The 113050-nt window shown below is 66.4% G+C and carries 98 protein-coding genes (2 of these 98 only partly in view); 53 read left to right on the top strand and 45 right to left on the bottom strand.

The annotated features are described in order from the left end of the window. From ACTIF6_RS02840 to ACTIF6_RS02830, 3 genes are all read right to left on the bottom strand, one after another. Positions 1-1469, bottom strand: partial view of a TonB-dependent receptor gene (locus ACTIF6_RS02840; RefSeq protein WP_439586483.1) — the 5' portion only. Its footprint begins 709 nt before the window's first position; the window shows 1469 of its 2178 coding nt (coding positions 1-1469); the start codon lies at positions 1467-1469; its stop codon lies off the left edge, out of view. Positions 1470-1603: 134 nt separating this feature from the next. Next, positions 1604-3001 carry an aminopeptidase P N-terminal domain-containing protein gene (locus ACTIF6_RS02835; protein ID WP_439586482.1) on the bottom strand — a complete coding sequence of 466 codons (1398 nt, stop codon included), beginning with the start codon at positions 2999-3001 and terminating at the stop codon, positions 1604-1606. Positions 3002-3047: 46 nt separating this feature from the next. After that, a complete protein-coding gene (locus ACTIF6_RS02830; RefSeq protein ID WP_439586481.1) occupies positions 3048-3800 on the bottom strand; it encodes a nucleotidyltransferase family protein in 753 nt (250 codons plus the stop codon). A 143-nt stretch (positions 3801-3943) separates the two neighbouring features. Between ACTIF6_RS02830 and tkt the strand changes: the two genes are divergently transcribed. The 5 genes from tkt (at position 3944) to ACTIF6_RS02805 (ending at position 10731) form a co-directional block, all read left to right on the top strand. Next, the gene (tkt, locus tag ACTIF6_RS02825; protein WP_439586480.1) at positions 3944-6016 is read left to right on the top strand and encodes a transketolase; all 2073 of its coding nucleotides are present in this window, start codon (positions 3944-3946) and stop codon (positions 6014-6016) included. A gap of 38 nt (positions 6017-6054) precedes the next feature. Further along, on the top strand, positions 6055-7053 hold the full coding sequence (gap, locus tag ACTIF6_RS02820) for a type I glyceraldehyde-3-phosphate dehydrogenase (protein ID WP_439586479.1): 999 nt from the start codon (positions 6055-6057) through the stop codon (positions 7051-7053). Between the two features lie 113 nt (positions 7054-7166). Next, positions 7167-7763, top strand: a complete 597-nt coding sequence (locus ACTIF6_RS02815; protein ID WP_439586478.1) for a TetR/AcrR family transcriptional regulator — start codon at positions 7167-7169, stop codon at positions 7761-7763. Beyond that, positions 7760-8659, top strand: a complete 900-nt coding sequence (locus tag ACTIF6_RS02810; protein WP_439586477.1) for an alpha/beta hydrolase family protein — start codon at positions 7760-7762, stop codon at positions 8657-8659. Before ACTIF6_RS02815 ends, ACTIF6_RS02810 begins: the two co-directional genes overlap by 4 nt. A gap of 143 nt (positions 8660-8802) precedes the next feature. Further along, entirely contained in the window at positions 8803-10731 is a 1929-nt protein-coding gene (locus ACTIF6_RS02805) for a S8 family serine peptidase (RefSeq protein ID WP_439586476.1), read from the top strand. A gap of 94 nt (positions 10732-10825) precedes the next feature. Here the strand turns inward: ACTIF6_RS02805 and ACTIF6_RS02800 are convergent, their stop codons facing one another. The 3 genes from ACTIF6_RS02800 to ACTIF6_RS02790 form a co-directional block, all read right to left on the bottom strand. Beyond that, on the bottom strand, positions 10826-11584 hold the full coding sequence (locus ACTIF6_RS02800; protein WP_439586475.1) for an SPOR domain-containing protein: 759 nt from the start codon (positions 11582-11584) through the stop codon (positions 10826-10828). After that, positions 11578-12378 carry a biotin--[acetyl-CoA-carboxylase] ligase gene (locus tag ACTIF6_RS02795; protein ID WP_439586474.1) on the bottom strand — a complete coding sequence of 267 codons (801 nt, stop codon included), beginning with the start codon at positions 12376-12378 and terminating at the stop codon, positions 11578-11580. Before ACTIF6_RS02795 ends, ACTIF6_RS02800 begins: the two co-directional genes overlap by 7 nt. A 93-nt stretch (positions 12379-12471) precedes the next feature. Beyond that, positions 12472-12969 carry an SET domain-containing protein gene (locus ACTIF6_RS02790; protein WP_439586533.1) on the bottom strand — a complete coding sequence of 166 codons (498 nt, stop codon included), beginning with the start codon at positions 12967-12969 and terminating at the stop codon, positions 12472-12474. A gap of 130 nt (positions 12970-13099) precedes the next feature. Between ACTIF6_RS02790 and ACTIF6_RS02785 the strand changes: the two genes are divergently transcribed. Both ACTIF6_RS02785 and ACTIF6_RS02780 read left to right on the top strand, forming a co-directional pair. Then, positions 13100-16033 (top strand): DNA topoisomerase III, encoded by a 2934-nt coding sequence (locus ACTIF6_RS02785; protein WP_439586473.1) that lies wholly within the window; start codon positions 13100-13102, stop codon positions 16031-16033. 23 nt (positions 16034-16056) lie between these two features. Beyond that, positions 16057-16710, top strand: a complete 654-nt coding sequence (locus ACTIF6_RS02780; RefSeq protein ID WP_439586472.1) for a glutathione S-transferase family protein — start codon at positions 16057-16059, stop codon at positions 16708-16710. Positions 16711-16713: 3 nt separating this feature from the next. Here ACTIF6_RS02780 and ACTIF6_RS02775 read toward each other — a convergent pair whose 3' ends face one another. The 3 genes from ACTIF6_RS02775 to ACTIF6_RS02765 form a co-directional block, all read right to left on the bottom strand. Next, positions 16714-18093, bottom strand: a complete 1380-nt coding sequence (locus tag ACTIF6_RS02775) for a sensor histidine kinase N-terminal domain-containing protein (protein WP_439586532.1) — start codon at positions 18091-18093, stop codon at positions 16714-16716. A gap of 103 nt (positions 18094-18196) precedes the next feature. After that, entirely contained in the window at positions 18197-18871 is a 675-nt protein-coding gene (locus ACTIF6_RS02770; protein ID WP_439586471.1) for a response regulator, read from the bottom strand. 97 nt (positions 18872-18968) lie between these two features. Beyond that, positions 18969-19448, bottom strand: a complete 480-nt coding sequence (locus tag ACTIF6_RS02765) for a MarR family winged helix-turn-helix transcriptional regulator (protein WP_439586470.1) — start codon at positions 19446-19448, stop codon at positions 18969-18971. Between the two features lie 134 nt (positions 19449-19582). Between ACTIF6_RS02765 and recA the strand changes: the two genes are divergently transcribed. Both recA and recX read left to right on the top strand, forming a co-directional pair. Beyond that, positions 19583-20701 (top strand): recombinase RecA, encoded by a 1119-nt coding sequence (gene recA, locus ACTIF6_RS02760; protein ID WP_439586469.1) that lies wholly within the window; start codon positions 19583-19585, stop codon positions 20699-20701. A gap of 6 nt (positions 20702-20707) precedes the next feature. Beyond that, entirely contained in the window at positions 20708-21169 is a 462-nt protein-coding gene (recX, locus tag ACTIF6_RS02755) for a recombination regulator RecX (RefSeq protein ID WP_439586468.1), read from the top strand. On the opposite strand, the gene ACTIF6_RS02750 is transcribed toward recX, so the two are convergent. Then, a complete protein-coding gene (locus tag ACTIF6_RS02750; RefSeq protein ID WP_439586467.1) occupies positions 21151-22701 on the bottom strand; it encodes an MFS transporter in 1551 nt (516 codons plus the stop codon). The genes recX and ACTIF6_RS02750 overlap by 19 nt on opposite strands. 92 nt (positions 22702-22793) lie before the next feature. Beyond that, the gene (gene argC / locus ACTIF6_RS02745) at positions 22794-23705 is read right to left on the bottom strand and encodes an N-acetyl-gamma-glutamyl-phosphate reductase (RefSeq protein ID WP_439586466.1); all 912 of its coding nucleotides are present in this window, start codon (positions 23703-23705) and stop codon (positions 22794-22796) included. Positions 23706-23881: 176 nt separating this feature from the next. Here argC and sucC point away from each other — a divergent pair, with 176 nt between their 5' ends. The 9 genes from sucC (at position 23882) to ACTIF6_RS02700 (ending at position 34525) form a co-directional block, all read left to right on the top strand. After that, positions 23882-25048 (top strand): ADP-forming succinate--CoA ligase subunit beta, encoded by a 1167-nt coding sequence (gene sucC, locus ACTIF6_RS02740; RefSeq protein ID WP_439586465.1) that lies wholly within the window; start codon positions 23882-23884, stop codon positions 25046-25048. Between the two features lie 9 nt (positions 25049-25057). Then, positions 25058-25951 carry a succinate--CoA ligase subunit alpha gene (sucD, locus tag ACTIF6_RS02735; RefSeq protein ID WP_439586464.1) on the top strand — a complete coding sequence of 298 codons (894 nt, stop codon included), beginning with the start codon at positions 25058-25060 and terminating at the stop codon, positions 25949-25951. 226 nt (positions 25952-26177) lie between these two features. Beyond that, complete coding sequence (locus ACTIF6_RS02730) at positions 26178-28898, top strand: CHASE2 domain-containing serine/threonine-protein kinase (protein WP_439586463.1); 2721 nt, start codon at positions 26178-26180, stop codon at positions 28896-28898. 10 nt (positions 28899-28908) lie between these two features. Beyond that, complete coding sequence (locus tag ACTIF6_RS02725; RefSeq protein ID WP_439586462.1) at positions 28909-29694, top strand: Stp1/IreP family PP2C-type Ser/Thr phosphatase; 786 nt, start codon at positions 28909-28911, stop codon at positions 29692-29694. A 50-nt stretch (positions 29695-29744) separates the two neighbouring features. Beyond that, positions 29745-30374: an FHA domain-containing protein gene (locus ACTIF6_RS02720; RefSeq protein WP_439586461.1), complete on the top strand. Its 630-nt coding sequence runs from the start codon at positions 29745-29747 to the stop codon at positions 30372-30374. A 265-nt stretch (positions 30375-30639) separates the two neighbouring features. Beyond that, complete coding sequence (locus tag ACTIF6_RS02715; RefSeq protein ID WP_439586460.1) at positions 30640-31443, top strand: 3',5'-cyclic-nucleotide phosphodiesterase; 804 nt, start codon at positions 30640-30642, stop codon at positions 31441-31443. A gap of 187 nt (positions 31444-31630) precedes the next feature. After that, positions 31631-32137 (top strand): pilin, encoded by a 507-nt coding sequence (locus ACTIF6_RS02710; protein WP_439586459.1) that lies wholly within the window; start codon positions 31631-31633, stop codon positions 32135-32137. Positions 32138-32200: 63 nt separating this feature from the next. Then, the gene (gene tfpZ, locus ACTIF6_RS02705) at positions 32201-32974 is read left to right on the top strand and encodes a TfpX/TfpZ family type IV pilin accessory protein (RefSeq protein ID WP_439586458.1); all 774 of its coding nucleotides are present in this window, start codon (positions 32201-32203) and stop codon (positions 32972-32974) included. Between the two features lie 96 nt (positions 32975-33070). Then, the gene (locus ACTIF6_RS02700) at positions 33071-34525 is read left to right on the top strand and encodes a Wzy polymerase domain-containing protein (protein ID WP_439586457.1); all 1455 of its coding nucleotides are present in this window, start codon (positions 33071-33073) and stop codon (positions 34523-34525) included. Between the two features lie 19 nt (positions 34526-34544). Here ACTIF6_RS02700 and moaC read toward each other — a convergent pair whose 3' ends face one another. Then, the gene (gene moaC, locus ACTIF6_RS02695; RefSeq protein ID WP_439586456.1) at positions 34545-35039 is read right to left on the bottom strand and encodes a cyclic pyranopterin monophosphate synthase MoaC; all 495 of its coding nucleotides are present in this window, start codon (positions 35037-35039) and stop codon (positions 34545-34547) included. Between the two features lie 57 nt (positions 35040-35096). Here moaC and ACTIF6_RS02690 point away from each other — a divergent pair, with 57 nt between their 5' ends. Next, positions 35097-36776, top strand: coding sequence for a M48 family metalloprotease (locus ACTIF6_RS02690; RefSeq protein ID WP_439586455.1), 1680 nt, complete (start codon positions 35097-35099; stop codon positions 36774-36776). Here the strand turns inward: ACTIF6_RS02690 and ACTIF6_RS02685 are convergent. Then, positions 36759-37109: a phage holin family protein gene (locus tag ACTIF6_RS02685; RefSeq protein WP_439586454.1), complete on the bottom strand. Its 351-nt coding sequence runs from the start codon at positions 37107-37109 to the stop codon at positions 36759-36761. The genes ACTIF6_RS02690 and ACTIF6_RS02685 overlap by 18 nt on opposite strands. Positions 37110-37122: 13 nt before the next feature. After that, on the bottom strand, positions 37123-37875 hold the full coding sequence (locus ACTIF6_RS02680; protein WP_439586453.1) for a TerC family protein: 753 nt from the start codon (positions 37873-37875) through the stop codon (positions 37123-37125). Between the two features lie 354 nt (positions 37876-38229). Here ACTIF6_RS02680 and ACTIF6_RS02675 point away from each other — a divergent pair, with 354 nt between their 5' ends. Next, on the top strand, positions 38230-38646 hold the full coding sequence (locus tag ACTIF6_RS02675; protein ID WP_439586452.1) for a DUF3717 domain-containing protein: 417 nt from the start codon (positions 38230-38232) through the stop codon (positions 38644-38646). On the opposite strand, the gene purB is transcribed toward ACTIF6_RS02675, so the two are convergent. Beyond that, entirely contained in the window at positions 38643-40070 is a 1428-nt protein-coding gene (gene purB / locus ACTIF6_RS02670) for an adenylosuccinate lyase (protein WP_439586451.1), read from the bottom strand. The two genes, ACTIF6_RS02675 and purB, sit on opposite strands and share 4 nt — an antisense overlap. Positions 40071-40177: 107 nt before the next feature. Here purB and ACTIF6_RS02665 point away from each other — a divergent pair, with 107 nt between their 5' ends. After that, positions 40178-40792, top strand: coding sequence for a glutathione S-transferase N-terminal domain-containing protein (locus tag ACTIF6_RS02665; RefSeq protein WP_439586450.1), 615 nt, complete (start codon positions 40178-40180; stop codon positions 40790-40792). 3 nt (positions 40793-40795) lie between these two features. Here ACTIF6_RS02665 and ACTIF6_RS02660 read toward each other — a convergent pair whose 3' ends face one another. From ACTIF6_RS02660 to ACTIF6_RS02625, 8 genes are all read right to left on the bottom strand, one after another. Then, positions 40796-41575, bottom strand: a complete 780-nt coding sequence (locus ACTIF6_RS02660; RefSeq protein ID WP_439586449.1) for an SDR family NAD(P)-dependent oxidoreductase — start codon at positions 41573-41575, stop codon at positions 40796-40798. Further along, complete coding sequence (locus ACTIF6_RS02655) at positions 41572-42111, bottom strand: DUF3833 domain-containing protein (protein WP_439586448.1); 540 nt, start codon at positions 42109-42111, stop codon at positions 41572-41574. The genes ACTIF6_RS02660 and ACTIF6_RS02655 overlap by 4 nt, the downstream gene beginning before the upstream one ends. Before the next feature lie 9 nt (positions 42112-42120). After that, positions 42121-43452, bottom strand: coding sequence for an MFS transporter (locus ACTIF6_RS02650; RefSeq protein ID WP_439586447.1), 1332 nt, complete (start codon positions 43450-43452; stop codon positions 42121-42123). Further along, the gene (locus tag ACTIF6_RS02645) at positions 43449-44009 is read right to left on the bottom strand and encodes a chalcone isomerase family protein (protein WP_439586446.1); all 561 of its coding nucleotides are present in this window, start codon (positions 44007-44009) and stop codon (positions 43449-43451) included. Before ACTIF6_RS02645 ends, ACTIF6_RS02650 begins: the two co-directional genes overlap by 4 nt. 10 nt (positions 44010-44019) lie before the next feature. After that, entirely contained in the window at positions 44020-45249 is a 1230-nt protein-coding gene (locus ACTIF6_RS02640) for a class I SAM-dependent methyltransferase (RefSeq protein ID WP_439586445.1), read from the bottom strand. Beyond that, the gene (locus tag ACTIF6_RS02635; protein ID WP_439586444.1) at positions 45246-46046 is read right to left on the bottom strand and encodes a DUF1365 domain-containing protein; all 801 of its coding nucleotides are present in this window, start codon (positions 46044-46046) and stop codon (positions 45246-45248) included. Before ACTIF6_RS02635 ends, ACTIF6_RS02640 begins: the two co-directional genes overlap by 4 nt. Further along, positions 46043-47407 (bottom strand): NAD(P)/FAD-dependent oxidoreductase, encoded by a 1365-nt coding sequence (locus ACTIF6_RS02630; protein WP_439586531.1) that lies wholly within the window; start codon positions 47405-47407, stop codon positions 46043-46045. The genes ACTIF6_RS02635 and ACTIF6_RS02630 overlap by 4 nt, the downstream gene beginning before the upstream one ends. Positions 47408-47756: 349 nt before the next feature. Beyond that, entirely contained in the window at positions 47757-48593 is an 837-nt protein-coding gene (locus ACTIF6_RS02625) for a glutathione peroxidase (protein WP_439586443.1), read from the bottom strand. Here ACTIF6_RS02625 and ACTIF6_RS02620 point away from each other — a divergent pair. After that, positions 48592-49440 (top strand): ferritin-like domain-containing protein, encoded by an 849-nt coding sequence (locus tag ACTIF6_RS02620; protein WP_439586442.1) that lies wholly within the window; start codon positions 48592-48594, stop codon positions 49438-49440. The genes ACTIF6_RS02625 and ACTIF6_RS02620 overlap by 2 nt on opposite strands. Here the strand turns inward: ACTIF6_RS02620 and ACTIF6_RS02615 are convergent. After that, positions 49423-50037: a rhomboid family intramembrane serine protease gene (locus tag ACTIF6_RS02615; protein ID WP_439586441.1), complete on the bottom strand. Its 615-nt coding sequence runs from the start codon at positions 50035-50037 to the stop codon at positions 49423-49425. The two genes, ACTIF6_RS02620 and ACTIF6_RS02615, sit on opposite strands and share 18 nt — an antisense overlap. Continuing rightward, positions 50034-52865, bottom strand: coding sequence for a bifunctional [glutamate--ammonia ligase]-adenylyl-L-tyrosine phosphorylase/[glutamate--ammonia-ligase] adenylyltransferase (gene glnE, locus ACTIF6_RS02610; RefSeq protein WP_439586440.1), 2832 nt, complete (start codon positions 52863-52865; stop codon positions 50034-50036). The genes ACTIF6_RS02615 and glnE overlap by 4 nt, the downstream gene beginning before the upstream one ends. Before the next feature lie 14 nt (positions 52866-52879). On the opposite strand from glnE, the gene ACTIF6_RS02605 reads away from it, so the two are divergent. From ACTIF6_RS02605 to ACTIF6_RS02590, 4 genes are read left to right on the top strand one after another with little or no spacing between them, the layout of a single operon-like run. Beyond that, positions 52880-57052, top strand: coding sequence for a YhdP family protein (locus tag ACTIF6_RS02605; protein ID WP_439586439.1), 4173 nt, complete (start codon positions 52880-52882; stop codon positions 57050-57052). A 27-nt stretch (positions 57053-57079) separates the two neighbouring features. Further along, the gene (locus ACTIF6_RS02600) at positions 57080-57886 is read left to right on the top strand and encodes a carbon-nitrogen hydrolase family protein (protein WP_439586438.1); all 807 of its coding nucleotides are present in this window, start codon (positions 57080-57082) and stop codon (positions 57884-57886) included. Positions 57887-57897: 11 nt separating this feature from the next. Further along, on the top strand, positions 57898-59946 hold the full coding sequence (locus tag ACTIF6_RS02595; RefSeq protein ID WP_439586437.1) for a two-component system sensor histidine kinase NtrB: 2049 nt from the start codon (positions 57898-57900) through the stop codon (positions 59944-59946). Further along, on the top strand, positions 59943-60572 hold the full coding sequence (locus ACTIF6_RS02590) for a response regulator transcription factor (protein WP_439586436.1): 630 nt from the start codon (positions 59943-59945) through the stop codon (positions 60570-60572). Before ACTIF6_RS02595 ends, ACTIF6_RS02590 begins: the two co-directional genes overlap by 4 nt. A 12-nt stretch (positions 60573-60584) precedes the next feature. Here the strand turns inward: ACTIF6_RS02590 and ACTIF6_RS02585 are convergent, their stop codons facing one another. Continuing rightward, entirely contained in the window at positions 60585-60746 is a 162-nt protein-coding gene (locus tag ACTIF6_RS02585) for a hypothetical protein (protein ID WP_439586435.1), read from the bottom strand. Between ACTIF6_RS02585 and mltA the strand changes: the two genes are divergently transcribed. Next, positions 60679-61947 carry a murein transglycosylase A gene (gene mltA / locus ACTIF6_RS02580; protein WP_439586434.1) on the top strand — a complete coding sequence of 423 codons (1269 nt, stop codon included), beginning with the start codon at positions 60679-60681 and terminating at the stop codon, positions 61945-61947. The genes ACTIF6_RS02585 and mltA overlap by 68 nt on opposite strands. Positions 61948-61950: 3 nt before the next feature. Here the strand turns inward: mltA and ACTIF6_RS02575 are convergent, their stop codons facing one another. The 7 genes from ACTIF6_RS02575 to ACTIF6_RS02545 form a co-directional block, all read right to left on the bottom strand. Continuing rightward, complete coding sequence (locus tag ACTIF6_RS02575; RefSeq protein ID WP_439586433.1) at positions 61951-62439, bottom strand: hypothetical protein; 489 nt, start codon at positions 62437-62439, stop codon at positions 61951-61953. A 74-nt stretch (positions 62440-62513) separates the two neighbouring features. Continuing rightward, positions 62514-64490: a hypothetical protein gene (locus ACTIF6_RS02570; RefSeq protein ID WP_439586432.1), complete on the bottom strand. Its 1977-nt coding sequence runs from the start codon at positions 64488-64490 to the stop codon at positions 62514-62516. Continuing rightward, positions 64487-65302: a hypothetical protein gene (locus ACTIF6_RS02565; protein ID WP_439586431.1), complete on the bottom strand. Its 816-nt coding sequence runs from the start codon at positions 65300-65302 to the stop codon at positions 64487-64489. The genes ACTIF6_RS02570 and ACTIF6_RS02565 overlap by 4 nt, the downstream gene beginning before the upstream one ends. Positions 65303-65315: 13 nt before the next feature. Beyond that, positions 65316-65774 (bottom strand): hypothetical protein, encoded by a 459-nt coding sequence (locus ACTIF6_RS02560; RefSeq protein ID WP_439586430.1) that lies wholly within the window; start codon positions 65772-65774, stop codon positions 65316-65318. Beyond that, entirely contained in the window at positions 65771-66406 is a 636-nt protein-coding gene (locus ACTIF6_RS02555; protein WP_439586429.1) for a hypothetical protein, read from the bottom strand. Before ACTIF6_RS02555 ends, ACTIF6_RS02560 begins: the two co-directional genes overlap by 4 nt. Positions 66407-66556: 150 nt before the next feature. Further along, the gene (locus tag ACTIF6_RS02550; RefSeq protein ID WP_439586428.1) at positions 66557-67138 is read right to left on the bottom strand and encodes a hypothetical protein; all 582 of its coding nucleotides are present in this window, start codon (positions 67136-67138) and stop codon (positions 66557-66559) included. Between the two features lie 209 nt (positions 67139-67347). Then, positions 67348-67851 carry an Lrp/AsnC family transcriptional regulator gene (locus ACTIF6_RS02545; protein WP_439586427.1) on the bottom strand — a complete coding sequence of 168 codons (504 nt, stop codon included), beginning with the start codon at positions 67849-67851 and terminating at the stop codon, positions 67348-67350. A gap of 189 nt (positions 67852-68040) precedes the next feature. Between ACTIF6_RS02545 and ACTIF6_RS02540 the strand changes: the two genes are divergently transcribed. The 5 genes from ACTIF6_RS02540 (at position 68041) to ACTIF6_RS02520 (ending at position 77515) form a co-directional block, all read left to right on the top strand. Then, entirely contained in the window at positions 68041-71640 is a 3600-nt protein-coding gene (locus ACTIF6_RS02540) for an indolepyruvate ferredoxin oxidoreductase family protein (RefSeq protein ID WP_439586426.1), read from the top strand. 117 nt (positions 71641-71757) lie between these two features. After that, positions 71758-72078 (top strand): preprotein translocase subunit YajC, encoded by a 321-nt coding sequence (gene yajC, locus ACTIF6_RS02535; RefSeq protein WP_439520498.1) that lies wholly within the window; start codon positions 71758-71760, stop codon positions 72076-72078. A 117-nt stretch (positions 72079-72195) separates the two neighbouring features. Beyond that, positions 72196-74070: a protein translocase subunit SecD gene (secD, locus tag ACTIF6_RS02530; protein WP_439586425.1), complete on the top strand. Its 1875-nt coding sequence runs from the start codon at positions 72196-72198 to the stop codon at positions 74068-74070. A 15-nt stretch (positions 74071-74085) separates the two neighbouring features. Beyond that, positions 74086-75042: a protein translocase subunit SecF gene (secF, locus tag ACTIF6_RS02525; protein WP_439586424.1), complete on the top strand. Its 957-nt coding sequence runs from the start codon at positions 74086-74088 to the stop codon at positions 75040-75042. Between the two features lie 82 nt (positions 75043-75124). Beyond that, entirely contained in the window at positions 75125-77515 is a 2391-nt protein-coding gene (locus ACTIF6_RS02520) for a DUF1631 family protein (protein WP_439586423.1), read from the top strand. A 13-nt stretch (positions 77516-77528) separates the two neighbouring features. On the opposite strand, the gene dprA is transcribed toward ACTIF6_RS02520, so the two are convergent. Next, positions 77529-78626, bottom strand: a complete 1098-nt coding sequence (gene dprA / locus ACTIF6_RS02515; RefSeq protein WP_439586422.1) for a DNA-processing protein DprA — start codon at positions 78624-78626, stop codon at positions 77529-77531. Positions 78627-78633: 7 nt separating this feature from the next. Beyond that, a complete protein-coding gene (locus ACTIF6_RS02510) occupies positions 78634-79884 on the bottom strand; it encodes a LysM peptidoglycan-binding domain-containing protein (protein ID WP_439586421.1) in 1251 nt (416 codons plus the stop codon). Positions 79885-80161: 277 nt separating this feature from the next. Between ACTIF6_RS02510 and def the strand changes: the two genes are divergently transcribed. From def to ACTIF6_RS02485, 5 genes are read left to right on the top strand one after another with little or no spacing between them, the layout of a single operon-like run. Continuing rightward, positions 80162-80683, top strand: a complete 522-nt coding sequence (gene def, locus ACTIF6_RS02505) for a peptide deformylase (protein ID WP_439586420.1) — start codon at positions 80162-80164, stop codon at positions 80681-80683. Next, the gene (locus ACTIF6_RS02500; RefSeq protein WP_439586419.1) at positions 80680-81201 is read left to right on the top strand and encodes a hypothetical protein; all 522 of its coding nucleotides are present in this window, start codon (positions 80680-80682) and stop codon (positions 81199-81201) included. Before def ends, ACTIF6_RS02500 begins: the two co-directional genes overlap by 4 nt. A gap of 28 nt (positions 81202-81229) precedes the next feature. After that, positions 81230-82225: a methionyl-tRNA formyltransferase gene (fmt, locus tag ACTIF6_RS02495; RefSeq protein WP_439586418.1), complete on the top strand. Its 996-nt coding sequence runs from the start codon at positions 81230-81232 to the stop codon at positions 82223-82225. Continuing rightward, a complete protein-coding gene (locus ACTIF6_RS02490) occupies positions 82225-82968 on the top strand; it encodes an AzlC family ABC transporter permease (protein ID WP_439586417.1) in 744 nt (247 codons plus the stop codon). The genes fmt and ACTIF6_RS02490 overlap by 1 nt, the downstream gene beginning before the upstream one ends. Further along, on the top strand, positions 82961-83296 hold the full coding sequence (locus ACTIF6_RS02485) for an AzlD domain-containing protein (protein ID WP_439586416.1): 336 nt from the start codon (positions 82961-82963) through the stop codon (positions 83294-83296). Before ACTIF6_RS02490 ends, ACTIF6_RS02485 begins: the two co-directional genes overlap by 8 nt. Here the strand turns inward: ACTIF6_RS02485 and ACTIF6_RS02480 are convergent. Further along, on the bottom strand, positions 83247-83927 hold the full coding sequence (locus tag ACTIF6_RS02480) for a phosphatase PAP2 family protein (protein WP_439586415.1): 681 nt from the start codon (positions 83925-83927) through the stop codon (positions 83247-83249). The genes ACTIF6_RS02485 and ACTIF6_RS02480 overlap by 50 nt on opposite strands. A 150-nt stretch (positions 83928-84077) precedes the next feature. On the opposite strand from ACTIF6_RS02480, the gene ACTIF6_RS02475 reads away from it, so the two are divergent. From ACTIF6_RS02475 to ACTIF6_RS02440, 8 genes are all read left to right on the top strand, one after another. Next, complete coding sequence (locus tag ACTIF6_RS02475; RefSeq protein WP_439586414.1) at positions 84078-84794, top strand: response regulator; 717 nt, start codon at positions 84078-84080, stop codon at positions 84792-84794. Beyond that, positions 84791-86143, top strand: a complete 1353-nt coding sequence (locus tag ACTIF6_RS02470) for a sensor histidine kinase (protein WP_439586413.1) — start codon at positions 84791-84793, stop codon at positions 86141-86143. The genes ACTIF6_RS02475 and ACTIF6_RS02470 overlap by 4 nt, the downstream gene beginning before the upstream one ends. Before the next feature lie 65 nt (positions 86144-86208). Beyond that, positions 86209-87912, top strand: a complete 1704-nt coding sequence (locus ACTIF6_RS02465) for a phosphoethanolamine transferase (protein WP_439586412.1) — start codon at positions 86209-86211, stop codon at positions 87910-87912. A 69-nt stretch (positions 87913-87981) separates the two neighbouring features. Then, positions 87982-89178: a phosphoglycerate kinase gene (locus ACTIF6_RS02460; protein ID WP_439586411.1), complete on the top strand. Its 1197-nt coding sequence runs from the start codon at positions 87982-87984 to the stop codon at positions 89176-89178. Positions 89179-89314: 136 nt separating this feature from the next. Then, the gene (locus ACTIF6_RS02455) at positions 89315-90649 is read left to right on the top strand and encodes an ABC transporter substrate-binding protein (protein WP_439586410.1); all 1335 of its coding nucleotides are present in this window, start codon (positions 89315-89317) and stop codon (positions 90647-90649) included. An 80-nt stretch (positions 90650-90729) separates the two neighbouring features. Continuing rightward, positions 90730-92469, top strand: a complete 1740-nt coding sequence (locus ACTIF6_RS02450) for an ABC transporter permease (RefSeq protein WP_439586409.1) — start codon at positions 90730-90732, stop codon at positions 92467-92469. 36 nt (positions 92470-92505) lie between these two features. Beyond that, positions 92506-93591: an ABC transporter ATP-binding protein gene (locus tag ACTIF6_RS02445; RefSeq protein ID WP_439586530.1), complete on the top strand. Its 1086-nt coding sequence runs from the start codon at positions 92506-92508 to the stop codon at positions 93589-93591. Positions 93592-93607: 16 nt separating this feature from the next. Beyond that, positions 93608-94504 carry a LysR family transcriptional regulator gene (locus ACTIF6_RS02440; RefSeq protein ID WP_439586408.1) on the top strand — a complete coding sequence of 299 codons (897 nt, stop codon included), beginning with the start codon at positions 93608-93610 and terminating at the stop codon, positions 94502-94504. Positions 94505-94511: 7 nt separating this feature from the next. On the opposite strand, the gene ACTIF6_RS02435 is transcribed toward ACTIF6_RS02440, so the two are convergent. Further along, a complete protein-coding gene (locus tag ACTIF6_RS02435) occupies positions 94512-94955 on the bottom strand; it encodes a YbaN family protein (RefSeq protein WP_439586407.1) in 444 nt (147 codons plus the stop codon). 102 nt (positions 94956-95057) lie between these two features. On the opposite strand from ACTIF6_RS02435, the gene ACTIF6_RS02430 reads away from it, so the two are divergent. Then, on the top strand, positions 95058-98618 hold the full coding sequence (locus tag ACTIF6_RS02430; protein ID WP_439586406.1) for an LAGLIDADG family homing endonuclease: 3561 nt from the start codon (positions 95058-95060) through the stop codon (positions 98616-98618). A gap of 3 nt (positions 98619-98621) precedes the next feature. On the opposite strand, the gene ACTIF6_RS02425 is transcribed toward ACTIF6_RS02430, so the two are convergent. From ACTIF6_RS02425 to ACTIF6_RS02415, 3 genes are read right to left on the bottom strand one after another with little or no spacing between them, the layout of a single operon-like run. Beyond that, on the bottom strand, positions 98622-99323 hold the full coding sequence (locus ACTIF6_RS02425) for a fumarylacetoacetate hydrolase family protein (protein WP_439586405.1): 702 nt from the start codon (positions 99321-99323) through the stop codon (positions 98622-98624). A 6-nt stretch (positions 99324-99329) separates the two neighbouring features. Then, positions 99330-100388 (bottom strand): cupin domain-containing protein, encoded by a 1059-nt coding sequence (locus ACTIF6_RS02420; RefSeq protein WP_439586404.1) that lies wholly within the window; start codon positions 100386-100388, stop codon positions 99330-99332. Positions 100389-100397: 9 nt separating this feature from the next. Next, positions 100398-101600, bottom strand: a complete 1203-nt coding sequence (locus ACTIF6_RS02415) for a 3-hydroxybenzoate 6-monooxygenase (RefSeq protein ID WP_439586403.1) — start codon at positions 101598-101600, stop codon at positions 100398-100400. 107 nt (positions 101601-101707) lie between these two features. Here ACTIF6_RS02415 and ACTIF6_RS02410 point away from each other — a divergent pair, with 107 nt between their 5' ends. Next, positions 101708-102184, top strand: a complete 477-nt coding sequence (locus tag ACTIF6_RS02410; RefSeq protein WP_439586402.1) for a MarR family winged helix-turn-helix transcriptional regulator — start codon at positions 101708-101710, stop codon at positions 102182-102184. Positions 102185-102208: 24 nt separating this feature from the next. Here ACTIF6_RS02410 and arfB read toward each other — a convergent pair whose 3' ends face one another. Then, positions 102209-102613: an alternative ribosome rescue aminoacyl-tRNA hydrolase ArfB gene (arfB, locus tag ACTIF6_RS02405; RefSeq protein WP_439586401.1), complete on the bottom strand. Its 405-nt coding sequence runs from the start codon at positions 102611-102613 to the stop codon at positions 102209-102211. Between the two features lie 33 nt (positions 102614-102646). Here arfB and mnmA point away from each other — a divergent pair, with 33 nt between their 5' ends. Beyond that, entirely contained in the window at positions 102647-103798 is a 1152-nt protein-coding gene (gene mnmA / locus ACTIF6_RS02400) for a tRNA 2-thiouridine(34) synthase MnmA (protein WP_439586400.1), read from the top strand. On the opposite strand, the gene ACTIF6_RS02395 is transcribed toward mnmA, so the two are convergent. Both ACTIF6_RS02395 and ACTIF6_RS02390 read right to left on the bottom strand, forming a co-directional pair. Continuing rightward, positions 103795-105147, bottom strand: a complete 1353-nt coding sequence (locus ACTIF6_RS02395; protein WP_439586399.1) for a DUF3422 family protein — start codon at positions 105145-105147, stop codon at positions 103795-103797. The two genes, mnmA and ACTIF6_RS02395, sit on opposite strands and share 4 nt — an antisense overlap. Continuing rightward, positions 105144-105650 carry an NUDIX hydrolase gene (locus ACTIF6_RS02390; RefSeq protein WP_439586398.1) on the bottom strand — a complete coding sequence of 169 codons (507 nt, stop codon included), beginning with the start codon at positions 105648-105650 and terminating at the stop codon, positions 105144-105146. Before ACTIF6_RS02390 ends, ACTIF6_RS02395 begins: the two co-directional genes overlap by 4 nt. 104 nt (positions 105651-105754) lie before the next feature. Between ACTIF6_RS02390 and ACTIF6_RS02385 the strand changes: the two genes are divergently transcribed. The 5 genes from ACTIF6_RS02385 (at position 105755) to ACTIF6_RS02365 (ending at position 111224) form a co-directional block, all read left to right on the top strand. After that, positions 105755-106888, top strand: a complete 1134-nt coding sequence (locus tag ACTIF6_RS02385; protein WP_439586397.1) for a Re/Si-specific NAD(P)(+) transhydrogenase subunit alpha — start codon at positions 105755-105757, stop codon at positions 106886-106888. A 3-nt stretch (positions 106889-106891) separates the two neighbouring features. Continuing rightward, positions 106892-107218 carry an NAD(P) transhydrogenase subunit alpha gene (locus ACTIF6_RS02380; protein WP_439586396.1) on the top strand — a complete coding sequence of 109 codons (327 nt, stop codon included), beginning with the start codon at positions 106892-106894 and terminating at the stop codon, positions 107216-107218. An 85-nt stretch (positions 107219-107303) separates the two neighbouring features. Then, positions 107304-108728 carry an NAD(P)(+) transhydrogenase (Re/Si-specific) subunit beta gene (locus tag ACTIF6_RS02375; protein ID WP_439586395.1) on the top strand — a complete coding sequence of 475 codons (1425 nt, stop codon included), beginning with the start codon at positions 107304-107306 and terminating at the stop codon, positions 108726-108728. 55 nt (positions 108729-108783) lie between these two features. Further along, positions 108784-110472, top strand: a complete 1689-nt coding sequence (locus tag ACTIF6_RS02370) for a long-chain-fatty-acid--CoA ligase (RefSeq protein ID WP_439586394.1) — start codon at positions 108784-108786, stop codon at positions 110470-110472. After that, positions 110472-111224 carry a 5'-methylthioadenosine/adenosylhomocysteine nucleosidase gene (locus ACTIF6_RS02365; protein WP_439586393.1) on the top strand — a complete coding sequence of 251 codons (753 nt, stop codon included), beginning with the start codon at positions 110472-110474 and terminating at the stop codon, positions 111222-111224. Before ACTIF6_RS02370 ends, ACTIF6_RS02365 begins: the two co-directional genes overlap by 1 nt. A gap of 4 nt (positions 111225-111228) precedes the next feature. Here the strand turns inward: ACTIF6_RS02365 and corA are convergent, their stop codons facing one another. Both corA and ACTIF6_RS02355 read right to left on the bottom strand, forming a co-directional pair. Then, positions 111229-112215, bottom strand: coding sequence for a magnesium/cobalt transporter CorA (corA, locus tag ACTIF6_RS02360; protein ID WP_439586392.1), 987 nt, complete (start codon positions 112213-112215; stop codon positions 111229-111231). A gap of 183 nt (positions 112216-112398) precedes the next feature. Next, positions 112399-113050: the 3' portion of a patatin-like phospholipase family protein gene (locus tag ACTIF6_RS02355; RefSeq protein ID WP_439586391.1), read on the bottom strand. The gene runs 629 nt beyond the window's last position; the window shows 652 of its 1281 coding nt (coding positions 630-1281); the start codon falls outside the window, past its right edge; the stop codon is at positions 112399-112401.

Genomic DNA, 113050 nt, shown 5'->3' with positions numbered 1-113050 from the left:
TAGGCGGCGTACAGCGAGGTGTCGGGCTTGAGTTTGTACACCAGGCCTGCGCTGTAGCTGAATTCGCTGTCACTGCGCTCATGCGTGGTGTTGGCCGCCGCGTTGCCGCCCGTGAATCCGCGTCGCGTGGCCTTGGCGTCAACCTTGTCCCAGCGGCCGCCCAGATTGAGCTCCCACTGCGGGGCGAGCTTCATGGTGTCCAGCACATACACGCCCATTTCCTTCGTCTCGAAGCGGTACACCGAGCCGTCGTACACCGGCGTGCTCGCACCCAGGGGCCGTTGTGCCGGGTTGTAGAGCGAGGTGGTGGACCCGTTGGTGTCGCGTCGGCGGCGGTTTTCGTAGCTGTACTGGGCCAGCTCGATGCCGGTGACCATGTCGTGCTGCACCGATCCCGTGTTGAAACTGAACAGCAGGTCGGTCTGGTTGTTGAAGCCGGTGTCGTCCTGGTCACGAGGTTTGGTGTCGCCGCGGGCGGTGGTGGCATTGACGATGCGCGGCGACGAAGTGATCGAGTTGTTGCCGACCGAACTCAGTCGCGTCTGATTGCGCACCACGATGCCCGACGCCGTGCTGTGTCGCACGCTCAAACCGAGCTGATTGACGTCGATCTTCTTGTAGTCGTCGGTATGGCCGTAGAAGTTGTTGAAGTTCAGTCCCGGTGGCACCACACCGCCATTGCCCAGCACGTTGGTGCGGTCCAGCGGCAAGCCGGCGTCGGGCAGGTCGTCCTGTCGCGTGTGCAGGAAATCGACCGTGAACTGGGTCCTGCCCTTGAAGCCCCAGGTGTAGGCAGCGTACAAGCCGTACCGGCTTTCTTCGGCCACGTCGCGCCCGGGCATGTCTGCGTCGTGCGTCATCAGGTTCAGTCGCACCGCGCTGTTGTCGTCGATGGCGCGGTTCAGGTCGGCGGTGGCCCGGAAGTAGCTGTCGGTGCCCAAGCTGACTTCGGCACGGTTGAACGACTGCAGGCTTGGTTTCTTGGTCACGAAATTGATCGTGCCGCCGGCCGAACCGCGCCCGGAGAAGGCGGAGTTCGGACCCTTGACCACTTCGAGCTGTTCCACATAGAACGGATCGCGGAAATAGTTGCCGAGATCACGCGTTCCGTTGACGTTGAGGTCATCTCGCGCGTTGAAGCCTCGGATCTTGAGCTGATCGCCGCCGGGCGGGTTGCCCTCGCCGGCCTGCAGGCTGATGCCGGGAATGTTGCGCAAGGCTTCGGTGAGCGACGTCACGTTCTGTTCTTCGAGCAGATCGCTCGGCAGCACGGTGATGATGCGAGGCGTGTCCTGCAGGTCGCGCGTGTATTTCAGGCTGTCCACTTGCTGACCGCGGAAGTCGATCACCTCGACCTCTTGCAGTGTGGGGCTGGTCTGTGGAGTCTGGGCCTGCGAGGCGCTAGCGCCCAGCGCTGCGATGGCGAGGCCGACGGCGTGACGGCGGAAATGGAGCGCGCTGGGTTGCATGGCGTTCTTTCTTAAGAATCGTTAAGATTTAAAAGAACGGAATCATAACGATTCTCAACACCAATGCAACAAGGTGTTGCACATGGGCCCGACGGGCCAGAGGCGCAACCGGCGACGGGGGCCGTCGCGCAGACTTAACCGCGCATCAGCGCTTCGATCTCGTCCGCCTTCACAGGCACGCCGCGCGAGATCAACTCGCAGCCCGTCGCGGTGACGATCGCGTCGTCCTCGATGCGGATGCCGATGTTCCAGAACGCCTCGGGCACACCCTCGCCCGGCCGCACGTACAGGCCGGGTTCGATGGTCAGCACCATGCCGGGTCGCAGCACGCGGCTGGGCCGATCCTTGATGGTCTCGCCACTCAAGGGGTCCTTGCGCTCGCTCACCGTGCCGAGCTCGGCGGGCTCCACATAGCTGCCGCAGTCGTGCACGTCCATGCCCAGCCAGTGGCCGGTGCGGTGCATGTAGAACGGGAAGTAGGCGCGGTTGGCGATCACATCCTGGGCACTGCCGACCTTGTTCGCGTCCAGCAGGCCCACGTCGAGCATGCCCTGGGCGAGCACGGCCACGGTGGCCTCGTGCGGATCGATGAAGCGCGCACCGGCCCTGGTGGCGGCCACGGCGGCATCCTGGCTGGCGAGCACCAGGTCGTAGAGCGTGCGCTGGGGGCCGGTGAACTTGCCGTTGGCCGGGAAGGTGCGCGTGATGTCGCTGGCGTAGCCGTCGAGCTCGCAGCCGGCGTCGATCAGCACCAGTTCCCCGCTGCGGATGGGCGCGGTGTCGGCGCGGTAGTGCAGCACGCAGGCGTTGGCGCCAGCGGCCACGATGCTGCCGTAGGCCGGGTACTGCGAGCCGTGCTCGCGGAAGCTGTGCAGCAGCTCGGCGTCCAGGTGGTATTCGCGCACGTCCTGCCCGGCGCGCAGCATGGCCGCGCTGCGCTGCATGGCGCGAATGTGCGCCTGTGCGCTGATCTGCGCGGCGCGGCGCATGGTGGCCTGCTCATGCGCATCCTTCACCAGCCGCATTTCGTCGAGCACGCCGCACAAGTCGCGTTGCGACTCTGGGCACAGCGCGCCGTAGCGCACCCGCGCACGCACAGGCTGCAACCAGCCGTTGATGCGGCTCTCCAGCCCTTCGTGCGTGGCGAACGGGTACCACACGGTGTGGCGGTTCTCCAGCATCTTGGGCAGGCGCTGGTCGAGTTCGACCACCGAATGCGCTTCACTCAGGCCCAGGTGCTCGGGCGCTGCGGCAGGGCCGAGCCGAATGCCGTCCCAGATCTCTCGCTCCAGGTCCTTGGGCTGGCAGAACAGCGTGGTGGCACCCTCGGCGGTGATCACCAGCCAGGCGTTGGGCTCGGTGAAACCGGTGAGGTAATAGAAGTAACTGTCGTGCCGGTAAAGAAAGTCGCTGTCGCGGTTGCGCGGCCGCTCGAGGGCGGTGGGCACGATGGCGATGCCGCCGGCGCCCAATTGGGCGGCCACGCGGGCGCGGCGTTCGGCGTAGAGCTGGGTGTGGGTGGTGGCGTCCATGCGCCCCATTGTCGGGGTTTTGGCGCGTTCTGGCGTCGCCGGGGGATCAGCCCGCTGCGTTCAGTTCCTGCAGGCGGGCGGGCGTGCCCACGTCGACCCAGGGCCCGTTGTAGATCTCGGCGCTGACCCTTCCTGCGTCCATCGCCTGACGGAGCAGCGGTGCCAGCGGCGCCGCCGTGCCCTGCGGATTGCCCGGCAGGATCTCGCACCACGGCGGCTCGAACAGCTCGCGCCGGTACAGGCCGATCGTGCTGTAGGTCCACCGGGTCTCGGCGTCGTTCAGCGCCAGGCCTTCGCTGCTCAGGCCGAAATCCCCGCGCGGGTTGTGCGCCGGGTTGGGCACCAGCCACAGGTGCGCGAGCATGGTGCTGCTCCTGAAGCGCGCCACGCTGTCTGGCATGAAGGCAAAACCGGGCACGTAGACGTCGCTGGCCAGCACCCAGAACACGTCGCCCAGAAGCGGCAAGGCACGCGCGATGCCACCTGCAGTCTCCAGCGCATAGCCGAAGTCCTGCCCCTCGCGCGAGATGGTCACCTCGGTTCCGGGGTGCCGGGCTTGCCAGTCCAGGCAGAAGGCATCGATCTGCTCGCCCAGCCAGGCGGTGTTGACCACCATGCGCGCAAAGCCGCCTGCGTGCAGGGCTTCCATCGGCCATTGCATCAATGGCTTTCCCTGTACCACCAGCAAGGGCTTGGGCTGTGCGTCGGTGAGGGGGCGCATGCGCATGCCGCGTCCGGCTGCAAGGATCATGGCCGCGATCGGGGCGGTAGCGGACGGTTCGGCGGCGAGTCGAGGCATGGGGGTATGGGGTGCGCGTGTGGAATTATGAGCGCGTCCGTGTCTGGAGGCAGGCGCACGGGCATTGGCTGGGCGGCCCGATAAAATCACAGGTTTTGCGCTGCCGCGCCTTTCGTCTCTTCTTCACTTCCCCCCCACACCCCATGTCCGACGCTGCCAGCACCCCCACCCGCACCGCTTCCGCCGTGACCCCCCAGATCCAGGCCAACGCCATCCGTGCCCTGGCCATGGACGCGGTGCAGCAGGCGAACTCCGGCCATCCCGGCGCGCCCATGGGCATGGCCGACATGGCGGTGGCCTTGTGGGGCCGCCACCTGCGCCACAACCCGACCAACCCGCAATGGGCCAACCGCGACCGCTTCGTGCTCTCCAACGGCCACGGCTCCATGCTGATCTATGCGCTGTTGCACCTCACCGGCTACAAGCTGCCCATCGACGAACTGAAGAACTTCCGCCAGTTGCACAGCAAGACCGCCGGCCACCCCGAGGCGGGCATCACGCCCGGCGTGGAGACCACCACCGGTCCGCTGGGCCAGGGCGTCACCAACGCCGTGGGCATGGCGCTGGCTGAGAAGCTGCTGGCGGCCGAATTCAACCGCCCAGGCCACACGGTGGTCGACCACCACACCTACGTGTTCCTTGGCGACGGCTGCCTGATGGAGGGCATCAGCCACGAGGCCTGCGCGCTGGCCGGCGCCTGGAAGCTCAACAAACTGGTCGCCCTGTACGACGACAACGGCATCTCCATCGACGGCCAGGTCACGCCCTGGTTCATCGACAACACCGCCTTGCGCTTCGCCGCCTACGGCTGGAACGTGATCGGCCCGATCGACGGTCATGAAACCGATGCGGTGGACCGTGCGATCGCGGATGCGAAGAACAAGGCCGATGCCCCCACGCTGATCATCTGCAAGACGGCGATCGGCAAGGGCAGCCCCAACCGTGCCAACACCGCCAAGGCGCACGGCGAGCCGCTGGGCTCCGACGAAATCCAGCTGACCCGCGAAGCGCTGGGCTGGATGCACAAGCCCTTCGAAGTGCCGCAGGCGGTGTACGCCGCGTGGGACGCCAAGGAGTCGGGCAAGGCCTCGGAAACCGCCTGGAATGCCACGTTCGCGGCGTACAAGGCCGCCTTCCCCGAGCTCGCGAAGGAATTCACCCGCCGCATGAAGGGCGAACTGCCGAAGAACTTCGCCCAGGTGGCGGTGGACGCCGCCGTGGCCGCCCACACCAAGGCCGAAACCGTGGCCAGCCGCAAGGCCAGCCAGCTGGCGCTGGAAACGTTCACCGCCGCACTGCCCGAGTTGCTTGGCGGCTCCGCCGACCTCACCGGCTCCAACCTCACCAACACCAAGGCCACGCCGGCCTTGCGTTTCAACCTGGCCGGCGAGGTCGTGAAGAACGAACAGGGCCAGGGCGGTCGCCACATCAATTACGGCGTGCGCGAATTCGGCATGGCCGCGATCATGAACGGCGTGGCGCTGCATGGCGGATTCATCCCCTACGGTGGCACCTTCCTCACCTTCAGCGACTACAGCCGCAACGCCATCCGCATGGCCGCGCTGATGAAGCAGCGCGTGATCCACGTGTTCACGCACGACTCCATCGGCCTGGGTGAAGACGGCCCGACGCACCAGTCGGTCGAACACGCCGCCAGCCTGCGCCTGATCCCCAACCTGGACGTCTGGCGCCCGGCCGACACCGCCGAAACGGCGGTGGCCTGGGCGGTGGCGCTCGAGAACAGCACCCGTCCCACGGCGCTGCTGCTGAGCCGCCAGAACCTGCCCTATGCGCCCAAGAGCGACCTGGGCGACATCAGCAAAGGCGCCTACGTGCTGGCCGAGCCCGCCGAGGTCGGCCTGAAGAAAAAGGCGCAGGCCGTGATCGTTGCCACGGGTTCCGAAGTGCAGCTCGCGCTCAAGGCGCAGGAACTGCTCGCGCGTGAACACAAAATCGCCGTGCGCGTGGTTTCCGTGCCCAGCACCACCACCTTCGACCGCCAGGACGCGGCCTACAAGGCCTCGGTGCTGCCCGCCGGCCTGCCGCGCGTCGCGGTGGAAATGGGTTCCACCGACGGCTGGTGGAAGTACGGGGTGGCCGCTGTCGTGGGCCTGGACACTTATGGTGAATCGGCTCCCGCGCCGGTGCTGTTCAAGCATTTCGGCTTCACCCCCGAGAACGTGGCGGACACGGTGCGCGCCGTGCTCGCGAAGTGAGTTTTTGACCTTTTGAAACCCTCCTGGAGAGACAAGACATGACGATCAAGATCGGCATCAACGGCTTCGGCCGAATCGGCCGCAACGTGCTGCGCAGCGCCCTGCAGAACTTCAGCGACATCGAAGTCGTGGCGATCAACGACCTGCTCGAACCCGAGTACCTGGCCTACATGCTGCAGTACGACAGCGTGCACGGCCGCTTCAAAGGCAGCGTCTCGGTCGAAGGCAATACCCTCATCGTCAACGGCAAGAAGGTCCGCCTGACGCAAGAACGCGACCCCGCCAACCTCAAGTGGGCCGAAGTCGGTGCCGAAGTCGTCATCGAATCCACCGGCCTGTTCCTGGACAAGGCCACCGCGCAGAAGCACTTGGATGCCGGCGCGAAGAAGGTCATCCTCTCCGCCCCCTCCAAGGACGACACCCCCATGTTCGTCTTCGGCGTGAACGACAAGACCTACAAGGGCGAGGCCATCATCTCCAACGCCAGCTGCACCACCAATTGCCTGGCGCCCATTGCCAAGGTGCTCAACGACAAGTGGGGCATCAAGCGCGGCCTGATGACCACCGTGCACGCGGCCACGGCCACGCAGAAGACGGTGGACGGCCCCTCCAATAAGGACTGGCGCGGTGGCCGCGGCATCCTGGAGAACATCATCCCCAGCAGCACGGGCGCGGCCAAGGCGGTGGGCGTGGTGATTCCCGAGCTCAACAAGAAGCTCACCGGCATGAGCTTCCGGGTGCCCACGAGCGACGTCTCGGTGGTCGACCTGACGGTAGAGCTGAACAAGGACGCGACCTACGAAGAGATCTGCGCGGAGATGAAAGCGCAGAGCGAAGGAGCCTTGAAGGGCGTGCTGGGCTACACGACCGATAAGGTCGTGGCGACCGATTTCCGTGGCGACACGCGCACCTCGATCTTCGATGCGGACGCGGGCATCGCGCTGGACAAGACCTTCATCAAGGTGGTGAGCTGGTACGACAACGAGTGGGGCTACTCCAACAAGTGCCTTGAAATGGTTCGCGTGGTCGCCAAGTAAGCGCCTGCTTCATTTCTTAACCAGAAGCGCCTTTGGGCGCTTTTTTTGTGTGACGCACCTGCGCGACAGTTGTGGATTGACACTAGACCGACCGGTCTATAGATTGTGGTCCCATGACCGAAACCCCGATCCCCGGTACCCGTGAACGCCTGATGGCCGCCATGACCGACGCGTTGCGCCGTCGCGGCCTGCATGGCATCGGCCTGACCGAGCTGCTTGCCCAGGCAGGCGCGCCCAAGGGCGTGCTCTACCACCACTTTCCTGGCGGCAAGACCGAGTTGGCGGTGGCTGCGATCCATGACGTGGTCGACCGCATGCTGCGCGGCCTCGACGTCCTGCTCTCCACCACGCCCGACCCGATCGAAGCCACCCGCCGCTGGATGGCGAGCGCCACCGCGCGACTGGAGGGCAGCGGCTTCGAGTCGGGTTGTCCGCTGGCCACGGTGGCGCTGGAGTCCACCCCCGACGATCCCGTGCTGCGCGCTGCGCTGGACGTGGCCTTTGCGCGCATGCGCAATCGCATCGCGCAGGCCCTGGAGGAGGCCGGGGAGCCTACCGACCACGCGCGCGGACTTGCGGCGTTGATCGTCGCCACGTACGAAGGTGGCCTTCTGCAGGCCCGCGTGGCGCAAAGCACCGAACCCATCACCCACGCCACACAGGCCTTGCTGGGCCTGCTGACGAGCCGATCCCCTGGAGCATCTCGATGACATCGAATTCCGACTTTCCCGTGCAGACCGAGCGTCTCACCCTGACTGCCGCCGATGGCTATCCACTCGCTGCGTTGCGCTACCGCGGTCCACAGCCTGCGAAGGCGCATCTGGTGGTCGGTGGTGCCACGGGTGTGCCGCAGGGCTTTTACAAGCGCTTCGCGGAACATGCTGCGCGGCGTGGCTTCGACGTGCTCACGCTGGACTACCGGGGCATCGGCGGGTCGGCACCCCCTTCGCTCAAGGGCTTCCGCATGGACTACCTCGACTGGGGCCGCCTCGATCTGGCCGCGGGCGTGCAGGCCATGCATCAGGAGGGCATGCCCCTGTACCTGGTGGGCCACTCCTACGGCGGCCACGCCCTGGGCCTGCTGCCCCGGCACGAATGGGTGGACGGCGCCTGGACCTTCGCCACCGGCGCCGGCTGGCACGGCTGGATGCCGCCACTGGAGCGTCTGCGTGTGCTCTTCATGTGGCGCGTGCTCGGGCCGGTGTGGACGCGCATGGCCGGCTACCTGCCCTGGAGCCGGCTCGGCATGGGTGAAGACCTGCCGCTGGACGTGTATCGCCAGTGGCGCCACTGGTGCGGCTTTCCCCGGTATTTCTTTGACGATCCGCGCATGGCCGATACCACCGGTCGGTTTGACGAGGTGCGATTCCCCATCGTCGCGGCGAATGCGCTGGACGACGCCTGGGCGCCGCCCGCTTCCCGCGACGCGTTCATGGCTGGCTACCGCAACGCGGCCGTCCGCTCCATCACCATCGATTCCCGACGAGCCGGGCTCGGCCCGATCGGCCACATGGGTTACTTCAGGCCCCGGGCATTGCCGCTTTGGAACGAGGCACTCGACTGGTTCGAAACCCAGCGACAGCGTGCGTTGCCACACGCCGGCTGATTCGCCGGCCGTTGCACCGGCGATGAAAGTGCGCAAAAGGGAGGTAACAGGCGCATGCGCCCCACAGGCACCGTGTCAGAATAACCCGCGATACCCCCCACCCTTCTGCATGCCCGTCGATCGGCTCATGCTACAAAACGTAAATGAGCCGATTTCTCTCAACATGCCTGTTGGGCTTCGTTGCGCTGCTGTGCGTGAGCACCTTGCCGGCCGTCGCCCGCCCCGCTCAGGAAGCCACGGTGGCCTCCGGCCTGATCATCGGCTTCAAGGAGGTTGACGAGGAGCGCGCCTGGCGCCGCGCCGATCGCGGCCCCTGGGCGTCCGAGCGTGAACGGGCCCGCAAGTCCTGGGACCGCTCGGCGCGCCGGGATCGCGAACGGGTGACACGCCTGGCGAAGGAGTCCGGCGTGGCCCTGGCGGGTGTCGGCGAGGCGGGCAACGCCCACCTCCTGCGTTTCGACCGACCGCTCAAGGGCCAGGCGCTGGACCGTGCCATGCGCCGCCTGCGACTGCACCCCGAAGTGGCCTGGGTCGAGCCCGATGTGCTGGTGCCGCGTCAGCAGCTCGCCCCCGGGGCGCCCAACGACACGCTCTACGGCCTTCAGTGGCATCTGCAGCCGCTGGACAACCTCACCAATTTCGCCAGCCTGAACATGCCCGCGGCCTGGACCATCCGCAATGGCAGCCCGGTCGTGGTGGCGGTGGTCGACAGCGGGGTGCGTTTCGATCACCCCGACCTGGCCGGTCGTCTGCTTCCGGGATACGACCTGGTGAGCGAAATCGCTGTTGCAAACGACGGCGACGGTCGGGACGCCGACGCCAGCGATCCAGGCGACTGGGTGTCGCCCAGCGAAGCCGGGCAGGGCTTGTTCCAGTTCTGTGACCCCTCGCCAAGTCTCTGGCACGGCACCTTCATTGCCGGGCAGATCGCTGCCGCCTCCAACAATGCGGCGGGCGTGGTCGGCCTGAACTGGGGAGCCAGCGTGCTGCCTGTGCGGGTGTCGGGCAAGTGTGGCGCGCTGGTTTCGGACCTGCTCGATGGCCTTCGCTGGGCCGCCGGCCTGCCGGTGGCAGGCGTGCCGGCCAACAACACGCCAGCAAGAGTGATCAATTTGAGTTTCGGCGGTGACGCGCCCTGCTCGCAGGCCTACCAGGACACCATCAACGAGGTCACGGACGCGGGTGCGCTGGTGGTGGTGGCTGCTGGCAACGGCCTGCCGATCGGTCATCCGACACTGACGCGTCCGGCGGACTGTTCGCGGGTCATGGCCGTGGCCGCCGTGCGCAGGGATGGGGCCAAGGCTTCGTATTCCAACTTCGGCCCGAAGGTGGCGCTGGCTGCACCGGGGGGCTCCACCGAGTCGAATCCAAACAACCTCCTGGTGTCCACCGACAACGGCGGCTCCACGATCCCAGCCGGCAATTCCTACGGCTACAAACAGGGCACCAGCTTCTCCGCGCCCCAGGCCACCGGCGTGGCCAGCCTCATGCTCGGGATCAACCCGGCGCTCACGCCCGCGCAACTCATCGACCGCATGAAAACCGGTGCTCGCGGGCACGCGCTCGATATGGGCCGCAACACGTGCAGTGCCACGCATCCCGGCGTCTGCAACTGCACCGTCGGCACCTGTGGCGCCGGCTTGCTGGATGCCGAACGCTCACTGCAGCTCGCCGCCGGCCCGGCTGCCGTGATCGTGCAGCTGGGCCGGGTCGAGCCTGGCAGCGTCATCTCGCTCGACGGTCGCCAGAGCGTGGCCATTGGTGGCTCCACCATCGTGAGCCACCAGTGGCAACAGACCCAGGGCACCGCGGTCGTGTTGACGAACGCGTCCACTTCCCTGTCCGGTACCACGCTCATCACGGAAGGCACCTATGTGTTCCGTCTCACCGTCGTCGATGACCTTGGTCGCACGGGAACCGACACGGTGCAGGTGGTTGCTGCCATGCCACCACCGCCTGCGGGCGGCGGCGGATCCAGCAGCCTGTTCTGGGGTCTGAGCCTCTGGGCCTGGGTGGTCGGCGTGCTGGTGGCGCAGCGCAGGGCCACAGGCCATTGGGGCCGCCGCACCTGAGCGTGATTGCAAAGGACCCGCCGCCGGGCCGCCCCAAGGCGGGGCCAGCCCCCTCGGGGGGCAGCGACCCGCGCAGCGGCGGAGCGTGGGGGCCCTAGTTACACGGGCGCAGGGTCTTGCCCGCCATCGCATCGCCCAGGCCGTCAACCGCTGCGCGCTGGTTTGCCGTGATGGCCGGCAAACGCAGGGTGAAACTCACCGCATCCGCGCGCTCCTGTGCCACCTTGGCGGTGCGCACACCACCACGCTCGGCCTGTTGCAGGGCTTGTTGCGCCGCCGCTTCGCTGGAATAGGTGCCCAGCGCGAGCCCCGGCGCAAGACCATTGCTCGAGACCTCGCGGAAGCTCACGCCCATGCCGCGCAGCTCGACTTTCTTGCGCTCGAGTTGTGCCTCGTTGTCGTATCGGCCCATGTAGATGATCCAGCGCCCCGCGCTGCGCACCTCGTTGAGTTGCCAACGGCTGGACGGCAGGCCCAGCAGCGCGAGCTCGGCGCGCAGCAGCTCCGTCTGGGATTCGGCGAAGCCCGCCGCCTGCCAGCAGGTGCGGGGACCACTGCCCTCGGGCAGCGGAGGTGAAGGCGGTACGGGTGGGGCTGCGGGTGCCGCAGCCGCGGCCACGGCAGGCGCGGTTTCCGCGGGAGCTGCGGTGGTGGGAGAGGATCCCACAGCAGGTTCGGCCGGGGCGCGCGGCCCGTTGAGCAGGCGCAACTGCTCGGGCCTGACCTGTTCCTTCAAGCGCGCGGGCTCGCGCTGATCCTGTGGCGCCATGCCCAGCCCGTCCAGGTAACCCTGCGTCCACGCGAAGTAGCCCGCGTTGGCCAGCACCAGAATCCAGATCGTCCACTTCAGCATGGCCGCACGCTCACTTCCGCACTGGTCACGTGGCGCATGCCCTGCTCGGTCAGCACCTGCAGTGCCCCGTCTTCTCCTACGCCACAGGCCGTGCCGCGTGTGCCATCGGAGAGCTGCACGCTACGGCCCTGGAGGGCATCGCGCTGCGCAAAGCGCTGGGCAAAGGCCGCAAAGCCCTGGCTCTCGAAAGCCAGCAGGTCCTGAGCCAGGGCCGGCGCCACCTGGGCCAGCACCTCGCCAGCCGTCACGCCCACCAGAATCTCGGCCAGGCCGGCTGGTGCCATCGCAGGCAGTGCCGTGGGCGCATCACCCAGGCTGGCCACCGCCTCGGTATCGGGTCGGGCCACGTTCAGCCCAATGCCGATCACCACCATGCGCTTGCCTTGTGGCGCGTCGCCGGTGCTGGCGGTCTCCACCAGGATGCCGCCGAGCTTGCGCTCGTGCAGCCAGAGGTCGTTCGGCCATTTCAGACGCACGTCCGGGTGCAGGCTGTTGGCGAGGCTGGCACCCACCGCCAGCGACAGGCCCGACCAGCTGGCTGGTGCCATCGGCAGCGCCAGCGAAAAGGTGAGCGACTGGCCACGGCGGCTGTGCCAGGACTTGCCCACCCGCCCGCGCCCGGCGGTCTGCTCTTCCGCCGCCAGCAGCACCGGCTCCATGAGGCCGGCGCGCGCGCGGCGCATGAGTTCGCTGTTGGTCGAATCGATGCTGGGCAGCACCTCCACAGTGAAGCCTGGGAGCGTGGGGACCACACGCTGCCATACCGCTTCGGCCTGTGAGAGCAGGTCAGACATGACGCAGGTTGATCCGCCGCTGGGCCGCCCCAAGGCGGATCAGCCCCCTTGGGGGGCAGCGACCCGCGAAGCGGCGGAGCGTGGGGGCCATGCTCAGCCTAACTTGGATGCGCGCCCCGCGCGCTTGGGCGCGAGCAGCGTGCCGCGGCACTTTTTCGCGCCGCACCAGCAGGGGTACTCGGCCTTGAGCTTGGGCGTGTAGGGCTCGTCGATGACCAGGCCGTAGTCGTAGAAAAGTTCCTCGCCGGCCGGGATGTTGCGCAGCGCCTTGATGAACACGCGCCCGTCTTCGACATCGGCCTCGCAGTTGGGATTGCAACTGTGGTTGATCCAGCGCGCCGAATTGCCGCCCACCTTGGCATCGATCACACGTTCTTCGTCGACGTGGAAATAGAAGGTGTGGTTCGGGTCGCTGGGATCGTGCGGGTGGCGGCGCAGCGCCTCTTCCCACGTGATGATCTCGCCCACGTACTCAATGAGCGACTCCCCTTCGGCCAGGTCGACCACCGCGTACACGCCCTTGCCATGAACACCGGAGCGGCGCGTCTGGATGCGGCGGCTACCGGTTCCGGTCTTTGGAGAAGGTTTCAGGCGCGGCAGCGTCTGGCGGGGGCTTTTTTTCACGGCCGAAATATTTGGTAAGGTTGTTTCATGCAGGTGCGCGCGGGTGTGCGCGTGCCCATGTGCGCGTGTACACGCGCGTGGAAAGCCGATTGTAGAGATGAAAACCCTGGTGATTGCCGAGAAGCCATCCGTGGCCCAAGACATCGTGCGAGCGCTGACCCCGGTGGCGGGCAAGTTCGACAAGCACGATGACCACTTCGAGAACGACAAGTACGTGGTGACGTCCGCTGTGGGTCACCTGGTGGAGATCGCTGCGCCCGAGGAGTTCGATGTGAAGCGGGGGAAGTGGAGCTTCGCCCACCTGCCGGTGTTGCCGCCCTACTTCGAGCTCAAGCCGATCGACAAGACCAAGTCGCGCCTGTCGGCGGTGGTCAAGCTGGTCAAGCGAAAGGATGTGTCGCGCCTCATCAATGCCTGCGACGCGGGCCGCGAGGGCGAGCTCATCTTCCGGTTGATCGAACAGTACGCGGGCGGCCTCAGGAACGGCAGCTACCAGAACCTGGGCAAGCCGGTGCAGCGGCTGTGGCTGCAGTCCATGACGCCGGCCGCCATCCGCGATGGTTTCGAGCACCTGCGCACCAACGAACAGATGCTGGGCCTGGCCGACGCCGCCCGCAGCCGTTCCGAGGCCGACTGGATGGTCGGCATCAACGGCACGCGCGCCATGACGGCGTTCAATTCGCGCGACGGCGGTTTCTTCCTCACCACCGTGGGCCGGGTGCAGACGCCTACGCTGTCCATTGTGGTCGAGCGCGAGGAAAAGATCCGCGCACACAAGAGCCGCGATTACTGGGAAATCCATGCCAGTTTCCTGGCCGAAGCTGGCGAGTACCCAGGCAAATGGTTCAACCCCGACTTCAAGAAGCCGACCGGCGACGATGCCGATGCCGAGCTGCGCGCCGACCGCGTCTGGAACCAGCGCGAAGCCCTGGCCATTGCCGAGGCTGTGCGTGGCAAGGCGGCAAGCGTCAAGGAAGAGAGCAAGCCCACCACGCAGGCCAGCGGTCTGCTGTACGACCTGACCAGCCTGCAGCGCGAGGCCAACGGCCGCTTCGGCTTCTCGGCCAAGACCACCCTGCAGCTCGCGCAAAGCCTGTACGAGCGGCACAAGGCCCTGACCTATCCACGAACCGACTCGCGCGCGCTGCCCGAGGATTACCTGCCCACGGTCAAGCAGACCTTCGAGATGCTGGCCGACAGCGGCATGAAGCACCTCGCGCCGCACGCGAAGACCGCGCTCGACAACAACTACATCCGCCCGAGCAAGCGCATCTTCGACAACAGCAAGGTCAGCGACCACTTCGCCATCATCCCCACGCTGCAGGCGCCCAGCGGCTTGAGCGAGGCCGAGCAGAAGCTGTACGACCTGGTGGTGCGGCGCTTCCTGGCGGTGTTCTTCCCGAGTGCCGAGTTCACGGTCACCACGCGCATCACGTCTTCGGTGGGCCACCACTTCAAGACCGAGGGCAAGGTGCTGGTGAAGCCGGGCTGGATGGCCGTGTACGGCAAGGAAGCGGCCGAAGACGTGACCGATGCCAAGGAAGGCGACAAGGGCCAGAACCTGGTGCCGGTGCGTGAAGGCGAAACCGTGCGCGCCGAATCGGTGGAACCCAAGGGCCTCAAGACCAAGCCACCCGCACGCTATTCGGAAGCCACGCTGCTGGGCGCCATGGAAGGTGCGGGCAAGCTGGTGGACGACGACGAACTGCGCGAAGCCATGCAGGAAAAAGGCCTGGGCACGCCTGCCACGCGCGCGGCCATCATCGAAGGCCTGCTGACCGAGAAGTACATGTTCCGCGAAGGCCGCGAGATCATTCCCACGGCCAAGGCCTTCCAGCTCATGACGCTGTTGCGTGGCCTGGGCGTGGAGGAGCTCTCCAAGGCCGAGCTCACGGGCGAATGGGAATACAAGCTGGCGCAGATGGAGCACGGCAAGCTCAGCCGCTCGGCATTCATGGGCGAGATCGCCGCCATGACCGAGCGCATGGTGAAGAAGGCCAAGGAATACGACCGCGACACCATTCCAGGCAACTACGCCACGCTCGCCACGCCCTGCCCTAACTGCGGTGGTGTGGTGAAGGAAAACTACCGCCGCTATGGCTGCACCGGCGTGGACGGCAACAGCGACGGCTGCGGCTTCTCTTTTGGCAAATCGCCGGCCGGGCGCACTTTCGAACCCGAGGAAGCAGAACAACTGCTGCGGGACAAGAAGATCGGACCGCTCGAGGGCTTCCGCTCCAAGGCTGGCTGGCCGTTCGTGGCCGAGATCGTCATCAAGTTCAACGAAGAGGAAAAGAACTGGAAGCTCGAGTTCGACTTCGGCGACGACAAGAAGGGCGAGGAAACCGGCGAGCTCGTGGACTTCACCGGCAGCGAATCGCTGGGCCAGTGCCCCAAATGCGGTGGCGCGGTGCACGAGCATGGCAGCAACTACGTGTGTGAGCGCGCCGTGCCCACGCTGGCCCAGCCCACGCCCACCTGCGACTTCAAGAGCGGCAAGATCATCCTGCAGCAGCCGGTGGCGCGCGAGCAGATGAGCAAGCTGCTCGAAACCGGCAAGACCGACCTGCTCGACAAGTTCGTCTCCATGCGCACGCGCCGCGCGTTCAAGGCCTTCCTGGCCTGGGACAAGGAAGCCGGCAAGGTGAACTTCGAATTCGAGCCCCGTGCGTCGAAGTTCCCGCCGCGCAAGACCGCTGCCGGGGCGCCGGCCAAGGCCGCGCCCGCCAAGAAAGCCGCGCCCGCGAAGAAGGCGCCGGCAAAAAAGGCGGCGGCCACCAAGGCTCCGCGCAAGACCACGGCCGCCACCGGCAAGCAGCCCAGCGCCGCGCTGGCCGCTGTGATCGGCGACGGCGCGGTCTCTCGGCCCGAGGTGGTGAAGAAGCTGTGGGACTACATCAAGGCCAACGGCCTGCAGGACGCCAAGGACAAGCGCCGTGTGAACGCCGACGCCAGGCTGCGGCCGGTGTTCGGCAAGGACCAGGTGACGATGTTCGAGATCGCAGGCATCGTTGGCCAGCACCTGAGCTGATATTTTCCAGAAGGATTTTCCGCATGAGCCTGAAACTGTTTTTCGCCCCGGGTGCCTGTTCCTTCGTGCCGCATTCGATGCTGGAGCTCGCGGGGGTCGAGTTCGAACCGTCGATGGTCAAGCTGCACAAGAACGAGCAGCGCAGCGCCGAGTACCTGGCGATCAATCCGCGCGGCCAGGTGCCGGTGCTGGTGGACGACGGCGAGGTCGTTACCCAGATCGTGGCGATCCTGCTGCATCTGGACGCGAAGTTTCCGCAGGCCGGCATCCTGCCCGCCTCCGGTGTGAAGCGGACTCGCGCCCTGCAGACCCTGGCCTGGATGAACAACACCGTTCACCCGACCTTCACGCACGTGTTCATGCCCGAGAAATACAGCGACGACGAAGCCATCAAGGCGGGCGTCAAGGCCTTTGCCACGCAGTCTTACCGCGGTTTGCTGGGCGAGATCGAGACGCTCGCAGTGAAGGCATCGCCATGGATCATGGGGGAGCGTCCCGGAGCGCTGGACGCGTATGCGCTCACGCTGCTGCGCTGGGGCGGCTACGCCGGCATCGATCCCGCCAGCCTGCCGGCCACGTGGGCGCTCGTGCAACGCTTTGCGGCCCTGCCCGCCGTGGCTCGGGCGATCGAGCGCGAGCGGCTGCAGCTCAACGTCTACAAGCCGGCAGCGGCCTGAGCCTCACTCCTGCACCGGCGGCCGGAAAGGGGCGAAGCGCAGCGATACACGAAGCCCGCGCGGGCTTCGCTCGGTGTGCGCGTCCTCCATGATGACCATGGCGCCGTGCTGCTGTGCGATTTCCTGCACGATGGCCAGACCCAGGCCCGAGCCATCGACATTGGTGCCCAGTGCGCGGTAGAAGGGCTGGAGCACGAGCTCTCGCTCGTTTTCCGGAATGCCCGGGCCGTTGTCCTCGACCTGCAGGATCTGCACGCCACTGAAGCGATCCAGCAGCACCCGCACCGTGACCACGCCCCCTTGTCCGCTGTAGTTGATCGCGTTGTCCAGCAGGTTGCGCACCATTTCCTGCAGCAAGGTGGGGTTGCCATCGATCAGGCAGTTCTCGGGTGTCTCCTCGGGCCCCTCGAATCCGAGGTCGATGCCATGCTCCAGCGCTCTCGGCACCGAGGCCTGCACCACGCCCCTGACCAGGCGTGAGAGTTCAATGCGTTCGTTCGGCAGGGAGCGGCCGGTGGTTTCGGCCCGCGCCAGCGCGAGCAACTGGTTGACTGTGTGGGTGGCACGCGTGCTCGCGCGAGCGATCTGTCGCAGCGACCCGCGGATTTCCATGGGGTCGACTTCTCGTTGTGCCAGCTCGGCCTGCATGCGCAGGCCGGCCAGCGGTGTCTTGAGCTGGTGCGCGGCATCGGCCAGAAAGCGCTTCTGCGTCGTCAGCGATGCCTTCAGGCGCGTCAGCAGGTCGTTGATCGAAGAGACCAGCGGCGCCACCTCCTGAGGCACGAAGGATTCCTCGATCGGACTCAGGTCGTCGGGCTTGCGCGCCCGGATGCGCTGCTCGAGCACGTTGAGCGGACGAATGCCGCGCACCAGCGCCAGCCACACCAGCAGCACCGCGAGTGGCAGGATGACGAATTGCGGCACCATCACGCCCTTGATGATCTCGGTGGCCAGCGTGGAGCGCTTGCCTTTGGTCTCAGCCAGTTGCACCAGCACGAGCCGCTCGCTGCCGTTGCGGGCGAGCCACGTGTAGGCCACGCGAACTTCGTCGCCCCGCATTCCCTCGTCGCGCAGCATCACGCGGCCGGGCTCGGGCCGCTCCTCGTCGCCCGGTCGTGGCATGTCGACCTCGCCGCTGATGAGCTCGCCGCGCGGACCCAGTACCTGGTAGTACACGAGGTCGCCGGTGTCGGCGCGCAACAGGTCGCGCGCCTGCGAATCGAGTTTGAAAACGATCCGCTCTTCCTCGAGCACGACCAGCCGCGTGAGCACCTGCAGGTTGAATTCGAGTGCCCGATCGAACGGCTTGCTCGCGATCCCCTGTGCCACGAACCAGGTCAGCGCCAGCGAGAGTGGCCACAGCAGCAGCAGTGGCGTGAGCATCCAGTCCAGCAGTTCGCCGAACAGGCTGCGCTGCTCGCGCTGGAACAAGCCAAAGGGCCCCTTGTTTTCCACGGGGGGCTGGGGCTCACTGAAGATGCGGTCGTCAGCCGCTGATTTTTTCAAGGCAGTAGCCCAGGCCGCGCACAGTCGCAATGCGGATGGGCCCCTTCTCGATCTTCTTGCGCAGGCGGTGAATGTAGACCTCGATGGCGTTGTTGCTCACCTCTTCGCCCCATTCGCAGAGCCGCTCGACCAGCTGGTCCTTGCTCACCAGGCGCCCGGCGCGTTGCAGAAGCACCTCCAGCAACCCGAGCTCACGCGCAGAGAGCTCCACCATCTTGCCGTCGATGGTGGCCACGCGGCCCGCCTGGTCGTACTCCAGCGGGCCGTGGCGGATGGTGTTGGTGGACCCACCCATGCCGCGGCGCGCCAGGGCCCGCACCCGCGCTTCGAGTTCCTGCAGCGAGAACGGCTTGGCCATGTAGTCGTCGGCGCCATAGTCCAGACCCTTGACGCGTTCCTCGACGCTGTCGGCCGCGGTGAGGATGAGCACCGGCAGGGTGGAGCCGCGCGAGCGCAGGCGCTTGAGCACCTCCAGGCCATGCAGCCTGGGCAGACCCAGGTCGAGGATCAGCAGATCGAACTCGTTGTTGGTGAGCAGGGCCGCATCCGCTTCGTTGCCACTGGCTACATGGTCCACCGCCGCACCGGCCGCGCGCAGGCTGCGCATCAGGCCATCGGCCAGAACCTGATCGTCTTCTGCAATGAGGATGCGCATGGTGGTCTCCAGAAGCCGTTCTTGTGAGGACGCCGCGAGGCTGCTCGCGATCGAATCGATTCTAGAGGGCCACTTGTCTCAGGGACCGTGATCTGAGTCAAGTCCCATAGGCTTCCAGGCCCAGGGCCACCACGGTGGCCACTTCCTCGCCCACCTGGTGCCGGAACTCGGCCTCGGCCTGTGCCACCGCCTGGCGGAATCCCTCCAGCCACAGCAGGCCGGTGGCAGTGAACACGATGCGCCTTGCCCGCGCATCGCGCGCATCCGGTTCACGCCGCACCAGCCCCCAGGCCTCGCATTGCGTCACCAGGTCGCCCATGGCCTGTTTGCTCATGCCCGCCTGCCGCGCCAGCTCGGTGAGCCGCGAGCCGTTCAGGCCCAGGTGGCGGGTGATGTGGACGTGGGCCGCGCCGACCTGCGAGCGCGCCGCCAGGTGCGACAGCGCCAGCGGCACGTTGGGGTCGTGCGCCATGAGATGGAGCACGCGCTCGTCGAAGCGGCGCATGGCCTGGCCCAGCAGTCGGCCCAGGTGGCCCACGCGCCAGCGGTCGTCGGGAAGAGGCTGGTTTTCAGTCATTGTCAAATCGTAAGGCAAACTGACCAAATAATTGAAAAAATTCAATCAACTCACCTGTAAACTGCTGTTCAAGCATCCAGCCTGTACACAACCACAAGGCGATGCGAATCCTAAAACCCGCTCAGGAGCCCTCCATGGACGCAGCCGTCAAGAACAACCCCCTCAACAGCGAAAAAGCCAAGGCCTTGCAGGTCGCGCTGGCCCAGATCGAGAAGCAGTTCGGCAAGGGCACGATCATGCGGCTGGGCGAAGGCGAGGTCATCGAAGACATCCAGGTGGTGTCCACCGGCTCGCTCGGACTGGACATCGCCCTGGGCGTGGGCGGTCTGCCGCGTGGCCGGGTGGTGGAAATCTACGGCCCGGAATCCTCGGGCAAGACCACGCTCACCCTGCAGGTGATCTCCGAGATGCAGAAGCTCGGCGGCCAGTGCGCGTTCGTGGATGCCGAACATGCGCTGGACATCCAGTACGCGCAGAAGCTCGGCGTGAATCTGCAGGATCTGCTCATCTCCCAACCCGACACCGGTGAACAGGCGCTCGAGATCGTCGACAGCCTGGTGCGCTCCGGTGCGGTCGACCTCATCGTGGTCGACTCGGTGGCCGCGCTCACGCCCAAGGCCGAACTCGAAGGCGAGATGGGCGATTCGCTGCCCGGCCTGCAAGCCCGCCTGATGAGCCAGGCGCTGCGCAAGCTTACCGCGCACATCAAGAAGACCAATTGCATGGTCATCTTCATCAACCAGATCCGCATGAAGATCGGCGTGATGTTCGGCAGCCCGGAAACCACCACGGGCGGCAACGCGCTGAAGTTCTACGCCTCGGTCCGGCTGGACATCCGCCGCACCGGCACCATCAAGAAGGGTGAAGAAGCGATCGGCAACGAGACCAAGGTCAAGGTCGTCAAGAACAAGGTCTCGCCGCCCTTCAAGACGGCCGAGTTCGACATCCTCTTCGGCGAAGGCATCAGCCGCGAGGGCGAAATCCTCGACCTCGGCGTTCTGCACCGCGTGGTGGAGAAGTCGGGCGCCTGGTACGCCTACAACGGCGAGAAGATCGGCCAGGGCCGTGACAACTCGCGCGAATTCCTGCGCGAGAACCCCGAACTGCGCGTGGAGATGGAGAACAAGGTGCGCACCGAGCTGGGCGTGCCGCTGCTGCCGGTGGATGAACCGCCCGCACCGGCGGCCAAGCCAGGCAAGGCCGAGAAGGCCGCGAAGGCGAAGGACGGCGTCACCGCACCCGTGGCCGAATGAGGCGACGTGGGTTTCGACGAGATTTCCCTCAAGGGCCGGGCGCTGCGCTTGCTGGCGGGCCGCGAGCATTCGCGGGCCGAACTGCAGCGCAAGCTGCGCACGCATGAAACCGAACCTGGTGAGCTGAACAGAGCCCTGGACGAACTCGAGGCCAAGGGCTTCATCAACGAGCAGCGCGTGATCGAGTCGGTGGTGCACCGCCGCTCGAGCCGCCTGGGCGCGGCCCGTGTGCGCCAGGAACTGCAGGCCAAAGGGCTGGATGCGCAGGCGGTGGCCGAAGCGGTGGCTGGCCTGCAGGGCTCCGAGGAAGCGCGCGCTCTCGAGGTCTGGCGCAGGAAGTTCGGCCAACCACCGCGCGACGCGGCCGAACACGGCAAGCAGACGCGGTTCCTGCTCAACCGGGGGTTCGGTACCGAGTTGGTGAGGCGTGTGGTGCGGGGCGCCGCGATTCAGGACGACGAAGTCTGAACACGCGCGCCGGGCGCGCGCAACATGCGCCAGGCCAGCCAGCCGCTGAACACCATGATGCCGGTGCCCAGCACCGCCGCCGCCTGCAAGCCGTCGACGAATGAAGCGCGCGCCGCTTGTCGCAGTGCGTCGCCGAGCGGCGCTGGCAAGCTGTCTGCCACGGTGAGTGCGCCCCCCAGCGTCAGAGTTTCCGCCACCAGCGCGTCGGGCAGGCCTGGTGGCAACTGGCCCGCCATGCCGCCGCGGTAAAGGCTGGTGGCCAGGCTGCCGAACACCGCGATGCCCAGCGCGCCGGAGAATTCGGCGCTGGTTTCGGACAGCGCCGATGCCGCCCCCGCGCGTTCGGGCGGCGCCGAGCTGATCACGATGTCGTTGCCCAGGGTGAACACGGGTGCCATGCCGATGCCCATGATCGTCATGCCCACGACCAGAGCGGACAGGCCGTGGGCGGTGTCCACCAACGTCATTCCGGCGAATCCGAAGGCCGCCAGCGCCAGCCCGCCGAGCATGGTCCGCGGAGCCGACCAGCGCTGTGCGATGGCTGGCGTGAACATCGAGCCCACCACGAACGACAGCGCCCAAGGCACGGTGCACAGGCCTGCGACCAGCGGCGAAAGGCCCAGCACCAACTGCAGGTGCTGCGAGATGAAGATGTAGACACCGAACATCGCGAACGACGTGAGCGCGTAGGTGCAGATAGCGGCGGCAAAGCGCGGTTGTGAAAAGAGTTTGAGGTCGAGCAGCGGGTAGTCGATGCGGCGTTGCCGACGCACGAAGGCCAGGCCGGCAGCCAGCCCCAGGACGGCCGACAGCCAGGTCAGCCAGCTCCCTTGCCCCTCGGCCGCCTGCTTGAGCGCGAACACGCCGCCCAGCACGGCAGCGAGCGACAGGCCCACGCTGACGAAGTCAAGCCGGCCGGCTTGTTCATCGCGGTACTCCGGCAACAACAATGGGCCCACCACCAGCAGCAGCAACATGACCGGCACCGCCGCCCAGAAGATCGCCGGCCAGGCGAAGTACTGCAGGATCACCCCGCCTACCAGCGGGCCGATCGCACCCCCCACCGAATAGCTGGAGATCCAGATGCCGATGGCCACGCGCCGCTCGCGTTCGTCGCGGAACATGTTCGAGATGAGCGACAGCGTGGAAGGCGCCAGCGTGGCCCCGGCGATGCCCAGCAGCGCGCGTGTGGCAATGAGCGCGTGCGCCGTGGTGGACAGCGCCGCCGCGACCGACGCTGCAGCAAATGCGGCCGCCCCGATCATCAGCAGCCGGCGGCGCCCGAGCTTGTCGCCGAGCGTGCCCATGGTGATGAGCAGGCCCGCGACCATGAAGCCGTAGATGTCGATGATCCACAGCAGCTGCGAGGCGGTGGGCCGCAGGTCGGCGCTGATCGCGGGCAGAGCGAGGTTGAGCACCGTCAGGTCCATGGCATAGACCAGACAGGGCAGGGCGATCACGGCCAGGGCCACCCATTCGCGGCGGGTGGCTTTGGCCGGTGCGATCTCGACGGCGGGTCGGGCGGATGTCATGCGAAGTCTCCTGAGGTTCGGCGCGCGTGGCACCCAACCTTGTTCAGCGCCATCCGTCCTACGACGAACGAAGACCCCGTTTTTCGACGGGCCTACAGGGCGAGCATGAGTTTGAGGTTTTGCACCGCCGCGCCGCTGGCCCCTTTGCCCAGGTTGTCCAGCCGAGCCACCACCACCGCATGGCGCGCTTCGACGTTGCCGAACACGCGGATTTCCAGCCGGTTGGTGTCGTTGAGGGCGAGGGCGTCCAGTTTGCCGTCGTCCGTGGCTGGCTGGACGCTCACCCATTCGCTGCCGGCGTAATGCTTTTCATACGCGGCTTGCAAAGCCGTGGCTGAGGGCGAGCCGGGCAAGGTGTCCAGGTGAAGCGGCAATTGCACCAGCATGCCTTGCGCGAAGTTGCCCACCGCAGGCAGGAAGATCGGCCGGCGCTTGAGGCCGCTGTAGGCCAGGATCTCGGGAATGTGCTTGTGCTTGAGGCCCAACGCATACAGCTCGAAGGCGGGCGCATCGTTTTTCTCGTAGGCCTCGATCATGGTGCGTCCGCCGCCGGAGAACCCGCTCACGGCGGGCAGGCAGACCGGGTGGTCGGCGGGGAGGATGCCCGCATCGACCAGAGGGCGCAGCAGGGCAATGGCGCCGGTGGCATAGCAGCCGGGGTTGGCCACCCGGTCTGCGTTCACCACGGCCTCGCGCTGGCCGGCAGCCAGTTCAGGGAAGCCGAACACCCAGCCGGGTGCGGTGCGGTGCGCGGTGGAGGCGTCGATGATCTTGGGTTTCTTGCCCGGCAGGGCGTCAATCATGGCGACCGATTCGCGCGCGGCGTCGTCGTGCAGGCAGAGGATGACCAGGTCCACCTGCGCCATCAATTCGCGCTTGGCCGCAGGATCCTTGCGGCGCTCGGAAGCGATGCTCACCACCTCCACGCCGGGCATGCCCTGCAGGCGTTCGCGAATCTGCAGCCCGGTGGTGCCTGCTTCGCCGTCGATGAAAACCTTGGCCATGGCCGCTCTGCCTTGTCAGTGTGGATTCAGGGGTGGGTCCCAAAATCGCGGGCGGTGCCGCCCGCTTTTGGTGCGTTGCACCATGATACAGTCCCCGGTTGCTGTTTTCAGTGACCGCATCTCGGCCCCGTCGCTCTGGGCCGACACCCATTGACCCATTCCTGAGAGATCCCCTCATGAAGATCCACGAATACCAAGGCAAGGACATCCTGCGCCAGTTTGGTGTCCCGGTGCCGCGCGGCATCGCAGCGTTCACGGTGCAGGAGGCGGTGGAAGCCGCCCAGAAGCTAGGCGGCCCGATCTGGGTGGTCAAGGCCCAGATCCACGCCGGTGGCCGAGGCAAGGGCGGTGGCGTTAAGGTCGCCAAGTCGGTCGACGACGTCAAGCGTCTGGCGGGCGAGATTCTGGGCATGCAGCTCAAGACGCACCAGACCGGCCCCGAAGGCCAGAAGGTTCGCCGCCTCTATATCGAAGACGGTGCCGATATCCAGAAGGAGTACTACCTGTCGGTCGTGACCGATCGCGCCACGCAGAAGGTCGCGTTCATCGCTTCCAGCGAGGGCGGCATGGACATCGAGGAAGTGGCGCATGCCACGCCCGAGAAAATCATCACCGAATTCATCGACCCTCTGGCCGGCATGACCGAAGCGCAGGGCAAGAAGATCGCCAGCGCCATCGGCATGCCCGCCGACTCCCAGGCCCAGTTCATCGACGTGTGCCAGAAGCTCTACAAGTGCTACATGGATACCGATGCGGCACTGGTGGAGATCAACCCGCTGAACCGCGATGGCAAGGGCAACATCATTGCCCTGGACTCCAAGTTTAATTTCGACAGCAACGCGCTGTTCCGCCACCCCGAGATCGTGGCCCTGCGCGACCTGGACGAGGAAGACCCGGCTGAAGTCGAGGCGTCCAAGTTCGACCTTGCCTACATCAGCCTGGACGGCAACATCGGCTGCCTGGTGAACGGCGCCGGCCTGGCCATGGCGACGATGGACACCATCAAGCTCTTCGGCGGCGAGCCGGCCAACTTCCTCGACGTGGGCGGCGGTGCCACCCCCGAGAAGGTGACCGAAGCCTTCAAGATCATGTTGAAGAACAAGAACGTGGAGGCCATCCTCGTCAACATCTTCGGCGGCATCATGAAGTGCGACACCATCGCCACTGGCGTGATTGCAGCCTGCAAGGCTGTGAACCTGCAGGTGCCGCTGGTCGTGCGCATGAAGGGCACGAATGAGGTCGAAGGCAAGAAGTTGCTGGCCGACTCCGGCCTGCCCATCATCAGTGCCGACACCATGGCGGAAGCGGCCCAGAAGGTCGTGGCAGCAGTCAAGAAAGCCTAAGGAGCCGTCATGTCGATCTACATCAACAAAGACACCAAAGTCATCACGCAAGGCATTACCGGCAAGACCGGTCAGTTCCACACGGAAAAGTGCCAGGAGTACGCGAACGGCAAGAACGCCTTCGTGGCCGGCGTGAACCCGAAGAAGGCCGGCGAGTCGATCTTCAAGATCCCGATCTATGCCTCGGTCAAGGAAGCCGCCCAGCAGACCGGCGCGACCGTGTCCGTGATCTACGTGCCGCCTCCGGGCGCCGCCGCCGCGATCTGGGAAGCGGTTGAGGCCGATCTGGACATGGCGATCTGCATCACCGAAGGCATTCCGGTGCGCGACATGCTGGAAGTGCGCAACAAGATGAAGGCCAAGGAAGCCGCCGGTGGCAAGAAGACGCTGCTGCTCGGCCCGAACTGCCCCGGCCTGATCACGCCCGACGAGATCAAGATCGGCATCATGCCCGGCCACATCCACCGCAAGGGTCGCATCGGCGTGGTCTCGCGCTCCGGTACGCTGACCTATGAAGCCGTGGCGCAGCTCACCGAAATCGGGCTGGGCCAGTCCAGTGCCGTGGGCATCGGTGGCGACCCGATCAATGGCCTGAAGCACATCGACGTGATGAAGGCCTTCAACGACGATCCCGACACCGATGCCGTGATCATGATCGGCGAAATCGGCGGCCCGGACGAGGCCGACGCGGCCCGCTGGTGCAAGGCCAACATGAAGAAGCCCGTGGTCGGCTTCATTGCCGGTGTGACCGCACCTCCCGGCAAGCGCATGGGCCATGCCGGCGCACTGATTTCCGGTGGCGCCGACACGGCCGATGCCAAGCTCGCCATCATGGAAGAGTCCGGTTTCACCGTGACCCGCAACTTCTCCGAGCTGGCCAAGCTGCTCAAGGCGCAGCTCTGAAGCAGCCGGGCACCGTGAAAAGGGCAACGCTTGCGTTGCCTTTTTTTCGCCTGTGGTAGGTTTTTGGCGGGAATCCCACAAAGGACCTTGATCGTCCGGGAAGGGTTGAAACAGAATGCAACACCTTGGTCTTCGGCCCTGGCCGAATGTCCATTGGTGCGCGTGCCACTGACCTTCGGGCAGTTCGCGGCGACCAGCAGGCGAATCAACCCGGAAAATTCCGCACGTGTCCAGCAGCAAACCGAAATCAGGAAAAGGCTCAGGCCGGATCTGGCGATCCGATGCCGTCATGGGCCTGTGCGTCGTGCTCGCGGTGTTCGTGCTGCACGCCACCACCGACCTGTTCAGCGGCCTGGAGCGGCGCTTCTACGACCTTGCCAGCACCGCCAGGGATCGCGTACCCAGCAACCAGATCGCCGTCATCGCGATTGACGACGAGAGCATCGCCAACATCGGGCGCTGGCCCTGGCCACGCGATGTCCACGCCCGGCTGATCGATCAGCTCGGCGATGCCAAGGCCCGCACGGTGGCGCACACCGCCTTCTTTTTCGAACCCCAGACCGATCGTGGTCTGACCGTGCTGCGCGAGATGCGCGGCCACATCGATGGTTCTGTGGCAGGCGCCTCGCGCCTGCCCGACCTGGGGAGTCGGTCTCGCGAGCAGCTTCTGCGCTTCATCGGCGAAGCCGAACAACAGCTGGATGCCGACGCCCGCCTGGTGGCCAGCATCGCCCGCGCCGGCAATGTGATCGTGCCCTCGGTCTTCACGCTGGGACAACCTTTGGGTCGGCCTGATGAACCGCTGCCCGCCTTCGCACAGCGCAGCGCCGTGGCCGATGACGCCGCCTTTGGCGTGCCGGCACAGCGGACGCAACAACCGCTGTCTGCCATCGGCGAAGCCGCTCGCGCGGTCGCGCACCTCAACCAGCTGCCGGACATCGACGGCTCGGTGCGGCAGGAACCCCTGCTCGTGCAATTCGATGGTTTTGCCGTGCCTTCGATGGGCCTCGCCACCGCCGCTCACAGCCTGAACCTCAACACGTCCGACATCCGGTTGCTGCCCGGTCATGGCGTGCAACTGGGCCCCACCACCATTCCCACCGACGCCTCGGCGCGCCTGTTGCCGCAGTTCTACCCTGACCGCGACGGCAAACCAGCTTTCGCAGTGGACTCCTTCTACGACGTGAGTTCGGGTCGAATCCCTGCATCGAAGTACGCCGGCAAGATCGTCATCATTGGCGCCACGGCGGCTGGCGTGGGCACTTTGTTCACCACACCCGTCTCGGCGGCCATGTCACCGGCACTCATCCTGGCGCACATTACCTCGAGCATCCTCAGCGGGCACTTCATTGAACAACCGGCCTGGAGCGGCCTGGCCGAACTGGGGGTCCTGCTGCTGGTCGCGGCCTATCTGGTGGGCGTGCTGCCCCGCCTGTCCGCGGGTGCGGGTGCGGCGGTCACCGGCACCCTGTTCGTGCTGATGCTGGGTGCGCAGTACCAGTTGCTCGCAGGCGCTTCCCTGTGGCTGCAACTGGTGTTCCCGGCGGCGCTGCTGCTCATCGGCCACCTGGCGCTGACCACGCGCCGTTTTCTGGTGACTGAAGCGGGCAAGCTCAAGTCCGATGAAGAGTCGGCCGAAACCAACCGGCAGATGGCGCTGAGCTTGCAGAGCCAGGGTCAGCTCGACATGGCTTTCGATCGCCTGCGCCGCGTGCCCTTCAGCGAGACGCTGATGGAGAACCTCAAGCACCTCGCCCTGGACTTCGAGCGCAAGCGCCAGTTCAACAAGGCCGAATCGGTGTACGAGCACATGGCCAGCCTGGATCGCAAGAACACCGACGTGCAGGAGCGCCTGAAGCGAGCCAGGAACCTGTCGGAAACCGTGGTGCTGGGAGGTGGTTCTTCGCACCCCGGCGGCACGTTGCTGCTCAGTGGCGACGGCGTGGAGAAACCCATGCTGGGCCGCTACCAGGTGGAGAAAGAACTGGGCAAGGGCGCCATGGGCGTGGTCTACCTGGGTCGCGATCCCAAGATCGGGCGCACCGTGGCCATCAAGACCCTGGCCCTGAGCGCCGAGTTCGAAGGCGCGGAGCTCAACGAGGCGCGGGAGCGCTTCTTCCGCGAAGCCGAGACCGCCGGACGGCTGCAACATCCGCACATCGTCACCATCTTCGATGCGGGCGAGGAGCAGGACCTGGCCTACATCGCCATGGAATTCCTGCAGGGCCGTGACCTGATGGAGCACACCCGGCCTGGCCACCTTCTGCCCGTGGGCACGGTGCTGGAGATCGGCGAGCGCGTGGCCCTGGCACTGGACCATGCACACCGCCAGGAAGTGGTGCACCGCGACATCAAGCCCGCCAACGTGATGTACGACCCGGCGACCGGTTCGGTGAAGGTGACCGATTTCGGCATCGCACGCATTACCACGTCGAGCCGGACCAAGACCGGCATGGTGCTGGGCACCCCCAGCTTCATGTCGCCCGAACAACTGGCGGGCCAGCGCGTGGATGGCCGCTCCGACCTCTATTCCCTGGGCGTGATGCTGTTCCAGATGCTCACCGGGCAGCTTCCGCTGCGGGGCGATTCGATGGCCGCCCTGATGTACCAGATCGCCAACCAGGAACCTGCCCGTGTGTGTGACGTACGCCCGGATTTACCCCCCCAACTGGCCGATATACTGAGCCAGGCCATGGCCAAATCACCGGTTCAGCGCTACCAGACGGGTGCCGAACTGGCCACGGAGTTGCAGCGTGTGAGGGCGCTGGTGGTGACGCAGGTCAGGGGGGATGAAAAGGTTTTCTTGCAGACCGTCCGCGAGCATCCCGGACCGGCGTCTTCCTGGCCAGGGGTGGAAGACGAGGATGTGACTTTTTCCACAGTTGTCGAAGCACGGCCCCCGTTGGCGGTGAGGTCGGAAACTGACAGCCCAGATGTCCGTATATAAGTCGAACGACATGATTTTTGAGTATTTTTGTTTGACGGACCCGGGTCTGATCAGGGACAACAACGAGGACTCAGTGTCCCTCGATCCCGAGAACCAGATCGCCGTGCTCGCCGATGGCATGGGCGGCTACAACGCGGGCGAAGTCGCCAGCGCCATGGCCACGTCCTTCATCCGGACCGAGCTCGGGCGGTGGATGTCGGAGGGTGGACACGAGGCCAGCGGGCGCGAGCTCAAACGGGCGATGGAAATCTGCATCGACAACGCCAACCGCTCCATCTTCAACGCCGCCAATTCCAACCCCCAGTACTCCGGCATGGGCACCACGCTGGTCATGGGCGTCTTTCACGGCGAGCGCGCCATGATCGGCCACGTGGGTGACTCCCGCTGCTACCGCTTGCGCGAAGGCAACTTCATGCAGATCACGCGCGACCATTCGTTGTTGCAGGAGCAGATCGACGCCGGACTGATCTCGCTGGAGCAGGCCCAGTACGCCACGCACAAGAATCTCGTGACGCGTGCGCTCGGTGTCGAAGACACCGTGTTGCTTGAAGTCAACGAGTACCGGGTCGAAGAAGACGACCTTTACCTGTTCTGCTCCGACGGCCTGAGTGACATGATGAGTGACGAGCGCATTGCTGCCATCCTCGTCACCGCGGGCACCCTGGAGGAAAAGGGTCACGCCCTGGTGGATGGTGCGAATGACTGCGGGGGACGCGACAACATTTCGGTGATATTGGCGTATGCTCGCTCCCGACCGGTGCGCAAGGGCTTGTTGTCGCGCATGCTCGGCAAGTAGCCAGTTTCAGCATTCCAGAATTCGTCCAACAGGTTCCACAGGAGTCGGCCATGCCGAAAATGATCGTTTCCATCGACGGTGTCGTCATCAAGGAAGTGCAGCTCACGAAAGACCGCACCACGCTCGGCCGCCGTCCCTACAACGACATCGTGATCGACAACCTGGCGGTCAGTGGTGAGCACGCTGTCATGCAGATGTCGGGCTCGGACGTCTTTCTGGAAGACCTCAACAGCACCAACGGCACCTACGTCAACGGGAAGGCAATCAAGAAGCAACAGTTGCAAAACGGCGACACCGTTGAAATCGGTAAGTACAAAATCAAATTCGCCCACGAAGGCGTCAGCGACAGCTACGAGAAGACCATGGTGATCAACGCCGGCGCAGTCGTCGGCGCGAGCGACGCGCCCTCCGCTCCGCTGGGCAACGCCGCCATCAAGGTGATGTCTGGCACGGCCGCCGGGCGCGAGGTCCCCCTGGTCAAGGTGGTCACCACCATCGGCAAGCCCGGTGTGGCTGTGGCGGCCATCACGCGCCGGCCCCATGGTTATGTGGTGGCGCTGGTTGAAGGCACTCTCAAGCCCACCATCAACGGCAGCCCCATCGGCACCGATGCTGTCAATCTGCACCACGGCGATCTGCTGGAGCTGGCTGGTACGCAGATGCAGTTCGTGGTGCATTGAATTCCCCCCGCGCCGCGCCTGCGGCGCGTCACCCCCCAGGGGGCAATGCCTGCGGCCTGGCAGAGCCAGTTCCGCGGCATTCTCGTTTCAACTACCCCTCCATTCCGGCATTTGTAGCTGGCTGCAACGGTCGCGCCAAGTGAGCAAAAAGTCCTTTACCAGCGGGCATTGCAGCGGGTAGCCTTCGGCAGGCGGTTGGCTTGCAGCCAGCCACGTTTCAAACTCCTGCGCCGGCCCACCGGCCGTGCCATAGCCAAAGCTGCCGATGAGGGTTCGTGTTCTGGGGTGTTCTGGAGCCATTGCCCACGGCTGCCGCACCACGTCGTTCCTGCTCGACGACAACGTCCTGATTGACGCGGGTACCGGCGTGGGCGACCTCACGCTGGACGAGATGGCACGCGTCGACCACGTGCTGCTGACGCACTCGCACCTGGACCACGTCGCCGCTCTGCCGCTCATGCTGGACGCCATCGCCGCGCGCCGTCTGGCCAGTGGTGCCGGGCCGCTGAAGGTGCACGCTCTGCCCGGCACGATCGCCGCACTCAAGGTGCACATCTTCAACAACCTCATTTGGCCCGATTTCTCTGCCATTCCCAGCACCGACGCGCCGCTTATGCGCTTCGTGCCCATTGCGGTGGGCGAGGTGTTGCAGGTGGGCGGCAAGTCGGTGGAAGTGTTGCCGGCCGTGCATACCGTGCCAGCGGTCGGCTTCGCCGCTGCCACCGGATCGGGACACTGGGTGTTCAGCGGCGACACCGGGCGCAATCCGGCCTTCTGGGAGCGTGTGAACCAAATGACGGTGGCCTTGCTCGTGATCGAGACCGCCTTCAGCGATCGCGAGCAGGCGCTGGCCCAGCGCAGCCTGCACCTGGCCCCCCAGATGCTGGCCGAGGAACTCGAGCACATCGGCGCCGACCACCGCTACCCCATCTACATCACCCACACCAAGCCCGCCGAAACCGGGCTGATCATGGAAGAGATCCGGCGCTTCGACGAGGCGCCTCGGCTCAGCGAAAAGTCGCGCCACGACATCCGCTGGCTCAGCGCCGGCCAGACGTTCGAGCTGTGACAAAACCTGTCCGGGGCGCGAGGGGTGACAAAAAATGTCGGTGCCTGGTGGCTTGATGGACCACAAATGGTCACATGGACCGCTCAAAGCGTGAAATAGACCGCAGAACACCCGGTAATTCAAGTTGGCACGGCGTCTGCTGATAAAGAGGCGTTCCCAACCCAACCCCGTCTCCAAGGAGTTTCAAATGAAGCGTTCCCTGCAAAAAGGTTTCACCCTGATCGAACTGATGATCGTGGTGGCCATCATCGGTATCCTGGCCGCCGTCGCGCTGCCCGCTTACCAGGACTACACCGTCCGCGCCCGCGTGTCGGAAGGCCTGGTCGCTGCCTCGGCCGCGAAGGTCAACGTGCAGGACGTGCTGTCGTCGGGCAACCCGCAGGCTGATGCAAACGGCTACGCCACGGGCTATACGGCTCCTTCTGGTACCCGCAACGTGGCCAGCGTTGCGATCGATGCCAACACCGGCATCATCACCGTAACGACCACCGCGGCTGCGGGCGGCGGCACGCTGACCGTTACGCCCAACGCACCGGCTGGCTCTGCCCTGCCGCCAGCGCTGTCGGCCACCTTCACGCCGCCCGCACAATCGGTGGCTTGGCGCTGCGCCGCTGAAAACGCGAACGTGGCGAGCTTCGCTGGCGCTACCGCAGGCAGCCTCCAAGCTCGCTTCGCTCCCGCCGAGTGCAAGTAAACTCTTGCGCACAGCCTGAAAAGAGCGCTTCGGCGCTCTTTTTTTTGGAGGATCCGTTTCATCATGGCATGGGGTACCCGTATCCGCAGCGCCGCGCGAGCGGCGCTTCTGCATTTTGGTTTGAGCCTGCTGGTGGCCTGCGCCGTGGCAGGGCTGGTTTTCCGCGTCTGGTATCCGGCGCCATTTCACGAGCTCACGGGCGGGCGCTCGCTGTTTCTCATCCTGATCGTGGTCGACGTGGTGTGTGGACCGGTGCTGACCCTGGTGTTGTACGACCCCACCAAGTCACGATTCAAATGGCGAATCGATCTGACGCTCATCGTGCTGACGCAGCTCGGGGCGCTGGCCTACGGCCTGAACCAGGTGGCCGGTGCGCGTCCGGTGTTTGTGGCCTTTGAGGGGGACCGCTTCCGGGTGGTGCAGGCGATGGACGTGGATGCGACTCGGGTGCAGGAAGCGCCTGAAGGCCTGCGCTCGCTGGGTTATGGCGGGCCGCGTTTGCTGGGTGTGCGTCTGGCTCAATCCGGCGATGCCGACTACCTCCAGAGCCTGCAGTTGTCGTTGCAAGGCCTGCACCCATCGTTCCGCCCCTCGCGCTGGCGGCTTTTCGACGAACAGATTCCAGCGGTGCAGCAAGCACTGCGGCCAGTGGGTGAGTTGCGCAACAAGCATCCCGACAGACGCGCCGAACTGGATGCGCAGCTCGCCGAACTGGGATTGAGTGACGAGCAGGTAGGTTACCTGCCACTGGTTCGCGAAGAAACCACCGACTGGGTGGCCCTGGTCCGCCGCAGCGACGGGCAACCCCGCGCCTACCTCCAACTCGACGGATGGTGAACGTTGCTCGGCAGCCCCTAGGACTCGATGGCCTCCCCAACGGTCTCTGAATCATCATCGCCCGCAGCCTCCGCAGCGCTGGTGCTGGTGTGCGGCTTGCTGATCGCCGCGCCGTGGTTCTGGCCCATTCTTCTCGGGCCTTTGTCGGCCATGTGGCCCGATCTTCTTGCCTGGACGGCGGGCGCCTTGTTGCTTGCTTTGCTGCCCTGGACACGCGAACAGGCCGGGCTTGCCATCGCGGGAGGCTGGCTGCTGGCTGCGTTGGGCAGTTCGGTGATGGGTCTGCTGCAGTACTTCGATCTGGAGGATGGCCTTTTTCCCTGGGTCGTGATCACGGCGCCGGGATACGTGACGGCGAATGTGCACCAGCTCAACATGCTGGCCTCGCTGCTGGCTGTGGGCTTGCTGAGCGTGTGGTGGCTGGTGATTCAGCGACACCTCACCGCCTTTCATGCGGCCTGGATGGTGGGGCTGCTGTTGGTGGCGCTGGCGGCCACCGCCTCACGCACCGGCATGGTCCACCTGGTGGCTATCTCCTGCATGCTGGTTTACTGGCATTCCCGTCATTGGAAGCGCCTGCTGGTCATTCTTGGTTTGGGCTGGGCGCTTTACACGGTGGCTGCCAATGGGTTGCCGTGGCTGGTCTGGGTGACTCGGGGAATCATGATCGATCGCAACCTTTTTGGCCGCTTCGGGGAAGCCTTCAGTTGCCAGAGTCGACGCTTCCTGTGGAGCAACATGATCGAATTGATCGCTCAGAAGCCATGGACCGGTTGGGGTCCGGGAGAGCTGATGTACGCACACTACATCACCGACTACACAGGCCCTCGCTTTTGCGACAAGCTGTCTCACGCACACAATCTTCCGCTGCATCTGGCCGTCACCATGGGGTTACCGGTGGCTGTCGCTGCCAGTGTGTTGTTCCTTGTCGCCCTTTTCAAGCTCAAGCCTTGGTCTGCTACCGAACCCATGGAACGTCTGAGCTGGGGCGTGCTGGCCATGCTGGGAGTACACAGTCTGCTGGAGTTTCCGCTGTGGTTCGGTATTTTCCAGTTGATGGCGTTGTTGGCGGTCTGGCAGATTTATATTGTCAGGCGGCGCATTGCTGGTGGCCGCGTTATGGATCCTGCGAAGTCGGCCCTGGGTCGTGGAGTCGTATCGGCGTTGCTGCTCATCGGCATCTCGCTGGTGGCCTGGGACTACATCAAGGTCAGTCAGCTTTACTTGCCCGAGCGCATGCGCCTTGAACGCTATCGGGATGACACGTTCAACAAGACTCGCGACACGTGGTTTTTCAACTCCCATGTGCTGATCGCACAGCTCGTCACCACGAACCTGACGAAGAACAACGCCGAACTCGTTCTGCAGGGTTCCCTCGCGTCCCTGCATGTCGCACCGGACTCCAGAATCATCCGTCGGGTGATCGAGTCGGCTGCCCTTCTGGGCAGAACGGATATCGTTGAACTCCACATGGCGCGCTACAAGGCGGCTTGGCCCAAGGAGTATGCGGAGTGGATCGAGCTGCAAAGAGCGGCTGCGGCCGCTCGCTGAGGGTTGCCGGAACAGTTGCCTACCCGGCCACGAAATCCCCGCTCTTCCCTCCCCGCTTCTCCACCAGGCGAACTCCCTCCATCACCATTCCCCGGTCCACCGCCTTGCACATGTCATAGATCGTGAGCAGCGCCACGCTGGTGGCGGTCAGGGCTTCCATTTCCACACCGGTCTGGCCTGTGCATTCGGTGGTGGCACGGCACCGCACGCTGTGCGTTGTGGTATCGACCTCGAATTCCACCGCCACGCGTGTCAGGCCGATCGGGTGGCACAGGGGGATGAGGTCGCTGGTTTTCTTGGCTGCCTGAATGCCGGCAATGCGCGCGATGCCGAGCACGTCTCCCTTTTTTGCTGTTCCGCTCTGAATGAGCGCCAGCGTGGCGGGCAGCATGCCGATCCGGCCTTCGGCCACGGCTACGCGGTGCGTGTGGGCCTTGGCGGCCACATCGACCATGTGAGCCTGACCCTGGGCGTCAAAGTGGGTGAGGGGGCCGGGTGGGGTTGTATCGGGCATGGAGACTTGTTGCGAGGGCTTTACAGAACCGTTCTGACTTGGCGGCATCATACGGGGATGCCTGCCATTCCCAAGTCCCCGAGGCGTTCGCGCGTTCGCCGCGACATCGGCCCCGGCCTGCTCGCCTTGTCGCTTCTGCTGGGTCCTCTGCCGCCGGTGGCGGCGCAGTCGGGCGCCGATCGACCGTCGCTGAGCAGCCTGCCCAGCCTGGGCGATGGCCAGGGCATGACCCTCTCGGCCGAGCGCCGCATGGGCGACCGCATCGCACGGGGCATCTACCGTGATCCGGACTACCTCGATGACCCGGTGCTGGTCGACTATTTGCAGTCGCTCTGGCAACCCTTGCTGGGCGCCGCGCGCGATCGCGGCGATGTGCCACCCGAACTGAGCGAGCGCTTGGCCTGGGAGCTGATGATCTCGCGCGACCGTCGAGTGAATGCGTTCGCGTTGCCCGGTGGCTACCTGGGCGTGCACCTGGGGCTGGTGGCGGTGACCGAGCGGCCGGAGGAACTGGCCTCGGTGCTGGCGCACGAGCTCAGTCACGTCTCGCAGCGGCACATCGCTCGCATGGTCTCGCGCGACGAACGCATGACGCCCTGGATGGTGGGCGCCATGATTCTGGCGGCGCTGGCTGCCGGGTCGAATTCGCAGGCGGCGGGCGCGGCCATCGCGGGCGGCACGGCCGCAGCTGCCCAGTCGCAACTCAACTTCTCACGCGACATGGAGCGAGAAGCCGACCGCGTAGGCTATGGCGTGCTCACGGGTGCGGGCTTCGATGGCTATGGCTTCGTCACCATGTTTGATCGTCTCCAGCAGGCCTCTCGCCACAACGACGACGGCTCTTTTCCTTACCTGCGCAGCCACCCGCTGACGGGCGAGCGCATCGCCGACATGCGGGCGCGCCTGCCACAGGGGCCCGTGGCTCCCGCTGCCACCGTGGTTCCGGGCGCGGCACCCGCGGCAGGCACATCGTCGAGTGGCGCGTTGAAGCTGGATCTGCCCCGGCCTGGCTCCCGGGGGGAGGCTGGCGCATCGATGGCCGTGCCCTCCAGCGCGGTGTTGCACAGCCTGATGGCTTCGCGAGCTCGTGTGCTGGCCGAAAACGGGCCAGATCGTATGCGGGCCTGGCTGACGCAGGGTCAGGCCTCCGGCGCCACACCCGGGGAGCGCTATGCAGCTGCGCTCTCGGCGCACCGCCTGGGCCAGCGTGAGCAGGCGCTGGAACTGGCCCAGCGCTTTCGCACCGCCGTGCCGGCTCAGGCGCGCCCCACTGTGGACGCGCTCTTGCTGGAGTTGCTGCTGGCGCCGAAGTCGGGTTCCGCTGCTGCGTCCTCGTCAGCGGACCAGGCCAACCTGCTGGCCGAATTGCGCGACCAGGCGCTGGCTGGCACCACGCGCGCGAGCGCCATTTACGGCGCGCAGGCCGCCATTGCCACTGGGCAGCCCGAGCGTGCCGTGGCGCGTTTGCAGGCCTGGGTGGCGCTGCATCCGCGCGACGCCATGGGTTGGCAAACCCTGTCCCGTGCACATGCCGCACAAGGGCAGACCCTGCGCGCGATCCGCGCGGACGCCGAGGCGCACGCGGCGCAGCTGGACTACAGCGGAGCGGCCGAGCGTCTCAGGGCCGCGCAGGGCCTGCCTGCGGCGCAGCGCACCGATGGCATGGAACTGGCGATCGTGGACGCACGGCGACGTGAGGTGGAAACGCTGCTGCGCGAATCAACGCGCGAGGACTGAGCGCAAGGCGGTGTTCACCACCAGCATCAACACCGAGTAGATCAGCGAGCCCAGCAGGGCGGCGAAAAAGCCATCCACCCGGAAGCCATTGAGCACGCTCGCGGCAGCCCAGAACAGCAAGGCGTTGATCACGAACAGGAAGAGACCCAGCGTGATGATCGTGACCGGCAAGGTCAGGATCACCAGGATAGGCCGCAACACGGCGTTGAACAGGCCGATGACCGCAGCGGCGATCAGCGCAGAAGTGAAGCTCTGTACCTGTACCCCGGGGTACAGGTAGGCCACCACCAGCAGGGCACAGGCCGCCAGCAGCCAGGTGAGGATGAGCTTCATGCCGGGATCGACCTCAGGCTTCGTGCGTGACCGACGGGCGGCGCGAGGCGATCCACTTGCCCAATGCCAGCACCAGCAGCGCGCCGACAATGTGGGCGGACCACCACAACGTGCTGGAGATCACCGCCATGCCCTTTTCGTCCACCGTGCCCAGCTTGGGCATCCACAGCCACTTGTCGGGGTTGACGAAGGCCGGGTCGGTGACCAGCATGCCGCCCGCAATCCAGCCCAGCAGCATGCCGCCGAGCGTGATGATCATCGGGAAGCGCGCCATCAGCTTGATGACCATGGTGCTGCCCCAGACGATGATGGGGATGGAGATCAGCAGGCCCAGCACGACCAGCAGGAACGAGTGCTCGCCCGCATTCTGCGCGGCGCCCGCGATGGCGATCACGTTGTCCACGCTCATTACCAGATCGGCCACGATGATGGTCTTGATGGCGGCCAGCAGCTTGTCGCTGCCCTGAATGTCGCCGTGCGCCTCGTCATCGGGTGCCAGCAGCTTGATACCGATCCAGACCAGCAGGATGGCCCCGACCAGTTTGATGAACGGCACGGTCAGCAGCGTCATGGCGAACGCAATCAGGATCACGCGCAGGATGATGGCGCCAGCGGTGCCCCAGATGATGCCCTTGGTGCGCTGGTGAGGCGGCAGCTTGCGACAGGCCAGCGCGATCACGACCGCGTTGTCGCCACCCAGCAGGATGTCAATGATGATGATCTGTCCGAGCGCGACCCAGAACGCGGGCGATGTCAGGAAATCCATAAATTCCTCGTAGTTGCAAGCAGAAACCGGAAGGCACTGCACCACCCACCCGCGACAGCGCTGCCGCGCTGGCGAAGGGGACGGACATGCCTTGATCGGCCGTGGAGAGCCCATCAAAGGTCTTGCTCGCCGGGCGATATGTTCGCCTGGCCCGGGTCGCCGGAAGCTGAACGCTTCGTCTTGACGACGACCTGGTGGTCGCGACCGGAAAGACGTCGGGTCTTCCTGATCCGCAACGGAGAGCTACTCCCCTTCGAGACCCGCGATTGTAGCGGCCCCGGCCCGCCGCAAAATGGGGTGGCGAATACGCAGTTACCACAGGAGAAGAGGACGACTGGCTATGATCCTCACCCCATGCCCGGCATCCACATCACCGACATCGAAGCCGCCATCAATCACTGGCGTGAGCGCTCACCCTCGCCCGATGGCGTGTCGTTGTGCAAGGAGCTGCGTGCCTTGGCCGAGGTGTATGCGCTCATGGTGTATTTCCACGAGACCGAGGCCGACGAAATCACCCTGCCGGCTGCTGCCCGTGCGGCCTGGATGGCCTGGTACGAGACCACGCCCGACACGCCCTGCATCGCCATCTGCTCCACCAGCCAGGGCGACGAGGTCTGCAAGGGTTGCGGCCGCACGTTTGACGAAGTGCAGCGCTGGACAGAAATGTCGCCCGGCGAAAAGCGCGCGAGCTGGCGGCGCATCACCATCGAAGGCGACGCCTGGCGCTTCAACCGGTATGCGGAACGGGCGCTGGAAGAGCCCAGTTCCTAGACCCGTCGCGCGAGCTCCGTCGCTTTGCCCACGTAGCTGCCAGGCGTCATGGCCAGCAGACGATCCTTTTCCTGCTGAGGAATCTCAAGGCCCGAGATCAAGGCGTGCAAGGCCTCCGCGGTCACGGTCTTGCCGCGTGTGACTTCCTTGAGCTTCTCGTAGGCGCCCGACACACCGTAGCGGCGCATCACCGTCTGGATCGGCTCGGCCAGCACTTCCCACGACGCGTCGAGGTCGGCGGCAATGGCTTCCTCGTTGATCTCCAGCTTGCCCAGGCCCACGCCCAGCGAGTGGTAGGCCAGCACCGCGTAACCCAGCGCCACGCCCATGTTGCGCAGCACGGTGGAGTCGGTCAGGTCGCGCTGCCAGCGCGAGACCGGCAGTTTTTCGGACAGGTGGCGCAGCAGCGCGTTGGCCAGGCCCAGGTTGCCTTCGGCGTTCTCGAAGTCGATGGGGTTGACCTTGTGCGGCATCGTGGACGAGCCGATTTCGCCCGCTTTCAACCGCTGCTTGAAATAGCCCAGGCTCACGTAGCCCCAGATGTCGCGCGCCAGGTCGATCAGGATGGTGTTGGTGCGCGCCACCGCGTCGAACAGCTCGGCCATGTAGTCGTGCGGCTCGATCTGGATGCTGTAGGGCTGGAAGGTCAGGCCCAGGCCGAGCGGTTCGGGCGACTCGATCACGTTGCGGCTGAAGCTTTCCCAGTCGAATTCGGGCCACGCGCTCAGGTGGGCGTTGTAGTTGCCCACCGCGCCGTTCATCTTGCCCATCAGCTTCACGCTGGCGATCTTTTCCCGCGCGGCCACCAGGCGCACCACCACGTTGGCGATCTCCTTGCCCACGGTGGTGGGGCTGGCGGTCTGGCCGTGCGTGCGGCTGAGCATGGGCACGGCGGCGTGAGCGTGCGCCATCTCACGCAGTTTGGTGATCACGGCGTCCAGCGCCGGTAGCAGCACCGCATCGCGCCCGCCCTTGAGCTGCAGTGCGTGACTGGTGTTGTTGATGTCTTCGCTGGTGCAGGCGAAGTGCACGAACTCGGCGGCCTTCTCCAGTTCGGGGCGCGCCTCGAAGCGCGACTTGATCCAGTACTCCACCGCCTTCACGTCGTGGTTGGTGACTTTCTCGATGTCCTTGATGGCCTGACCATCGGCCTCGCTGAAGTTCTTCACCAGGCCCAGCAGGTAGGTGCGTGCGCCCGGCGAGAGCGGCTTGAACTCGGCCAGGCCGGCGTCGGACAAGGCGATGAACCAGGCGATCTCGACCTGTACGCGGCGGTGCATGTAGCCCTGCTCGCTCATGAAAGGCCGCAGCGGTGCCAGGCGGGCGGCGTAGCGACCATCAAGGGGAGACAGGGCGGAGATGGCGCTCAGGGTCGCCGAGGCGGGCTGCGCGGAGGCGGCGGGTGGTGGGGTGGTCGGACGCATCCGGCAATTGTAGGAGGGCGGGCCGCACACCATGGGCTTGTCAACGCGAAGCACGCGTGGGCTGGCTAGAATTGCCTTCCCACGTCCAACCGACTTCCCCACTCCTCATGAAACTCATTGGTGCCATCGCCAGCCCCTACGTGCGCAAAGTGCGCGTCGTCATGGCCGAGAAGAAGCTGGACTACCACTTCATCCTGGAGGACGTGTGGTCGGCCGATACCCAGATCGGCACCTCCAACCCGCTGGGCAAGGTGCCCTGCCTGGTGATGGAAGGTGGTGAGGCCGTGTTCGATTCGCGCGTGATCGTCGAATACCTCGACACGCTCTCGCCGGTGGGCAAGCTCATTCCCACGCAGGGTCGCGAGCGCGCCGAAGTCAAGACCTGGGAAGCACTGGCCGATGGCCTGCTCGACGCCGCCGTGCTCGCACGCCTGGAAACCACCTGGCCAGGCCGCAGCGCCGAACAGCGCAGCCAGGCCTGGACCGATCGCCAGCTTGGCAAGATCGAGGCGAGCCTCAAGTCCATGAGCCAGGGACTGGGCGAGAAGCCTTTCTGCTCGGGCATCCACTTCAGTTTGTCGGACGTGGCCGTGGGCTGCGCACTGGGTTACCTGGACTTCCGTTTCCCCGTGATCGACTGGCGCACCAGCTACCCGAATCTCGCGCGTCTCGCCGAAAAACTCAATCAGCGCCAGAGCTTCATCGACAGCAAGCCGAACTGAACCTCACAGCCCCGTGAAGCGGCGCACGGCCGGGAAGTACACGCGGTAGGGGAGCAGGCGCAGCAGCTTCATCCAGCGCGTGAAGCGCTTGGGGTAGTGGATGTCGAAGGCGCCCCGTTCCCAGCCCGCGATCATGGCCCGTGCCGCCTGTTCGGGCGTGATGAGTGCGGGCATGCTGAACTGGTTCTGCGCTGTCAACGGCGTCTGCACGAAGCCCGGATGCACCACGCTCACGCCCAGGCCCAGCGGTTTCAGGTCCAGGTACAGCGTCTCGGCCAGGTTGGTGATGGCCGCCTTGGTCGGCCCGTAGGCCAGGCTCTTGGGCAGACCGCGAAAACCCGCCACGCTGCTGATCAGGCTGATGTGGCCGCGGCCTTGCGCGATCAGGGCCGGAAGCACCGCATGCAGCAGGTGCAGTGCTCCGATGTAGTTGATGTCGAGGTGCTGGCGCAGTTCGGCCATGTCCATGGCGCTGGCCCGCATCTCGCGGTAGTGGCCGGCGCAGTACACCACCATGTCCAGCGGGCCCTGGGCGAGGATCTCGCTTGCCGTCTGTGTCACGGCCTGCGCATCGGTCACGTCCAGCGGCCAGGCCTGCGCCATGGCGCCGTCGCGCGGTGGATGCGCGGCCACGAAAGACCGCAGCGCTTCGGCCTTGCGCGCCGACACCAGCACCTGCGCACCCCGCGCATGCAGGGCCGATGCGGTGGCTTCGCCGATGCCACTGGAGGCCCCGACCAGCCACACGCGCAGGCCCCGCCAGTCGCGGACGGGTGGGTTCATGGGGTGCGCTTCACGAAGGACAGCGTGACCTCGCCCAGGCGAAAACCGAACTTGCTCATCTCGGCCTTGTTGAGCATGACGCGCTGATCGATCAGGTACATCCAGTCGTCGAACTGAACCTCGTAAGTCTTTCCGTCCACCGGCAGCAGCAGCGTGTAGCCCCAGCGAAAGGCGTTGCCGCGCTGCTCACCGCTTGCGACGCCCACCACATCGTCGGCGGTGCCGGTGAACTGGCCATTGCCCAGGTGCTTCATACGCCAGACGCGCTTCTGCGTGGTGCCATCGGAGTAGGTGAAGTCCTCATCCAGCACGCCTTCGTCGCCATTCCAGCTGCAGCGCATGACCACGGTGAAGCGTTTGACCACCGCGCCCGAGCGGTCGGTGAAGACACCATACGCATCGAGCGTGCCGTTGAAATAGGCGCGCAGGTCGAGCACCGGTTTTTCGCTGGCGTACTGCGACACCTGCGGCCCGGCGCAGCCGGACAGTGTGGCGGCGGAGGCGATGCCGGCGGCGAGCAGCAGTCGTCTGTGCATGGGATTTCCTCAGGAAGTGGACGTGGGGCTCAGGGCCAGGCGCTGCTGCGGCCGGATGACCAACGCATAGAGCGCGCCGCCGGCCAGCAACTTGAGCAGGCAGGGCAAAAGGCAATAGGCAATGGTGAGTGTCTGCAGCGCGGCTTCGTCGCGCGCGCCCGGCACGTAGCCGAACCAGGCGAGCAGCGGCAGGGCCAGGCCGGCGGCCAGGGCCAGGTTGAGCTTGGCGGCAAAGCTCCACCAGCCGAAGTAGGCGCCCTCGCGCTGGCCGCGTTCACCAAGCTGGCCGATCAGGCCGGCCAGCAGCGCACTGGGCAGAGCGAGATCGGTGCCCAGGGCCACACCGGAGAGCGCGCACACGATCAGGAACGGCCACACGTCGCCTGTGCCCAGCGTGGCGGCCCACACGAACACCGCCACGGCCAGCGCCATGCCCGCCAGCCAGGTGCGAGCCAGGCCCAGGAGGCCGACCAGGCGAACCCACAGCGGAATGGACAGCGCGGCGCACAGGAAATAGATGGCAAGGAACGCCGGCTCGACTGAAGTCGGAGCTTGCAGGCGGTCCTGCACAAAGAAAAGAACCAGTGTGGCGGGCACCGCGCTCGCCGTGCCGTTGAGCACGAACACCGTGAGCAGGCGCAAGAAGGCGGGCTGGTGCAAAGGCGAAGGACCTGCTGCCGATGATGGGGCGTGCGTCGGGTTCGACGAAGACGGTGCCATCGAGCCGCTCCAGGCCCACCAGCCCAGCGCCAGCAGCACGGCGAAGGTGGCCACGGTGATGCCCAGGCCGAGCGTGCCAGGCAGTACTGCGGCGATCAGCACGCCGAGCAGCGCCAGACCTTCGCGCCAGGCCACGACGCGGCTGCGCTCGGTCTCGTTGCCGCCCAGGCGTGCGCCCCAGGCCTGGTGTGCCACGGCAACCACGCTGAAGGCGGTGTAGGTCATGGCCATCAACAAACCGGCCCAGGTGAGCAGGGTGGTGGTGCCCGCCGCGCGCACGACCGGTGGCGGGAACAGCAGACCCCACAGACCGAGCGCGAGCACCACGGCCGCGCCCGCGGTGGCCAGCAGCAGCGAGCGCCCCGAGCGCGACCAGAGCCGATCGCACCAGCGGCCGATCCAGGGATCGAGCACCGCGTCGACCAGGCGAGCAGCCAGCAGCACCGCCCCCAGCAAGGCCAGCGGCGCGCCGAACTCGCGCGCGTAATGGTTGGGCAGGATCACGTACAGCGGCAGCGCCACGAAAGCCAGGGGCAGACCCAGCAAACCGTAGCGCAAGCCAACACGCCACGCACCGGGTCCGGTGAAGCGGGCCGCCGGCTCAGGCAGCGCGGTGCTCATGAGGACGGCCGTGAGGATTCGATCAGCGCGCGGCGCATGCCGGGCTGCGAAGTCTTCGGCGACAGCCAGATGCCGAAGAACAGGCCCGAAAAGGCTTCGTCTGCGACTTCGCCGAGCCACTGGCCATTGAGGTAGAAGCGCGCACCGGTGCCCGGCACGTGCAGGCCCGTGATGCGGTCGCCGCGCTTCACATCGGGGAACAGCGCGCTCATGGTATTGAGCCAGCGCTCGGCCTGCGCCGGTTCGATGGTGGCCAGGCCGCGCATCTCGTCGATCGACCGCTCGGCGATGTCGGCTCCCTTGAAGCTGCGCAGGTAGCTCAGTTCCAGGCCGAAGCGATGCTCGGTGAAACGCTGGGCATCGAAGCCTGGCGCCGCGTAGAGGCTCGCGTCGTACACCTCGAAACCCCACACGCGCAGGCGCGCGGTGCTCAGCTTCCGTTGGTCCTTGAGTGCCGCGCTCACGGTGGTTTCAGCCGGCGTGGCGTAGGCAGGTGCGCCCGCCAGCGCCAGGAAGCTGGAGACCAGGGTGAGGGCAACCGCGGTGTTCGCACGCATGGTGTCTTGCTCAGACCGGCTTGCGCAGCGTGTACTGCACCACGTCGATGCTGCCCTGCTCGAACGCCGCCTCGCAGTAGGCGAGATAGAACTCCCAGATGCGCAGGAAACGCTGGTCGAAGCCGAGCTGCAGCACGCGGTCCTTCTCGTGCAGGAAACGCTCGCGCCAGTGGGTCAGTGTGCGCGCGTAGTCCAGCCCGAAAGCGAATTCGTCGACCACCTCCAGCCCGGCCTGTGCGGCCTGCGCGCGGAACTCGCGCGGGCAGGGCAGGCAACCGCCGGGGAAGATGTACTGCTGGATGAAGTCGGTGCCTTTGATGTAGCGATCGAAGTGTTCGTCGTTGATCACGATGCTCTGGATGCAGGCGCGGCCGCCCGGCTTGAGCAGGCGCCCCACGCTCTGGAAGTAGGTCGGCCAGTACGCGCGACCCACGGCTTCGACCATCTCGATCGAGCAGATCGCGTCGAACGGCGCGTCATCGATGTCGCGGTAGTCCTGCAGGCGCAGTTCGGCGCGCCCGGCGCGGCCAAGCTTCTGCATGCGCTCCTGCGCGAACCCGAGCTGCTCGGTGGACAGCGTCACGCCCACCACGCTGGCGTCGAATTCGGTGGCGGCCTTCTCGGCCAGCGCACCCCAGCCGCAACCGATTTCCAGCACACGGTCGCCCGACTTCACGCCGGCCATGCGAAGCGCGCGGCGCACCTTGGCGTGCTGCGCAGCCACCATGGTCTGGCCGGGCTCCTCGAACCAGCCCGATGAGTAGTTCATGGTCTCGTCCAGCCACAGCTTGTAGAACGCATTGCCCAGGTCGTAGTGGGCGTGAATGTTCTTGCGGCTGTTGGCCCTGGAGTTGCGGTTGAGCAGGTGGCGCACGCGGTACGCAAAACGGCCCAGCCAGGAGCCGTAGATCACGTCTTCCACCTCGCGCCGGTTGGCCACCATCAGCGAAAGCAGCGCGGTCAGGTTGGGCGTGCTCCAGTCGCCATCGATGTAGCTCTCCGCAAAGCCGATGTCACCCGACTTCAGCGCGGCGCCGCACACGTTCCAGTTGTTCAGCTTCATGCTCGCGTGCGGGCCTTCGGCGTGGCCGAAGCGCTGCACCGTGCCATCGGGCAGTTGCAGGGTCAGGCTGCCGTGCACCAGACGCTGCAGCAGTTGCAGCGTGGTGCGAGCGGCCGCCGGCGCGTTGCGGGGCAGGTCGAAGCCGGCGGGATTTCGGGAGACGGTGGTGGAGTTCATGGGCGGCGGGGTTCGGCGTTCACGGGGCTCGCAGGTGAGATCGCGGCGGAGACGAAATCGCCCGGAGCGGGCGGCTGGCGAAAGAACGGTGCGCTCTTGACCCACAGGCGCATGGCCTGCCAATGGATGCGCGCGATCACGCCGAAGGTCATGGCCGGGTACGACCAGAGCGCGCGGCGCAGTGTCTGCGTGTTCAGCGGCAACAACTCGCCACTCACACTGGTGTTGAGCAGCGGTTCGTCGCCGCCATCGTCGAAGTAGTCGACGCGCGCCACGGTGCGCGGCATCGTCTCTTGCGAGCGCATGAAGACGAAGCGGTAGCGGCCACGCACCGGGCAGAACGGCGAGACGTGGAACACCTTGTCGGCCTCGCAAGGCTGGCCGTAGCGGGGCGCGTCCAGCAGGTAGCAGTGGCGCTCGCCAAAGGTGTTGTTCACTTCGGCCAGCACGGCGCGCAAGGAACCGTCGGCACGGTGGCAGTACCAGAAGCTCACCGGCTTGAAGGCGTAGCCCAGCACGCGTGGGTAGGTGTGCAGCCAGACCTCACCCTCAGCGTCGTGGATGCCGTGCGCGTGCAGCACGTCGTCGAGCCAGGCCAGGCTGTCGGCGCGGCCGTCGCCGTGGTCGGCGTCGTGAAAGCTCAGCGCCGCACGGCGGTTGCGCGCGAGGTTTCCGTTGCCGTTCGCGCGCAGGCTGCGCATCGGCAGCATCAGGAAATAGGTGGCGTACACAAAGGCGTGATGGCGCGGCCGATGGCGCGTGTGGCGCACCTGGCCGAAGCCGATCTGTGCTTTCATGCAAACACCCCTGGCAATGCATGGCGGCGAGCGGCCTCGGCGCGCTCGATCGGCACCAGGCCATGCGTGTCGATGATTCCGCGCGCAGCGTGCAGGCCCGACTTCAGGCCATCCTCGTGGAAGCCGTAGCCGGTCCAGGCGCCCGCGAACCAGGTGTGGCGTTGCCCCTGCATGTCGTTCACGCGCGCCTGGGCGCGAATGGCGGCGAGGTCGAACACTGGGTGGTCGTACTCGTACTCACCCAGCACCTGGGTCGGCGAAATCTCGCGCTGCGGGTTGAGCGACACCACCACCGGCTGCGCCACCGGCAGCGGTTGCAGGCGGTTGATGAGGTAGTGCAGGCAGACCTGTGCCGACTCGACCTCGGCGCTCGGCGCGCGCTGGTAGTTCCAGGCCGCCCAGGCGCGCGGATTGGCCGGCAGCACCGAGGCGTCGGTGTGAAGCACGGCGCGGTTGGGCTGGTAGCGGATGGCGGCCAGCACCTCGCGTTCGTTCTGGCTCGCGCCGTTGCCCAGCAGGCGCAGCGACTGGTCGCTGTGGCAGGCCATCACCACGGCATCGAAGCGATCCACGTGGCCATCGGTCACGATGCGCACGCCTTGCGGATCGCGCAGCACCTGGCGCACTGGCGTGGCCAGGCGGCGGTCGGCGATGCGCTCCACGATCTTCTGCACGTACTGCCTGGCGCCACCCGCCACCGTGTACCACTGCGGGCGGTGGGTCACCTGGATCAGGCCGTGGTTGTGGCAGAAGCGCACCATGGTGGCCACCGGGAACGCCAGCATCTGGTCGGTCGGACAACTCCAGATGCAGCCCATCATGGGCAGGAAATACCAATCGCGGAATTCGTCCGAGAAACGCTGTGCGCGCAGGAAATCGCCCAGGGGTTGCAACAGCGGGCTGTGCTCGCGCAGGTCCTCGCCCTTTTCGGCCAGCCGCGACGTGATGCGATTGAAACGCACGATGTCGGCGAGCATGCGCAGGAAGCGCGGATTGGCCAGGTTGCGGCGCTGCGCGAACACCGAAGACAGGTTGCTGCCACTCCACTCCAGCGTGCGTCCGCCCGGGCCGGCGCCATCGGCTTGCACCGAGAACGACATGTCCGACTTCGCGATCGGCACGTCGAGTGCGGAGAGCAGCGCCAGCAGGTTCGGGTAGGTGCGCTCGTTGAGCACCAGGAAGCCGGTGTCCACGCCAAAGGTGACGGGAGCGCCCTGGGGATCAGGAAGGGTCACGTCCACCGTGTGGGTATGCCCGCCGAAATGCGCCCCGGCCTCGAACAGCGTGAGGTCGGCGAGGCCATGAAGGGTGTGGGCAGCGGCAAGGCCGGCGATGCCGGAGCCGACGATGGCGACCCGGATCGGGTGCGCGGGCTGGGACGCCATGGCTGGCTGCTGGAGGTCTGAATACATCATCGAGACCTCAGGCCATCACCGCGAAGCGGCGACCCTTTGTACAAAAGACTGCGAAGCGCCCCGAAACGAACCAGGGAGGGAGGGAGGAGGAGGAGAAGCGCCTCGGGATTTCAGTCGGATCACGGGGACCCGACAGGCTTCGCAGTGCAAAACGGAATGTGTTGTTTGGGAGGCCCATGGCGCGCGAAAAGTTCCGGCGTCGCGACGCAACGCCAGGCGCGGACGGTGGGAAGCAGGGCGAAGATGCGTTCATGGGATTTGAAAACCGTTTGGTTTTATTGTGACTGTTCAGTCACTATTTAGTCGATAGAAACTTTTCAATGTCCTTGAGGAGGCCAGGGTCTTTGGGTTCGACGCGGCTGCCGTAGCTGCGCACCGTCTTGCCATCGCGGGCGATGAGGTACTTGTGGAAGTTCCATTGCGGGCGTTCGCCCGTGCGCTCGGCGAGCTGCTGGTAGAGCGGGTTGGTACCGGGCCCGACCACGCTGGTCTTGCTGAACATCGGGAATTTCACGCCGAAGGTGTTTTCGCAAAACTCGGCGATCGCCTGATTGCTGCCAGGCTCCTGGCGTCCGAAATCATTGGACGGAAACCCCAGCACGACCAAGCCCCGTGCCTGGTACTTGGCGTTCAAGGCTTCGAGGCCTTCGTACTGGCTGGTGAACCCACAGAAGCTGGCCGTGTTCACGACCAGCACGACCCGGCCGCTGTATTGACACAGCGACTGCGGCTTTTCATCCTGCAGACGGTCGAAGCGGTGCTGCAGGAGGTTGGGGCAGGTCGCTTCCGAGGCGACCGCCGCGCCCGTCGCGCCAAGACAGACCCATGCCACCACCAGTGCACGCCATGGGAAAAATTTTGCATTCATGAAGACGGCTCCTTGCTGAAATGGGATACGCAGGCAACGCATCGCCGGATTCAAGTCAGAGTTTCGAAAACTCACCATGTCGCGCCTGCCTGCCGTCAGGGAAGGTCTCATGTTCTCATCGCATCGACCGCCTGCCGTGGCGGTGCGCTGGACCGGTGGCGCTAGAGATCCGGCTTCGCAACCCATGCCCCTGCGCAACGCGATGATTTTTAAGCAGATTTTCGAGTGACGCTTAAAATGAGAGCAGTTTTGAAAGACCTGCATGCTCTATCCTGAACTCTTCAAGCAACTCGAATCCGTGCGATGGGACATGGACAAGGACATTCCCTGGGCCCAGTTCGAGGCCGCTTCGCTCACCGACGAGCAGGCCCAGACCATCAAGATGAACGCCATCACCGAGTGGGCCGCGCTGCCGGCCACCGAGATGTTCCTGCGCGACAACCGCGACGATTCCGACTTCTCCGCCTTCATGTCGATCTGGTTCTTCGAGGAACAGAAACACTCGCTGGTGCTGATGGAGTACCTGCGCCGCTTCCGTCCCGAACTGGTGCCCACCGAACAGGAACTGCACGACATCCGTTTCGAGTTCGACCCGGCCCCGCCGCTGGAAACGCTGATGCTGCATTTCTGCGGCGAAATCCGGCTGAACCACTGGTACCGCCGCGCCAGCGAATGGCACACCGAGCCGGTGATCAAGCAGATCTACAGCACGCTCAGCCAGGACGAGGCGCGCCACGGTGGTGCCTACCTGCGCTACATGAAGCGCGCCATCGGCAAGTTCGGCGATGAGGCGCGTTCGGCCTTTGCCAAGGTGGGCGTGCTCATGGCCAGCGCGCGGCGCACGGCGCAGGCATTGCACCCGACCAACCTGCACGTGAACAAGACGCTGTTTCCCAATGACACCATCCAGAGCCGCCTGCCCGACCCCGCATGGCTGGAGCACTGGCTGGACAGGCAGATCAATTTCGATGCGGTCTGGGAAACGCGCGTGGTCGAGCGCATCCTGCACAACATGAGCCTGCTCATGGACCAGAGCTTCAAGACGGTTCAGGAACTCAACCGTTTCCGCAAGTCGCTGGCCGTGGCTACGCCCTCACCCCAGGCCACCTGAGCCGCCGTCGGCCGACCAGCCCGGCCACAAGGCCACCAACAGGCCCAGCAGCAGGCCCCACGCCACGCCGCTGACGTGGGCGGCCTGCACCACCGACATGTCATTCGCCCGGTCCCAGACCACCGGGTACTGCCAGCCGCGCTCCAGCAGGATCTTCGTGAGCACACCGAGCGCCAGCAGCGCGCCCCAGCGCCGGGCCTTGCGAATGGGAATGCGTTTGAACATGAGCTGCACCGCGAGCACCATGGCGCCCGCGTGCAGCAGTCCGGAAAGGCCTACCGCGTAGCCGATCTGTGGCCACAGCAGCAGGGTGAACTGGGTCAGCGGCCAGGCCGTCAGCCAGGCCATGGCACAGCGCAGGCTCGGCCGGATCACCCAGGCGAAGGCGGTCAGCGCGCCGAGCGCGAGCTGGTTTCCGATCAGATGCGGGGTGTTGAGGTGCACCCATGCGCTGGTCCAGAGTGTCCAGGGACGCTCCGCCCAATGGTCGGCGCGCCAGGTGAGCGCTTCCACAGCGCCGGCTTGTGCCCACCAGAGCAGCATGCTGGCCACACCGTGCACGCAGCACACCACCAGCCAGGCGCGCGAGCGGTTCATGCCATGGTGGCGTTGGCTTGCGTACGACCCAGCACGTGCTGCCACAGCGAGAGCACGGCGGCAGCGGCGGTTTCCACCCGCGCCGGCTCCACCTGGGTGGGCGCCTCGTCCAGGCGCGCGCGGTGCTGAATCTGGCGCAGCTCGCGGTAGGCGCGCGCCGCCGCCTCACCCATGCCGGGTTCGAGCAGGCCGGCCTGCTCCGCGCGGCGCAGCAGGTTGATGTTGCCGGTGTTGGCGCGCAGCTCGGGGTGCGCGTGCGAATGCAGCAGCACCAGGTACTGCACGGCGAACTCCACATCGACCATGCCGCCGGGGCTGTGCTTCACGTCGAACTGCTCGCCTCGTACCGGGTGGGCCGTGCGCACCTTGGCGCGCATCGCCACGATCTCGGCGGCCAGCGACTTCGCATCGCGTGGGGCGGTGATGACGGCTTCGCGGATGGCGTCGAAACGGCCGGCCAGTGAAATGCCGCCCAGCACGAAGCGCGCGCGCGTCATGGCCTGGTGCTCCCAGGTCCAGGCGGTGTTGCTGCCGCGCTGCTGCTGGTAGTTGGCGTAGGCGTTGAAGCTGGTCACCAGCAGGCCCGAATTGCCGTTGGGCCGCAGGGCGGTGTCGATCTCGAACAGATCACCTTCGCTGGTCTTCACGGTCAGCCAGTTGATCATCTTGCGCACGAAGGCGGCGTAGATCTCGGACGCGTTCTCGTGCTCGTCCTCGTAGACGAACACGATGTCCAGGTCGCTGCCGTAGCCGAGTTCCTTGCCGCCGAGCTTGCCGTAGCCGATGATGGCGAAGCTGGGCTCGTCGCGGTGGCGGTTCTTCAGGCGTGCCCAGCACCACCGCGCCGTTGTGCGCAGCACCGAGTCGGCCAGGGCCGAGAGGTCGTCGGCCACCTGCTCCACGGTGAGCACCTTTTCCACGTCGCGCGCCAGCGTGCGGAACAACTCGGCGTGGTGCGCGCGGCGCAGCAGGTTGAGCAGGGCTTCCTCGTCGTCCTCGCCGGTGGAGTGCAGCGCAGCGCGGCGGGCTTCCAGCTCGGCCTCGAACTGCGCTGCGTCGAAGCGATCGGTCAGCAATTGCTGACTGGCGAGTTCGTCGATCACGCCGGGGTGTTTGAGCAGGTAGCGAGCCGGCCACTTGGCCGCGCCCAGCAAGCGCACCAGGCGCTCGTGCACGGAGGGGCGTTCCTGCAGCAGCGCCAGGTAGCTCTCGCGGCGCAGCAGGGGTTCGATCCAGTCGGCCATGCGCAGCGCCGCTTCTTCGCTCACGCGGCCTTCGTCGAGCCAGGCGCCGGTGCGTTGCACCAGACGCACCAGCCGGGACCGCGTGTCTTCGCGGAGCGCGAGCACACGTGGGTGTTCGCACCACTGGCCCACCTTGGCCGCAAAGGCGGGTGGCAATTGCGTGAGCACGCTCTGCAGGTCGTCGGCTGAACTGCGAGCGGCCGCGCCGTTCTTGCCGTTGCAACCCTTGCCACTGCAGCCGCCGTTGGTGGGGCCGCCCAGCAGGGTATCGAACTCTTGCGCCACCAGTTCGCGGTGGGCATCAAGCGCATGGAGGAAGGCGCACACGTCGGGGTAGCCCAGCGTGGCGGCAAGCCAGGCCAGGTCGTCGTCCTGCGTGGGCATCACGTGGGTCTGCTGGTCGTCCAGGTACTGGATGCGGTGCTCCACGCGGCGCAGGAATTCGTAGGCCTGCGCCAGTGCGTCGGCCGTGGCCTGCGGCATCAGGCCGGCTTTGCAGAGCCGCTGCAGGGCATCGAGCGTGGGGCGCGTGCGCAGTTCGGGGAACTGGCCACCCCGCACCACCTGCAGCAATTGCACGGTGAATTCGATCTCGCGGATGCCGCCGCGCGAGAGCTTGACGTCGTTGGAGCGACCCGGGTTGCCGGCAGCGCGCTTGGCGGCGTGATCGCGGATCTGGCGGTGCAGGTTGCGCAGCGCCTCGAACACGCCGTAGTCCAGGTATCGGCGGAACACAAAGGGCAGCACCGTGCCGCGCAGCGCCTGCGCGCTGCCATCGCGCAAGCAGGCCGCCGGTGCGATCACGCGGCTCTTGAGCCAGGCAAAGCGCTCCCACTCGCGGCCCTGCACCAGGAAATACTCTTCCAGCGCGCCGAGCGAGACGGCGCTGGGGCCGGAATTGCCGTTGGGCCGCAGCGCCAGATCGACACGGAACACGTTGCCGTGCTCGGTGGTCTCGCCCACGGTGTTGTAGATGTGCTTGACCGCCTTGCCGAAGTACTCGTGGTTGCTGATGCGGTTGCGGCCCTGCGCATTGCCGGCGGTTTCGCCGTCCTGGTCGTACACGTAGATCAGGTCGATGTCGCTCGACACATTGAGCTCGCGCGCACCGAGCTTGCCCATCCCGATGACCCACAGCTGGGCGCGACGAGGCTGGCCGTCGGTGCCCATGCACATGGGTGCGCCATGGAGTTCGTCGAGATCGGCAAAGGCGAGAGTGCAGGCAGCGTCGAGCGCGAGTTCGGCCAGTTCGGTCACTGCGCGCGTGACCACCGCGAGCGGCGCGCCCTGCTCGCAATCAAGTACCACCAGGCGTTCCAGCACGAGCTGGCGCAGCACCCGCAGAGCCGCAGGCAGGGGCTGACCGCGTTCGACCAGCCTGCTCAGGCAGACCTGCATGCTGGCGTGCACCGGTTCGCCCGGTGGCAGGCAGCTCAGTTCATCGGGGTAACGGCGCCGGATGCGCTGAACGAAGCGCGAGCGATCGGCCTGGCGATCGGCGGGCGTCAACGGCGGGCAGGCGTTCACATTTGATGACAAACCGGAAACTCCCGCTGAGGAACCCGTGGAATGGCTGGCCGTCATAATTTGCGGTGGACATGAATCAAAGACCGGCTCCCATCGCTGTTGCCACGCGAACCCTCAAGACACTTTCGTTCGCAACGCGGCTCATGTTGTGGCTGGTTCTGGCGGGCTGGAGCCTGTTTGCGCTGACCTGGTTCGGCCTGCACGCGTGGATTGTGCCCCGAATCGGCGAATGGCGTCCCGACCTGGAAAGGTGGGCCAGCTCGGCGGTGGGTGTTCCGGTCCGGGTGGGCGAAATCCGCGCCGACGGCCAGGACCAGGGCCGGTCCTGGCTCCCCGCGCTGATGCCTTCCTTCGAGCTGCGCGATGTGCAGCTCATTGATTCGCAAGGTCGCGTGGCGCTTCAGTTGCCGCTCATCCGCACCTCGCTCTCGGCGCGCTCGCTCTGGCGCGGTGGCTTCGAGCAGATCGTGATCGAGCGGCCTGTGCTGGATGTGCGGCGCACCGCGCAGGGCCGCATCGAGGTCGCCGGGCTGGATCTCGCCGGGCCGGGCGAGGGCAACACCCGGGCTGCCGACTGGTTCTTCTCCCAGAGCGAATTCGTCATCCAGGGTGGCACGCTGCGCTGGACCGACGATCTGCGTGGTCAACCCGCGCTGGCGCTGGAGAAGCTGGACCTCGTGGCGCGCAACACCGCGCTCACCCACCAGTTCCGCGTCGATGCCACGCCGCCGCCGGCCTGGGGCGAGCGCTTGAGCCTGCGCGGGCGCCTGCGCGAACCCCTCCTCGATCTGGATCGCCGGGGCTCGCAAGGCGAGAACCCCTGGCACCGCTGGAGCGGCGAGGTGTTCGCCGACTTCACGCGCGTGGACGTGGAGCGCCTGCGCGCCTATGTGGACCTGTCGGACTGGGGCGTGGAGGTGCGCGCGGGCCGGGGGGCGCTGCGCGCCTGGGCCAATGTGGCTCAGGGCCAGGTGGCCGGCGTCACGGCCGACCTCTCGCTGCAGGGCGTGCAGGCGCAACTGGGCCCGCAACTGCCGGTGCTCGCCATCGACGACCTGCAAGGCAGGCTGGCCGCCGCGTGGTCCAGCGACGGCTACCAGCTGTCCACCGAGAACCTGGCTTTTCGCACCGCCGAGGGCGTGAACTGGCCCGCCGCCAGCCTGCGTCTGGCGCACACGGTGGCACGCCAGGGTCGAGGTGCCAGCCTGGAGCTCCATGCCCAGCGATTCGACCTGGCCGCGCTTGCGTCCATCGCCAGCCGTCTGCCATTGCCTGCGCCCAGCCATGGGCTCATCGAACAGCTGCGTCCGGCCGGCCAGGTCAATGGCCTGAATGCGCGCTGGCAAGGGCGCGCCGGTGCGTCGCTTGCCGCCGAAGGGGGCCTGGACCTGGCCAACGGCAGCTACAAGGCCAGCGGGCGGGTGTTGGGGCTGGCGCTCTCGGGCCAGGCCAGCGGGCGCATGTCGGCCTCCGGACGCTACCCGCTGCCTGGACGGCCCGGCATCAGCGGCGCCACGGTGGACTTCGATTTCACCGATCAGGGCGGCCGTGCTCACATCAGCGTGAGCGACGGCGCGCTCGAACTGCCCGATGTGTTCGAAGAGGTTCGCCTGCCGCTGGATCGCCTGCAGGCCGACGCGAGCTGGCGCATCCAGGGCGAACGCATCGAGGCGCAGCTCGACAACGTCCAGCTGAGCAACGCCGATGCCGAGGGCACGGGCAAGGCGAGCTGGCACACCGGTGATGGGCCAGGCAAGCGCTTTCCCGGCGTGCTGGATCTCACCGCCACGCTCACCCGCGCCGAGGCCACCCGCGTGCACCGCTACCTGCCGCTCACGGTGCCTGCAGAGGCACGGCGCTACGTGCGCGAGGCGGTGATCGGTGGTGCATCGAACCGGGTCGATTTCCGCGTGCGCGGCGAGGTGGCCGAAGTGCCGTTCGAGGACCCGGGCGACCAGGGTGAATTCCGCATCTCGGCCCGCCTGCAGGACGTGGACATGGACTACGTGCCCACCTTCCTGCAATCGATCGGTGACGCGCCCTGGCCCGGCCTGCGCAACGTGGCGGGCGATCTGGTGCTCGACCGCAACAGTTTCAAGGTGACCGTCGCAGAGGCAGGTATGGCAGGGGCGCCGGGCTTGCGCCTGAGCCAGGGCGAGGTGGGTATTGCCGACCTCAAGGGCGACTCGGTGCTGGTGGTCAACGCGCGTGCGCAGGGGCCGGCGCCCGAACTGCTGGGCTTCGTGCAGCGCTCGCCAGTCAATGCCATGACCAGCCAGGCGCTGGCGCGTGCGCGCATCGGTGGCGCCGCGCAACTCGGGTTCGGCCTCAAGCTGCCGCTGCACGACGCCAGGTCCACCGAGGTCAGCGGCACCGTGCAGTTCGACGGCAACGACGTGCAGGTGACGCCGGAGTCGCCCCTGCTCGGGCGCGCCAGCGGCACGCTGGCCTTCACCGAGAAAGGCTTCACCGTGCGCTCGGCGCAGGCCCGCATGCTGGGTGGCGAGGTGCGTTTCGAAGGCGGCATGCGGCCCGACGCTTCCGGTGTGTCCCGCGTGCAGTTCCGGGGCCAGGGCGAGGCCCGCGCCGAAGGCCTGCGCGACGCCGGGCTGGGCGTGGTCTCGCGCCTGTTCCAGAACGCCAGCGGGAGCACCAGCTACACGTTGCAACTCGGTTTCAAGGGCGGCCAGCCCGAGGTGCAGGTGACCAGCAGCCTGCAGGGCATGGCCTTGAATCTGCCCGCGCCCCTGGCCAAGACGGCCGAGGCCAGCCTGCCGCTGCGCTACGAGAACACCGTGCTGGAGATGACCGGCGAGACCGCGCGCACCGACCAGCTGGCGATCCAGCTTGGCACGGCGCTTGCGCCCGTGCTCGCCGTGCAGTACGAACGCGACCTGAGTGGCAGCGAACCCCGGGTGCTGCGTGGCGGCATTGCGGTGGGCGTGAATGCCGACGAGGCGCCCCTGCCCGGCGAGGGCGTGAGCGCCAACGTGCAACTGGATCGCATCGATGTGGATGCCTGGGAGCGCGTGTTCGCGTCGGCCACCGGCGTGGAGGTGCGGGGCGCCGCGCCTGCCACCCCGCGCGCGGGTGCTGCCGGCACCAGCCTGGGCTACCTGCCCACCACCATGGCCGTGCGCGCCAACCGCCTCACGGTGGAGGGCCGGACCTTCAACCGCCTGGTGGTGGGAGGTTCGCGCGAGGGCAGCCAGTGGCGCGCCAACATCGATGCCGACGAACTCAATGGCTATGTGGAAGTTCGCCAGTTGCCCAGCGGCGCGATCGGCAGCGTGTACGCCCGGCTCGCGCGGCTCACGCTCGCGCCATCGGCAACCACCGATGTCGAACAACTGCTCACCCAGCCCACGAGCGTGCCCGCGCTGGACATTGCCGTCAACGACTTCACCATGGCAGGTCGCAACCTGGGGCGCGCCGAGATCGAGGCCGTCAACCGCGGCGGGCCCACGCGTGCGGCCGAATGGCGCCTGAACAAGCTGCGCCTGGGCGTGCCCGAGGCGCGCCTGAACGCCACCGGCAACTGGGCCGCGCTGGGCGGTGACAGCGGCGCAGCCAACCCGCGCCGCACGGCGCTCACCTTCACCCTGGACGTGGACGATTCTGGCGAACTGCTCAAGCGCTTCGGCCGTGAAGGCGCGGTGCGCGGTGGCAAGGGCCGCATCGAGGGCAGTATCGGCTGGATCGGTTCGCCGCTCTCCATCGACTACCCCAGCCTCTCCGGCCAGTTGCGTGCCGACTTCGAGCGCGGCCAGTTCCTGCAGGTGGAACCCGGCGCCGGGCGCCTGCTGGGCGTGCTCAGCCTGCAAGCCTTGCCGCGCCGGCTCGCGCTCGATTTCCGCGACGTCTTCTCCGAGGGATTTGCATTCGACTTCGTGCGCGGCGACGCGCGCATCGAACAGGGCGTGCTGTCCACCAACAACCTCCAGATGAAGGGCGTGAACGCGGCCGTGCTGATGGAAGGCAGCGCCGACATCGCGCGCGAGCAGCAGGACCTGAAGGTGGTGGTGGTGCCCGAAATCAACGCCGGCACCGCCTCGCTCATTGCCACCGCCATCAACCCCGCCATCGGCCTGGGCACTTTCCTGGCCCAGTTCCTGTTGCGCCAGCCGCTGCAAAGCGCCACCACCCAGCAGTTCCACATCACCGGCGGCTGGGCCGATCCGCAGGTGGAGAAGGTGGAGCGCCCTGCCCCCGTTCGCGACCCCGCCAGAGGCACAGTGCAGTAAGCTCGCAAATCCCTTGAAAGGTCCCGCATGAAAGTCGCGTCGATCCAGATGGTTTCGGGCATCAGCCTGGACGTCAACCTCAGCGAAGCCCTGCGCCTGCTGCGCCAGGCCGCAAGCGCCGGTGCCGAACTCGCCGTGCTGCCCGAATATTTCTGCTTCATGGGCGTGAAGGACGAGGACAAGCTCCTGCTGGCCGAAACGCCCGGGTTGGGCAAGGTGCAGGACTTTCTTTCGGATGCTGCGCGCGACCTCAAGATGTGGATCGTCGGCGGCACTCTGCCCATGGCCACCGAAGACCCCACGCACGCCGCCAACGCCTGCCTGGCCTACAACCCGCGCGGCGAATGCGCCAGCCGCTACGACAAGATCCACCTCTTCCGCTTCGACAACGGCCGCGAACATTACGACGAAGCCACCGTGCTGCGCGCCGGCGACACGCCCACCGTGTTCGAATGCCGCGACCGCAGCGGGCAGGACTGGCGCATCGGCCAGACCGTGTGCTACGACCTGCGTTTCGGCGAGCTCTACCGCATGCTCGCGGCCGACATCCTGCTCGTGCCCGCGGCGTTCACCCACACCACCGGCCAGGCCCACTGGGAAGTGCTGCTGCGCGCGCGCGCCATCGAGAACCAGGCCTACGTGATTGCCAGTGCGCAAGGTGGCCTGCACGAGAACGGCCGGCGCACCTGGGGTCACACGATGATCATCAACCCCTGGGGTGAGGTGATGGCCCTGCACGCCGAAGGCCCGGGCCTGGTGCTGGCCGACCTCGACATCGAACGCTTGCGCGGCGTGCGCGAACAACTGCCCTCGCTGCAGCACCGCCGCCTCTGACCGTGCCGATCATGGGGCCCTCGCGTTGGCGCCAGGCTCTGCGTTCGCGCCGCTGGTTGCTGTGGGGCGCCCTGCTGCTGCTGGTGCTGGTGCTGCTGGGTGTGCTGGTGTTCCTGGCCACGGAATACGAAGAAGGGCGCGACCAGACCGCGCTGGAGCAGGAAGCCGCCACGCTGGTGAGCGACATCCGCAGTGGGCTGGTGCGCAACGTGCAGACGCTGCAATCGCTGCACAGCGTGGCGCCCACGGTGGACAGCTGGGACACGCCCGCGGCCGAGCTGCTCGCGCGGCACCGCGAAATGGCTCGCATCGAATGGCGGAACAAGAATCTGCGCCTGCTGGCCTACCGCGACACGCCCTACCTGGCCGATCTCTACGGCATGTTGCGCCGCACCAGCCTGCCCGCGGAAGTCAGCCTGGCCTGTGACAACGCGCGCCGCATCTCCGGCCCTTCTTATTCCAGTAGCTACTTCTGGCCCATGCTCGGTGGCCAGGGGCTCGAACTCATCGAAATGTGCCTGCCGGTCTCGCGCTCGGCCGAACCCGACGGCTTTCTCGTCGTCACCTACTCCCTGCCTGGCATCCTGGCCGAGCTGACCAACCAGGCCTCGCTGCGTGGGCGTGGTCTGTCCTTCAACGAGGCCGACGGCACACGCCTGGCCCTGCACAGCATGGTGCCCGGCCCCCGGCGCACGCTCACTGCCCGCACCGTGCTCGACATGCCCGGGCACACGCTCATCCTGCAACTGCAGGCGCCGCGCCAGGCCGGAGGTCTGTTTCCCAACGTGCTCACCGCCGTGGTGGGGGCGCTCGCGCTCGCGCTGCTCGTTGTGCTGTTCCTGCTCGGGCGCGACATCCGTCTGCGCCAGCGCGCCGAACTCGACGTGGCCGAGGCGCTGGCCTTTCGCAAGGCCATGGAGGATTCACTCGTCACCGGCCTGAGGGCGCGCGACATGGAAGGGCGCATCACCTACGTGAATCCCGCCTTCTGCCAGATGGTCGGCCTGCCCGCCGAACAGCTCATCGGCACCGGCCTGCCAGCACCCTGGTGGCCGCCTGAACTGGCCGACGAATACCAGCAGCGCCAGGCCGTGCGCCTGGCCGGGCGCATCCTGCCGCGCGAAGGCTACGAATCCGTGTTCCAGCGCAGCGATGGCGCGCGCTTTCCCGTGCTCATCATCGAAGCCCCGCTGATCGATGCGCAAGGCAACCAGACCGGTTTCATGAGCGCCATTCTGGATTTGACGGAACAGCGCCGCGTGGAAGACCTCAACCGCACATCGCAAGAGCGCCTGCAGGCCACCGCGCGCCTGGCCACCGTGGGCGAAATGGCATCGCTCCTCAGCCACGAACTCAACCAGCCGCTGGCAGCGATTTCCAGCTACGCCAGTGGCACGCTGAACCTGCTCGAAGAACCCCCCGGCACGCTCCACCAGGCCGACCTGCTGCAGGCCATGCGCCGCATCGGCGAACAGGCCGAGCGTGCCGGCCGCGTCATCAAGAGCGTGGCCGACTTCGTCCGCCGCCGCGAACAGGTGCGCGAAGCCGTCACCCCGCAAAGCCTGATCGACGCCATTCAGCCCTTGCTGGCGCTGCAGGCCAAGAAGCAGGGCATCCGCCTTCATATTGACGTGTCCCCCGGCTGCCCCGCCGTGCTGTGCGACCGCACCATGGTCGAGCAAGTGCTGCTCAACCTGGCCCGCAACGGCATGCAGGCCATGCCTTTCGACAATCCATCCTTTTCCTCCGGCCTGCGCGTGCTGAGTCTGATGGTGGGCCAGCCCCGCGCCCATGCCGGTCTGGCACCCGGCGGCGAACCCCGCAAGAGCTGGGTCAACTTTGCCGTGACCGACCACGGCCAGGGCCTGAGCAGCGAAGTGCAGGAAAAACTGTTCACCCCCTTCTTCACCACGCGCGCCGAAGGCATGGGGCTGGGCTTGAGTTTGTGCCGCACGGTGATCGAGCAGCACGGCGGTGCGCTGACGCATGAGGATGCGGAACCGAGGGGGACGGTGTTCCGGTTCACGCTGCCAGCGGCCCACTTATCATCCGCCCCATGACCCAGCACCCCGACGCCAAGATCTACCTCGTCGATGACGATGTGGGCGTGCGTGAGGCCCTGGCCTGGTTGCTGCGCACGCGGCGCCTGTTGAGCGAAGGTTACGACAGCGCAGAGGCCTTTGTGGACTCGGCCTCGGTGTGGCGCGAAGCGCCGAGCGCGCCGTGTTGTGTGATGCTGGATGTGCGCATGCCCGGTATGAGCGGGCTGGCGCTGTTCGAGCGCTTTCTCACCCTGCCCTGGCAGGCTTGCGCGCCGGTGATCTTTCTCTCGGGCCATGCCGACGTGCCCACGGCGGTGGACGCGGTCAAGCGCGGTGCTTTCGATTTTTGCGAGAAGCCGTTTTCCGACAACGCACTGGTGGACCGGGTGGAGCAGGCGTTGAACCAGTCGGCGCAGGTGCTGGCCCAGCGGCGTGCGCAGATCGAGTTGCAGCAGCGGCTGGAAAGCCTCACCGAGCGCGAGCGCGATGTGATGGACCTGGTGATTGCCGGCCTGCCCAACAAGCTGGTGGCCGACCAGCTCAACATCAGCGTGCGCACGGTGGAAGTGCACCGCTCGCGCGTGTTCGACAAGATGGGTGTGAAGTCCGCGGTCGAACTGGCCAACGTGCTGCGCCTGTCATGAGGCGTTGGCGGGTCAGTCGCGCTGGTCTGGGGAAGGCCCCGTCTTCGCCTGCTTCTTTTCAGTTTCTGCCGCGTCAGGCAGCTCGCCCTTCTTGCGCCCGGAAAACATGGTCCACCACACGATGAACACCAGCAACACCAGCGCGCCCAGCGCTTCAAGCAACAACAAGGTCATGGATCGAAATCAAGAATGGTCCGGCCTCGCGGCCGGAAGGTGGGTGGCACGCCTGGGCCTGGGAGTGCTCATTGTAGGAAGCATCGTCTCGTGCTCGGTTGGCGTGCGGCCCGATCGGCAACCCGTGCCGGTGCCGATCGCGCCCGGTGTGGTCACCGCGCCGGACGACAGCGTCCTGCCTGCGCCGATCCAGCGCGCGAAAAGCCGCTGGACGCCGGTGCGCTGGAGCGAGCTGCCCGGTTGGGGGCAGGACAGCCTGCACGAGGTGTGGAACGCCTGGGTGCGCGGCTGCGAGCGGCCCGCGCCGGGCCAGGCCATGCCCTGCCGCGAGGTGCGCCAGCTCGCCATTGCCACGCCCGCCGAGCAGCAGGCCTGGGTGACGCGCCGTTTCCTGCCTTACCGCGTCACCGAGATCGACGGCAGCGAGCCGCCCGGCCTGCTTACCGGGTACTACGAACCCATCATGAACGCCAGCCGCGTGCGCACCGAGCAGCACCGCACGCCGCTGTATGGCCCGCCGCCCGGCCTGCGGCCCGACCAGCCGTGGTACAGCCGCCAGGACATCGACACCCTGCCCGCTGCGCAGGCCGCGCTCCAGGGCCGTGCCATCGCCTGGCTGGCCGACCCCATCGACGCGCTCATCCTGCAGATCCAGGGCTCGGGCCGGCTCAACCTGGTGGAGAACAACGGCCAGATGCGACAGGTGCGCGTGGCCTACGCGGCCCACAACGGCCACCCCTATCAAAGCGTGGGCCGCTGGCTGCTCGACCAGCGCGCCATTCGCGAAGCCTCGTGGGACGCCATCAAGACCTGGGCGGCGCAGAACCCGCGCCGGCTCAACGAGATGCTCTGGAGCAACCCGCGCACGGTGTTTTTCCGCGAAGAAGCGCTGAGCGAGCTGGATGCGCGCTTCGGCCCGCGCGGCGCGCAGGGCGTGCCGCTTACGCCAGGGCGCTCGATCGCAGTGGACCCGCAGAGCATTCCTTACGGCACGCCAGTGTGGCTGGCCACGCAGGGTGTCACCCTGAATCAGCAGAAGCTGGTGATGGCGCAGGACACGGGCGGTGCCATCGTGGGCGCGGTGCGAGCCGATCTGTTCACCGGCTGGGGCAGCTGGACCGACGAGGCCTACACCGTGGCGGCTGCGCTCAAACAGCCTCTGCAGATGTGGGCGCTGCTCCCGCGAGAAATGGCGCGTTGACGCTCAGAGCGCCGTGATGTCGGTCTGGACCGGCCAGGCCATCGCCTTGGGCGATTCACCGGGTGCGGCGTCGAACTCGTGCTGCAACAGCAGCGTGTACCGACCCGGCCGCGCCGTGCAAAGGCGGTAGCCATCGGCCACCTCCAGCAGGGTGATGCCGCCGTGCTGCGCGGCTTGCAGGCGCCATCCATCCACCTGCGGTGCGTTCACGCGCATGGACACACAGAAGCCACGCTTCATGTTGGAGACCACCACCAGCTTCTGCTGAGCGCTGAAGGCGCCGCTGGTGGGCAGGTCGAGCCTTGCAGGGTGGCAGTTCTCGAGCAGTTGCATCACCGGTGGAATGATGATGCGGAAGTCCAGCGCTGCGCTGGCGGGGTTTGACGAGACCCCCAGTGCGCTCTCGCTCATGCCAACCGCGGGCGAGAGCAGCCAACCCGCGGTCAGCAGGGCGACAGGCAGGCTGGTGGAGCGGGTTTTGAGCTGCGGCATGACCCACTATCGGCCCCCGATCCCTCAACTTGAGGGGGTTTTCCAGTCCAGTTCGATCGATCGAACCGGCCGTCTCAATCGTTGCGCTGCACCGGAATGGTCAGTGTGATGTTCTCGCGGAGGCGCACGTCTACCTTGACCTGCCCTTGGTCCACCACCGTCCAGGGCAGCGGCAACGTGTCATTTCGCACGCTCAATGTGCGCGGGCCGCTGGCCACGAACGGGAATTCGAACCGGCCCTGCGAGTCGGTGCGCACGGCGTAGCGGTTGTCCAGGTAGACGGTGACGCCGGGCGCACCGGTTTCGCTGGCTTCCTGGGTGCCGCTGCGGTTGGCATCGAAATACACCGTGCCCTCGATGCGTCCGCCGCCGTCCGAGGGCCGGCCACCGAGTGGCACGCTGCGGCTGCCCGCTTGCAGCTCGTAACGCAGCACGGCGTAGAAAGAGCGGTCGGACGCAGGGTTGACGGTGGGCAGCAGCGGCGCCAGCGGGTCGAGTGAAACGTTCTGGCGGGTGCGGCCGACGGTGCGGTTGTAGTTGCCCTCCAGGCTCCAGCGCGGGTCGATGCGCCAGAGAGCGCCCAGGTTCAGGCTGTGGCGGCGCTGCCCGCCGCTGCCGTACTCGGTGTTGAGGTTGCCGCGCAGGCTCGCGGTGCTCGATAGCGGCGCGCCCAGGCTCATCGCGGCCGACCACAATGTCTCTGAAGGCAGGCCCGTGCTGACCTGTTCATCGTATTGACCAGCGCCCAGGCTTGTGGACAGCGCCCAGCCCTGGGGAACGATCCATTCCTGGTCCCAGGTGAGCTGGCGCGACACCGCCTGGGTGGCGCCGCCCGCGAAGTCCAGGCGCAGGCCGCTGGTGCCCCAGCCGTTCTCGAAACGCCAGTCGCCATAGCTGCTCCAGGCGTTGCCGTCGAACCGGCGCACGGTCATGCCGCCGCCCACGCTGTTGCCCCGCCCCAGCCGCAAACGGCCCGACGCGGTGGCAAAGATGCCGTCGCCCGCGCGGCCGCTGACGGAGCGCAGCCAGTCCACCGAGCCTTCGGCGGACCACTGCCGCGTGCGCCAGCTCGATCGCACGTAGCTGCCCATGATGTCGCTGGCCAGAGGCAGTTGTGCCCAGCTCAGGTCGGGTTCGAGGCGGTACACACCCACGCCGTGCTTGCGGGGCCCTTCGTCCCATTCGCCGTCGACCCAGAAGCCGCTGCGCGTGCCGCTCACATTGCTCGCTTGCGTGCTCACCACCTGCCCCTGGATGCGGTGTTCGGCACCTTCCTTGCGCAAGGCCAGCAGGGTCGAGTTGGCGTTGATCAGGTCGCTCGGCAGGGTGGGCACGTCCAGGTTGGAGACACCGCGGGCGTCCTCGTGCTGCATGGCCAGCGTCCAGCCCTGCGGCGACAGGCCCAGTGGGTCGTCGGCCTGTGCATTCAGGCGCCATTGCCCACCGATGGAAGTGCGTTGCCCGGGCAGTTTCTCGAAACCGCTGGCTGGCAGGAAGGCCAGCCGCCCAGGCTCGCCCGTGCTGGCCTGCAACTGGAGGCCGTTGCCGGGGTTTTCCCATTCGGCGCTCAGGCCTTGCAGGATGGCCGAGGGCAGGAACACGCGCGTGGGCAGGCGCAGGATGCTGGGCGTGGGCGCGTTGATCACGCCCAGTTCGTGGTTCGCCACCCAGCCGTTGGCCAGGGGCAGGCCACGCTGGCGCAGCGTGAGCGTGCCGCTGCTCTCGCGCGGGGTGTAGCTGCCGTCGATGGAGAGCGAGCCGTGGTTGGGGGTTTCCAGCAGGCCATAGATGCCGTAGCCGATGCGCGCGCGCCGGCTGGCGTCAAACGGTTGTGTGCCCAGCCGGGTTTCCAGTCGCAGGAAGCGCGGCCAGCCGTCGCGGTCGTAGGCGTAGCGGTCGCCGTCGTCGGCAGGCTCGGGCGGCAGGCCCTCGATCACCCGGTCCACGTAGGCGGGCTGGGATGGTGCGTCCTGGCCGTGCGCCACCAGGGTGGAGGCGCAAGCGCCAAGGAACACCAACAGGCAGCGGGTGGACTTCGTGCCGCCCCTCATGGGGCAAAGCTCGTGTCCAGCGGCAGGCGGCTCTTGCCCCATTCCAGGCTGCCCTTGACGACCAGCGGGAAGCGCACGTCGGGTGCGGTCTTGCCGTCTTCCACCACCGGCGCAAGGACCACGGTGCGTGTTTGACCCGGAAGGATGGGGAGGTCCGAAGGCGACATCTCGAACTTGCTGCCCGTGGCGTCGGTGCCATTCACGAAGCCCTCGACGCGGCCGTGCGCGTTGCCCTGGTTGCGCACGTCCAGCAGGGCGGTGGGCTTGCCGTTGACGGTGCCCACGTGCGTGCGCACGATCTCGAGCTTCGGCGCGGCACCGCCGATGGCGGCGTAGACGATCACGCCCACGCGCCCGCCCACGGGGAAGTTGAAGCTGCCCTGCACGCGCGCGGGCTCCAGCCCTTCGACCATGAGCGCAAAGCGGCATTCGCGCGGCGCCGTACCGGGCGGCGGTGTGATCTCGAACCGGTAGCGGTAGCGCGCGCCCGGGTCGATGCTGATCTCGCGCCGCTCGATCGCCACCCAGGGCCGGCAACTGTCGGACGCCAGCTCGTCGCTGAACGTCACGGCGTTGTCGGCGCCGAGCGTCCAGTCGTTGGTGTAAATGCGGTAGTTGCCCTTTTGCTGCCCCACATGCTGGATCTCCAGCACCTGGCGCAGGTTGTTGCCGGGGGCCACCTCCACTTCGAAGCGTGGTGGGGTGATGTAGGCGGCGAAGCCTTGCGCGAGCGCGGCGGGCATGACCAGCAGCGCGGCCAGTGCGAAAGCCCAGCCCAGGCGGGTTCGGTGCGGAGGGGTCCCGGAAGTCATGTCGGCGAAGTCTTCAGTCGGCGTCGAATTCGAAATGGAAGTTCAGGCGCCGCGAGCTGCTCAGCCAGTCCGGCCCGGAGCGCAACCGCACCTGCAACTGGTCTTCCAGCGTGGCACCCGGCAGAGGTCCGGCGTGGACCAGGGCGCGTTCGCCCGAGACCACTCGACCTGGCTGAAGCCGGCCCTGCGTGGTCCAGACCGCTTCGATGCTGGAGCTCTGGTCGCGTGCCAGCACCATGTAGACGCGGCCGCTGCGACCGGCCCATTCGCGCGTGTCGATGCGCACGTTCACGCGCAGCCAGGCCTCCATGCCACCGGCGCCTGGTTGGCCTGCCGGCACTTCACGCCACTGCATCTGCACATTGGGCGGCACCGTGTGGCTGAGCGAATCGTCGAGGCGGTGAGGGTTGGCCTGCGCTGGCGCCACCAGCACGAACAACAGCATCAACGTGGCCAGCAGCTTCGCGCTCATGGGCTGCTCAGGGTGTAGGTGACCCGTCCGTTGTAGGTGCCCGCCGCGCGCATCGCGCTGTTGGCGTACCGGAAGCTGTGGCAGTTCTCGATGTGGGTGTTGGCCGGCACAGTGGCCAGGAACTGCATGGCACCATTGAAGGTGCCGGCCGGAATCACGTTGGGCACGCCACTGCCGGGGGCAGCCACGGTCCAGCTGATTTCCGAAATGGGGATGCTGTCACCGGCCGTGGTGGTCAGGGTGGCCGGAGACGTCACGCTCAGTGTGGCGCTGGCGGGTCCGTTGGCGGCGTTGCTGCGTCGGTACGAAGCGCCCACCATCAGCTGGCTGGCCGGGGTGGGGCAGGTCTGGTAGCCGTCGCCTTGCAGGCTGATGGACTGCGTGCTGTTGCTGGTCATGGCCTGAAAAGTGCCGTTGCCCAGTTGGGCCGCAGGCACCGAGACCTGCATCAGGTTGACCGTGCTGTTGTTGCCCTCGAACGTCCCATTGCCCACATGCAGGTACACGCGGCGGCTGGCAGCGGTGAGCGTCAGCGACCAGGCGTGCGCTGCGTTCCACTGCGCCAGGCACAGCAGGAGCACGCCCGCGCTGAACAGCGTTCTAGGGTAGCTGGAGCGTTCGGTGCGCTTCATGGGAGTCATTCTGGCCGGCAGGGTCGTCAAGGTCTGCAGGGGCAACCCCATCTGTGAGCGGGATTTGTGCCCGAAATGGTCAAGGAGGGCGGCGAGAGGCTGACCCTCCGTTCTCGAACCATCGGCGGCCATGCGGGCCACCGTGGCCGATCAGGGCATGGAAGCGGTGTAGGTCACACGGCCGTTGGTCGTGCCGTAGGTACCGGGGGCCACCACCGCCGCGTTGGCGTAGGTGTAGGTCCAGACAGCGCTGCGGTCGGTGACCCGGCCGCTGTTGAGCGTCACGTTGCTGCCCGCGCCGGTGCCCGTCAGAGGGATGACGGGGCTGGGCAAGGCGGCCAGGTTGCTGGTCGCGGTGATCTGCGTCCAGGGGATGGTGTCGGCGGTGGCGTTGGTCAGGGCGCCGGTGGTGGCGGCCGTCAGCACGACCTGGCCGTTGTTGCCGCGCACACGCACGTTCACGTCCTGACCAGCAGACGCGGTGCCGGAGCCGACGGCTGCCGGCGTGGCCGTGTAGTCGAAGGTCAGGGTGTCGATGGTGGCGTTGGTGGCGAGGCCGGCGCTGCCCGTGCCCACAGCCAGGAACAGCACGCGAGGGATCACCACGCGGATGTCCAGACTGGCGTTGGCGCTGCCCGCGCCAACGACAAGTTGCGACTCGGCAGAAGCCAGGAACGGGGTGGCCATGGCCAGGGCCAGGGCGGACTTGAGGATCAGGGAAGAAGATTTCACGACATTTCCTTCAGTAAGTGCAGCGGAGAGTGGGCTGAGCACTTTCCGGTACCCGTTCCACCTTGGATGACGGGGCTGATGTTACGGAAAGATACCCACCCCGGCAAGGTTTGCCGGTGGGAAAATCTCACACTTTTCAAGCACTTACGGCGACTTTGTTAATCAACGGTTAAAAGTCGCGGATGGGCGGTGCAAAAAAGTGCTCAAGTTCACGGCGACTTTGCCGTGCTCGTACTTCTGGTTAACAGGTGAGACAACGGAAGTGCACTTCCCGACTTGACTTCGCCCAGGGAAAAGCTGGTGTGCAGGTCCTTCACGTTGGGCAGGTTGAGCAGCACCTCGCGGGCGAACTGGCTGAAGTGGTTCAGGTCGCGGCTGACGACCTGCAGCTCGAAGGTGCCGGAACCGCTGATGTAGTGGCACGACACCACCTCCGGGATGCCGCGGATCGCGTTCTCCATGGTGCGTGTGACGTCGCCGCTGTTGCGGTCGGCGTCCAGCCGCACGAAGGCCAGCACGCCCAGGCCGATCTTCTCGCGGTCGATCTCGGCCCGGTAGCCACGAATGAAGCCCGCTTCCTCCAGGGCACGCACGCGCCGCCAGCAAGGGGCTGCCGACAGACCCACGCGCTGGGCCAACTCGGCGTTGGTCAGGCGGCCATCGGATTGCAGTTCTTGCAGGATGGCGATGTCAAACTTGTCAAGTGTTTCCATGATGGTGCCATTCTAGAAAGAATCTTTCCATATGTTGGGGAAATCGAGCATCAAACGCAAACACCTGTCAGCGACCCGGGCATACACTGTGCGCCACACTGGGGGCGGACATCTACCCGCTGCCGCCTCTTTCCACGACCTGAATCGACGCGCCCACGAAGCGAACCGTCCAACCCGGAGACAAAACCAATGAACGCCCCCCTGCCCGAACACATCCGCCGCGCGCTGGAGACCGTGACCCTGGACGACAAGTACGCGCTGGATGTGGGCCGAGCCTTCATGAGTGGCGTGCAGGCGTTGGTGAAGCTGCCGATGCTGCAACGCCAGCGCGACGCCTTGCAGGGCAAGAACACGGCCGGCTTCATCAGCGGTTACCGGGGTTCGCCCCTGGGTGGCTACGACCAGGCGCTCCAGAAGGCCGCGCCTTATCTGAAGGCACAGAACATCGTGTTCCAGCCGGGCGTCAACGAAGAGCTGGCGGCCACTGCGCTCTGGGGCACGCAGCAACTGGGATTCGCGCCGGCCGGCACCAACAGGTTCGATGGCGTGTTTGGCATCTGGTACGGCAAGGGCCCGGGCGTGGACCGTTGCTCGGACGTGTTCAAGCATGCCAACATGGCCGGCACCACGCCGTGGGGTGGCGTGATTGCGGTGGCGGGTGACGACCACGTGGCCAAAAGCTCTACCGCCGCGCACCAGAGCGACCACATCTTCAAGGCCTGTGGCCTGCCGGTGTTCTTTCCCACCTCGGTGCAAGACATCCTCGACCTCGGCCTGCACGCCATCGCCATGAGCCGCTTCAGCGGTGTCTGGTCTGGCATGAAAACGATCCAGGAGATCGTCGAGTCCAGCGCCACCGCCGTCATCGACCCCGATCGCGTGAACATCGTGATTCCCGAGTTCGAAATGCCCCCGGGTGGCGTGCACATCCGCTGGCCCGACCACGCACTGGACCAGGAAGCCCGCCTGTTCGACTACAAGTGGTACGCCGCGCTGGCCTACATCCGCGCCAACCAGCTCAACCACAACGTGATCGCCGGCCCGAACGACCGCTTCGGCCTGATTGCCAGTGGGAAGGCCTACAACGACACGCGCCAGGCCCTGCTGGACCTGGGCCTGGATGACGACACCTGCCGCCGCATCGGCCTGCGCCTGCACAAGGTGGCGGTGGTGTGGCCGCTGGAAGCGCAGACCACGCGCGAGTTCGCCACCGGCCTGCGCGAGATCCTGGTGGTGGAGGAAAAGCGCCAGGTCATCGAATACCAGATCAAGGAAGAGCTCTACAACTGGCGCCCCGACGTGCGTCCGAACGTGCTCGGCAAGTTCGAGGAGGTCGAGGGCGACTTCAGCGGCGGTGAGTGGTCCGTGCCCAACCCCAGCGCGCGCACGCTGCTGCGCGCCAACGCCGACCTGTCCCCCGCCATCATTGCGCGCGCCATTGCCAAGCGCCTGAAGAAGATGGGCGGTGTGCCCGAGGACGTGATGGCCCGCATCGACGCGCAGCTCGCCATCCTCACCGCGCAGGAACAATCCCTGCAGACCCTGCTCACGCAAGGCGTGGCCGGCGCCGAACGCCAGCCGTGGTTCTGCTCCGGCTGCCCGCACAACACCAGCACCGTGGTGCCAGAGGGCTCGCGCGCCATGGCCGGCATCGGCTGCCACTTCATGACGATCTGGATGGACCGCGCCACCGTGGGCTTCACGCAGATGGGCGGCGAGGGCGTGCCATGGGTGGGCCAGCAGCCGTTCAGCAAGGACCAGCACATGTTCGCCAACCTCGGCGACGGCACCTATTTCCACAGCGGTCTGCTCGCAGTGCGCCAAAGCATCGCGGCCGGTGTGAACATCACCTACAAGATCCTCTACAACGACGCCGTGGCCATGACCGGTGGGCAGCAGGTGGGCGAGCGCCCGGAAGGCCACAGCGTGGTGCAGATCGCGCAGAGCATGCGCGCCGAAGGGGCCGTGAAGATCACCATCGTCACCGACGAGCCCGAAAAATACGCCGGCGTGAGCGGTCTGCCCTCGGGCATCGCCATTCAGCACCGCGACACGCTCGACGCGGTGCAGCGCGAGTTCCGCGAGATCAAGGGCACCACGGTCATCATCTACGACCAGACCTGTGCCACCGAAAAACGCCGCCGCCGCAAGCGCGGCACCATGGTCGAACCCGACAAGCGCGTGGTGATCAACGAGCTGGTCTGTGAAGGCTGCGGCGATTGCGGCGTGCAGTCCAACTGCCTCTCGGTGGAGCCCCTGGAGACCGAATTCGGCCGCAAGCGCACCATCAACCAGAGCACCTGCAACAAGGACTTCTCGTGCGTCAAGGGTTTCTGCCCGAGCTTCGTCACGGTCGAAGGCGGGCAGCTGCGCAAGCAGGACAAGAAGAGCGCAAACGCCGAGTGGACCGGTGGTGCGCTGCCCCATCCGGCGCTGCCGGTGCTGGGCTCGGAGCCTTGGGGCGTGATCGTTGCCGGTGTCGGCGGCACGGGTGTCATCACCATCGGTCAGTTGCTGGGCGTGGCCGCGCACCTGGAAGGCAAAGGCATCGTCACGCAGGATGCGGCTGGCCTGGCCCAGAAGGGCGGCGCCACCTGGAGCCACGTGATCATCGGCGCGCACCAGGACGACATCCGCACCACGCGCGTGGCTTCCGCATCGGCCGACCTCGTGCTGGGCTGTGACCCCATCGTCAGCGCACACAAGGAAACCTGGCAGCGCCTGCGTGCGGGCCGCTCGCATGTGGCACTCAACGCCAACGCCACGCCCACCGCGGCCTTCGTGCGCAACACCGACTGGCAGAACCCGGCGCAGGCCTGTGTCGACACGCTGGTTGGCAACCTGGGCGTGGCGGCGGTCGGCGTATTTGACGCCGAGACCGCCGCCACCCGCCTCATGGGCGACAGCCTGTACACCAACCCCATGATGCTGGGCTACGCCTGGCAGCGCGGCTGGGTGCCGCTGGGCCACGATGCGCTCATGCGCGCCATGGAGCTCAACGCGGTGCAGGTCGAGAAGAACAAGGCGGCCTTCGAATGGGGCCGTCGCGCCGCGCACGATCTGAAGGCCGTGGAATCGCTGTGGCAAAAGGCCGGCTCGGGCGAGCAGGTGATCCAGTTCAAGAAACGCGAGTCGCTCGACGACGTGATCGCTCGCCGTGTCGAGTTCCTCACCGGTTACCAGAACCGGGCCTACGCCAGCGACTACGAACAATTCGTGGCCCGTGTGCGCGCGGCCGAGGCGCCGCTGGGCAAGACCTTGCTGAGCGATGCCGTGGCGCGCAACCTCTTCAAGCTCATGGCCTACAAGGATGAGTACGAGGTGGCTCGCCTGCACAGCGATCCGAACTTCCACGCCCGCCTGGCCCGCCAGTTCGAAGGCGACTTCAAGCTCAAGGTCCATCTGGCGCCGCCGCTCCTTGCCAGGAAGAACGAGCGCGGCGAGCTGATCAAACGGCCGTTCGGCCCCTTCATGTTCACCGTGTTCCGCCTGCTGTCCGGCCTCAAGGGCCTGCGTGGGACCGCGCTGGACATCTTCGGCCGCACCGAGGAACGCCGCACCGAGCGCGCGCTGATTGCCGAGTACCGTGCCGACATCGAATCCCTGCTGGGCGGTCTGCACGCGTTCAACCATGAGGCGGCCGTCGATCTGGCGCGCCTTCCCGAGCAGATCAAGGGCTTCGGGCACGTCAAGGAGCGCAACCTGGCCGCCGCTCGCAGCCGGCGCGAGGCACTGCGGGCGCAGTTGCAGCAGTCCACCCCGGCTCAGACCATGGCCCGGGCGGCTTGAAGGCGGAGCGCACCGCCGCATACAATGACCGGTTGAGTCCAGGCCGCCCGGCGGCGCCTCGCAGGCGCCGCCGGGCGATTGGCATTGTCGTGACCCTGAATCTGTTGGAGACCTCCCGTGTTCATTTCCTCTGCCTACGCCCAAGCCGCTGCCGGTGGCGACACCCAATCCACCCTGCTGGGCATGCTGCCGCTGGTGCTGATGTTCGTGGTGCTGTATTTCGTGATGATCCGCCCCCAGCTCAAGCGCCAGAAGGAGCACAAGGCCCTGGTGGAGGCGCTGGCGAAGGGCGACGAGGTCGTGACCGCCGGTGGTTTCCTCGGCAAGGTGTCCAAGATCGGTGAAATTTATGTCGGCGTGGAACTTGCCGACGGTATGGAAGTCCAGATGCAGCGCACCGCCGTGGTCCAGGTGCTGCCCAAAGGCACGATCAAGTAAGCACCCCCGCACGGGCCGGCACCAGCCGGCCCGTTCCCCCCTCGAGGGGGCGGCGTTGACGGGCCGGCGGAGCCGGACCCGTGACGCCCTGGAACAATTCCCCCTCAAGGCTCTGCCATGAATCGATACCCGATCTGGAAGTACGCGATCATCCTGATCGTTCTGGTCGTCAGCGCCATCTATGCGCTGCCCAACCTGTTTGGCGAATCGCCCGCCGTGCAGGTATCGGCTGGGCGCTCCTCGGTCCGCATCGATGCGGGCACGGTGACCCGGGTGGAGCAGGTGCTGGCGGCGCAGAGCATCGAGCCTTCGCTGATGCAGCTTGACGCCGGTTCGATCAAGGTGCGCTTCGAGGACACCGACACCCAGCTCAAGGCCCGCGACGCGCTGGAGAAAGCGCTCAATCCGGATCCGGCCGATGTCACCCATGTGGTGGCGCTCAACCTGCTGCCGCGCACGCCCTCCTGGCTCGCTTCGCTGGGCGCTGCGCCCATGTACCTGGGCCTGGACCTGCGGGGTGGCGTGCATTTCATGCTTCAGGTGGACATGGCCGCAGCGCTGCAACGCCGCGCCGATGTGCTTACCTCCGATCTGCGCACGCTGTTGCGCGAGAAGGGCATTCGCCACGGCGGTATCGGCCGCAACGGCCAGTCGATCGAGCTGCGTGCCGGCGACGCCCAGACCCTCGCCACAGCCCGTGACCTCGTCCGCGCGCAGTTCCCCGACCTGGCGTTCACGGACACCCCGGATTTCCGCCTGCTGGCGACCATCACACCCGAAGCCGCGCGCCGCGTGCAGGAGCAGGCGCTCAAGCAGAACATCACCACCCTGCACAACCGCATCAACGAACTCGGGGTGGCCGAGCCGGTGATCCAGCAGCAAGGCGTTGATCGCATCGTGGTGCAACTGCCCGGGGTGCAGGACACCGCCAAGGCCAAGGACATCCTCGGTCGCACCGCCACGCTGGAATTGCGGCTGGTGGACGAAAGCACCGATGGCCTCGCCGCCGAGCGTGGCAGTGGCGCGGTGCCGTTCGGCTCCGAGCGCTACCTGGAGCGCAACGGCCGTGCCGTCATCGTCAAGCGCGACGTGCTGCTGACGGGCGAGAACCTGACCGATGCGCAGGCCGGCTTCGACAGCCAGACGCAGGAATCGGCGGTGCACCTCACCCTGGACGCCAAGGGCTCGCGCGTGTTCCGCGACATCACGCGCGAAAACGTCGGCAAGCGCATGGCGATCATCCTGTTCGAGAAGGGCCGTGGTGAGGTCGTCACGGCCCCGGTGATCCGGGGCGAGATCGGTGGTGGCCGAGTGCAGATCTCGGGCGCCATGACCAGCGTCGAGGCCACCGACACGGCATTGCTGCTGCGCGCAGGCTCGCTGGCGGCGCCCATGGAGATCATCGAAGAGCGCACCATCGGCCCCAGCCTGGGGGCCGAGAACATCGCCAAGGGCTTCAACAGCGTGCTGTGGGGGTTTATTGCCATCGTCGTGTTCATGTGCATCTACTACGCGCTGTTTGGCGCGTTCTCCAGCCTCGCACTGGGGTTCAACGTGTTGCTGCTGGTGTCCCTGCTCTCCATGCTGCAGGCGACGCTCACGCTGCCAGGCATCGCCGCCATGGCACTCGCTCTGGGCATGGCGATCGATTCCAATGTGCTGATCAATGAACGCGTGCGCGAGGAGTTGCGACGGGGCGCTTCACCGCAGATGGCCATCAATGCAGGTTACGACCACGCGTGGTCCACCATCCTGGACTCCAACGTCACGTCGCTGATCGCCGGGATCGCCTTGCTGATCTTCGGTTCCGGCCCCGTGCGCGGCTTCGCGGTGGTGCACTGCCTGGGCATTGTCACCAGCATGTTCTCGTCGGTGTTCTTCTCGCGTGGCGTGGTCAACTTCTGGTACGGCCGCCAGAAGAAACTCAAGACCGTGTCCATCGGCACCGTCTGGCGGCCCGAAGGCCAGACCCCCGCCATCAAGGGCGATTGAGCGAGGACATACACCATGGAATTTTTCCGAATCCGACGCGACATCCCGTTCATGAAGCACGCTCTCGTGCTCAACGCGATCTCGTTCATCACCTTCGTCGCGGCCGTCTTCTTCCTCACGACCCGCGGCCTGCACCTGTCGGTGGAGTTCACCGGTGGCACCGTCATGGAAGTGGCCTATGAGCAACCCGCCGATCTCGAGTCGGTGCGCAAGGTCATCGAGGGGCTGGGTTACCAGGAAGTGCCCGTGCAGAACTTCGGCACCTCGCGCGACGTGCTGCTGCGCCTGCCCGCGATGCAGGGCCAGACGTCCGGACAGCAGAGCGAGTCGGTGTTGGCCGCACTCAAGGCACAGAACCCGGCGGTCGAGTTGCGCCGCTCGGAATTCGTAGGGCCGCAGGTCGGACAGGAGCTGGTGGCCAACGGCCTCAAGGCCCTGGGCCTGGTGATCGTGGGCATCATGATTTACCTGGCCTTCCGGTTCGAATGGAAATACGCGGTGTCGGCCATCGTCGCCAACCTGCACGACGTGGTCATCATCCTGGGGTTCTTCGCTTTCTTCCAGTGGGAGTTCTCGCTGGCCGTGCTGGCGGCGACCCTGGCGGTGCTGGGGTACTCGGTCAACGAGTCGGTGGTGATCTTTGATCGCATCCGGGAGACCTTCCGTCGGCAACGCAAGATGACACCGCCGCAAGTCATCGACCATGCGATCACCTCCACGATCAGCCGCACCATCATCACCCATGGCTCCACCCAGGCCATGGTGCTGTCCATGCTGATCTTCGGCGGACCCACGCTCTTCTATTTCTCCCTGGCCCTGACCATCGGCATCTGTTTCGGCATCTATTCGTCGGTCTTCGTGGGTGCTGCGGTGGCCATGTGGCTCGGCATCAAGCGCGAAGACCTGATCAAGTCCTCCGGCACGAAGAACGATGGTGATCCTGGTGATCCGAATGCCGGCGCTGTCGTATAAGCGCCAAGATCGGGTCACCACGGCCTGATGGGACCTGCGGGCCGGATGCTGGTAATGCCATTCGTGTCATACTGAACGCATTGTGTCGCCACCCGATCAGCACGTTTCTTCCCTGGCCAAACAGGCGCGTGAACTCTTCGTGGTTCATGTGGGACGTGCCCTTCCCGAAATTGTCAAAGCCTGCGACACGCGCCTGACATCGGTGCTGGACCAGGCCGGTCCGGCGCGCGAAATCCAGGCCCGACGCGACGCCTGGACCGCCTTCCAGAAAAACCAGACCACCTGGCTCAACCAGAGTCGCAAGTCGCTGCAGCGCACCTTGCTGCCTCGCTTCTCGAATTCCGGCAATCCGGTCAGTGTGTCGGGCCAGCTCGAACTGGTGGCTGAAGGCGCCATCGACGACCAGATCCTGGCTTCGCGCCTGGCCATGCAGGTGCTGGATCGCTCATCCACCGAACTCAACGAACTGCGCCTGCGCGTTCAGCACCTCGAGGGCCGTCAGGAACTGCCGCGTGGCGACGTGCTGCTGCCCGACGTGATCGCTCGTATTCTGGTGGACCAGTGGCTCGACGCCCACATGACCCGCGAGGCCTGGACGCTGGTGCACGACGCCATGTCGCCGATCCTGGCCAGCAAGCTGCATGAAGCCTACAAGGCGGCGAACGAATTCCTCGTGGCCAGCGGCGTGATGAAGGAAATCGACCTGCAGGCGCTGGTCAAGCGGGTGCCGGGCACCCGTTCCGAAGGATCTGCAGGTGCGCCGCCCAAGCGCGACCTGCCACCGGGCATGCGACCCGCAGGCCAGGGACCGTCGGCACAGGCGCAGGGCGCGCGTCCAGGTGCCAATGGTCAGGCTTCGGGTGCGGGCAGCGATTTTGGCGCCGGTGCAGGCCGCAGTGGTCCCCAATCCTCCGGTATGGGTGTGCACGACGAAACACGCCTCATGACCGGTACCTCACCGCTGGCGCGCGCGCGCATGCGCGCTCAGGGCGTGGTGGGGCGCCTCAAACGCATGCTCATGGACCGCGTGGGTGGCGACTTCGAAGCCACCCAGGTGATGCCGCCGTCGCCCGGCCTGCAGCAGGCCATGCAGCGCTCCATGGTGGCCTCGAGCAGCGCCAACGCAGGTCTCTACGTCACGGGCGCCTCGGGCCCCGCACCGGTGTACGTGGATGCCACCCACGTCGAGAAGGCGGCCACCGTGTTGCGCCAGCGCACGGTCGAGCTCAAGCAGGCCGCCAGCACCCCGACCGAAAAGGCCACCATCGAGGTGGTGGCGCTCATGTTCCAGAGCATCCTGGCTGAAGAGCGAATTCCGCCGAGTGTGCGGGTGTGGTTTGCGCGCTTGCAGATTCCGGTATTGCGCGTGGCGCTGGCCGAGCCCGAATTCTTCAGCGCGCTGCAGCATCCAGCCCGTCGCCTGATCGACCGCATGGGCTCCTGCGTCATGGGCTTCGAGTCCAACGTCAGTTCGGCCGCGCTCGAAGCCGAGATCAAGCGTGTGGTCCAGGTGATCGAGCAGTACCCCGAGACTGGGCGTCGCGTGTTCCAGCTCGTGTTCGACGAGTTCCAGAAATTCCTTTCCACCTACCTCAGCGAGCAGGGCAGCGCCAGTCGCTTCGTCAGCGTGGCGCAGCAGGTGGAGCAGAAGGAAACCTTGTCGGTGCAGTACACCATCGAGCTGCGCAAACTGCTCGACGAAGTGCCGGTGCGCGACGAAGTGCGCGATTTCCTGTTCAAGGTCTGGGTCGACGTGCTGGCCGTGGCCAGCGTGAAGTACGGCCTTCGCCACGAAGAGACCGCCGCGCTCAAGCAGGTGGCTTCCGATCTGCTGTGGGCGGCCAGCGCCAAGCCCAACCGCAACGACCGCGCCCGCGTCATCCAGCAACTCCCGGGACTGCTGCAGCGTCTGCGGCAGGGCATGGGCCTGCTGGGTTTCCCCTCGGGCATGCAGGACCAGCACATCAAGTCGGTGAGCGACACCCTGGCCGACGCCTTCATGTCGCGCACCGAGTCCATCTCGCAGGAAAGCCTCGACAACCTCTCCGAGCGCCTGGCCAATCTGGAAGACTACCTCCCGGCCAACGGTGTGGGCGATCTGGAGCTCGACAGCGAGAGCATCGAGATGATCACCGGTGTGGATGCCGGCAACATCGAGGTCATCAACCAGGGCGGCAGCCAGCCCAACGAGGCCATGCGCGCCTGGGCGGTGGAGTTGCACATCGGTTCCTGGTTCGGCCTGGACCACAACGGCAAGCTCAACAGCGTGCAGCTGGCCTGGCGCAGCGAGCGTGGCCAGCTCTACCTGTTTGTCACCAATGGCGGGCGCTGCTTCCTCATCCAGTCCAACCGGGTGGCGGCCTATCTGCAAGCGGGTCTGCTGGTGCCGAGCGAGGAAGAAGCACTGACCGTGCGCGCCACGCGCGATGCGCTGGCCAAGCTCGACGCCAACCCCGAGCGCCTCTTGAACTGAAACCGCGTCGGCTTCAGCCTCGACCGAGGCGTTGGAGCAATCCGCCGGGCAACCGGCTCACATCGCCCTGCAGCTCCAGTTCCAGCAAACGCGCCTGAAGGTGGGCGGTGTCGAGCCCTGTGCGGGCTTGCAGTGCGTCCAGGCTCACCGGGTCGTAACCCATGGCCATGAGCAGGGCATCTTCACCATCGGGCTCGACCTCCAGCACGCCATCCAAACTTCGCGCCGGGACCATGTGCAGGTCTTCCAGGATGTCCTGTGCAGATTCCACCAGCTTGGCCCCCTGGCGGATCAGTGCATGGCAGCCGCGCGCCTGCGGCGAGTGGATCGAGCCGGGAATGGCGAACACCTCGCGGCCTTGATCGGCGGCCAGGCGTGCGGTGATGAGCGAGCCCGACTGCACCGCCGCTTCCACCACCAGTGTGCCCTGCGACAGGCCGGCGATGATGCGGTTGCGTTGCGGGAAGTGGGCCGCCAGGGGCGGCGTGCCGAGCGGGTACTCGCTGACGATGGCGCCCTGCGCGCCGATGCGGTGCGCCAGCGACAGGTGCCGCTTGGGGTAGACCCGGTCCAGCCCGGTGCCGACCACGGCGATGGTGGGTGCACCCGCCTGCAACGCGCCTTCATGCGCTGCGCCGTCCACGCCGAGCGCCAGGCCCGAAACCACGCACACACCCGCTTCGCCCAGCGCATGGGCGAACTGTTTTGCGTTGGTTTCGCCCTGGGGTGTAGGGTTGCGGCTGCCCACCATGGCCAGGCGGCGCGGGTGGTGCAGCGCCTGCACGTCGCCCTGCACGTAGAGCATCAGTGGCGGGTCGGCCATCTGCAGGAGTTCCGTGGGATAGAGCGAATCACCCAGCGTGAGCACGTGGCGCCGTGTGTCTTCGGCCAGCCAGGCCTGCAGGCGATCCACCTCGGTGTCGAGGTGTTCCGGGAGCGCGGTCAGGGAGAGCGCGGCGCGCGTGCCCACCACCGACTGCCAGGCAGCGGGATCGTGCTCGAAGATTTCCTGCGGCAGCCCGAAAGCAGCAAGCAACTTTCTTGCGGATTGGATGCCCACACCCGGTGTGAGCAGCAGCCGCAGCCAGGCGGCCAGTTCTTCCCTCGGCATGCGCCGCTCAGGGATTGCTGAAGCGGTCGCCGACCTTCACACCGGTGCTGATCTGCAGCACCAGGGCGTAGGACACTTTGTCAAAGGTGCGGAAGACCATCATGAGGCCATTGCGCTCGCCCGGCAGGCGGATCTGCGGACGGGCCTGGTCGGTGGTGTCGGTGAGGGTGTTGGCCTCGCGTTGCAGCGCCAGCACATGACCACGCTCCAGGCCATGCGCGCGGCCCCGGTTGATGGTCACCACCTGGTTCTGTGCCGCGTAGTTCACGGCGTTGCCGTACACCGAAACGACCTGGCCGTTCTGCGCCGTTTCCGGTGCACGCGGCACATAGTTGCTGAGCTCGCGTTCGGGCTCGGGCAGCATGCGGTCGCCCACGCGCATTTCTTCCTTGGCCGCAATGATGTCAATGGCCGCGGGAACCAGCTCACTGACCACCTTGCCATTGCCCGAGGGTGTGTCGCGGCGTGTTTCGCCAGAGACCAGTTGGGCCTTGCCCACGTACTGGGCCTCGTAGCCAAGCACTTCGCCAGTGGTGGGGTCCTTCAGCGGCGTGGCGTTGCGGAACACGCGGTAGTCGATCGATTTGCCATCGACAACGGCCAGCGGCTCTCCCTGGGCGCTGTCGCCGTAGAGAGCGCGAGCGTAGGCGCGGTCGCCGCGGCTGAGCAGCACGCGGTTCTCTTGCGTGGCCACAATGCGGGGAGCGCGCGAGAAGGTGGCTTCGTCCACGATCATGGGTTCGGTCAGGAAGGACTCGATGGCTTGCAGCGACACCGGCGGGATGGCCGATTCGCCCAGGCTTTCATACCGGGTGCGCGGTGTCACGCGCACGGTCTCGAGATCACCGCTGCCGCCGTTGGGCCGCGAAGTCAGCAGGCGAGCACGGCCTCCCGATTTGTCGAGGTAAAGCACCTGCCCGGGGTAGATGCGGTGCGGATTCTGAATGTCCTGGCGGTTCATGCCCCAGAGCTCGGGCCAGCGCCAGGGCGTCTTGAGGAAGATGCCGGAAATCGCCCAGAGCGTATCGCCGCGCTTGATGGTGTAGCTGTCGGGCGCATTGGGCGCCAGTTCGGACAGCGGCACGCCGGCCTGGGCCACTTGGTCGGCTGTGGCGCGCTGGCCAGGGGTGATGGGGAAATTCTGGGCCAGGGCGCCACCCGCCAGCAGGATGCCCAGCGCAGCGGCGGTGGCACTGGCCAGAGGGCGCAGCGAGCGCGAAGGACGGTTGTTGGCGGACAGGCGGGTGTTCGATGGCATGTGGTGGCCCCTGGGCGGCAACCTCCGGTGGTCGGGATGCCGCCCTCAGGGTGGGCTGACAACCGCTCGCCGACGGTGCTCGTGTCTTGACAAGTCGCTTTTGATTTTGCGCCCAAGCCATTGATTAGGCAATGTAAATGGCGGTGGCATTTCACGCTCCGTCGCAAAATTGGCGAAAATAGCGACATCGTTTTCCGCTTGTCCCCGGCTTGCCGCCAGCCGTCGCCCGGCTACAGTGGATGGCCTCATTACCCCCCGGTCCATTTCCCTCGATTTCATGAACCCGCCCTCGCTTCTGACGATCCTGCGCTACCCCGATCCGCGCCTGCACACCGTGGCCAGCCCGGTGGCGCTGGTGGACGATCGCATCCGCGCGCTGATCGAGCGCATGTTCGCCACCATGTACGACGCCAACGGCATTGGCCTCGCAGCCACGCAGGTCGACGTGCATGAGCGCCTGATCGTGATCGACGTGAGCGAGTCGCGCGACCAGCCCCTGGTGTTGATCAACCCCATGATCGAATGGGCCAGCCCCGAGAAGCGCAAGGGCGAAGAGGGTTGCCTTTCCGTGCCGGGCATCTACGACGGCGTGGAGCGTTCCATCGCCGTGCATGTGCGTGCGCTCGACGCCCAGGGCCAGGAGCACCTGACGAAGGCGGAAGGCATGCTGGCCGTGTGCATCCAGCACGAGATGGACCACTTGCTCGGCAAGGTCTTTGTGGAGTACCTGTCCCCGTTGAAGCAGGGGCGCATCAAATCCAAGATGGTCAAGGCACAACGAGAGGCCCTGCGCGCATGAAACCCTTTCCCACGATGACGATCGGCCGCGGCCTGAGGGCGCCGCTGCTGGGCCTCGTCGTGTGGGCACTCGTGGGTTGTCTGGGCATTCCCGAGCGCATCGAACCCGGCACGCCGCGTGCGCAGATCGAGGAGCGTCTGGGCGCGCCCACCGCCGAATATGCGCTGGCCGAGGGCCGGCGCCTGCAGTACTCCCGCCAGCCCGGCGGGCAGCAGGTGTACAACCTGGACCTCGATGCCAGCGGGCGCCTGCGCCAGCTCGAGCAGGTGATGGACATCAACTGGTTGCAGCGGAACATCGCCGTGGACCGCTGGAGCCGTGCCGACGTGCTGCGAAATCTGGGGCGGCCGGCGCTCGTGGAGCGCGTGGCGAGCTTTCGTGGCGACGTCTGGACCTACCGTTTCCTTGAAGCCAACTCGCCGCGCCAGGTGCACCTGCACATCGACCCCGAAGGGGTGGTGCGGCGCGTGATGTTCACCGACGAGCCCACACCCGACGACCCGCCTGATCGATCTTAGGGTCGGATGGGATTCCCTGATTGAACGCATGAAACTGGTTTTTGCCGGCACGCCGGAATTTGCGCGCGCCGCGTTGCAGCGCCTGCTCGCCGCAGGCTTTCAGGTGCCGCTGGTCCTGACGCAGCCCGATCGCCCGGCAGGGCGTGGCATGAAGCTGCAGGCCTCGCCGGTGAAGCAGCTGGCGCAGGAGCATGGTCTTGCGCTGGCCCAGCCGCGCAGTCTGCGCCTGGACGGCAAGTACCCGCAGGATGCGGCTGCGGCGCGCGAGGCCATCGTCGCAGTCGGCGCCGACGCCATGGTGGTGGCCGCCTACGGTCTGATCCTGCCGCAATGGGTGCTGGACCAGATGCGGCAGCACGGACGCGGCCTGGGCTGTCTCAACATCCACGCCTCGCTCCTGCCGCGCTGGCGCGGTGCGGCGCCGATCCACCGCGCCATCGAAGCCGGCGACGCGCAGACCGGCGTGACCATCATGCAGATGGACGCTGGCCTGGACACGGGCGACATGCTCCTGCGCGAAACCTTGCCCATTCGCGCCGACGACACCACCGGCAGCCTGCACGACCGCCTGGCCACGCTGGGCGCGCGCCTGGTGGTGGAGGCGCTGGAGATCGCCGCCTGCGGAGCGTTGCGCGCCGAGCCTCAGCCGGCCGAGGGGGTGACCTATGCGCACAAGATCGAAAAGGCCGAGGCGGCACTCGACTGGACGGCCCCGGCGCAGGTGCTGGCGCGGCGCGTGCGCGCCTTCAACCCATTTCCAGGCGCGGCGACCGCGCTCGCTGGCGAGGCGGTGAAGGTGTGGGCCGCGCACGCCGAGACCGGCAACGACGACGGTCAACCGGGCGCTGTGCTGTCGGTGGGTGAAGACGGCATCCGCGTGCAGACCGGTGATGGCGTGCTGGTGCTCACCGAGTTGCAGCGCGCAGGTGGCAAGCGGCTACCGGTGTCCGATTTCCTGCGTGGCTTCGGTCTGCGTGTGGGACAGGTGTTCGACGCCGCTTCTTCTTCCGGGGAGGCGGCCTGATGTTCTACCTTCGCGAACATCGCGCACGCGAGGAATTCTGGGAGGGCGTGCGCGACCAGACCAGTGTGGCCATGGGCATCGGCGCGTGGGCGCTCATGACCGGCGTGGCGATGGTGCAGTCGGGTCTGTCGGCGCTGGAAGCCGTACTGATGACGCTCATCGTCTACGCCGGCAGCGCCCAGCTGGCGGCGGTGCCCATGATCACCGCGGGTGCGCCGATGTGGGTGATCCTGGCGGCGGCCTTCTGCGTGAACCTGCGCTTCGTGGTGTTCTCCGCCCACCTGAGGCCCTACCTGATGCACCTGCCGCGCTGGCAGCGGCTCGTCACCGGTTACGTCACCGGCGACCTGAGCTACGTGTTCTTCGCGCGCCGCTTTCCCCACGTGGGCGCCACGCCCGACGAACTCGCGCGGCAGCAGGCCTACCTCATGGGGAACTGCGCAGTGAACTACGTGGCCTGGATGTCGATGAGCCTGCTTGGCATCGCGCTGGCCAATGCCATCCCGCTCTCATGGGGACTGGGCTTTGCCGGCATCCTGGCGCTGCTCGGGGTCTTGTGTTCGCTGGCTTCTTCCAGGCTGCGCATGGTCTCGGCTGGCGTGGCGGGCGCCGCAGCGGTGGCGGCCTGGGCCTTGCCGCTCAAGCTCAACATCCTGGTGGCCATTGCCAGTGCGGTGGCCATCTGCCTGGTACTCGAAAGGTTCCGGCCGAACGGGCCAGGGGAAGGCGCGCACCATGCTTGACCTGGACTTCATGACCCTGGTCACCATCGTGGCGCTGGGTTGCATCACGGTGATCACGCGTGGCTTCTTCTTCATCTCCAGCAAGCCCTGGACGCTGCCGCACTGGGCGCAGCGCGGCCTGCAGTACGCACCCATCGCCGCGCTGGCGGCAGTCGTCATTCCCGAGATCGTGATGACTCAAGGTGAGCTGATTTCCACCTGGCGCGACGCGCGCCTGTTCGCAGCGGCTGCGGGCATGGCGTGGTTCTTCTGGAAACGCGGTGTGCTGGGTACCATCGTCACGGGCATGCTGGTGTACCTGCCGCTGCGGCTGGGCCTGGGCTGGTGAGCCGGGCCTGCAGCAGCCGCCATCCAGCCAGGGACACACCGCCGCAGATCAACAGGGTCCACAAGGTGTGACTCGGCGGATGCGCCCCACGCAAGGTCTGCACCGCGCCCGCCAGCAGGCCGGCGGCCAGCACCCCACCCAGCCATCGATACCCCACGGCGGTCTTTCGCACGACACCGGCAGGAGGCGACAGCCAGGGCAGGCACAACGCGATGAAAGCGAATCCGCTGGAGGCATGCCCGCCGGGGAAACAGCGGCCCGGCCCGCCATCGGCGACACCCCAGCGCCAGTGCGCCACCGGCTCGGCCGTGCCGCCGAACCCGCGCCAGTCCCAGGGGCAACTGGTCAGGCTGGTGTTCTTGATCAGGTTCACCGCCAGCAGCGACACCGACACCAGCACCATCACCGCCACGCGCTCGCGCCGGGACACGGATGAGTCGCGGGTGGGCCACAGGGCACCGATCCAGAGCGCGGCGAACACCAGCGTGGCGGCCTGGCGCAGACCTTCGTGCAGCACGCGCTCCAGCCACCACGCGTGTTGAAGCGGAAATCCGGCGGGGGTGCCGATGAGCCGCATCACGGGCATGTCCAGGCCGCTCGACTCCCATAGGGCGGTGAGCAGAACGGCCAAGGCCCACCAGTGAGCCAGCCGGGCGGACGCAAGGGGCAATGGCGCAGTGCGGTTCATCGCCGGCAGAATGCCGGAAAGGGATTAAGCCCTCCTTAAGCGTGCTCACCATAATGAGCAGCAACCCATTCAAAGGCCCCGGCCTTCAGCAACATGCGCGCACTCGTGGTGGAAGACGATCCCGGCATCGCCAGCGGGCTGCAGACCTCGATGCGCCAGGCCGGTTATGCCGTGGACCTCTGTACCACGCTGGACGCCGCCTGGCTGGCGCTCTCGGTCGAACCCTTCGATGTGATGGTGCTGGACCTCGGCCTGCCCGATGGCGACGGCATTGACCTGCTGGCCCGCGTGCGCCGCCAGGCCGCGCCGGCGGCGGGTCGCGAGACCCTGCCGCGCAACGACCTGCCCGTCCTCATCATGACCGCACGCGACGGCGTGAGCGACCGCATTGACGGGCTGGATGGTGGGGCCGACGACTACATCGTCAAGCCCTTCGACGCCAATGAGTTGATGGCGCGTCTGCGCGCCATGCTGCGCCGGGCCGGCGGGCGCAGCAACCCGCTGATCGAACACGGGGAGCTGTTGGTCAACCCGGCCGCGCACACCGTGATGCGCGCCGGCCAGCCCGTCGTCCTCGGCGGCAAAGAGTTCGCCCTGCTGCTGACGCTGCTGCAAGCCCGACCGCAGGTGCTGTCCAAGTCGCGCCTGGAATCGTCGCTTTACGGCTTTGGCGAGGCGCTGGAGAGCAACGCCATCGAGGTGCACATCCACCATTTGCGCCGCAAGCTGGGCGAACAGCTCATCAAGACCGTGCGCGGCGTCGGCTATTTCATGCCCCACGAGACGGCCGACGGGAACGCGCGTCGATGAGCTCTACCCCACCAGACACCCTGCCGGCGCGCCTGTTGCGGCACTACCTTCTGGTGTGGACGCTGGGTGCCCTGCTGGTCGTCTGGCTGATCCTGGTCGCGCTGGCCTGGACCACCGCCTTTCACGAGGCACGCAAATTCTCGGATGGCCAGCTGGTGGCGATCGCCCGGCTGTGGCTGACCGCCGCGCCGTCCTCTGCATCATCCGCGAAACCTTCGGACGTGCCGGAACTCCGGCATGAGTTCCTTCAAGAGGTGGCACTGCTGGCCTGGGACAACGGGCGTCTGGTCATCGACACGCATGGCCTGGCGGCCGGCCTGGGTGCGGCGAGTCTGCCGGCACAGGGTTTCACCACGCTGGACCTTCAGGCCGATGGAGGGGCATCGCGCACCTGGCGCGCCTACGCCGTGCAGGCCGAGTCCGGTGCACGCCGGGTGATCGTGCTCATGGACATGCAGCAGCGGCACGAACTCGGCAAGGACATCGCAGAACACGTGGCCCAGCCGGCCGTGCTGGTCTTGCCGCTGGTTGCCCTGTTGCTGTGGTCGGCGGTGCGGCGCGGCCTGCGCCCGCTCGACCGCCTTTCCAGCGACGTGGCCGAGCTCGACGGCCTGGCCGGCCAGCGGCTGGACACCAGGCACCGCTTCCGGGAGTTCTCCAGCACGGTGTCTGCCATCAACCACCTGGCGGATTCACTGCAGGCGCGCGCCCGCCGGGAGCGCGAGTTCGCCTCCGACGTGGCGCACGAGTTGCGCACGCCGCTGACCGCCCTCACCCTGCAGGCGGGTGCGGCGCAACACGATCCTTCGCCCGAGCGCCTCGCCCAGCTCGAGGCCACCGCACTGCGGGCCGGACACATCCTCGCGCAGCTGCTGGACCTGGCGCGTGCGCAGCGGGGCGGTCCGCAGGGCGAGGACCCGGCCTGGAAGCCCGTTGCCCTGGGTGAACTCGTGGCGAATCTGATCGCCAGCCACGCACCGGCCGGCTTCCAGAGTGGCCACGAACTCTCGCTCGACCAGCCCGACGAGGTGGTCATGCTGCGCACCCAGCCCCTGCTGCTGGAGCTGGCGCTGCGCAACCTGATCGAGAACGCTCTGGGCCACACGCCTGCGGGCACCCAGGTGGGTGTCCAGGTCTGGCGCACCGCCCATGCGCTGGGTGTTTCCGTCAGCGACGATGGCCAGCGCCCAGGTGCTCCCCCAGGACCCGCCGAGGCCGACAACAAGGGCTTGGGCCTGGGTCTGCGCCTGGTCGTCCGCATTGCCGAGGAGCTCGGCGCCACGCTGGAACGCGACATCGGCGAAATGCCCATGACCACGCGGTTCACCCTGCGCTGGGCGCTCGCATAAGGTTCATTTAACCCAGGCCAGCGATGCTCCCGGCGCCAGCATGTGCTGGCTCACGCGAGCTGTCGATGTCGGCCTACCCCCTCCTTCGTCTGCCTGTCCCGTGGCCGCGGCGCGAAGCCGTGGCCGCAGACCGGCAGCCACGCCCTTTTCTTTCCGTGTGGCCGCTGGCGCTGTGGCTGGCGGTGGCCGGCAATCTGCCGCTGTGGCAACGCGTCGATCTGCTGACCGCCGCCCAGGCTCACCGGCTGCCCCTGCTCGCCGGCTTCGGCCTGCTGCTGGTGGGTGTCATGGTGGCCCTGCTGTCGCTGCTGGCCTGGCCACGTACGTACCGTCTGGCGGCGTCCGCGCTGGTGCTGGTCGCGGCGTTCAACAGCCATTTCATGTGGCAGTACGGCGTGGTGATCGACCCCACGATGTTCGCCAACGTGGTGCACACCGACGTGCACGAAGTGCTCGACCTGCTGTCCTGGCAGCTGCCGGGCACGGTGCTGCTGGTGGCGGGGCTGCCGCTGTGGTGGATCTGGCGCCGACCCCTGGCCACGCGCGGCGCCTGGTCGCAATTCGGGAGCAACCTGCTCGGCGTGCTGGCCGGCCTGGGCCTGGTGGTGGCCATGGCCCTGCTCTGCTACCAGGACCTGGCTTCGCTGGCGCGCAACCACAAGGACCTGCGCTACAGCGTCAGTCCGCTCAACACGGTGTACGCCGCCGCGCGGCTTGTCACCGACCAGTTGCCGCGCCAGGTGGCTCCGCTCCTGCCGGTCGGTGAGGACGCGAAGCTCGGCGCCAGCTACAGCCAGCAGGCGCGGCCCCCGCTGCTGTTGCTGGTGGTGGGCGAGACGGCGCGCGCGCAGAACTTCGGCCTCAATGGCTACCAGCGGGCCACCACGCCGGCGCTGGCGCGCTGGCAGGCCAGCGAAGGCCTGGTGAACTTCAGTCAGGTGAGCTCGTGCGGCACCAATACCCTGGTGTCGGTGCCCTGCCTGTTCTCACCGCTCACGCGCGCGCAAGGTGGCAACCGCACACCCGAGCACGAGAATCTGCTGGATGTGCTGCAGCGCGCTGGCCTGGCCGTCTTGTGGATCGACAACCAGGCTGGCTGCAAGGGCGTTTGCAACCGCGTGCCGCACGCCAGTCCGAACGACGCGCCGGTGCCCGGTCTTTGCGACGGCGGCGAATGTCTGGATCCGGCCATGCTGCAAGGCCTGGACGAACGCATCGCCACGCTGGACCCCGCGCGCCGCGCGCGCGGCGTGGTGCTGGTGATGCACCAGATGGGCAGCCACGGGCCGGCTTACTTCAAGCGCACGCCGCCCGATCGCAAGCCGTTCCAGCCGGAATGCCAGAGCAATACCTTGTCCGACTGCCCGCGCGAACAGCTTGTGAACGCCTACGACAACACCATCGCCTACACCGACCATTTCCTGGACCTTGCGCTGCAGTGGCTCAAGACCCGGTCGGAAAACGGTATGAACGACACCGGATTGGTCTACGTCTCCGACCATGGCGAATCGCTGAGCGAAAACGGCCTGTATCTGCACGGCGTGCCCTATGCCCTGGCGCCGAGCCAGCAGACGCACGTGCCCATGGTGGCCTGGCTTTCGCCGGGTCTGCAGGCGCGCGACGGCCTTTCGCTGGACTGCATTCGCTCGAAGGCGGACCAACCGATCTCGCACGACAACTTCTTTCACACCGTGCTTGGTTTGATGGACGTGCAGACCAGCGCCCGCGAACCCGCGCTGGACGCGCTGTTGCCCTGCCGGGTCCGCTGATCGAAAGGGGGTTTGCGTCCCCTTTCTACAATGCGGCTTTTCCCTCAGCCGCAGCAACGCCCGCCCACCATGCAATTCCTCCGTTTCTCCGACTTGTGCAACCAAGGCCGCGTCAAGGGCCAGCGCGTCTTCATCCGCGCCGATCTCAACGTGCCCCAGGACGACGATGGCCGCATCACTGAAGACACCCGCATCCGCGCCAGCATTCCGGCCATCCAGATGGCGCTGGAAGCCGGTGCGGCGGTCATGGTGACCAGCCACCTGGGCCGCCCCAGCGAGGGCGCCTTCAAGCCCGAAGACTCCCTCGCCCCCGTGGCCGCTCGCCTGGGTGAGCTCATGGACCGCCCCGTGCGCCTCGTGGCCCACTGGATCGATGGCGACTTCTCCGTCGCCCCTGGGGAAGTCGTGCTGCTGGAGAACTGCCGCCTGAACGTGGGCGAGAAAAAGAACAACCCCGAACTGGCGAAAAAGCTTGGCGCCCTGTGCGACATCTTCGTGCACGACGCTTTCGGCACCGCGCACCGCGCCGAAGGCACCACCTACGGCATCGCCGAGACCGCCCCCATCGCCTGCGCCGGCCCGCTGCTGGCCGCCGAGATGGACGCCATCGGCAAGGCCCTGGCCGCCCCGAAACGGCCCCTGGTGGCCATCGTCGCCGGCAGCAAGGTCAGCACCAAGCTGACCATCCTGAAAAGCCTGGCGGCCAACGTGGACAACCTCATCGTCGGCGGCGGCATCGCCAACACCTTCATGCTCGCCGCGGGCCTGAAGATCGGCAAGAGCCTGGCCGAGGCCGACCTGGTCAGCGAAGCGAAAGCCGTGATCGAGGCCATGAAGGCGCGGGGCGCCGAGGTGCCGATCCCCACCGACGTGGTGACCGCCAAGAGTTTCAGCGCGGACGCACCGGCCACGGTGAAGAAGGCCAACGAGGTGGCCGAGGACGACCTGATCCTGGACATCGGGCCCGAGACGGCGAAGAAGCTGGCCGAGCAGCTCATGCAGGCCGGCACCATCGTGTGGAACGGTCCGGTGGGCGTGTTCGAATTCGCGGCGTTCGAGGGCGGCACCAAGGCCATCGCGCAAGCGGTTGCAAAGAGCAGCGCGTTCAGCATCGCCGGGGGTGGTGACACGCTGGCGGCGATTGCCAAGTACGGCATCGAGAAGGACGTGGGCTACATCTCCACCGGTGGCGGGGCTTTCCTTGAGGTGCTGGAGGGCAAGACGCTGCCAGCCTTCGAGGTGCTGGCGCGCAGGGCTGCTGCGTAGGCCCCATGCTCCGCAGCCGCTCGGGGTTTACCCGACCGGCGCCGCGATTTATGCGGCTCATCAGAAACCATGATTGGTGCCGCGCGCGTTCTGTTGCTAAATTGGTTCCGTCGCAAACACAACGATGGAGACAGGTATGGCAAAGCAACGCGCGTTCAAGGTGCTGGTTCTTTCCCTGGTGACGGCGTGGTCCGCCGTCGCGCACGCGGGCACGGTGTCCGTGATCACCTCGTTTCCCAAGGAACTGACGGAGGCCTACAAGAAGGCCTTTGAAGCCGCCAACCCCGGCATCAAGATCGAGATCCTCAACAAGAACACCACCGCCAGCATCGCCTACATCAAGGAGCTGTCGGCGGGACAGCGGCCCGACGTGATGTGGGCCTCGGCGCCCGATGCCTTCGAGGTGCTGGCGCGCGACAAGCTGCTGCAGGCGGCACCCGAGGTCAAGAATCCGAAGGCACCCGCCAAGGTCGGCAACTACCCCATCAACGACCCCAATGGCCTCTACTACGGCCAGGCGCTGGCGGGATACGGGCTGATGTGGAACACGCGCTACATGCAGGCCAACAAGGTCCCGGCGCCGCGCGAATGGGCCGACCTGATCAAGCCCGCGTATTTCGGGCACGTGTCCATGTCGTCGCCCTCGCGCTCGGGGACCACCCACCTCACGGTCGAGACCATCCTGCAGGGCGAGGGCTGGGAAAAGGGCTGGACGCAGATGCTGCAGATCGCCGGCAACTGCGCCGCCGTGACGGACCGCAGCTTCGCGGTGCCCGATGGTGTGAACAACGGCCAGTACGGCATCGGCCTGGTGATCGACTTCTTCGGCCTGGCCGGCAAGTACTCCGGCTATCCGGTGGAGTTCCATTACCCCTCGGTGACGGCGGTGGTGCCGGCCAACATCGCGCTGATCTCCGGCGGCAAGAACGCCGACGAGGCGAAGAAGTTCATCGCCTTCACGCTCTCCACCGAAGGCCAGGAACTGCTGTTCGACCCGAAGATCAGCCGACTGCCCGTGCTGCCCAATGCGTCGTTCGGCGGCAAGGCGCCGGCCAACTACCCCGACGCGCAGGAGATCGCCAAGCGCGCCAAGGTGCAGTTCAACACCGACCTTTCCAGCAACCGCTACCAGGTGGTGGTGAGCCTGTTCGACCAGATGGTGACCTTCCGGCTGAAGGAACTGCAGGCCGCCACGCGTGCCATTCACGATGCCGACCGCAAGCTCGCGGCCAAGCCCAACGCGCACGGCAGCGAGCTGCTGCGCCAGGCCAAGAGTTTTGCCTACTCGTCGCTGGTGCCTGAGAGCATGGTGAAGGACGAGAAATTCCTCAACCTGTTCCGCCAGAACAAGCGCGACGTGGAGGTGGCCAAGCAACTCACGGGACTCGAGGAGCTGTGGAGTTCCAAGGCCAAGGCCAACTACGAGCGTGCCCGCAACCTCGCCAACGAAGCTGCGGCGCTGGCCAAGTAGTGATCGCCTGAGCGCGTCTTGACGCCCTTGCGTAGCCACCGGCCGCGCAAGGGGCCACCTCCCCTCCCGGAAAGATCCCCATGTCCGCTGCCCTGACAGGTCTCGATGCGCCCGCTCCGGCGCCCTTGCGCCGGCTTCGACCGCCCGTGGTGTGGGGCCACTGGGTGCTGGCCGGCCTGGTGTTCGCTTTCCTGTTCCTGTTCCTGCTGCTGCCGATCGGCGAGGTGATCTACACCGCCTTCGTCACCGACACCGGCGCGCCCACGCTCGGGCACTTCAGCAACTTCTTCGGCCAGAGTCTGCTGCGCGAGTCGCTGATCAACAGCCTGCTGGTTGCGCTGGCCTCGGTGTTCTTCGCCTCGGTGATCGCCATTCCGCTGGCCTACCTCACGGTGCGCTTCGAGTTCCGGGGTGCCTTGCTGATCCAGACGCTGGGCGTGCTGCCGCTGATCATGCCGCCGTTCGTGGGAGCGGTCGCGCTGCAGCTCATCTTCGGACGCAGCGGCTCGGTCAACCTCGTGCTCAACGACTGGTTCGGCTTCACGGTGCCGATCATGGACGGGCTCATCGGTGTCACCTTCGTCGAGAGCATCCACTACTTCCCGTTCATCCTGCTCAACCTGGTTGCCGCCATGCGCAACATCGATGGCGCCATGGAGGAGTCGGCACAGAACCTGGGTGCCAAGGGCTGGCGTCTGTTCTGGCGCATCATCTTCCCGCTGTCGCTGCCGGGCTACCTGGCGGGCGCGGCGCTGGTGTTCGTCAAGGTGTTCGACGACCTCGGCACACCGCTGGTGATGGGCGTGACCAACATGCTGGCGCCCCAGGCCTACCTGCGCATCACCTCGATTGGCATCGAAGACCCGCTGGGCTACGTGATCAGCGTGATCATGATCGTGCTCTCGATCCTGGCGCTGTGGATGGCCTCGCGCGTGATGAAGGGCAAAGACTACTCGACGCTGCAGAAGGGTGGCGGCTCGCTGCAGCGCCGCACGCTGAGTGGCTGGGCTTCGGTGCTGGCCTACGCGTGGGTGGTGTTCGTGCTGCTGGTCACGCTGGCGCCGCACATCGGCATTCTGTTGATGTCGTTCTCCAAGGTCTGGAGCTTCTCGGTGCTGCCGGACAGCTACACGCTGGAGCACTACGCCACCGTGTTCACCGACTCCAAGCTGATGGTCTACAACACGCTCAAGTACTGCCTGATGGCCGCCGGCCTCGACGTGATCCTCGGCACCGTGATCGCCTACCTGATCTTCCGCACCAACCTGCCCGCGCGCCGCTGGCTCGATTACACCGCCTCGATCGCACTGGCCATCCCCGGCCTGGTGCTGGCCATCGGCTACCTGCGCATGTTCAAGGGCGTGAACATTCCGTTTACCGACACGCCGGTGATCAGCACCTGGGTGCTGATCATGATCGCCTACGCGGTGCGCCGCCTGCCCTACGCACTGCGATCGTGCATGGCGGCGCTGCAGCAGGTGCACATCTCGCTGGAGGAAGCCGGGCAGAGCCTGGGAGCGGGCAAGGTCAGCACGGTGCGTCGCATCATGGTGCCGCTCATGATGGGCGGCATCCTGGCCGGCTTCGTCACCAGCTTCATCACCGCCGCGGTGGAGCTCTCCGCCACCATCCTGCTCACCTCGGCGCAGAGCCAGGCGCCCATGAGCTACGGCATCTACCTCTACATGCAGAGCATCGCTGGGCGCGGGCCGGGTGCGGCGCTGGGCGTGATCGCGGTGGTGGTGGTGGCCATCGGCACCTACCTCTCGCACCGCGTGGTGGAAAAATCGCGCACGCCCGACAGCGCGAAGCAGGCCTGAGCACGCACGAAGATCCACAGGAAGACAACCATGCACTTGAACAAGGTTTCCCTCGAAGCGCGGCACATCAGCCTGAGCTACGGCAGCACCGAGGTGCTCAAGGACGTCAACATCCGCATCGAGCCGGGCGAGTTCTTCGCGCTGCTCGGGCCTTCGGGTTCCGGCAAGTCCACGTTGCTGCGGCTGATTGCCGGCTTCAACCAGCACCAGCGTGGCGAACTGCTGATCGACGGCAAGGACATCACCGGCACGCCGCCGCACCTGCGCAATGTGGGCATGGTGTTTCAGAACTACGCGCTGTGGCCGCACATGACGGTGTGGGACAACGTGGCCTTCGGCCTGGTCGAGCGCAAGGAGCCCAAGGAATCGCTGCGCCGCAAGGTGGGCGCCGCACTGGAGCTGGTGGGCCTGGCGGACTATGCGCAAAGGCGACCGAGCCAGCTCTCGGGTGGGCAGCAGCAGCGCGTGGCGCTGGCGCGCACCGTGGTGATCGAACCCAAGCTGCTGTTGCTCGACGAACCGCTGTCCAACCTCGACAAGAACCTGCGCGTGCAGATGCGCGAAGAGCTCAAGAACCTGCAGCGCACGCTGGGGTTGACCACCATCTTCGTGACGCACGATCAGGAGGAGGCCATGACCACTGCCGACCGAATGGCCGTGCTCGACAAAGGGGTGCTGCAGCAGGTGGGCACGGCCACCGCGCTGTTCGACTTTCCCGCCAACCGCTTCGTGGCGAGCTTCGTCGGCACGGCCAACCTGGTCGAGGGGCGGGTAACACACGTCAACGGCGAGACCCTGCACTTCCAGGCCGACGGCCTGGGCCAGATGGTGCTGCCGCGCAACCAGGAGAGTCCGGGCACCGGTCCGGCGTCGCTGTCGTTCCGGCCGCACACGGTCAACATCCGCGTGCGCGACGACCATGGCGATGCCTCGCGCATCTGGCTCGACGGCCAGGTCGAGAGCTCGGAATTCCTCGGAGAGACCTCGCGCTACCGCGTGCGCGTGGGCGAGACGCTGATCGTCGCCAACCAGTACCACTATTCGGGGCTGGCGCTGTTCCCGCCCGGGGCCGAGGTGCGGCTGGGGATCGAGCCTACACAGGCGCGCTTCCTCACACACTGAACTGATCGCCCAGGGCATGGAGATCTACCAGCTGCGCGCGTTCGTGACCGTGGCTAAGATTGGCCAGCTCACGCGCGCGGCCGAGGCGCTGCACGTCACGCAACCGGCGGTCACGGGGCAGATCAAGGCGCTGGAAGAGGAGCTGGGTGTTTCTCTGTTCGACCGGCGACCGGGACGCATCGCGCTCACGCGCGCGGGCGAGCGCTTGCTGCCCGAGGCCGAGCGCGTGCTGGCCGCTGCCGGTTCGCTCATCGGGCGGGCGCGTGAACTGCAGGGGGAGGTGTCGGGCTCGCTCGTCATCGGCACGCTGGGCGACCCCGACGCCTTGCGCCTGGGTTCCTTGCTGGGCGGTCTTGTCGCGGCGCTGCCCTTGCTGGACATCAAGACCCGCTCGGGCGACGCAGAGACGCTGCGCGAAGCGGTGGCTACGTCCACCCTGCACGCGGCCTTCTACATCGGCCCGCACATCCCGCGCGATGTGTTCGGCCTGGCGCTGCAGACCCTCCACTACCGCGTGGTGGCGCCGGTGTCGTACCGCGAGCGGGTGCTGCACGCGGGCTGGCGCGAGATCGCCGACATGCCCTGGATCGGCACGCCCCACGCCGGCCACGTGCAGACGCTGTTGCGCGACCTCTTCTCGCGCCAGGGCCTGCTGCCCAACCAGGTGGTGGAGTCGGACGACGCCTCGGCACCCTACAGCCTGGTGCGCGCCGACCTCGGCCTGGCACTGCTGCGCGAAGACATGGCCGTGCCGGCCGCCGAGCGCGACGAACTGGTGATCTGGCCGCACACGCGCGTGGCCGCGTTGCTCAGCTTCATTTACCCCAAGACCGCCGAGCACGATCCCGCCATCGTTGCCGCGCTGTCGGTGCTGCGCCAGGTGTGGGGACTGCCCTCCCGCAAGCCCGCTTGAATGCGCTTCAAGGCTCGTAGGTGTGGCGTTCGCGGGTGGGAATGCGCACCACCACGAACGCACCCACCAGTCCGGCCGCCAGCAAGGCGCCCAGGGCCCAGGGTTGGTGCCGAAGGCCCCAAGCCGACAGACCCACCATCACCACCATCGACAGGATGGCGATGGTCTTGGTGCGGCGCGTCAGGCTGCGGTGCGCTTCCCAGTCGCGCACCATCGGCCCGAGAAAGCGGTGCCGCAGCAGCCAGCCGTGCAGGCGGGGAGAGGCTTTGGCATAGCACGCAGCGGCGAGCAGCACGAAAGGCGTGGTGGGCAGACCCGGCACCACCACGCCGATGAGGCCCAGCGCCAGCGAGATGCTGCCGGCCGCCCACAACAGCCAGCGCACCGTGCGCGATCGATGCAGGGCGCTGCCGTTCGTCGGCGGATCCTGGCGTTGCGGTGGGGTTGGCATGGGGCTGCAGGGAGGCGAACCACCCAAGCATAGCCGGCAGGCTTTGCGGACCTTTTGGAAAGGTGCACCATAGGGCTGAATGCCGACGACAGAAAGCCCGCCATGAAACGAGACGCCCTGAAATCCGCCCAGGCCACCATCGGCCAGCAACCCATCACGCTGGACGTGCTGAAAGAGAAGTACCTCAAGCACGCGGAGACCAGCGAGGACGACATTTACCACCGCGTGGCCCGCGCCTTCGCCTCGGTGGAGGACGAACCGGTGCGCGCACAGTGGGAGCAGCGCTTCTTCGACAACCTGCGCGCTGGCGCCATTGGCGCAGGCCGCATCATGAGCGCGGCGGGCACCTCGATCCAGGCCACGCTCATCAACTGCTTCGTGCAACCCGTGGGCGACTGCATCCAGGGCGTGGACGATGGCGGCTTTCCCGGCATCTATGAGGCTCTGCGCGAGGCCGCCGAGACCATGCGCCGCGGCGGTGGCGTGGGCTACGATTTCTCGCGCATCCGTCCGCACGGTGCCGAGGTGAAAGGCACGGCCTCGCTGGCCTCCGGGCCGTGCAGCTACATCAACGTGTTCGACCAGTCCTGCGCCACGGTGGAGAGCGCCGGCGCGCGGCGCGGCGCGCAGATGGGCGTGTTGCGCATCGACCACCCCGACGTGTTGCAGTTCATCACCGCCAAGCGAACGCCCGGGCGCTGGAACAACTTCAACGTGTCGGTGGGCGTGAGCGACGCCTTCATGCGCGCCCTGGCCGATGATCAGCCGTGGGACCTGGTGCACCGCGCCCGCCCCGGCCAGGGGTTGCTGGCCGGGGGTGCCCACCAGCGCGCCGATGGCCTGTGGGTCTACCGCACCCTGCCCGCGCGCGAACTGTGGGACACGGTCATGCGCTCCACCTACGACTTCGCCGAGCCGGGCATCCTCTTCCTCGACCACATCCAGCAGGACAACAACCTGCGCTACTGCGAGACCATCGAGGCGACGAACCCTTGCGTGACGGCCGATACCTGGGTCTTGACGGAGCATGGTCCTCGCACGGTGAGTGATCTTGTGGGGCAGGCTTTTCACGCAGTGGTGGATGGCAAGAGCTATGCCGTGCGCAGCGCCGGCTTCTTCGCCACAGGGCGCAAACCCGTGTGGCGCCTGACCACACGAGAGGGCCATGAGCTGCGCCTTACCGCCGGTCATCGCGTTCGCCGAGTGGCCCGCAAGACCCGCTACGGCATGGAACTGGACTGGACCGAGGCGGCGCGCCTGGCTCCCGGCGAGCAAATCGTGATCAACGACCACCGCGCCCTTCGAGGCTGGGCAGGTGAGGGCACCCGCGCAGAGGGCTATCTACTGGGACTGCTGATCGGTGACGGCACCCTCAAGGCCGACAACGCCGTGCTATCGGTCTGGGCGCCTGAGTTGCGCGTGGTGGGACAGGGCACCGTAGCATTCTCCGCCACAGGCGCGGCCGGCATTGTCCGGGCGGCTGAGGCGGCAGCGGCAAGCCTGCAGTACCGGGCCGATTTTCGCGGCTTCCAGCGCCCAGTGGCCGGGCGGGGAGAGGCCCGGTTGTCCAGTGCTGCGTTGCGTGATCTGGCCTTTTCGCTGGGCATGACACCAGGCAACAAGGTGATCACGCCAGCGATGGAGCGGCAGTCTTCCGACTTCACAGAAGGCTTGCTGGGTGGCCTCTTCGATGCGGATGGCAGCCCGCAGGGTTCGCAGGAAAAGGGCGTGAGCGTGCGACTGTCGCAAAGCAACGAAGCGTTGCTCCGGACCGCTCAGCGCATGCTGCTGCGACTGGGCATCGCTTCCGTCTTGTACTGCGAACGACGGCCAGCGGCGTTACGCAGTTTGCCCGATGGGCGAGGTGGTTCGCGAGACTACCCCACGCTGGCTCAGCATGAGCTGGTGATCAGTGGCGACAACCTGCACGTGTTCGCCGAGCGAATCGGTTTTCAGGATACCGACAAGGCGAGCAAGCTGGGGCAGTTGCTGGCGTCCTACAAACGGACACCCAACCGGGAGCGCTTCGTCGCCACCGTGGACGCGTTGCAGGCCGATGGCGAAGAGACGGTATACGACGTCTCGGTGAACGACGTGCACGCCTTCGATGCCAACGGGCTGGTGGTTCACAACTGCGGTGAGCAGCCCCTTCCGCCCTACGGCTGCTGCGACCTCGGTCCCGTGATCCTGCCCCGCTTCGTGCGCCACCCGTTCGGCTTCGGTGGCCTGCCTGCGTTCGATTTCGAGGCCTTCGAGCAGGCCGTGGCGGTGCAGGTGCGCGCGCTCGACAACGTGCTGGATGTGACCTTCTGGCCGTTGCCTCAGCAGCGCGAGGAGTCGGCGGCCAAGCGGCGCATCGGCGTGGGCTTCACCGGCATGGGCAATGCGCTGGCCATGCTGTGCCTGCGCTACGACCGCGCCGAAGGTCGCGCCATGGCGGCGAAGATCGCCGAGCGGTTGCGCGATGCGGCCTACTCGGCGTCGGTGGCCCTGGCCAGAGAAAAGGGCGCGTTTCCGATGTTCCGCGCCGATGGCTATCTGGCTGAAGGCAGCTTCGCCAGCCGCCTGCCCAGCGCCTTGCAAGACAACATCCGCGCGCACGGCATCCGCAACAGCCACCTGCTTTCCATCGCCCCCACGGGCACGGTCAGTCTGGCGTTTGCCGACAACGCGTCCAACGGCATCGAGCCGCCGTTCTCCTGGACCTACCGGCGCAAGAAGCGCGAGGCCGATGGCAGCACCACCGACTACCTGGTGGAAGACCACGCCTGGCGGCTCTACCGCGAGCTCGGTGGCGATGTGGCGCAACTGCCCGAGTACTTCGTGAACGCGCTGTCCATGCCTGCGTCGGACCATCTGGCCATGATGGAGGCGGTGCAGCCCTTCGTGGACACCGCGATCTCCAAGACCGTGAACGTACCGGCGGACTACCCGTACGACCACTTCAAGGACTTGTACCAGCAGGCGTGGCGCGCCAGGCTCAAGGGGCTGGCTACCTACCGGCCCAACCTTATCCTGGGGTCGGTGCTCGACACCGGCGCGGCGCCTGAGGCGGCCAGTACCGCTGTCGCCGTGGACCCGATGCGCACGGTGATCGAGAGCCGGCCCAAGGGCGCCCTGCCGGCGGTGGCCGACAAGATCGAGTACTGGACGCAGGAAGGCCATCAGACGCTGTACCTGGTGGTGTCCTTCCTGCCGGTACCTTCGGCCGATGGCGCGGGCACGGTGGAGCGTGCCATCGAGTTCTTCATGCCGGTGGGGCAGAGCGGTGAGTCGCAGCAGTGGGTGACCTCCAGCATGCGGCTGCTTTCGCTGGCCGCGCGCGGCGGTTTCCTGGAGCGCGCCCTGCGCGACATGCGCAAGGTGGTGTGGGACCGCGGCCCGGTGCGCATGGGCACGCACGAGAAGGCCGATGGCACGCGCGTGCCGATGTGGCACGACTCGGTGGTGGCGGCCATTGCCTACGCGGTGCAGACGCTCATCGCCCAGCGCGCTGGCGTGGTGTCAACGGGCCAGGCAGCACCCGTGGCGGGGCCGGTGGTCGACGTGGTGCCGGGTCTGATGCCCGGCAAGAAATGCAGCGAATGCGGCGCACACGCCGTGATCCGCAAGGACGGCTGCGACTACTGCACGCAGTGCGGCCACCTCGGCGTGTGCGGCTGAGGCTCAGGCCTTCGGACCCACCGTCAGCGCCACGTCACCCACACCTTCCACGCGGCCGGTGATGCGGTCGCCCGGCAGCACCGCGCCCACGCCTTCGGGCGTGCCGGTATAGATGAGATCACCAGGCTGCAGGTGGTAGAAGAGCGAGAGGTCGGCAATGATCTCGCGGATGTTCCAGATCAGCTTGTCCACATCGGACATCTGCTTCACCGCGCCGTTGACCGAGAGTTCGATCGCGCCGCGTTCGATCACCACGCCCGGCATGGGCACGATCTCGCTGCAGACCGAGCTGTGTTCCACGTCCTTGCCCAGGTCCCAGGGGCGGCCCTTGTCGCGCGCCACCAGTTGCAGGTCGCGCCGGGTCATATCCAGGCCGGTGGCATACCCGTAGATGATGTCCTGCGCTTCCTCGGCCTTCACGCGAAAACCGGGCTTGCCGATGGCCAGCACCAGTTCCATCTCGAAGTGGTAGTTGTTCGTCTCGCTCGGGTAGGGCGTGGTGGCGCCCGAGAGCGTGAGGGTCTGCGGCGCCTTGGTGAAGTAGAACGGCCGCTCCACCGATTTGTCGACCGGCTTGCCCATTTCCACCGCGTGCGCGTGGTAGTTGCGGCCGACGAAGAACAGGCGATGGATGGGGAACAGCTTGGTCTGACCGCGGATGGGCAGGGCAGCGATGGGGCCGGGTGGGAAGAGGTAGTTGGTCATCAGCGTTCAGGGCATATGGGGTTGGTTGTCGGGACGCACTTCGTAGACGCCGAGCTTGCGGTGCAGCGGCGACTCGTCGGCGATGAAGAGAAACGCTGGCACGTTGGCCGAGGCGTTGGTGAGCGTGGTGGCGGTGTAGCCGGGGATGCAGCAGGTGTCGGCTTCCACCAGATCGAAACCCTGCGCAGCGGTCGCCACGCGCGCGCCGCCTTCGATGACGTGGAACACCACGGCCGGCGAGCGTGCAGGCAGCTTCAGGGTCTGTCCCGGGCGCAGCATCAGCGCATGGAAGCCGAGGATGTTCTCCACGTCCTCGCCGGTCTCGGGGTTCACGTAGGTCACCTGCACCGAGTCGATGTCGGGTCGGTCGGCGGCCAGCGACTCCAGCGAGGCTTTTGCATCGGCCCAGGGGTAGCGCAGCATGGGGTAGCGCCTGCCACTGCGGCCGAACACGGGCGTGGGCACCACGCCGCCGCGCGCGTAGGCACGCTCGCCGTGGCCCGGCTTCACGTCCTGGCGCGAGCCGTTCAGGTGGTAGCTCACTTCGAGGTAGTAGGCCAGCGGCAGGTCCAGCACGTCGAGCCAGATCACCGGCTCGGTGCCGTCGTGGCCGTGCTCGTGCCACAGGCCGGTGGGCGTGAGGATCAGGTCGCCGCGTTCCATGGCGCACTTCTCACCGTCCACCGTGGTCCAGGCGCCCTCGCCTTCCACCACCATGCGCACCGCGTTCGGCGTGTGGCGGTGGCTGGGTGCCCACTCGCCCGGCATCAGCAACTGCATGCCGAGGTACATGGCGGCGCTGGCCTGCATCTTCTCCAGCGTGTGGCCCGGGTTGGCCAGCACCAGCACGCGACGCTCCGCCTTCTCGATGGGTGTGAGCTCGCCGGCCTTGAGCAGCAGGGGCTTGATGCTCTTGTAGGGCCAATGCGTGGCCTGCGTCTGGCGCGTGGGAATGCTCGGTGGCAGCACGCCGCGCAGACTGGGCCACAGCGGCACCAGGTTGAGCGCGCGCAGCTCGGCCACGTAATCCGCAGGCAGGTCTTCGAGTCGTCCGAGGTCGTTCATGTGGGTTCCTTATTCCGTGGCCAGACAGTTCTCGGCGTTCCAGCCGTACAGCCATTCCATGGCGTCGTAAAAGCGCTCGGGTGAGCGGCCCTTCCAAAGCTCGTTGCGCACCAGCCGCTCAACGCCACTGGCATGGTAGATCCGACCCATCTCGCGAGAGCTCAACACGATGCGCGCGGTGCGCGCCACGCGCGAGCGCTGGTACAGATCAAAGGCCTTTTCGAACTGGTTGCCGTTCGCGCGCAAGGCCTCGCCCAGCGTCACCGCGTCCTCGATCGCCATGCACGCGCCCTGCGCCATGTACTGCGTGGTGGGGTGGGCCGCGTCGCCCAGCAGCGTGACGAGGCCGAAGCTCCATTGCCCGATGGGTTCGCGGTCGGCGGTAGCCCAGCGCTTCCAGCTCCTGGGCAGGTCGATGAGCTGGCGCGCCTTCGGGCAAATGCCCTGGAAGTAGCTTTGTACTTCTTCCTTGCTGCCCTCGGTCACGCCCCATTCTTCCTGCTGGCGGCTGTGGAAGGTCACCACCACGTTGTACTGTTCACCACCGCGCAACGGGTAGTGCACCAGGTGGCAGTTTGGTCCTACCCAGATGCTGGCCGCGTTCCATTGCAGGTCCTCGGGGAAATCGGCCTTGTCGACCACAGCCCGGTAGACCACGTGGCCGGTCACGCGCGCCTCGTCGCCCACGTGCTGCTGGCGCACGACCGACTTCACACCATCGGCGCCGATCAGCGCCAGGCCTCGGTGGCTGTTGCCATGCTGGTCGTGCACGGTCACCGCTTGCGCGTCTTGCTCGATGCGCACCACGCGGGTGGAGGTGAGAAATTCAATCTGACCGGAGGCCTGCACGCCCTCCAGCAGGGAAAGGTGCGCATCGGCCCGGTGGATCACCGCGTAGGGATTGCCAAAGCGCTGTCGAAACGCTTCACCCGTGGGAATCCTGCCCACCTGGTATTCATCCAGCGCGTCGTGCATCACCATGAAGTCGGTGTACACGGCGCGCTTGCGCGCCTGTTCGCCCACGCCCAGCGCGTCGAAGGCGTGGAAGGCGTTCGGGCCTAGCTGCATGCCGGCACCGATCTCACCGATCTCGGGCGACTGTTCCAGCACCTTGACGCGAAAGCCCTGGCGCACCAGGGCCAGCGCGGCCGCAAGGCCCCCAATGCCGCCACCGGCCACCAGGACGGGAAGCTCCGAGCTTGTCGCATTCATCGTGGTCTCCTTATCAGCCGCATGCTAATAATCAGTGTACTGATTGTAGGGGCGGTGCTAGCATGCCGGCAAGTCCCGCTCGTCACCCGATTCGCCCACCGACCCTCATGAAACGCAGTCAGACCCAGGCCATCGACATCGACGACCAACCCGGCCACAACATCCGGCGCCTGCACCAGATCTCGGTGGGCATCTTTCTGCAGGAGCTGGGCGAGATGGGCATCACGCCCGTGCAGTACGCGGCACTGCAGACCGTGGCCAACCATCCGGGCATCGACCAGCGCACGCTGGCCCGCACCATTGCGCTGGACACTTCCACCACCGGTGGCGTGGTCGACCGCCTGGAAGCGCGCGGCTGCCTGGAGCGCCGCACCTCACCCGAGGACCGGCGCGCGCGCCAGCTGGTGCTCACCGATGCCGGCCATCGGCTGCTCACCGACGCCGTGCCCGCCATGCTGCGCGCGCAGGACCACATCCTCGGGCCACTCAGTGAACGGCAGCGTGGTGAGTTCATGAGGTTGCTGCGCCTGCTGGTCAGCACCAACAACGAGCACAGCCGCGCCCCCAGCGAAACCCTGAAGTGACCCATCGGCTCGCTGGAGCCTGCATCAGTCAATGTGGCGCACGCTGCCGCGCAATTGCTTCACCTGCGAGCGCGTGGCCTTGCCTTCCAGTCGTCGCTGCTTCGAGCCAAATGTGGGCTTGGTGGGTTTGCGCGTCTTGGGCAGGGTGGCCACGCTGTCCACCAGCGCCTGCAAGCGCTCCAGCGCCTCGGCCTTGTTCTGTTCCAGGCTGCGGCTGGTCTGCGCCTTGATCACCACCACGCCCTCAGTGGTGATGCGCTGGTCGCTCAAGGCCAGCAGTCGTGCGCGAACCGCCTCGGGCAGCGAAGAGCCGTGGATGGCGAAACGCAGGTGCACCGCGTTGGAGACCTTGTTCACGTTCTGTCCACCCGCGCCCTGAGCTCGGATGGCGGTGAACTCGACCTCTGCGGGGTCAATGCGGGTGGACATGTGGTCAGTGTGCCACGCTGGGATAATCGCCCGATGGCAAGCAAACAGCGCGTGGTGGTGGGGTTGAGCGGAGGCGTGGACTCGGCGGTGAGCGCGCACCTGCTCAAGAAACAGGGGTACGAGGTCATCGGCATCTTCATGAAGAACTGGGAAGACGACGACGACAGCGAATACTGCTCGACCCGTCAGGATTTCCTGGACGCCGCCAGCGTGGCCGACGTGCTCGGCATCGACATCGAGCACGTGAACTTCGCGGCCGAGTACAAGGACCGCGTGTTTGCCGAATTCCTGCGTGAGTACCAGGCCGGTCGCACACCCAACCCCGACATCCTTTGCAATGCCGAGATCAAGTTCAAGGCCTTCCTCGACCACGCCATGCGCCTGGGCGCAGAGAAGATCGCCACCGGTCACTACGCTCGCGTGCGCGAGCGCCACGGCGCCTTCGAGTTGCTCAAGGGCAAGGACCCGCTGAAAGACCAGAGCTACTTCCTGCACCGGCTCAACCAGGCGCAGCTGAGCAAGACCCTGTTCCCCGTGGGCGAGCTGCCCAAGACGGAGGTGCGCCGCATTGCCGCAGAGATCGGCCTGCCGAATGCGAAGAAGAAGGACTCCACCGGCATCTGCTTCATCGGCGAGCGCCCGTTCCGCGATTTTCTCAACCGTTACATCGCGAAGGAGTCCGGCCCGATCAAGGATGCGAAAGGCCGTGTGCTGGGGCAGCATGTGGGCCTGAGCTTCTACACGCTGGGCCAGCGCCAGGGGCTGGGCATTGGCGGCGTTCGGGAAAAAGGCGCGCAGAAGGGCGGCAATGATCACGCCCCCTGGTTCGTGGCGCGCAAGGACATCGAAAAGAACACCTTGTGGGTGGTGCAGGGCCACGACCACCCGTGGTTGCTGACGCCGCACCTGCGCGCGCAGGATGCGAGCTGGGTGGCCGGCCACGCGCCGGGCTCGGGAGAACTGGCGGCCAAGACCCGTTACCGCCAGGCCGACGCGCCTTGCAACTTTCAGGTCGTTGGCGATGCCGGCTTCGCCCTAAACTTTGCCGAGCCGCAATGGGCCGTGACGCCTGGGCAGAGCGCCGTGCTGTACGACGGCGAGGTGTGCCTGGGGGGCGGGGTGATCACCACCAGCGCGGAGTCGCCGCGGCCAACCCGCAGGGATGGTTTGTCAATAGCCTGCTAGGGCTTGTCCGAGGGCTTGCCCAGCCTGGCGTGAATCCGCCGCGTGGTGCGCCACACCACCCACAGCACCAGCGGAATCATGGCGCCCGCCGCGATCTCCGGGTGAATCGGCAGGCCGGCGGCCTTGCCCGCCTTCGCCAGGTACAGCAGCAGGCTGATCACGTAGTACGAGATCGCCGCGATCGACAGACCTTCCACCGTGGTCTGCAGGTGCAGCTGAAGTTCCTGGCCTCGCGTGAGCTTGGCCAGCAGTTGCTGGTTTTGCGCTTCGGTAGCGATGTCGACCCGTGTGCGCAGCAGGGCGCTGGTGCGAGAGATGCGTTCCGAGAGCGACGTGAGGCGCTGCTCGCTGGCCGCCACCGTGGCCATGGCCGGCGACAGGCGCCGCTGCATGAATTCACCGAGGGTCTGCGTGCCGGGGATGGGCTTCTCGCGCAGTTCGGCGATGCGTTGCTTCACCAGCGCGTCGTAGGCGCGCGTGGCACCGAAGCGGTAGGTGTTCTCGGCGGTGGCGCGTTCCACGCGGGCCGCGAGAGAAATCAGCTGGTCGAGCAGGTCCTGCTCGGATACCGACTTGTTTTCCATCTGCGCGGTGAGGCCTGCCAGCTGGGCCTCGGCCTGCGCCAGTGTGGGCGAGAGCGCCTTGGCCACCGGCAGGCCGCGCAGTGCCATGAGGCGGTAGGTCTCGAGTTCCAGCAGCCGCTGCGAGATGCGCCCGGCGCGCGTTTCGCTGGTGCCGGGCGGGGTGATCACCAGCAGGTGTTCGAAGCCTGAAGGCTGGAGCAGGAAGTCGGTGACGGCCCATGAGTGACCGCCGCCGAGTTGAGACGCCAGCACGGTTCGATCACCAAACCACCGCTGCGCAGGCGCCATGAGCGTGGCCTGTGCTTCCGAGGTCTGGGCAGGCAGGTCGGCCTGCAGCATCACGAGCTGGATCGCGGCCACGGTGCGTCCCGGGATATCACCCAACCAGCCTGGTGGCGTGACCAGGTGGTCCTGCAGCGGGGGATCGCTCGCGCCCAGGCCACTGCCTTCGGGCAGTGGTTGCACGATGGAGTAGCGGGTGAACTCGGTGTGGCGCTCCCACTTCAGCGTGTATTCATCGAAGCGCAGGCGCAGGAAGTTTCCGCTCATCTGCACAGGCGTGAGCCCACCTTGTCCGGGGAGTTGGCGCAGGTGCGCGCATTCCTGTTCACGGTTCACACCTTCGTTGAGCACGGCCACGAACGCCACCAGCGCCGGCAGGCGGATGTGGGCGGAAGGTCTGGCATGCACCTCGTTGTGCAGGTCTTCGCGCAACAGGTCGTCGGGTGGCAACACGCGCAAACCGGGGTCGGGATTCGATGTCATGCGGGCGGCAGCGGGGGAAGCAGCACCGAAGCGTCGGTCTGGATCAGGGCGAGCGGATAACGTTGTCCTGCCAGGTGGTCTTCCATGCATTGCAGCACCAGCGGACTGCGGTGGCGTGCACTGCTGGCGCGGATTTCGTCGGGCGTCATCCACAGGGTGCGCACGATGCCGGTATCGAGCGTGCGCCCGGGAACCACGTCGCCCAGCTCGCCGCAGAAGGCAAACCGCAGGTAGGTCACGTCCTCCGCCAGACGCCCTTCGCGCGCGGGTCGCTGAAAGCGGGAGAGGTACACGCCCACCAGCGCGGTCGGCTGGAATTGGTGGGTGGTCTCCTCCAGCGCCTCGCGCGCCACGCCTTCGGCCGGGCTCTCGCCCGGATCCAGGTGGCCGGCCGGGTTGTTCAGGCGCAGTCCCTCGGGGGTGTGTTCCTCCACCAGCAGGAAGAGCCCGTCGCGCTCGATGACGGCGGCCACGGTGACGCTGGGTTTCCATCGGGTGTCCATCGGCGCATTATGTGTCCCCAAGTGGGCGCCTTATGGGCCAAAGAGCGTGTTTCGGGTAAGCTCGCCCCGACTTTCATACCAACCCCGTGAGTGAGGAGACCCTCATGCTGATAGGCGTTCCCGCTGAGACGACAGTGGGCGAAACCCGAGTGGCGGTGACGCCCGAGACGGTGAAGAAGTACGTGGCGCAAGGCCACACGGTCCGGGTGCAGAGCGGTGCTGGCGTGGCCGCCAGTTCGCCTGACGCGGCCTACACGGCCGTGGGCGCCGAGATCACCGATGCGGCCGGTGCGCTGGGCTGCGACCTGGTGCTCAAGGTGCGCACTCCCTTCGACAACGAGCTCGCTCATATGAAGCCCGGTGCCACGGTGGTCGGCATGCTCAACCCCTTCGATGCGGCTGGCCTGCAGCGCATGGCGAGCGCCGGCCTCACGGCCTTCGCACTCGAAGCCGCGCCGCGCACCACGCGCGCGCAGAGCATGGACGTGCTCTCCAGCCAGGCCAACATTGCCGGCTACAAGGCCGTGATGATGGCCGCCGACAAATACCAGCGCTTCTTCCCCATGCTCATGACGGCGGCCGGTACGGTCAAGGCCGCGCGCGTGGTGATCCTGGGCGTGGGTGTGGCTGGCCTGCAGGCCATTGCCACCGCCAAACGCCTGGGCGCCGTGATCGAGGCCAGCGATGTTCGCCCCAGCGTGAAGGAGCAGGTGGAGTCGCTGGGCGCGAAGTTCATCGACGTGCCTTACGAGACCGCAGAGGAGAAAGAGGCCGCCGAGGGCGTGGGCGGCTACGCCAGGCCCATGCCGCCTTCGTGGCTGGAGCGCCAGAAAGCCGAAGTGGCCAAGCGGGTGGCGCTGGCCGACGTGGTGATCTCCACCGCGCTCATTCCGGGCCGCGCTGCACCCGTGCTCATCACCGAGGACATGGTCAAGTCCATGAAGCCGGGCTCGGTGATCGTGGACATCGCCGCCGGCAAGGGAGCTGACGGCCTGGGTGGCAACTGCCCGCTCACCGAGACCGACCGCACCGTGGTCAAACACGGCGTAACGATCATCGGCGAGACCAATCTGGCGGCGCTGGTGGGGGCCGATGCCTCGGCGCTGTACGCGCGCAACGTGCTCGACTTCCTCAAGCTGGTGCTGCCCAAGGACGCCACGGCGGTTCAGGTGCCGATGGACGACGACATCGTGGCCGCGTGCCTCATGACCCAGAACGGTGAAGTGAAAAGGAAATAAGCCATGGAAGCCGTCTCCCCTACCATCCTCAACCTCATCATCTTCGTGCTGGCCATCTACGTGGGCTACCACGTGGTCTGGAACGTCACGCCCGCGCTGCACACCCCTCTGATGGCGGTGACCAACGCCATCTCGGCGATCGTGATCGTGGGCGCCATGCTGGCTGCCGCGTTGACCGAGACGAACCTCGGCAAGGCCATGGGCGTGCTGGCCGTCGCGCTGGCCGCGGTCAACGTCTTCGGCGGCTTCCTGGTCACCCGGCGCATGCTGGAGATGTTCAAGAAGAAGGAGCGCAAGGCGCCGGCGGCATCCGAAGGGGCAGCCAAATGAGCGCCGCGCTGAACCGCTTCAAGCAAGCTCGCGCCCCCCTGGGGGGCAGTGAGTACACGCCAGTGACGAACGTGGGGGCCCAATAATGTCCATGAATCTGGTCACGCTGCTGTACCTGGTTGCCAGCGTCTGCTTCATCCAGGCCTTGAAGGGCCTGAGCCATCCCACCACCTCCATCCGGGGCAACCTCTTCGGCATGAGCGGCATGGCCATCGCCGTGCTGACCACGGCCGCGCTCATCGTCGAGCTCTCCGGCGGCAAGGCGCAGGGCATGGTCTGGGTGCTGGGTGGCCTGGTGGTCGGCGGTGCCATCGGCGCCATCATGGCCAACCGGGTCGAGATGACCAAGATGCCCGAGCTGGTGGCCTTCATGCACAGCATGATCGGTCTGGCGGCGGTCTGCATCGCCGTGGCCGTGGTGGCCGAACCCTGGGCGTTTGCCATCGTCGCCAAGGGCGATCCGATCCCGGGCGGCAACCGCATCGAACTCGCGCTGGGCGCGTTCATCGGCGCGGTCACCTTCAGTGGTTCGGTCATCGCCTTCGGCAAGCTCTCGGGCAAGTACAAGTTCCGCCTGTTCCAGGGTGCGCCGGTCACCTTTGCCGGGCAGCACAAGCTCAACCTGCTGCTGGGCCTGGCCACGGCGTTCTTCATCTTCGGCTTCTGGCACTCGCAGAGCTGGATCGACATCGTGCTGGTGATCGCGCTGGGCTTCATCCTGGGCGTGCTCATCATCATCCCCATCGGCGGCGCCGACATGCCGGTGGTGGTGTCCATGCTCAACAGCTACTCGGGCTGGGCGGCGGCGGGCATCGGCTTCAGCCTGAACAACTCCATGCTGATCATCGCCGGCTCGCTGGTGGGCTCATCGGGTGCGATCCTGAGCTACATCATGTGCAAGGCGATGAACCGCTCGTTCTTCAACGTCATCCTGGGTGGCTTCGGGGGTGATGCGGCCACAGCCGGTGGCGCCAAGGCCGAGGCGCGACCGGTCAAGAGCGGCAGCGCCGACGATGCAGCGTTCGTGCTCGGCAACGCCGAGACGGTGGTGATCGTGCCGGGCTACGGCCTGGCGGTGGCGCGCGCGCAGCACGCGGTGAAGGAGCTCGCGCACAAGCTCACCGAGAAGGGGATCACGGTGAAGTACGCCATCCACCCGGTGGCGGGCCGCATGCCGGGGCACATGAACGTGCTGCTGGCCGAGGCCGAGGTGCCGTACGACCAGGTCTTCGAGATGGAAGACATCAACGGCGAGTTCGGCCAGGCCGACGTGGCCATCATCCTGGGCGCCAACGACGTGGTGAACCCGGCGGCGCTGCAGAAGGGCAGTGCGATCTACGGCATGCCGATTCTGGAGGCCTACAAGGCCAAGACGGTGATCGTGAACAAGCGAAGCATGGCCGCAGGCTATGCCGGCCTGGACAACGAGCTGTTCTACATGGACAAGACCATGATGGTCTTTGGCGATGCCAAGAAGGTCGTCGAGGACATGACCAAGGCGATCGAGTAAGAGCGCCCGGACCGCTCCGCTGCTCTGCGAGCCAGAACGAAAGAGGAGACAAGGAATGACCGATCCGACGGCACAACGGCCCTGGCTGAGTGCATACCCTGAAGGCGTGCCGGCCGACATCGATGTGGGCCAGTACGACTCGCTCGTGCACTTGATGGAGGAAAGTTTCCAGAGGCACGCCGGTCGCACCGCCTACAGCTTCATGGGCAAGGACGTGAGCTTCGCGCAGACCGACAGCCTCTCGCAGGCGTTTGCCGCCTACCTGCAGGGCAAAGGCCTGGTCAAGGGCGACCGCGTGGCGATCATGATGCCGAACGTGCCGCAGTACCCGGTGGCGGTGGCCGGCATCCTGCGCGCCGGTCTGGTGGTGGTCAACGTCAACCCCTTGTACACACCACGCGAGCTGGAGCACCAGCTCAAGGACTCGGGCGCCAAGGCGATCGTGATCATCGAGAACTTCGCGCACACGCTGGAGCAGTGCATTGCCAACACGCCGGTCAAGCACGTGGTGCTCACGGCCATGGGCGACCAGCTCGGTCTGCTCAAGGGCGCGCTGGTGAACTACGTGGTGCGCAACGTCAAGAAGATGGTGCCCGCTTTCAACCTGCCGCAGGCCGTGCGTTTCAACGACGCCATTGCCAAGGGCACGCGCGGCACGCTCAAGCGGCCCGAGATCAAACCCGACGACATGGCCGTGCTGCAGTACACCGGTGGCACCACGGGTGTGAGCAAGGGCGCGGTGCTGCAACACCGCAACGTGATTGCCAACGTGCTGCAGTCCGAGGCCTGGAACAACCCCGTGATGAAGAAGGTGCCTGCTGGCGAGCAGCCCACCAGCGTCTGCGCGCTGCCGCTGTACCACATCTTCGCGTTCACGGTGAACATGATGCTGGCCATGCGCACTGGCGGCAAGACCATCCTGATCCCGAACCCGCGCGACCTGCCGGCGGTGCTCAAGGAATTGAGCAAGCACACCTTCCACAGCTTTCCCGCCGTCAACACGCTGTTCAACGGCCTGGCCAACCATCCGGATTTCAACACCGTCAACTGGCGCAACCTCAAGGTGTCGGTGGGCGGTGGCATGGCGGTGCAGAGCGCCGTGGCCAAGCTCTGGCTGGAGAAAACCGGGTGCCCCATCTGTGAAGGCTATGGCCTTTCGGAAACCAGCCCTTCGGCCAGTTGCAACCCCACCACGAGCACCGAGTACAGCGGCACCATCGGCGTACCGTTGCCCAACACCTGGATGAAGTGCCTGGACGACGACGGCGTCGAGGTGCCGCAAGGCCAGCCGGGCGAGATCGCCATCAAGGGTCCGCAGGTGATGGCCGGCTACTGGCAGCGTCCGGACGAGACCGCCAAGGTCATGACACCCGATGGCTACTTCAAGTCCGGCGACGTGGGTGTGATGGATGCCCGCGGCTACTTCCGCATCGTGGATCGCAAGAAGGACATGGTGCTGGTGAGCGGCTTCAACGTGTATCCCAACGAAGTGGAGGACGTGGTGGCCCAGCTCGAAGGCGTGATGGAATGCGCCGTGGTAGGTGTGCCGGACGACAAGTCCGGCGAGGCGGTGAAGCTCGTCATCGTCAAGAAGGACCAGGCCCTGACCGAGGCCCAGGTGCGCGATTACTGCAAGTCCAACCTCACGGGCTACAAGCAGCCCAAGGTGGTGGAGTTCCGCACCGAGCTGCCGAAGACGCCAGTGGGCAAGATCCTGCGGCGCGAGTTGCGCGACAAGAAATAGTGGCAGGCCCCACTGCCCTCGTCAGCGCGCTGCACGAAGAGCTGGCCGCCGTGCTCGGGCTCATGCCCGACGAGCAACAGCAGATCTTCGGTGGGCGCACTTTCTGGCGCGGCCACCTGCATGGCCATGACGTGGTGGCGGTGCTCTCGGGCATCGGCAAGGTGGCCGCCGCCACCACAGCCACTGCGCTCATCGAGCGCTTTGGCGTGCAGCGCATCGTGTTCACCGGCGTGGCGGGCGGGCTGGCACCGGGTGTGCGTGTGGGCGATGTGGTGGTGGCGCGGCAGTTCCTGCAACACGACATGGACGCTTCACCGATCTTTCCTCGCCACGAGGTGCCGGGGTATGGCCGCTCCACTTTCGATGCCGACACCACCTTGACCAACAAGCTGGTGCGTGCCAGCGAACAGGTGCTGCGCGAATTGCCCGCCACGCTCGGCAAGGACGTGATGAAGGCCTTCGGCCTGGAAACGCCCCGCTGCCACCAGGGCCTGCTGCTCAGTGGCGACCGCTTCGTGTCGACCACCACCGAAAGCACCACGTTGCGCGAGGCCCTGCCCGATGCGCTGGCGGTGGAAATGGAAGGCGCTGCCTTTGCCCAGGTGTGCCACGACTACGGCGTGCCGTTGGCCGTGGTGCGCACCATCTCCGACCGCGCCGACGACGCTGCTCACGTGGACTTTCCGCGCTTCCTGCGCGAGGTCGCCAGCCACTACAGTGGTGCAATCATCGAAGCGTTGCTTCGCGAATGAGGCACTACCTCAACCAGCCTCTTTTCCGGAAATAGAGCATCGGCACCACCGCCGACAGCACCATCAGCAGCAGCGCCAGCGGATATCCGTAGTGCCATTTCAGCTCCGGCATGAAGTCGAAGTTCATGCCGTAGCTGCTGGCCACCAGCGTGGGTGGCAGCAGCGACACGCTGGCCACCGAGAAGATCTTGATGATCTTGTTCTGGTTGATGTTGATGAAACCGACGGTCGCATCCATCAGAAAGTTGATCTTGTCGAACAGGAAGGCCGTGTGGCTGTCGAGCGAATCCAGGTCGCGCAAAATCTGGCGCGCGTCCTCGAACTGCTCCGCGCTCAGCAGGCGGCTGCGCATCATGAAGCTGACCGCTCGGCGTGTGTCCATCACGTTGCGGCGGATGCGGCCCGACATATCCTCGTGCCGCGCAATCGCCGAGAGCGCCTCGCTCAGCAGGTTGTCCGAGGCGTTGCTGTTGAGCACCTGCTTGCTCACCGTCTCGATCTCGTCGTAGATGTCTTCCAGCGTGTCGGCGCAGTACTCGGCGTCGGCGTCGAACAGCATGAGCAGCACGTCCTTGGCGTCCTCGATCAGCCCGGGCATGCGGCGCGCGCGCATGCGCAGCAGGCGGAACACCGGCACGTCTTCGTCGTGGATGGAGAACAGCACGCCCTTGCTTTTCAAGGTGTCGTTGTGCTCGTTGAGGATAAAAGCCACGCGAACCGCGCGCGGATCTTCGTCGTCGTCGATCAGGAAGTCCGAGCGCACGTGCAGTTCGCCGTTGTCCTCCTCGAAGAAGCGCGCCGATTCCTCGATGTCCTCGTCCATCGCGTCTTCCGGGATGGACAGGCCGAAGTGCTGCTTGACCCAGCGGCGCTCCTCGGGTGTGGGGTCTTCCAGGTCGACCCAGATGGGCTTGAATTGCGCGAGTTCCTCGAGCGATTCGATTTCTTCCTGGAACAGGCGGCCGTTGGCCAGGGTGAATACGTTGAGCATGGTGGCGCTCCCGGCGGTTGGATGTTCTGACGAAGGGCTTGGCGGGCGGTGCTTTCAGCCGGCCGGCCGCACGACCCAGGTGCCGCGCGGGGCGCGGCGGTCAGACGATCGCGGGGGCAGCTGAAAGCACACAACTGGGTGGCGTGCTTTCCATGAGGTGCTCCAAGTAGGGGACAGGGCGGATTATGGCACCGCGACCTGCGTGCCGATGGGAGGCGGCGTGCCCAGGAAACCCATCAATTCGTCCTTTTTGCGCCAGGCGTCGTGTTCGCCCAACTCGATCAGGGCGTTCACGAAACCCGGCTCGAACAGCAGGTAGCTCGCCAATGCCGCGGCACTGCCCGCCGCGCTGCGTGCGGTGTCCACCGCGCCCAGGCCAGCCAGGGTGTTGCGCGTGGGTGCCGGCAGCTCGCGCATGTGTTTGTGGGCCAGTTCGTCCAGGGAAAAGCTGGGCTGGATGGACATCACGTCCACTGGCCGGTAGGGCAGCGCAGCCGCCAGCGCCGGTGGCAGGCGCGCCAGCGTCTGGCTCACGCGCTGGGTCTGCTCCACGTCGGCCTGCAGCGTGTCGTGGAACACGCTGGCCATGGCGTGGCCGGCGATGGTGCCGGCGGTGGGGTCCCCGCTGTGGCGCGCGGCCATGCCCGCGCGCTGCGGCTGGCCCACGCCGATCACCAGCACCCGCCGTGCGCCGAACTGGATGGCCGGAGACAGCGGCGAGAGCTGACGCATGGAGCCATCGCCGAAATGCTCCTTGTGCCCGTCCACCCACAGTGGCACGGCGGGGAACAGGAAAGGAATGGCGCTCGACGCCATCAGGTGCTCGATGGTGATG

Source organism: Hydrogenophaga sp. (assembly GCF_051860785.1).
GTDB lineage: Bacteria > Pseudomonadota > Gammaproteobacteria > Burkholderiales > Burkholderiaceae_C > Hydrogenophaga.
The sequence above is the reverse complement of the archived record's forward strand: the minus strand, read 5'-3'. Positions and strand labels throughout refer to the sequence as shown.

What these genes read in the sequence shown, in the direction of transcription:
- ACTIF6_RS02835 (WP_439586482.1), bottom strand. Translation starts at nt 3,001, where the DNA reads ATGGACGCCACCACCCACACCCAGCTCTACGCCGAACGCCGCGCCCGC.
- ACTIF6_RS02830 (WP_439586481.1), bottom strand. Translation starts at nt 3,800, where the DNA reads ATGCCTCGACTCGCCGCCGAACCGTCCGCTACCGCCCCGATCGCGGCC.
- tkt (WP_439586480.1), top strand. Translation starts at nt 3,944, where the DNA reads ATGTCCGACGCTGCCAGCACCCCCACCCGCACCGCTTCCGCCGTGACC.
- gap (WP_439586479.1), top strand. Translation starts at nt 6,055, where the DNA reads ATGACGATCAAGATCGGCATCAACGGCTTCGGCCGAATCGGCCGCAAC.
- ACTIF6_RS02815 (WP_439586478.1), top strand. Translation starts at nt 7,167, where the DNA reads ATGACCGAAACCCCGATCCCCGGTACCCGTGAACGCCTGATGGCCGCC.
- ACTIF6_RS02810 (WP_439586477.1), top strand. Translation starts at nt 7,760, where the DNA reads ATGACATCGAATTCCGACTTTCCCGTGCAGACCGAGCGTCTCACCCTG.
- ACTIF6_RS02805 (WP_439586476.1), top strand. Translation starts at nt 8,803, where the DNA reads ATGAGCCGATTTCTCTCAACATGCCTGTTGGGCTTCGTTGCGCTGCTG.
- ACTIF6_RS02800 (WP_439586475.1), bottom strand. Translation starts at nt 11,584, where the DNA reads ATGCTGAAGTGGACGATCTGGATTCTGGTGCTGGCCAACGCGGGCTAC.
- ACTIF6_RS02795 (WP_439586474.1), bottom strand. Translation starts at nt 12,378, where the DNA reads ATGTCTGACCTGCTCTCACAGGCCGAAGCGGTATGGCAGCGTGTGGTC.
- ACTIF6_RS02785 (WP_439586473.1), top strand. Translation starts at nt 13,100, where the DNA reads ATGAAAACCCTGGTGATTGCCGAGAAGCCATCCGTGGCCCAAGACATC.
- ACTIF6_RS02780 (WP_439586472.1), top strand. Translation starts at nt 16,057, where the DNA reads ATGAGCCTGAAACTGTTTTTCGCCCCGGGTGCCTGTTCCTTCGTGCCG.
- ACTIF6_RS02775 (WP_439586532.1), bottom strand. Translation starts at nt 18,093, where the DNA reads ATGCTCACGCCACTGCTGCTGCTGTGGCCACTCTCGCTGGCGCTGACC.
- ACTIF6_RS02770 (WP_439586471.1), bottom strand. Translation starts at nt 18,871, where the DNA reads ATGCGCATCCTCATTGCAGAAGACGATCAGGTTCTGGCCGATGGCCTG.
- ACTIF6_RS02765 (WP_439586470.1), bottom strand. Translation starts at nt 19,448, where the DNA reads ATGACTGAAAACCAGCCTCTTCCCGACGACCGCTGGCGCGTGGGCCAC.
- recA (WP_439586469.1), top strand. Translation starts at nt 19,583, where the DNA reads ATGGACGCAGCCGTCAAGAACAACCCCCTCAACAGCGAAAAAGCCAAG.
- ACTIF6_RS02750 (WP_439586467.1), bottom strand. Translation starts at nt 22,701, where the DNA reads ATGACATCCGCCCGACCCGCCGTCGAGATCGCACCGGCCAAAGCCACC.
- argC (WP_439586466.1), bottom strand. Translation starts at nt 23,705, where the DNA reads ATGGCCAAGGTTTTCATCGACGGCGAAGCAGGCACCACCGGGCTGCAG.
- sucC (WP_439586465.1), top strand. Translation starts at nt 23,882, where the DNA reads ATGAAGATCCACGAATACCAAGGCAAGGACATCCTGCGCCAGTTTGGT.
- sucD (WP_439586464.1), top strand. Translation starts at nt 25,058, where the DNA reads ATGTCGATCTACATCAACAAAGACACCAAAGTCATCACGCAAGGCATT.
- ACTIF6_RS02725 (WP_439586462.1), top strand. Translation starts at nt 28,909, where the DNA reads ATGATTTTTGAGTATTTTTGTTTGACGGACCCGGGTCTGATCAGGGAC.
- ACTIF6_RS02720 (WP_439586461.1), top strand. Translation starts at nt 29,745, where the DNA reads ATGCCGAAAATGATCGTTTCCATCGACGGTGTCGTCATCAAGGAAGTG.
- ACTIF6_RS02715 (WP_439586460.1), top strand. Translation starts at nt 30,640, where the DNA reads ATGAGGGTTCGTGTTCTGGGGTGTTCTGGAGCCATTGCCCACGGCTGC.
- ACTIF6_RS02710 (WP_439586459.1), top strand. Translation starts at nt 31,631, where the DNA reads ATGAAGCGTTCCCTGCAAAAAGGTTTCACCCTGATCGAACTGATGATC.
- tfpZ (WP_439586458.1), top strand. Translation starts at nt 32,201, where the DNA reads ATGGCATGGGGTACCCGTATCCGCAGCGCCGCGCGAGCGGCGCTTCTG.
- moaC (WP_439586456.1), bottom strand. Translation starts at nt 35,039, where the DNA reads ATGCCCGATACAACCCCACCCGGCCCCCTCACCCACTTTGACGCCCAG.
- ACTIF6_RS02690 (WP_439586455.1), top strand. Translation starts at nt 35,097, where the DNA reads ATGCCTGCCATTCCCAAGTCCCCGAGGCGTTCGCGCGTTCGCCGCGAC.
- ACTIF6_RS02685 (WP_439586454.1), bottom strand. Translation starts at nt 37,109, where the DNA reads ATGAAGCTCATCCTCACCTGGCTGCTGGCGGCCTGTGCCCTGCTGGTG.
- ACTIF6_RS02680 (WP_439586453.1), bottom strand. Translation starts at nt 37,875, where the DNA reads ATGGATTTCCTGACATCGCCCGCGTTCTGGGTCGCGCTCGGACAGATC.
- ACTIF6_RS02675 (WP_439586452.1), top strand. Translation starts at nt 38,230, where the DNA reads ATGCCCGGCATCCACATCACCGACATCGAAGCCGCCATCAATCACTGG.
- purB (WP_439586451.1), bottom strand. Translation starts at nt 40,070, where the DNA reads ATGCGTCCGACCACCCCACCACCCGCCGCCTCCGCGCAGCCCGCCTCG.
- ACTIF6_RS02665 (WP_439586450.1), top strand. Translation starts at nt 40,178, where the DNA reads ATGAAACTCATTGGTGCCATCGCCAGCCCCTACGTGCGCAAAGTGCGC.
- ACTIF6_RS02660 (WP_439586449.1), bottom strand. Translation starts at nt 41,575, where the DNA reads ATGAACCCACCCGTCCGCGACTGGCGGGGCCTGCGCGTGTGGCTGGTC.
- ACTIF6_RS02655 (WP_439586448.1), bottom strand. Translation starts at nt 42,111, where the DNA reads ATGCACAGACGACTGCTGCTCGCCGCCGGCATCGCCTCCGCCGCCACA.
- ACTIF6_RS02650 (WP_439586447.1), bottom strand. Translation starts at nt 43,452, where the DNA reads ATGAGCACCGCGCTGCCTGAGCCGGCGGCCCGCTTCACCGGACCCGGT.
- ACTIF6_RS02645 (WP_439586446.1), bottom strand. Translation starts at nt 44,009, where the DNA reads ATGCGTGCGAACACCGCGGTTGCCCTCACCCTGGTCTCCAGCTTCCTG.
- ACTIF6_RS02640 (WP_439586445.1), bottom strand. Translation starts at nt 45,249, where the DNA reads ATGAACTCCACCACCGTCTCCCGAAATCCCGCCGGCTTCGACCTGCCC.
- ACTIF6_RS02635 (WP_439586444.1), bottom strand. Translation starts at nt 46,046, where the DNA reads ATGAAAGCACAGATCGGCTTCGGCCAGGTGCGCCACACGCGCCATCGG.
- ACTIF6_RS02620 (WP_439586442.1), top strand. Translation starts at nt 48,592, where the DNA reads ATGCTCTATCCTGAACTCTTCAAGCAACTCGAATCCGTGCGATGGGAC.
- ACTIF6_RS02625 (WP_439586443.1), bottom strand. Translation starts at nt 48,593, where the DNA reads ATGCAGGTCTTTCAAAACTGCTCTCATTTTAAGCGTCACTCGAAAATC.
- ACTIF6_RS02615 (WP_439586441.1), bottom strand. Translation starts at nt 50,037, where the DNA reads ATGAACCGCTCGCGCGCCTGGCTGGTGGTGTGCTGCGTGCACGGTGTG.
- glnE (WP_439586440.1), bottom strand. Translation starts at nt 52,865, where the DNA reads ATGACGGCCAGCCATTCCACGGGTTCCTCAGCGGGAGTTTCCGGTTTG.
- ACTIF6_RS02605 (WP_439586439.1), top strand. Translation starts at nt 52,880, where the DNA reads ATGAATCAAAGACCGGCTCCCATCGCTGTTGCCACGCGAACCCTCAAG.
- ACTIF6_RS02600 (WP_439586438.1), top strand. Translation starts at nt 57,080, where the DNA reads ATGAAAGTCGCGTCGATCCAGATGGTTTCGGGCATCAGCCTGGACGTC.
- ACTIF6_RS02595 (WP_439586437.1), top strand. Translation starts at nt 57,898, where the DNA reads ATGGGGCCCTCGCGTTGGCGCCAGGCTCTGCGTTCGCGCCGCTGGTTG.
- ACTIF6_RS02590 (WP_439586436.1), top strand. Translation starts at nt 59,943, where the DNA reads ATGACCCAGCACCCCGACGCCAAGATCTACCTCGTCGATGACGATGTG.
- mltA (WP_439586434.1), top strand. Translation starts at nt 60,679, where the DNA reads ATGGTCCACCACACGATGAACACCAGCAACACCAGCGCGCCCAGCGCT.
- ACTIF6_RS02585 (WP_439586435.1), bottom strand. Translation starts at nt 60,746, where the DNA reads ATGACCTTGTTGTTGCTTGAAGCGCTGGGCGCGCTGGTGTTGCTGGTG.
- ACTIF6_RS02575 (WP_439586433.1), bottom strand. Translation starts at nt 62,439, where the DNA reads ATGCCGCAGCTCAAAACCCGCTCCACCAGCCTGCCTGTCGCCCTGCTG.
- ACTIF6_RS02570 (WP_439586432.1), bottom strand. Translation starts at nt 64,490, where the DNA reads ATGAGGGGCGGCACGAAGTCCACCCGCTGCCTGTTGGTGTTCCTTGGC.
- ACTIF6_RS02565 (WP_439586431.1), bottom strand. Translation starts at nt 65,302, where the DNA reads ATGACTTCCGGGACCCCTCCGCACCGAACCCGCCTGGGCTGGGCTTTC.
- ACTIF6_RS02560 (WP_439586430.1), bottom strand. Translation starts at nt 65,774, where the DNA reads ATGAGCGCGAAGCTGCTGGCCACGTTGATGCTGTTGTTCGTGCTGGTG.
- ACTIF6_RS02555 (WP_439586429.1), bottom strand. Translation starts at nt 66,406, where the DNA reads ATGAAGCGCACCGAACGCTCCAGCTACCCTAGAACGCTGTTCAGCGCG.
- ACTIF6_RS02545 (WP_439586427.1), bottom strand. Translation starts at nt 67,851, where the DNA reads ATGGAAACACTTGACAAGTTTGACATCGCCATCCTGCAAGAACTGCAA.
- ACTIF6_RS02540 (WP_439586426.1), top strand. Translation starts at nt 68,041, where the DNA reads ATGAACGCCCCCCTGCCCGAACACATCCGCCGCGCGCTGGAGACCGTG.
- secD (WP_439586425.1), top strand. Translation starts at nt 72,196, where the DNA reads ATGAATCGATACCCGATCTGGAAGTACGCGATCATCCTGATCGTTCTG.
- secF (WP_439586424.1), top strand. Translation starts at nt 74,086, where the DNA reads ATGGAATTTTTCCGAATCCGACGCGACATCCCGTTCATGAAGCACGCT.
- dprA (WP_439586422.1), bottom strand. Translation starts at nt 78,626, where the DNA reads ATGCCGAGGGAAGAACTGGCCGCCTGGCTGCGGCTGCTGCTCACACCG.
- ACTIF6_RS02510 (WP_439586421.1), bottom strand. Translation starts at nt 79,884, where the DNA reads ATGCCATCGAACACCCGCCTGTCCGCCAACAACCGTCCTTCGCGCTCG.
- def (WP_439586420.1), top strand. Translation starts at nt 80,162, where the DNA reads ATGAACCCGCCCTCGCTTCTGACGATCCTGCGCTACCCCGATCCGCGC.
- ACTIF6_RS02500 (WP_439586419.1), top strand. Translation starts at nt 80,680, where the DNA reads ATGAAACCCTTTCCCACGATGACGATCGGCCGCGGCCTGAGGGCGCCG.
- fmt (WP_439586418.1), top strand. Translation starts at nt 81,230, where the DNA reads ATGAAACTGGTTTTTGCCGGCACGCCGGAATTTGCGCGCGCCGCGTTG.
- ACTIF6_RS02490 (WP_439586417.1), top strand. Translation starts at nt 82,225, where the DNA reads ATGTTCTACCTTCGCGAACATCGCGCACGCGAGGAATTCTGGGAGGGC.
- ACTIF6_RS02485 (WP_439586416.1), top strand. Translation starts at nt 82,961, where the DNA reads ATGCTTGACCTGGACTTCATGACCCTGGTCACCATCGTGGCGCTGGGT.
- ACTIF6_RS02475 (WP_439586414.1), top strand. Translation starts at nt 84,078, where the DNA reads ATGCGCGCACTCGTGGTGGAAGACGATCCCGGCATCGCCAGCGGGCTG.
- ACTIF6_RS02470 (WP_439586413.1), top strand. Translation starts at nt 84,791, where the DNA reads ATGAGCTCTACCCCACCAGACACCCTGCCGGCGCGCCTGTTGCGGCAC.
- ACTIF6_RS02465 (WP_439586412.1), top strand. Translation starts at nt 86,209, where the DNA reads ATGTCGGCCTACCCCCTCCTTCGTCTGCCTGTCCCGTGGCCGCGGCGC.
- ACTIF6_RS02460 (WP_439586411.1), top strand. Translation starts at nt 87,982, where the DNA reads ATGCAATTCCTCCGTTTCTCCGACTTGTGCAACCAAGGCCGCGTCAAG.
- ACTIF6_RS02455 (WP_439586410.1), top strand. Translation starts at nt 89,315, where the DNA reads ATGGCAAAGCAACGCGCGTTCAAGGTGCTGGTTCTTTCCCTGGTGACG.
- ACTIF6_RS02450 (WP_439586409.1), top strand. Translation starts at nt 90,730, where the DNA reads ATGTCCGCTGCCCTGACAGGTCTCGATGCGCCCGCTCCGGCGCCCTTG.
- ACTIF6_RS02440 (WP_439586408.1), top strand. Translation starts at nt 93,608, where the DNA reads ATGGAGATCTACCAGCTGCGCGCGTTCGTGACCGTGGCTAAGATTGGC.
- ACTIF6_RS02435 (WP_439586407.1), bottom strand. Translation starts at nt 94,955, where the DNA reads ATGCCAACCCCACCGCAACGCCAGGATCCGCCGACGAACGGCAGCGCC.
- ACTIF6_RS02430 (WP_439586406.1), top strand. Translation starts at nt 95,058, where the DNA reads ATGAAACGAGACGCCCTGAAATCCGCCCAGGCCACCATCGGCCAGCAA.
- ACTIF6_RS02425 (WP_439586405.1), bottom strand. Translation starts at nt 99,323, where the DNA reads ATGACCAACTACCTCTTCCCACCCGGCCCCATCGCTGCCCTGCCCATC.
- ACTIF6_RS02420 (WP_439586404.1), bottom strand. Translation starts at nt 100,388, where the DNA reads ATGAACGACCTCGGACGACTCGAAGACCTGCCTGCGGATTACGTGGCC.
- ACTIF6_RS02415 (WP_439586403.1), bottom strand. Translation starts at nt 101,600, where the DNA reads ATGAATGCGACAAGCTCGGAGCTTCCCGTCCTGGTGGCCGGTGGCGGC.
- ACTIF6_RS02410 (WP_439586402.1), top strand. Translation starts at nt 101,708, where the DNA reads ATGAAACGCAGTCAGACCCAGGCCATCGACATCGACGACCAACCCGGC.
- arfB (WP_439586401.1), bottom strand. Translation starts at nt 102,613, where the DNA reads ATGTCCACCCGCATTGACCCCGCAGAGGTCGAGTTCACCGCCATCCGA.
- mnmA (WP_439586400.1), top strand. Translation starts at nt 102,647, where the DNA reads ATGGCAAGCAAACAGCGCGTGGTGGTGGGGTTGAGCGGAGGCGTGGAC.
- ACTIF6_RS02395 (WP_439586399.1), bottom strand. Translation starts at nt 105,147, where the DNA reads ATGACATCGAATCCCGACCCCGGTTTGCGCGTGTTGCCACCCGACGAC.
- ACTIF6_RS02390 (WP_439586398.1), bottom strand. Translation starts at nt 105,650, where the DNA reads ATGGACACCCGATGGAAACCCAGCGTCACCGTGGCCGCCGTCATCGAG.
- ACTIF6_RS02385 (WP_439586397.1), top strand. Translation starts at nt 105,755, where the DNA reads ATGCTGATAGGCGTTCCCGCTGAGACGACAGTGGGCGAAACCCGAGTG.
- ACTIF6_RS02380 (WP_439586396.1), top strand. Translation starts at nt 106,892, where the DNA reads ATGGAAGCCGTCTCCCCTACCATCCTCAACCTCATCATCTTCGTGCTG.
- ACTIF6_RS02375 (WP_439586395.1), top strand. Translation starts at nt 107,304, where the DNA reads ATGTCCATGAATCTGGTCACGCTGCTGTACCTGGTTGCCAGCGTCTGC.
- ACTIF6_RS02370 (WP_439586394.1), top strand. Translation starts at nt 108,784, where the DNA reads ATGACCGATCCGACGGCACAACGGCCCTGGCTGAGTGCATACCCTGAA.
- corA (WP_439586392.1), bottom strand. Translation starts at nt 112,215, where the DNA reads ATGCTCAACGTATTCACCCTGGCCAACGGCCGCCTGTTCCAGGAAGAA.